Here is a 115343-nt window from a genome sequence, read left to right as displayed (position 1 = left end):
CTGACCGAAGTGGCTGGCCCTCACCGCTCCATCATGGCGGGGCTGAACTGCGGCAACACTTCGCCGCTGGCGTGGCCGCTGCTGCAAGGTGGCCTCAGCGCGTCGGTGGCGGTGCCGGACGCAAGGGCCGAAGACGCCATGCGCCTGCTTGCCGCCAGCGGCGTCGTGTCGGGCGAAAGTGGCGCGGCGGGCTTGGCCGGCTTTCTGGAACTGCTGAGCGGGCGTCATCCCGCTGCGGCGGCGGCTCTCAGCCTGACCCAAGACAGCAGTCTGCTCATCATTTCTACCGAAGGCGCGACCGATCCCGAAACGTACCGGCGGATCGTGGGCTAAGTAGAACAACGTTTATCTTTAGATAAACCGAGCAAAGCGGGCAGGCCCAATAGGTACCGTTCTGCCCAAGACGCGAGAAGGTGGAAAAGTACGGCCAGATGGGAGTGGAGGGATGGAGCGTTTTTGGCGGAATCCCAAAACGGTAATCTGGCCGTACTTAGAACTTAGACCGAAACCACTTCCCGCTTTTGCCGCTTGGCGACTTCACTTCTGACCAGCGGCGCAACTTGCGTGCCGTACAACTCAACCGCTTTCATGATCTGGGCGTGGGGAAGCGTGCCGACACTCATCTGAAGCAAAAAGCGGTTGTGGTCAAAGATCTCGTGCTGATACAAAATCTTCTCGGCCACCTGTTCGGGGTCGCCCACGAAGTACGCGCCGCGCAAGGTGCTGGAAGCGTCGTATTGCTGGCGGGTCATCTTGCTCCAGCCGCGCTCCTTGCCGATGGCGTACATGGCGGCGGCGTGCGCCGGAAACGACTCGTCACGGGCGGCCTGCGAGGTCGCGGCGATGTAGCCGTGCGAGTTGATGCCCAGCTTGAGTGCGGCGGGGTCGCGCCCGGCCTGCGCCGCCGAATCGCGGTAGAGGTCGGTGAAGCCCTTAAACTGCTCGGGCATTCCGCCGATGATCGCCAAGGCCAGCGGAAGGCCGAGTTGCCCGGCCCGCACCGCTGAAGCGGGGGTGCCGCCCACCGCCAACCAGATCGGCAATTCATCTTGCGCTGGGCGCGGATAAATGCCCACATTCACCAGCGCCGGGCGGTATTTCCCCGACCAGGAAATGCGCTCGGAGTCACGCAATTGGAGCAGCAAGTCCAGTTTCTCGGCAAACAGCTCATCGTAATCGCGCGGCATTCCGCCAATGAAAATGGGGAAGGACTCGGAAAAGCTGCCGCGCCCGGCCATGATTTCGGCGCGGCCACCCGAGATGAGATCCAGCGTGGCAAAGGCCTGAAACACCCGCACCGGGTCTTCGGTGCCCAGCACGGTCACGGCGCTGGTCAGCCGGATCGTCTTGGTTCGGGCCGCTGCTGCCGCCAGCACCACCGCCGGAGTGGACACCAGATAATCAGTGCGGTGATGCTCGCCGATGCCGTAGACGTCCAAGCCCACTTGATCGGCCAGCTCTATTTCTTCCAGCAAATCGCGGAGGCGCTGCTGCGGACTGACGGTCAGGCCCGTCTGGGTGTCGGGCGTGCGCTCGCCGAAGCTATAGAGACCGAGTTCAAAGGGAATTGGAGTGGAATCAGACATGGGTGTGACCTCCGGAGCCTAAAATCTAGGCTTGTTATATACATCAGTTTAACAAATAAACTGGTAACAAGCAAGCCCCACCAAACAAACAAAACGGCAGCCACCGCTAGGGGCGCTGCCGTATCCATTGGCGAAAGCTAAGAGTCAAGTCCGGTCAAACTGACTCAGCACTTGCTCGGTGCGGGCATTCTTGACGCGGTTGACGAGGCGCTCATATTCGTGGCGGTCACGCAAACTCTTGGAGAGTGTCAGGGTGCTGGCCGTCAGAAAGAGGGTGCCCATGTAGAGGTAGCCGCGAATCCACCAATCCACCGGCAAAAAGTAAATGCCGATCAGCATCAGCGTCATGCTGGTGACAAAACCGATCCAGATAAACGACATCCAAGACGAAGAATCACCTAATACGTCGGGGTTGGTGTGGGCTGCACTCATAGAAAACCTCGTTGGGGAAAAGCGCTTGATGAACGGAGTTGGAGGAGAAGGCGCGAAAGGGCGAATGTCCCTGCTCTCTTACCTTACACTGACACTCTGTCAAATGACAATATGTCACAGAAAAGTAAACAAAGGCTCAAAGTCGTTCTTAGACTCGGTTCATTTTTCGGTGTCTCTCCCGCGCTGGGCAGTTAGAACAGCGTTTCTTGGCCTGACTCTGCTCGCAAGTCGCCCAATCCCTGCGGCGTTTTACCGTCCAGCACAGCCCGCACTTCTTTGATGTCTTGCCAGGTCAAACTCTTGGGGCCGCCGACAGCGCGGGTGTCGTTGCGCAGCAGATAAGCGGGGTGAAACATCGGCATCAGGTAAGCCGAATACAGGCCCCCACGTTGCTTGTAGTCATGCCAAACGCCGCGCAGCTTGGTGATGCCCTGACGGGTTTGCAGCAGGTACTGGGTGGGGGTGTTGCCCAGCGAGACGATCACGCGGGGGCGCAACAGGGCCAGTTGCGGCTCCAGCCACAGCGAAGTGCAGGTCTCGCTTTCCAGCGGCAGCGGCGTGCGGTTGCTCGGCGGGCGGCATTTGACGATGTTGGTGACGTACACTTCGTCCCGGCTGAGCTGCACGGCGCTCAGAATCTTGTCGAGCAGTTGCCCGCCGCGCCCCACGAAAGGCCGCCCGGTTCGGTCTTCGTCGCCGCCCGGCCCCTCGCCAATGATGACCAACTGGGCCTCGGGGTTGCCGTCGCTGACGACGACTTGGGTGCAGCCTAGGCGCAGCTCACAGGCCTGACAGCTTTTGTTTTGCTCGGCAAGCGCGGCGAGTTGGGCAGAATCGACTGAAGGCAGACTCATGCCTAGGCGGTCACGTCAGATCGGGACGGGTCGGACGGAGCTTGAGCGGTGTCGGCCAGCATCGCGCCGAGCTTGGGGCGCTGACTGCGCGACTCGCGGCGGGTGCGCGGGTCGAGGGCGATCATCAAGAAAAAGTTCTCCAGACCGTTTTCGCGGCCCTTAATCTCGGCGTATTCGTTTTCTGGCGTGCCGGTCGCAAACGGCAAAACCCGGTAGAGGCTCAGCGCGTGCTCGATCACGTCTTCGGGGGCGTGTTCGGCGGCGTAGACTTCAAGTTCGCCGTAAAGGGTGCGCCGCGCTTCGGCGTGGGTGCGGAAGGCGTCGGGGTACGGCGTTTCGGCGGCCCGCAGCAAATCTTGGCGGGCAATGCGGCGGTAATGCTTGAGGCCTTGCAAGAGCTGCTCGGTGGTCATTAGGCTTTTCACAAGGGGTTTCCTCTCAAAGTTGGATGGGGGTGTTGGGAAGTGGCGGAGTGAAGCATTGAACTGCCTCAGAGTCTAGCCTTTTGAGGGCGGGAAAGAAGGGGAAGCGGCGGTTTGTATCTTGTGTCTCCCGCTCCTCTAAACTGCTGAGCAATGCCTGTCCGTGCCGCTTCATCGACCACTCTCCCGCCTCAACTGGCACGCCTCATCAAGCAGTGCAGCGTCCAGCGTAAGGATTTACCCGCGCAGGGCACCACCTTTTACCGTGCCGTCCACACCACCGAAACCGGCGGTTTGTTCGCTTTGGAGCGGGCCGGAAGTGTGGGCGTGCTGAGCTTGTACGCTGACTTCAGCGCCGAGCAGGAAGTGGAGTTGGCAGCGGCCTGCGCTGAAACTGGACTCAGCAGCCTCTATCTCAAGCGCCGCCCGCGTGAGGCCAGCCACGCCGCCAATGTGGAGCGGGAATGGCTCTCACCGCCGCAGCCGATTTGGGGCCAAGACCTGCCGGAACTGACGGCGCTGGAAAATGGCGTGCCGTACCTGATTCGCCCCGGCCACGACCTCAGCATCGGCCTGTTCAGTGACGCCCGCCCCGCCCGCGCCTGGGTGCGCCAGCGAGCACAGGGAAGTCGGGTGCTCAACACCTTCGCGTACACCTGCGGCTTTGGGGTGAGTGCGGCGCTTGCGGGGGCCGAGCGCGTCAAAAACCTCGACCTGTCGCGCAAGGTGCTGAGCTGGGGCCAGGAGAATTACGCCCTGAGCGGCCTCGCCGCCCCCGACACCGATTTCGTTTACGGCGACGTGTTTGACTGGCTGGGGCGGCTCGGCAAACGCGGCGAACAGTTTGATCTGGTCATTCTCGACCCGCCGAGTTTTGCCCGCAGCAAGGCAGGTGTCTGGCGCAGCGAGCGCGATTATGCCCGCTTACTGACGCTGGCGGCCAGCGTCACCGCGCCGGGCGGGCAGGTGCTGGCGCTGTGCAACCACGCTGGACTCGCTCCCGCCACCTTTGACAAAATGCTCAGCGCGGGAGCGGCGCTGGCCAGCAGGCGACTGAGTGTTACGGCCCGCTTCGGGGCGGGTCAGGATTATCCGGGGGCCGAGCACCTCAAAGTGCGGGCGCTGAAACTGGCCTGAGCCTGAGCTGCCCTCAGTCTGAGGAACCCCGAGCCCAAACAGACAACCTGCCTGCCCCGCTTGCCGCCGCGCAGTACCCTGAAGTTATGACCGCCTCCGCGACCCATTCCGAACAGCTTCAAGCCAACCTGACCGCGCCCCTGCGGGTGCTGATCTGCGACGAGATGAACCCCGGTAACCTCGACTTTCCCGGCTTTGAGCTGGAATACGAGGGCAACTTGCCGCGTGAGGAAACCCTGCGCCGCTTGCCCGACTTCGACGCGCTGATTACCCGCAGCCGCACCAAAGTCGACAAAGAGCTGATCGACGCCGCTGGCCCGCGCCTGAAAGTCATCGGGCGCGGCGGGGTGGGCGTGGACAACATCGACCTCGATTACGCCTCGCTGCGTGGTTTGCTGGTGCTCAACGCTCCCGAGAGCAACAATGTTTCGGCAGCGGAGCTGGCCGTGATGCACTTGATGGCCGCCGCCAGAGGGCTGACCCGCAGCGACGCCAAAACCCGCGCGGGCGACTGGGATCGCAAGTTCCTCGGCCTCGAACTCAAAGACCGCACGCTGGGCATCATCGGGCTGGGGCGCATCGGCAGCATGGTGGCCGATAGAGCGCAGGGCCTCAAGATGAATGTGGTGGCTTACGACCCTTACGTGCCCGACAGCAAATTCGAGCGCCTGGGCGTTGGGCGGATGGCCACGCTCGACGAGTTGCTGGCGCAGGTAGACGCGGTGACGGTTCACACCCCGCTGACCGACGAAACGCGCGGCATGTTGGGTCAGGCCGAGCTCGCCAAGCTGAGGCCCGGCTCCATCGCCGTGAATGCGGCGCGGGGCGGCATCATCGACGAGCAGGCGCTGGTGGACGCCCTGAGCAGCGGTCACCTCTTCGCGGCGGGCATCGACGTGTTCGTGGACGAGCCGCCCACCCCCGAACACATCTTTTTGCACGCGCCCAACCTCGGCATCACCGCTCACTTGGGGGCCAACACCGTCGAAGCGCAGGAGCGGGTCGGCGCGGAAATCGTGGGCCGGGTGCTGGCCGCGCTGAAAGGCGACGTGAGCAGGGGAGCGGTCAACGCGCCCTCGCTCGATCCCAAGACGATGGAAGCGCTGGGCGGCTATATGACGCTCGGCGAAAAGCTGGGCCGCATTCTGGCGCAACTTTTGCCGGGAGCCAGCGACGTGGAGGTGACGTTCCGGGGCGACTTTCCCGCCGACCCTGCGCCGGTGCTGACCAGCGTGCTGGTGGGCTACTTGTCGGGCAGCACCGATGAGCGCCCCAACATGATCAACGCCCGCGCTCTGGCCAAAGAACGCGGGCTCTCGGTGGCGGTGCGCGAGCAGACCGACAGCCCCGACTACCAAACCGAAGTGATCGTCAAAGTCACCCAGCACGGCGCAAAAGAGCGCTCCCGCACGGTGGGCGGCACGGTCTTTGGCAAGTCGCCGCGCCTGACCCGCCTGCGCGACTTCAGGGTCGAGCTGGAACCTGAAGGCTACATCCTGATCGCTTCCAACGAAGACAAGCCCGGCGCAGTCGCCAAGCTCAGCAACTTGCTGGGCACCTGGGGCGTCAACATCGCGGGCATGGCGCTGGGCCGCGCTCAGAAGGGTGGGCAGGCGCTGTTTACCCTGACGCTGGACGACGCCCTCAGCCCCGAGCAACTCGACGCGGTGAGGGCGCTGGACGTGATCGAATCGGCGTATCTGGTGCGGGCGTAGTGCCTACAACCGCTTGACGGGCACTTTGAGGGTCAGCGGCGCGTAGCCTGTAAAGTTCAGCGTCAACGTGACCTTTTCGCCGACCTGCGGCACGCGCTTCATCCTGTAGAGCATCAAATGGTTGCCGCCCGGACTCAGCGTCAGGGTCTGGCCTGCCTTGATGATCATGGTGGGCAAATCCTTCATGCCGGTCATTCCGGCCATGCCTTCCATTTTGGTTTGCTGCATCGGCGTGACTGCCTTACTCACATTGGACGTGCCGCCGGTCAGCTTGAGGGCCGCCTTGCCGGTGTTGGTGATGCTCAAGTACACGCTGCCGTCTGCCGCGCTGGGCGGGAGCGCCTGAACAAACGCTCCGCTAATTTTGACGGGCGCGGCGGGCAACTTCTTGGCGGTACTGGTCGCGGGTTGAGCGGGCACTGGCATGGTCATACCGGGCATGCTGTGGTGTTGCTGGGCCTGCGCTGCCGGAACAACTGCCAGCAGGATCAGAGCAAAAAAAACAGATTGAAGAGACATCTAAAAACCTCCAGAGCGAAAGAAAAATGGTCGGGGTCAGCTCTGGAACGGAGGTGGAGCGCGGGCCTCGGCGTGCCGCAAGGTCAGCAGATGCGGCGTGTGATAAGGGAAACTCGAAAAGTCGGCGTGCTTGGCCGTATCCACCCACAGCTCGACGCCCTGAGTCTCCAGTGCGAAGGCGGCACTAAAGCAAAACGGGCAGTGCCGAGCGTGGCTGTGCGCTGACTTATTTGGGGCGCTGGATGGGGCGTGGGCTGAATGGTCGGCCCGATCCATCTCCATGTCGGCCAGTTCGCCGCTCATGTCCATGTTCCCCATGTCCGTCGCCATGCCTGCCACCGCTGGCAAACTCAGCGAGCCGCTCAAGTGGTCTGGCTCGCGCAGCAGGTAGGCAAAGGAAGCGGCCAAACACAGCAGCGCCGTCCAAAGCTGGAGCAGACGTTGTTTGGCCGCAGGGGTCACGTGCTCAGGGTAGAGCGCGGAGGTGAGGCGTGATGTCCTTAGAGCTTGAGCGCCGCGTTCAGCTCGTCCCGGAAGCTCTTGGCGGCTGCACCTGCCGCGTCCACGTCCAGCGCATGGGCGTACTGAATGCCCCGGCTGGCACTCACCACCGCGCCCGTGCCGTCCGGTAAGAAGGCGGCGGCGAGGTCGGCCGCTTTGGCCCCCTGCGCTCCCAGCCCCGGCAGCAGCAGGAGCGCGTGGGGCATGGCCGCCCGCCACTGCGCCAGTTCCTGCGGATGCGTCGCGCCCACCACCGCGCCGACACTGCTGAGTTCGCTGCCGCTCCGCTCCACTTCGTCTTGTCCCAGCCGTGCCACCACCTGCGCCACCCGCTCCGATACTCCTTCGCCCTGAAAATCAGCTTGACCCGGATTGCTGGTCTTGACCAACACGAACACCGCGCCGCCGTTGGCCTGTGCCGCTTCCACGAACGGTGTCAGCGTCTCCGCGCCCAGAAACGGATTGACGGTCAGCGCGTCGCCCGCGTGATCGCCCATCAGCCACGCCTGCGCGTAGGCCGCCGCCGTGGAGCCGATATCGCCGCGCTTGCCGTCCAGAATAATTGGCAGGTCGAGTGAGCGGGCCGCCGCGCAGAGGTCTTCGAGGAGTTGCATGCCCCACAGGCCCAGCGCTTCGTAAAAGGCGAATTGCGGTTTGACGCAGGCGGCGTAAGGAGCGCAGCCGTCCAGCACCGCCAAAGTGTGCTGCCGCAGGGCGTCGCGGCTCTCGTAAGCGTCCAGTCGGGGATCGAGGCCGAGGCACAGGCGGGTGCCGAGAGTGAGGCTGCGTTCGGTGAGGCGCTGGGCAAAGGGAGTGGGAGTCATCTTAGGGACTCAGTTTAACCTGACCGCTCGGCACGCCCGTCACCAGCACTTCATATTTGCCGGTCACATAAACCTTGAAGCCGTGCTTGTGCAGGTGACGGCGCACCAGCGCCACGTCGGCCATCAGCAGCGACAGATCCGGGTCGCGGAAGTTGAGCATCCGTGCGCCGTAGCGCAGCTCGCCGCCAGCGTAGCGGGCATTGGGAAAGCCGAGAATCAGACTGCCCCGCCCGCTCAGGTGGTGCTTGGTGAGGCCGCGCAGGGCCACGTCCAGATTTACCCCGCGACTTTGCAGCACGCTGAGGGCCACGACCAAATCGAAGCGGCCCAAGTCCAAGTTCAGCGCGTTTACGTCGCCCAACTCAAATGTCCAGTTGGGGTATCTCTGACGGGCCAATTCCAAAGCACTCTCGTCCGTGTCTATGCCGACGACTTCAAAGCTGAGGTCGGGATAAGCCAGCGCCAGCGCTTCCAGTTCTCGGCCTGCGCCGACGCCCACGCTGAGGAGGCGTGCGCCGTCACTCAGTTTGGCCCGCTCCAGCGCTTCCGTGAAGCCTTGCAAAAACCACGCATCTTCGAGCTTATTGACGCGCTGAAACTCGCTGCCCGCGCCGTAGTGGCCCTCGCGCAGCGGCGGCGGCAAGCGGCTCAGGGTCAGTTGTACCCGTCCGGCTTCCAGCTTGGCGGGCGTCAGCAGCCGTGCGCCCAGCACCTCGGCGATGTCCAGCCACGCCGCGTAAGAACGGTGACGGCCCGCCGCGCTCACCTCGCCCGCGTACAGGCCCGTACCCAAGTCGGGGTCGGGGGCGCTGAACGTCACTTCTCCCGCTGTCTCCAGCGTTTGCCGCAGGAGTGGCAGCACTTCGCTCAGCGGCTGCACCGTAAAAATAAACACCTGCCCAAGATGACAGATCGCGCCCCCCTGTTCGCCGCGCCGCAAGCTTGTTAAGCTGACTTGGCGCTTGGCGGGCATGTGAACACTCCTCTCCAGGTCTGTTCTGTGAGACACACCCCGCCCGAAGGAAGAGCAGCGCCGAGGCAGACATGCGGAAGTTTTATACCTCAGAATCGGTTTCCGAAGGCCATCCCGACAAACTGGCCGACTTCATCTCCGACAGCATTCTCGACGAGTTTTTGCGCCAAGAACCCAGCAGCCGCGTCGCGGTCGAAACCCTGCTGACCACCGGCATGGCTGTGGTGGCGGGCGAAGTCACCGCCCACAGCGCCCACGTGGACGTGCAGCGGGTGGTGCGCGAGGCGGTCAAGCTCGTCGGCTATACCCGCGCCCACTACGGCTTTGACGCCGAGTACAGCGCCGTGCTGGTGGCGCTCCACGAGCAGAGCCCCGACATCGCGGGCGGCGTGAACTTCAGTGAGGAGTGGCGCGGCATGAGTGAGGCCGAGCGGGCCGATCCGGCCAATGCCCACAGCATGATCGGAGCGGGCGATCAGGGGCTGATGTTCGGCTACGCCACCGACGAAACGCCCGAACTGATGCCGCTGCCGATCAGCCTCGCCCACAAGCTGACCCGCCGCCTCGCCGAGCTCCGCAAAGCCGAGATTGTGCCGTACCTTCGCCCCGACGCCAAAGCCCAGGTCACAGTGGTGCGCGAGGACGGCGATACTTGGGTCGATACGGTGGTCATTTCTACCCAGCACGACGAGGAAGTCTCGCAGGAGCAGATTCGCGCCGATATGGAAGCCCAAGTCATCCGGGCCGTGATTCCCGCCGAGTACCTGCGCCCCGAAACCAAGTTCTTTATCAATCCCTCCGGCAAATTCGTGATCGGTGGGCCGCACGGCGACACCGGCCTGACCGGGCGCAAGATCATCGTGGACACTTACGGCGGCGCAGTTCCGCACGGCGGCGGAGCCTTCTCCGGCAAAGACCCCACCAAGGTGGATCGCTCAGCGGCGTACTACGCCCGTTATATTGCCAAGAATCTGGTGGCGGCGGGCCTCGCCAAAAAAGCGCTGGTGGAAGTCGCCTACGCCATTGGCCGCGCTTCTCCGGTGTCGCTGCGGGTGGATTCCTACGGCACTGGCAAGCTGAGCGACGAAGCGCTGGCCGACTTGGTGCGCCGCCATTTCGACGCCCGCCCGCAGGCCATCATCGCTGAGCTGGACTTGCTGCGGCCCATCTACGCCCAGACCGCCGCTTACGGTCACTTTGGCCGCCCCGAGTTTCCCTGGGAGCAGCTCAGCAAAGTGGACGCGCTGAGAGTAGAAGCGGAAGCGCTGGCCTAAGCGTTTTTGAAACAAACAACAAACCGGCCCCAGAGACAGTGAGTTTCTGGGGCCGGTTTGTTGTTGCGCCATTTTGTCTCTAAACGCTCAAAATCTCCAAGTCAACCTTCGCCTTCCGGTTTCATGGGCTGACACAGTCTTAAGCGCGGCGGCCAAAACGCCACCGAAGGCCTAGCCGTGGAGAATGCGGGAGGAAGCGCCCACGAGTCACGCTGCGAAGACACAGTGCCGAGCGCAGCGACTTGCTCCCTCGCCCCACTGGGGCGGGGGCTGGGGCGCTCTTTAACACCCTGCCAAGTACGCATCTAAGTTCACCGAAGGCAAGAAGCCAAACGCTCCAGCCTCATCAGCTTTTCAGTATCAAGCGAGGTCGGGGCGCTTTTAGTTTCCCGACCTCGCTCAGCTTCAACGCTTACAGCAGCATTTCCCCAGCTTCCGCTTTCCGCAGCGGCAAGTAGTGGGGCTTCCAGAAGCGGCGTTCCACGAAGGAGGCCAGCTCCTCGTCGGTCAGGTTGCGAACCCGCTTTTCGGCGGCTACACCTTCAAAAATGGCTTGGCGGGCCACCCGCACGGCGACCTTGATCGACACCTCGCGGATAACAGAGATCGGCGGATAAACCAGCCCGCCGTACTGAACGGTTTCGTCGGCCAGCGTTTCGGCGGCGGCCATAATCATGCTGTCGGTGATTTCGCGGGCGCGGCTGATAATCGCCCCGAAGCCCAGCCCTGGAAAAATGAAGGCGTTGTTGCCCTGCCCAATCGGATACGTCACGCCGCTGAGTTCTACATCGGCAAACGGGCTGCCCGAAGCGACGATGGCGGCTCCGTTCGTCCAAGTCAGCACGTCGGCAGGCTGGGCTTCCACATTGGCGGTGGGGTTGGACAGCGGGAAAACAATGGGCTGAGCCGCGTTGGCGTGCAGCGCTTCTACGATCGGCTGGCTAAACAGGCCCGGTACACCTGACAAGCCTAACAACGCGGTAGCTCCGCAGTTCTTGACGGTTTCGTACAAGCTGGGCCACTCGCCGCCCACTGTCCAGCCCTCAACGTCGGCAGGCGTTTTGGCAAAGCTGAGCTGGTGGTCTTCGAGGGCCTGACCGTGCATCAGCAGGCCGTAGCGGTCAATCACGTAGACTTTGCTGCTCGCCTCGGCAGGACTCAGCCCCGCCCGCATCAGGCCGCTGCGGATCATGCCCGCTACGCCGATGCCGCCCGCGCCCGCGCCGACCACCACAAAGACCTGGTCTTGCAGCCGCTCTCCCTTGAGCCGAGACGCGCTGATCAGGCCTGCCAGCGCCATTGCCCCGGTGCCCTGAATGTCGTCGTTGAAGCTGGGAATGACCTTGCGGTAACGGTTGAGCACGTGAAACGCCGTACCACGCGCAAAATCTTCCCACTGGATGATGGCTTTGGGATAGCGGGCCGAGACGGCTTCGACAAAACTGTCGAGAAATTCGTCGTAGGCGGCTCCAGTCAGGCGGGTGTGGTGAACGCCGAGGTAGAGCGGATCGTCGATCAAATCCTGGCGGTTGGTGCCCACGTCCAGCTCGACCGGCAGGGTCTTGTCGGGGCCGACGCCGCCCGCTGCCGTGTAGAGGCTGAGCTTGCCGATGCTGATGGCCATGCCGCCAAAGCCCTGATCGCCAATGCCCAGAATGGCGCTGGAATCGGTGGCGACAATCATTCGCACGTCGTCCAGCGGCACGTTGTCCAGCATTTCTTCCACGCGGTCAACGTCTAAAGTGCTGACCGACAGCCCGCGTGGGTAGCGGTAGATGTGCGAAAAGACCCGCACCGCTTCCCCCACCGTCGGGGTGTACAAAATCGGCAGCAGTTCTTCGAGGTGATCGGCCAGAATGCCGTAAAACAGCACCTCGTTGCGGTCTTGCAGCGCCCGCATGAACTCATGCTTGTCGAGGTCGGTGACTTGCTGGAGGTAGCGCTGAAAGGTGCGCTGCTTTTGCTCCTCGAAGGTGGAGGTGTGCGGCGGCACCAGACCTTCTAAGCCTAGAAAGCGCCGCTCCTCGGGAGTAAAGCCGGTGGACTTGTTGAGCAGCGGAATATGCAGCAGTGAAAAGCCGGTGACTTTGACACTGAGGTAACGGTGCCCATCGGGGCCGCGTTTGACATCGTAGTAGCGCGAGACTTGAGCCATGCGTCAGTCTAGCCTGAGCGTGGTAGTTAGATGTCTAAGTAAACGGCTGGCTGTCTCATTCTAGACTCGGTGCAACTTCTTCCAAAATGGCTTCGGTGTCGTGCAGGCGCTCGGCGTCCACATAGAGGTGGCCGTCACGGGTGCGGCGGTAGAGGTCGGCGAAGCGGTGATTCCAGCGAAACTCGTGGATTTTGTAGCTGCTGCGGGCGTGAATGTTTTGCTGCACCGCCTCGTCTGTGGCGCTGAAGACCACCATGATTTCGGCGTCAGCCTCGCGCAGAGCCTCCAGCGTGGTGTGCCAATACGGGCTGTCTTGGGTAATCGGGTGTACCACCGTCCACGCCAGCGGAAACAGCGTGACTTCTGCACGTTCGAGTTGCAGCCGCTTGAAGCGCCGCACCCGCCGTCCATCCGGCAGGGTTTCAAACTGGGTATGCACCGCTTCGACTTTGGCGTTCATCAGTTGGCTGCGCCGCCCGTTGATGAGCCGGAACATCAGCGCTTTGCCGCCTTCAAACGGCGCGATCACCGCCACTTGGCTAAACAAAATCCGGCTTTGCGGCCTTGAGAAGCGGGCAAACAGCACGCCGGTGGCCAGCGCCACGCCCAGCAAGCTGACAAAAGCTTCAACCGTGACCACCGTGTTGGCCGCCACCGACAGCGGATACACGTGGCCGTAACCGATGGTGCCGAACGTCTGCACGCTGAAAAAAAAGCAGGCCAGATAGCGCCCCATGCCCATGAGGGGTTCTTCGCTGAGTGCGCCGCTGCCCAGCCCGAAATAAATCAGGCCGAACAACGCGTTGAGCGCCAGATACAGTGCGCCCATCGTCAGGAAAAACAGGTTCCACGGCACCGTCAGCAGTGCGCCGTAAAGGCTGATGGATTGCCAGCCCATGCCCCGGCGCTGCACATTGAAACTGCCGTCTTTATTGAGAAAGCGCTCGCCGGACTGCTCGGCCACCACCCGGCCCAAACCGAGATCGTGAGGCGTTTCGGTGAGTTTGGGGGAGTCTTGTCCGGGCGGTAGGGGAGCGGTCATCTCCGCGAGTTTAGTCTGGATCAGCGGCCCTGACCGCTTTCAGCCATTCCCGAGCGATCAGCAAGTGTCCCGGCCCGCTGGGATGCACCCGGTCAGGTGCCCAGCGCTGCGGCGTACTGGCGTCCACTGCGGCGTCGAAGGCGGGTTGCAGCGCCACCAGCACGGCCCCGAACTCATCAGCCAACTCACCGACGATGCGGGCGCGGGTTTCCACTTCTGAGCGCATCGGGTCGGCCTTGTCGACTTCCACCAGAAATGGCGTGACGAGCACCAAGCGGCACTCTAAAATGCTGGCTTCACCCAGCAGGCCGCGCAGGGTCGCCCGGTATTCTTCTGCGTTGACGGCCTGATTCGGTGCACCGTCAAAGCTGCGCCATACATCGTTCACGCCAATTTTGACGCTCAGCAGGTCGGGCTTCAGGGCCGTCACGTCACTTTGCCAGCGTTGCCGAAGTTCGCGCACGGTGTCGCCGCTGACGCCCCGATTCACGAACTCAACCGGGTAGGCTGGATCGTCCACCAGCAGTTGCTCACGAATCCGTGAGACGTAACCGTCACCGTAGCCCTCAGGGTCTTCGCGGCGTCCGGTGTCGGTGATGCTGTCCCCGATAAAGACCCAGCGCTGCGGCTTGCTCACTGCGGCAGTCATCCGTCTGTCCCGGCCATCTCGTCCGCCACCCGGCGGAGTTGCCCGTTGGCTCCCTCGCTCACCACGCCGCCGTGATAGGTCACGATGGTGTTCACGTCCAGAGCGGCCATCTTGCTTACCGACTCACTCGCCGCCGTCATGTCGGGCGTGACCTGCGCTCTGGGTGCGCCGAGCTGACCCTGTTCGGAAACCAGTGCGTCTCCGGTGATCAGCGTCTTGCTGCGCTCAAGGTACAAGCTGGCGTGGCCGAAGGTGTGGCCCGGCGTCGCCACCACCCGCACGCCCCCGGCCAGCGGCAGCATCTCGCCGTCCCTAAGGGAGCGGTTCACTTTGACCTGTACCGGCGGCAGGGCCGACATCCGGCGGATCATCTCCTTGCGCGGCTGCGGCACAGTGGGGTCGGCCATCATCTGCTCGACTTGCTCCGGTTTGGGCCTTTTTTGCGGCCACTCGTCACCTTCGATCAGCGGAATCTCGCGCTCCAGCGCCCAGACTTGTGCGCCGCTGGCCGTGATGATCGCTGGCAGGCTGCCGATGTGGTCGAGGTCGTGGTGGGTCACGATGACCTGTTTGATGTCTTTGAGACTCAGGCCCAGCGTGGCCAGTTCGGCGTTGATAGCGTCTTCCATGCCCGGCACTCCAGCGTCCACCAAAGTATGCCCGGCCTCGTCGTCCAGAATCAGGACGGGATGAAGCAGACTGGGGCCGCTCCCGAAGTCGGCGGTCAGGTTGAGCAGCAGCAGGTCGTTGTTGAGTTTCATGGGCGCAGCATCCACCGAAATGGGGCAGGGGAGAAGTAGCAAGGTTTACAAAGCGGTTTAGAAATTTTCTCGGTGTGCGGGCTTGCGCTTGGCAGGCGAGCTTGCGCTGTATTCCTGCTCGGCGGGAGCGCTCTATACTCGGCTTTATGTCCGACGACGCCCAACCCCAACACTCACCCAGTCAAGCGACCAATACCCCAGCACCCCAGCGCCAACTGCATGAGCAGACGATTGCCCGCCTCAACAACCAAGCCGCCCTTGCCGAGGCCGGTTTTGAAACGCACCCGTACAGCTACCCCCAGACCCACCACGCCGCCGATCTCTTGGCCGCCCACCTCAGCGGTGAACACGGCGAGCGCTGGGATGACGAAGTCAGCAGCTTGGCCGGACGCGTCATGCTGTTTCGGCACATGGGCGGCGCGGCTTTTGCCGATCTTCAAGATGAAAGCGGCACCATTCAACTGTATTTCGGCAAAAAAACCACTGAGCAGTTTGCCGCCACCAAGAAAATCGATCTGGGCGACATTATCGGCGTGAAAGGTGTGCCGTTCGTGACCAAGACGGGGCAACTCACCTTGGAAGTGCAGCATTGGCAACCGCTGGTCAAAAGCCTTCACCCACTTCCCAGCAAAGTTCATGGTTTACAAGATGAAGAACTGCGTGCCCGCCGCCGCTACGTAGATTTGATGATCAATCCCGAAAGCCGGGCGGCCTACCGCACCCGTTCAAAGATCGTGCGGGCCATTCGGCATTACTTGGATGATCACGGTTTCATGGAAGTGGAAGGCCCAAATTTACAAACGGTGCCTGGCGGAACGGAAGCCAAGCCCTTTAAGACCTTCCATAACGCTTTGTCACATGAATTCTCTCTGCGAATCAGTTTAGAGCTTTACCTCAAGCGCCTCTTGGTGGGCGGTTTTGAGAAAGTCTACGAAATTGGCCGCAACTTCCGCAACGAGGGCATCGATCGTACCCACAATCCCGAATTCACCATGCTGGAAGCTTACTTTGCTTACGGCGATTACAACGACATGATGAAACTGGTCGAAGAGATGCTTCACAGCTTGGTCATCGAGATTCACGGCCAACCGGTGATCGAGTATCAGGGCAAAACAGTGGATTTCAGCTTGCCGTTTAAGCGCTTAGACTTCGTGGCGGCCCTCAAAGAAGCGGCAGGGTTAGACTTCGACCCGCTGGATTTGGCTCAGTTGCGGGCTTGGAGTGATGGTAAGCACCCTGAATTTCGCAAAGTGCCGGATTACAAATTGCTCGACAAACTCGGCGGCGAGTACGTGGAAGGGCAGCTGATCGACCCGACTTTCCTCACCGATATGCCGCTGGTGATCAGTCCGCTGGTTAAGGCGCACCGCTCGCGGGCTGGGCTGGCCGAACGGGCTGACCTCTATGTGGCAGGCTTTGAACTCGCCCCGATCTACTCCGAGCTCAACGACGCGCTCGACCAACGCGCCCGCTTCGAAGCCCAGACGGCCCGCCGCGACGCAGGCGACGACGAAGCCCACGAGCAAGACGAGGACTTTTTGCTGGCGCTGGAATACGGAATGCCGCCGACTGCCGGAATGGGCATGGGAATTGACCGCCTGACCATGCTGCTAACCAACAAAGACAGCATTCGCGACGTGCTGCTCTTTCCGCTGCTCAAACCCGAAGACGGCACGCCGGACGCGGCGCGGCAGACCCCGCCGGATCAGAATATGCCGGAAGCCGCGCCGAGCTGAACGGTCTTTAGGGTGCGCGGCCAGACTCGGGCAACCCGGTTTGCCTCTGGCTCAAACGGGCGACGCGGGCGAAATCTCGATTTAGCGTTCTCCGTCTATCCGCTCAAAGAAAAGCTGGATGTTGTGAAGTTTGATGTGCTCCCTCGCCGCCATCAAGTGCTCTTGGGCCGCGCCCAGCAAGGCCCGCTTGGGGTTTTGCCAAAGGGCCACCGCCAATTTGGAAGCGTGAGAAACGATCAGGGTCTCGCCGGGTGAGGCCAACTGCACCGCCACCAACAGCGCCCTCACGCTGCGGGCCAGCGGATCGTCCGGCTCACGCGGCACCTCGGCGCTGACCCGCTCGCCGCTGCGCCTGAGCGTGACCACCGCCGAGTCGCGCCAAGGGGCGTGGGACAAATTGACCTCGGCGTGGGGGCTGGGGGGAGCCGTGCTGCTGCGCTCCAGCCGGGCGTCGTTGGCCAGCGCGTGGGCGGTTTGCATGTGGCGGCGCTCGCGGCTGGCCCGCGCCAGGTGCAGCTCGATCTGGCGGGCCTCGGCTTCTTCGCGCACCCGCACCGCTTCCTCGTGCTGGCGAATACTGCGGCTGCCGCGCCGAATCGCCGAGAGAACACTCAAGTTATCGGTATGCACCGTCAAGGCTTCTCCGGTAGGGGCGTGGCGAAGCGCCTCGGTCACCGCCCGCAGTTCGGCAGCGTTGTTGTCGCCCGCTTCCATGCGGCCGTACAGATGCTGCGGCAACTGGCCCGGCGTAATCAGCACGATGCCGAAGCCGCTGCGTCCGGCCTGACCCGTTTCAGCGCCGTCATCAAAACTTCCGTCTACGTAAGCGTGATTCACTGAGCCTCTAGGGTAAAGCCTGAGTGCCTAAGCGTTCGTCAGCCAAATGACGGATGCCGCGCTGAGCACTGTGGCTTGCCCCGGCCCCATTTGCCGGTCAGCCCTCCAGTATGATGGCGCTCGGAGGACTTTCCCTTGTTACCCCAACCGCCTTCCCGCCAGCCTTCGGGCGATAACGCTTTTCAAGCCATTTGGCGCAACCCTTATATTCGGGCCGCCACTTTTTTGCTGCTGCTGTATCTGGCTTACCTCGTCTTAGGATCCGTCTCCCATATCGTTGTTCTGGCTGTTATCGCTTATATCATCGCTTACTTGGCTCACCCAATGCTGGTGTGGTTAGAAAAACGCAAGATCAATCGCGCCATCGGCGTACTGCTGACCGTCATCTTGATTTTCGGGCTGATCGTGCTGGCCTCTGGCCTATTGGTCACCATTTTCAATCAGCTGAGCGATCTTATTCAGCGGCTTCCAGCGCTGACCAAAGAGTTCTTGACTCAGCCGTGGTTCAACAACTTGGCCGACCGTTTTCCGCCGCTCTCCAGCGTCCGTGACCAAATCACCAAAATCAGCCAAAACGGTGCGGCAGGTTTACAGCAGTACATTCAGCCTTACATTGATACGGTGCTGCCATATCTCAAGGCCAACAGCGGCGCTTTGTTCGGCGGCGTGCTGAGCGTGGCGAGCATCGTCGGCGAGGCCTTCGCAGTGCTGATTATGAGCATCTATATGATGCTGGACTACGACAAGCTCGGTCTCAATTTTCTGCGCCTCTTTCCGCGTACTTGGCAGCCGTTCGTGTTGGACTTATCCAAGAATGTCGGTCAGGCAGTGGGCGGGTATCTCAAGGGCCAGCTCATCATCGCGGCCTTCGTGGGCATTTTCATCGGGGTGGCGCTGAGCATCGCGGGCATTCCCAGTGCGCCCGCCATCGGTTTTATCGCGGGTGTCTTCAATGTCGTGCCGTATCTGGGCGTGGTGATCGGGATTACTCCGGCGCTGCTGCTGGCGGCTTCGGCGGGCGGCGTCGTGAAACTCATCGTGGTGGTGGTGGTTTTTGTGGTCGCCAACCAAATCGAAGGCCACCTGCTCTCGCCGATGGTTTTGGGACGCACCACCAACCTGCACCCCGTGACGGTCATCATCGCCATTTTGACCGGCCTGACGCTGATGGGCATCACCGGCGCACTGCTGGCCGTGCCGCTGGCCGCGCTGGGCAAACTGCTGCTACAGGAATACTACTATCCCAGCCGGGTATATAAAGACGGGCCTTAGCCAGCACCAAGCCACTTCGAAACTGAGCGCGGAGCCCATGACCAAACGGGGCTCCGCGCTTTTGTGGCTCCCCTCTGCAGCTCAGGCTTGCAGCAACTCCACTTGCCGTCCATCTGGATCGAGTACGAAGGCCATCGGGTTACCACTCGGGCTTGTCGTCAGTTCACGGCTGAACGCCGCGCCCTGCTCCTTGAGCTGCTGAATGCTGGCGTTCAGGTCGCTGAGGTGCAGCGCAATGTGCTCTTGCCAAGCTGGATGCGGACGCGGCAACTCGGTGTCTGCTTCAAAAAATTGTAGCTTTCCACCGCCCGCAAAGCCCAGCACCACCCGGCGAAAGCCTTCGCTGGTGCGCAAATCTTTTTGCAACTCTGCGCCCAACAAAAGGTAAAAGGCGATCACGGCGTCGGCGTTAGCCGTCAAAAAAGAAACATGCTTGAGGTTGGCTTGTGGGGCGTTCATGCTGCCAGCTTAGCGTGGTGCAAGTGAGCAGGCATAAAAAATCCGCCCTTTCGAGCGGTTGTGACTAAAGAATAGCGCGATATACGGGCGCTGTCAAACGTATGCGCTGAGAAGTTTTGGGAGCTTATTTGCCGTCTTTGCCCGGCAGCGGGTGGGTGCGGGCTGGGCCGCCGTCCACGCCGCCGTTGCGCTCGGTGCCGATGCCGCCCTCTTCCTTGCCTGCCGCGTCGCTGCCTTCGCCTTCGTCGTTGGGCTGGCCCTGGCGGTCTTCGTAATCAAAGCCGCCCAAGCGCCCGTCGTCAAAGCCCGGTTGATCGTTGGGATTTTTGCGGTCTGCTTTGACGTCAGCCCGCAGCAGGTCTTCGGCAATATTTTTTTCTTCGAGTAACTCCGGCGTGGTGCCTTCGTCCACCACTTCGCCCAAACGGCCATCTGTTCTTTCGTTACGGTCAGTCATCCGTTTAGCTTAAAGCCGGCGCTGGCCTGGGAGCTGAGGGGCGGCCTTAAGCGGTGTTCACGCTTGGGCGCTTCATGCTAGGCTCGTTGGCTGATGAGCCTGACGCCCACCAAAACCAAACGCGACCCGGCCCTCTTTGGGGTGGGCTTCGCGGCTTTTTTGCTGCTGGGCCTGATTCAGGCGGCCTACGGCCCGGCCTTCTCGGACTTTGAGCAGCGCTTTGGGGTCACTACAGCGGCTGTGGCAGGTGTCAGCAGCGCTCACTTTTTGGGCAGCGCTTTGGGGCCGCTGGTGCTCGGCGCACTGTTGACCCGTTTGCCGCTCAGGGCTGCAGTGATGATCGGCAGCGCTTTGTTCGCCTTGGGGCTGCTGGGCCTCTCGCTGGCCCCCATCTGGCCGCTGATGCTCTTGGCCGCCCTGCTGACAGGCTTGGGCTTCGGCTTTCTCTCGGGTGGGTTTAATTCGGCGTTCGCCACGTTGGGTGCAGGGCCGGCCAGCTTGATCAATGCCATGTTCGGCATCGGTTCGGTGGCCGCGCCGCTGCTGGCGCTGGGCTTCGGCGCTTACCCCGGCCCGTTTATGTTGCTGGCGCTGCTGGCCCTCGGCCTGACGTTTGCGCTCAGGAGCGTGCGAAGCTGGCCCGCGCAGCCTGCCGAACTGGCCCTCAGCAAAGTCAGTCCCAGACGGGTCGGTTTGTTCGGCTTGCTGTTTTTTTCGTATGTCGGCATTGAAGCGGGCTTGGGCAGTTGGGCCACCACCCACCTTGCCGCCATCGGCAACCCGCACCCAGAAGCAGTGACCAGTTTGTTCTGGCTGGCCCTCACGGCGGGGCGGCTGGGCTTTGCGGCGTTCGCGGCTCGCCTGCCTTTTTTCAGGGTGGTTTTGGTCTGCGCGGCGCTGGCACTCTTGGGCGGTTTGCTGATCACTGTTCCGACGCTGGCGGTGGCGGGTTACTTGGTGGTGGGCCTGGGCATCTCTCCCATTTTTTCGACGCTGCTGACCTGGTTCACTTCGCTCAACCCCGTGCGGGCCGCGCCGCTGATGCTTACGGCAGGCAGCTTGGGCGGCGCGGTGTTCTCGGCGCTGATCGGCGTTTTGGTGGCCCGTTTTGGGGTGCAGGCCGTTCCGCTCACGGTGGTCGCCGACGCGCTGCTGCTGGGCGCATTGGTATTGTGGGTGCGCCGAGAAGTCGGCGGTAAGCGCTAGGGAGGAGGCGCTGGGGAAGTTGGGCCTTTCTTTCATTTCTAATATCAGTTTCTGATAGTCATTGGCTGTGTATAAGAAACTGATAGTCAGGAAGGATTCGTTGCTGACGAATTGGCGATCCGTTTGGTCGTGGGGAGAACCGCTGGTGTTTGCCGTGCTGCTGACGCAGTTGGTGGGTACGCTGGTCGGAGTGGACGGAGCCAGCATGATGCCCACGCTGCGCCACCACGAGCGCCTCCTCATTCCCAAATACGAAACGTGGCTGCACAAACTCGGTATCGGTGACTTCAAGCGCGGCGATATTTTGGTATTCAAGCCGCCCACGCAGAGCCTGAACAAATCATTTTTTGGGCCGCCGTTTTCAGGATTGGGGAGCTACCGCCCCTTTCTGGTCAAGCGGTTGATTGGCTTACCGGGCGATACGGTGCGGGTGTCGGGCGGCGAGGTGTATCTCAATGGAGCGCTCCTCAGTCAGGGTTTCACCTCGGTGTACTGGCAGTCTCAGGGCTGCTGGGACACGGGCAGCCTGCTCGCCAACGCGGCCCGCGTGGATGAAGCGTCGGGCCAAGTCACGCCGCAGATCACCTTGAAGGCGGGGCAATACTTTGTGATGGGCGACAACCGCACGGCGGGCGGCAGCGAAGATTCACGCCTGTTTGGGCCAGTGCCGCTGCGCGACATCGCGGGGCGGGCGGCGGCGGTGGTGTGGCCGGTGATGCGCCAGATAGACGCCAAATACAACTGCGCGGCCAGCCATCGGCCCCAAGATCACGTCACGTACAGCGGCAAAACCAAGCTCAATCTGCGGTTGCTGCGGCCTCCAGCAGCGTTTGAACGGCTGCCCTGAGGAGTAATTTGACTTCCCGCCAGCCGCAGTCGACGGGGCAGGGTGTTCCATTCTGAGCGTTCTCAGACTATGCTTTGGCAATTCTTGCCCACGCCGCCGCCATGTGGAAGAATGACGCCCGCTTCAAAGTCAGCCTCAAGTCAACCGTTACGCCCTTTTCGTATGTACCGTTTCCGCATCTGCCGCTTGATGGCAGCGGGTGTGTCCGTCGGAGGATGTATGGCCGGAGAAAACAAACAGATCAAACTGACCCAAGAAGGCTTCGAGCGGCTTCAGCGCAGCTTGGATCAGGAGCAAGTCCGCTTGGCCGAGGCGACCCGCATTTTGCAAGAACAGATGGAAGCCAGCGCCGATTTTGAAGACACTGGCCTGGAAGATGCCAAACGCGAAAAAGGCATGATCGAAGCGCGAATCGAAGAATTTGAAGACACCCTCGCCCGCGCCACCCTCATTAACGGCGACGAACACACCGGCAAAGTGGAACTCGGCAGCGTGCTGGTGCTGTACAACGAGGCCACCAAGCAGGACATGAAAGTGCAGCTCGTCAGCGCCCCCGAAGCCACCATGCGCGGCGGCAGCTTGCCCAAAATCAGCGATGACAGCCCGGTGGGCCGCGAACTGCTGGGCCGCAAAAAAGGTGAGAGCTTCGTGGTCAATTTGGACAGCGGCAAGCAGATGAAATACAAGATCAAGAGCTTGGATTAGGCTGGACTGAGGGCGCGAACGGCTGTTCCCAACCCTTAAGACGTTCAAACCTTACACCTTGACTTCAAACCAGACGCCGAAACGTTCATGCGGCGTCTTTTTGCGGCCTGAGCTGGGTTAGGCTTGGCAGCGTGTCGCAAACACCAAAAGAGCAAGCCCCTGTCTTAAGTATTGACGCTTTGCAGACTGATTGGCCGCGCCCCGAGATCCGGGCGGTCACGGCACATGCTGTACTGGCCATCCAAAGCCACTTGGCCGAATGTGAAGCAGCCCAGGACGTGACGCCCGCTGCCGCCCGCGCCCTCAAAGCCAGCGGCTACGCGGCGCTGAGTGTGCCGGCCAATTTTGACGGTCATGAGTTGGGTGGCCTGAGTATGACCCTCAGCGAATTTGGCTGGGTGCAGGAGCAGCTCGGCGCGGCGGGCGCGTCGCTGGCTTTGGTGCTGGCCATGACTGGGCAAGTGCTGGGCAGCGCGTTCGCCGCCCGAAGTTTGCCGCCGGAGTTGCTGACGCTGCTGGGCCGGGCCGCTGTGCAGCGGGGAGCACTCGTCAACGCGCTGGCCAGCGAACCGGCGCTGGGCTCACCCTCACGCGGGGGCTTACCGCAAACCGTTTTGCAGCCGCAGAGCGAAGAAGGTGGGCATTATCTGCTCAGCGGCCACAAAACGTGGGCCACCGGAGCGCGGGCGCTGGATTTCGCTTTGGTCACGGCCCGCACGCCCGACGAGCAGATCGCCCGCGTGTTGGTGGAACTCACTGCGCCGGGCGTGCGGATCGAGTCCACCTGGGGCGGTGCGCTCTCGCTGCGCGGCAGCGGTTCTCAGGACGTGCATTTCAGCGGCGTGGCGGTGCCGGCGGGCAACGTGATCGCGCCGCAATTTCAGCGACAGCCGCAGCATCCGGCGCATCCGGCTTGGTTCTGGACGGCGCTGGCCGGAACGTATCTGGGCGTGGGCACGGCGGCCCTCGCTGCACTGCTGGACTACGCCCGCACCCGTGTGCCGACTGCGCTGGGGCAACCGCTGGCGAGTTTGCCGCGTGTGCGCGAGGCGGTGGGGCGCGTTGGGGCTGACCTCACCGCCGCCCGCGCTCTGCTGAGAGTGGCCGCTCAAGGCTTTGAGGCTGAACCGAGCGCCGCCAGTTTGCCACTCCTTGCCGCTGCCAAAGCGCTGTGTACCAACGCCGCCGTGAGCGCCACTGACGCAGCGGCCCGCGTGGTGGGCGGCGCGGCCCTCTCGCCGGATTTGCCGTTTGAACGCTTACTCCGTGACGCGAGAGCGGGCCTGACCCACCCGCCCACCGACGCTGAAGCCTTTGAACGGCTGGGCGGGGCACTGCTCGAAGAAGTGGGGAAAGAAACGCAGGTGCCGTGAGCGCACAGATTGAATGCAAAACAGGCAGCTTGTGAGGGCTGCCTGTTCCGTTGGATTGAGTCGATTTAGTGAAAGAGAGTTTTGGCCTGCTGTTTCAGAGTATTTGTCAGGGTCTGGACGTTGTTATTCAGGCTCAGCGGCGTGGCTAAACCTGGGTTGACGATCCAGTGCGAAGCGCGGGTGCCGTTGGCATAGTTGAGGCTTCCGCTTCCCTTGCCCGCTGCGTCTACATTGATTGTAACGACCAGATTAAGTACGTTGTAACCTGCCTTGAGTTTGATGTCGAAGTTTGAGATGACCGAAGTTCCGTTGGAAATACAGGTCTGCTTGCCACTGAGATTCGTTGCGGCATCTGAATAGACCAAGGCGCTGCCGGTTGTTACGACTTGGCCGCCACCACTGGAGTTTTTGGTGACGCTCAAATCAACTGCTCCAGCAAGGCCATTATTGTTAGTGCCCTTGACTCCGAACTCGATGGCCGTGGTGAGGGCTGCCTTATTGCTGATATTGAGAGCGCCGGTGCAGTTCTCATAACTCAGATCCAAACTGGCTTCATTAAAGGCGTTCAAGTTGGTGTCGGCAATCGTTGCTGGCAAAGTGACTGCAAAGTTGCCGTTGCTGGCGACACTGCCCGTTGCTAGGTTGATACTTCCATTCAGGGCCTCCATGCTGCCCGATCCGCCTGACCAAGCGCTGTAGACCTGGCTTGGCGTTGAAGCCGATGCGTTGAAGTTATAGAGGGTGCCGCTGACAGTGTAAGGTGCCGTTGATGGGGCGTTGCCGCCATTACAGGCGACCAGCAGCAGAGGGGGAGTCAGGATAGCGGCCACGACCGGGTTAAGTTTCACACTTGAACCTTAGCAAAACCTTCGTCAAATTCCCATCTTTCTTACTTCATCTTAAGATTTTACTCATTCCAACGTCGCTATCCCCGCCTTGAGCGCGTACAGGGCGGCTTGGGTGCGGCTTTCCAGCTCCAACTTGCCCAAAATGCGCGAAACGTGGGTTTTGACGGTGGGCTCGCCCACGCCCAACTCCCCGGCGATGGTGCGGTTGCTGTGGCCCCGCGCCATCAGTTGCAAGATCAGCACTTCGCGGGCGGTGAGGTGTTCGCGCATTTCGGGGCTGCGGAAGTCACGCACCAAGCGCTGGGCCGCTTCGGGGTGCAAGTAGACCTCGCCCCTAGCGGCGTGGTGAATGGCGGTCAGCAGCATGTCGCTGGAAGCGTCTTTGAGCAGGTAGCCGCTGGCTCCGGCCTGAATGGCAGCGTTGACTTTGTGTTCTTCTAGGGCGCTGGTCAGGGCCAAGACTTCCACTTCCGGCTGAGCGGCGCGGATTTGGCGGGTGGCCTGCACGCCGTCGAGAACGGGCATCATCAAGTCCATAATCACCACGTCGGGGCGCAGCCGGGCAGCTTCCGTCACCGCTTCCGCGCCGTTGCGGGCCTCGCCCACGATTTCCAGGCTTTCGTCGAGCGACAAAAACATCTTCAGGCCCTGGCGCACCACGTCGTGATCGTCCACCAGAAGCAGGCGAATGGTAGGGGCGTTGGGATGGGATTGGGTCATGGTGAAACTCCTTTGACAGTCAGTGAGCCGCCCGTGAGGCTGAGCGTGGCGGTGAGTTGGGGGCCGTCAGGCTGGCCCGCTTGCAGGTAGTGGCGCAACCGGGCCGAGTCCCGCCCGCTCCCAGCGGAATCAAGTTCCTGGAAACTGGGCGGCAGGTTGATGGTGGCCCCGCTGAGTTGCTTGACCGTCAAATCGGCCCGCGCCGTCAGCGGAACGCGGAGCACCAGCTGGCCGCTGACGCTGGTGGCGCTGAGGGTGCTCCGGGCGGTGCCTTCCGGCAATATCAGCTTCAAGACGCCGTCCTCGGTTTTGAACGTCAGGTCGGGCTGGCCGCTCTCCGGCAACGTGACGTTCCACTGGCCACGCGCACTGCTGAAAGTCAGTCGCTCGAGGTTGAGGCGCTGCAAGTCGAGACTGGTTTGGTCGGCGGGCTGCTGCACATTCAGGCGCAGCGGCACGTTTCTAGGCACCCTCACCTTCAAGTGCCCTGCCAAGCCGTTTTGGCCGCCGAGTTGAATCAGCAGCGGCCAGTCGCGCCAGGTGCGGCTGAGGGTCAGCGCCACTTCTTTTTGAGGTGTCTGCGCGGAGTTGGGCAGGCGGTCGCTGGGCAATTGGTTGGGCAGCGGCGCAGCGCTGAGCTTCAGATCGCCTTCGCGGCTGGCGCTCAGTTCGGCACTCAGGCCCGGCGCGTCGCTGCCGCTGAGCATCAGCGTTTGGCTGAGGTCGGGCGCGAGCGTCAGGCTCAGGCGCTCGGCGGCTCCCAGCGGCCGCTCCACGCGGGAGATCTGGGCCTCAAGCTGCTTGAGATCAACCGGCTTGAGGCTAAAGACAAAACCCACCCCCAGCAAAAAGAGCACCCCCAGCGTGACCGACAAGCGCAGCAGCGCCGCTGAGAGCGGCCACGCGGGCAAAGCCGAATTCACGCTTTGACCTGCGGGGCCCGCGCTTCTAAAGCCTGTACAGGCAAAGCCCGCACCTGCAGCGTCAGCCGCGTTCCCTGATTCGGCGCACTGTTGAGCGTTAATGCCGCGCCGATCAAAGCGGCCCGTTCGCGCATACTTTTGAGGCCCAAACTGCCTGCACGGGTCTGGGCCACATCAAAGCCCACGCCGTTGTCGCGCACCTCCAGCGTCCACGTGTCGTTGGCGGGCCCGCTGAGCAGCAGACTGAGACTGAGCTGCTCAGCTCGGGCGTGCTTGACGGCGTTGTGGGTGGCTTCCTGCGCCACGCGGTAGAGCGTGCCTTTGATGTTGATGCTCAGCGGCGGCTCAGTGGGCGCTTCAAGGTGGACTTGCAATTGGTAGCGCAGCCGCAGCATCTCGGCGAGGCGGGTCAGGGCCGGTACCAAGCCGCCTTCTTCTAGCGCGTCGGGGCGCAGGGCAAACAAGAGGGCCTTCATCTCGGCGCTGGCTCCGTCGGCGAGGCTTAGGGCAAAGTCCAGACTCTCGGCGGCTTTGGCAGGATTTTTTTCGAGCAGGGCGCGGGCGGTGCGGGTAGACAGCGACACGCCGTAGAGTGCCTGGGCCACGCTGTCGTGCAGCTCGCGGGCGAGGCGGGCGCGTTCTTGTTCGCTGCCCTGAGTCTGGGCTTGGTCAATCAGGCGGGCGGTGTGGGCGGCGCTGGCGGCCTGGTCGCTGACGGCGGCCCAAAACTGCATTTCGCGGGTGCTGGGCGAAGTGCTGTAGACGGCTTGCAGGCGGCCCAGCACTTCGCCGCGCGGCGCGAGAGCCAGCGACAAGACGTGCAGATCCCCCGTGCGCTGCAAGGTGTCGCGTCCATACTCGGCGTTGGCATTGTCGGAGTCGGTATTGGTGCCGAGGAAAGCCGGGAGCAGCGCCGCGCCCTCGCTCAACTTCAGCGGCCCGACGGTAATGTGGGCGCTCTGGGCGGTGGTGGCGGGCATAGAAAGCCGCAGCAAGCTGGTCAGCGTTTCTTCCAAGCTCCCGGCAAAGGCGACAGTGGCCGCGCCCTCGCGCAGCGCGGCGACTTCGCGCACCGCCGAGGCATTTTCGCCGTACTCGGTGAGCAGGCCGTAACTGATCAGCAGCCAGGCGCGGGTCAGCAGATTAAGACCGCTGATCCCCAGCATCACCACAAAAAAGCCGATGAGCGAGAGCAGCACGCCCGAAGCGCCTCCGAGCGTGTAGGCCTGCGCGCCCAGCACCACCGGCACATGGAGTTGTGGAAAAGTGGAAAGCAAAAAGGGCACCACTACCAAGCCCAGCCCGCCGGCGAGGGTGAGCAGCAGCCAAACGCCGCCGAGAGCCATAAACAGCAGCTTGGCCACGCTGTAGAGCAAAATTTTATAGGTGTTGGCTTCGGTCAGGCGGCAGCGCAGCCAAGGCCACCAGCCTTTTGGGCGCACGGCAGCGGGGCGGCTGAGGTTGACGCCCAAGAGAGCCGCGCCCAGCACTCTGTCGAGTTGAGCCAGCCCGCCCAGCGTCCAGCCGCCGAGCAGCAGCAGCGGCACGCCCAGCAGCAGCGGAGAGAGCGCCGCGCCCACCACTGCCGTCACCAGCGCTGTGGCCATCACCACGCTCAGCAGCGCCGCGAGGGCGAAATACAGCAGGTGGCGGTAAGTGGACGCCGCTGTGAGTTCGGCGAAGTATCCGCCACGCGGCGGAGCAGCACTGGAGATCATGCCCTCAGCTTAGGCGAGAAGGGTGCGGCGGGACGTCGTTAGAAAGGTGGAGAGGATGGAGGGCAGTGGCAAAAGGCCGGCGCTCAAATCTCTTGCAGTTCCCGCTCTTCCAGCCACGCCGGAACTTCATCCGGCGGGTAGGTTTCAAAGTACAGCTCCAGCAGCGAGGTCAGCGGATAACCGTCCAGCGGCCCCGTTTGCTTGCGGCGGTCGACGAGGCAGGCCACGCCGAGGCAGACTGCGCCGTAAGCTTCGGCGGCCCGCACCGCTTTCAGCACACTGCCGCCAGTGGTCAGCACATCTTCGACCGCCACGAATGTCTGCCCCGGCGTAACGCTGAACGCTTCACGGATTTTCATGCCGCCTTGTCCGTCTTTCTCGGCAAACAGCGCCCGTGTGCCGAGCTCTTTGGCGACTTCGTAAGCCAGCACCACGCCGCCCATCGCCGGGCCGATCACGAAATCGGGTTTAAGGTCTGCGGCCTTGAGTTTCTCCGCCAGCGCTGCGCCGAGTACGGCAGTGTGCTGGGGATACTGAAGCAAAGTGGTGGACTGCAAAAAGTAAGGTGAGTGCCGCCCCGAGGCCAGCAGGAAGCGGCCTTCGTGCAGCGCTCCGGCCTCTTTGTAGAGGGCCAGCACGTCGAGTGGGGGAGAAGATTCAGACATGGATGGAGTATAGCGGCGCGGCTAGACTGGAGCCATGCAGCCCCGAGCCAGCCAGCCCCAAGCCATGCAGTCCCGAGTCAGGCAGCGCGTGATGGTCGTCGGCAGCCCCGGCGCGGGCAAAAGCACTTTTGCACGGCAGCTCGCCCAAAGCAGCGGCTTGCCGCTGACCCACCTCGACGATCTGTACTGGCGGCCCGGTTGGGTCAGGCCGCCGCCGGAAGTGTGGCAAGTCCAGATGGGTGAGGCCGTCAGCGCCGAGCGTTGGATTTTAGACGGCAACTACGCGGGTACGCTCCACCTCCGGGCGCAGCGGGCCGACACCGCTATCGTGCTGGCTTATCCGAGGGGATTGTGCCTACGGCGGGCCATTGTGCGGGCCGTTTTCAAGCGCCGCCCCGACGCCAAGGAGCTCGGCAAAGAGCCGCTGGACTGGGCCTTTTTGCGCTTCATCTGGACATTTCCGAAACTGGGTAAGCAGCAACTTGAGCAGTTGCGGGCCGTGCCCCATTTGGAAGTGGTGGTGTTGCGGAACGATGAGCAAGCGCGGACGTTTCTGGCACGGTGTTGAGACAGAGTAGCGCTGAAACGAACCAGTGCTGAACCGAAAAAAGCCGCCCCCAATCCGGCGGGCGGCTTCTTCTCATCTGTTTCTACAGCCTACAAACGCTCTTTCTTACTTCAGCAGTTCTTCGGCTTTAAAGAACAGGCCCAGTTCGCGCTGGGCGCTTTCGGGGCTGTCGGAGCCGTGGGTCACGTTCTCGCCCGTGGTCGTGGCGAAGTCGGCGCGGATACTGCCCGGAGCGGCGTTGGCGGGGTTGGTCGCGCCCATCATGCCGCGCCAGCCTAAAATGGCGTTCTCACCTTCCAAGGCGATCGCCACCACTGGGCCGCCGGTGATGAACTCGACCAGCTCACCAAAAAAAGGGCGCTCTTTGTGTTCGGCGTAGTGGTTTTCGGCGGTTTCACGCGAAATGACCATCTGCTTGAGGCCCACCAAGCGGTAGCCTTTGCGCTGAATGCGGGCGAGAATATCGGCGGTCAGACCCCGGCGAACACCGTCGGGTTTAATCATGGCAAAAGTTCGTTCCATAGCTGGGGCAGTGTAGCAGTTGAGTGGGCGTGGGGGCCAAAGGCGGCGAATCTGACATTCGCGCTTGGTCGCCCCTTAGAATGGTGAGATGTCTGATTCTGCGCGGCCCTCACCGCTGGCAGCCCGGTTAAGCCTGATCTTTACCGGGCTGGCATTCGTCGGCTTGTTTTTGTTTCCCTACGGCACCCTCAGCCGCAATTTCAACGCCCAGTCGCTGCTCCAGCGCTTTCCCAGTGGGCTGATCAACTATGTCGGCGGCACGTTTGAAAATCTGCCGAATGTGAGCACGGCCCTGACACTCGGCTGGATAACGGTACTGGTATTGGCGGCCGCCATCTTCGCCGCCGTGCGCCGCGCCGCTTGGCTGTGGCTGGCTGGCGCGGCGGCGCTGGTGCTGGGTATCGCTGCCATCCTCATCTTTAATGCTGGCCTGGACGCGGCGGTGGCCGAGTTGGTGGCCAAGGGCGTGCGGGCCCGCCGTATTCCTTGGACATCCGGCGGCGCACATTTGGGCTTGTTCTTGCCGGTGCTGGCCGGAGCCGTCACCCTGTTCGCGGGCCTGAGCATGTATCCGCGCGCCTGGGACTTCCTTAACCGCCTACGCGGGTTGTTGGTGCCGGTCGCGGCGATTGCGCTGGCCATCGCGGTGGGCGCGGTGGTCGTGCTGATCGTGCAACCGGTGCCGAGCGGCCTAGACCGTCCTTTGGCGCTGGGCGAGCTCCTCACCGGCAAACTCGACGTGGTCTGGTACGTCTACACCACCTTATTTGCCCCTGTGACCAATGTGCAGGACTTGTTCAGCTCGCTCAAAATCGCCACGCCGCTGATTTTCGCGGGGCTGGGGGTGGCTTTCGGCTTCCGGGCGGGCCTCTTTAACATCGGCGGCCCCGGCCAACTGACCATGGGCGGCATCGGGGCCATGCTGGTGGGCGTCTACGCGCCGCTGCCCCCCGTTTTGTTGCTGCCCGCCACGGTGCTGGCCGCCGCAGCGGGCGGAGCACTCTGGGGCGCGATTCCGGGCCTGCTTAAGGCGCGGTTCGGCTCCAGCGAAGTCATCAATACCATCATGCTCAACTACATCGCCTCGGCCATCTTCATTTTCCTGATCGGCTCGTCCACGTTTCCTTTTTTGGGCAAAACCTACAACCTGCCGATTAAAGCCGAGGGCTTCGAGGCCAAGAGCAACGAGTTTCAAGCGGGGGCAAGGCTCGCTCCGATTGCCGATCTGCTGAGCTTTACACGTGGCGAAGTGACTTATTTTTCGATGGGGCCAATTCTGGCGCTGCTGGCCTTTGGCGCGATTTATTATGGGCTGCGGCAAGTTAAGGCGCGGCTGTGGATTGGGCTGGCGGCGGCGGTGGTGGTCGGTTTCCTGACTTGGAACTCCTTGGGCATTCCGATTACCAGCAGCTTTACCACCAGCCGCCTCAACACCAGCTTCCTGATCGGCTTGGTGTGCGCCGTGCTGATGGGCGTGCTGCTGTGGCGCACCTCGGCGGGCTACGCGCTGCGGGCGGTGGGCCTGAGTCCGGCGGCAGCGGAATACGGCGGCATCAGCGTCGGCAAAAATGTGATTCTGGCCATGACCTTGTCGGGCGCACTGATCGGCCTCGGCGCGACCCACTACACCATGGGCGGAGCGCTCGACGAGTACCGCCTCAAAGGCAACATGCCGGTCAACGTCGGGTTTGACGGCATCGCGGTGGCACTGATGGGCCAGAGCACGCCCGGCGGAGTGGTGGCCGCCGCCATCCTCTTCGGCACGGTGGACACCGGCGGCGTCAACGTCGACCGGGTGCTCGACAAAGTTAACAAAGACATCGTGACGGTGCTCAAGGCCCTGATCGTGCTGTTTATCGCGGCGGGAGGCTTCCTGAGCCGCCGCATCACTGACCCGCCGCCGCCCACGCTGGTTAAGGCCGCCGACGCTGGCGGCCCTGATGGGGGCGGCAAACTTTCGCCGAGTGAAGCGGCCCGCGAAGCTTCGACCCCAGTGCCCAATGTGGGCCGCAGCAGCGAAGTGATTTCTCAAGACATGCTGGGCGGCGACCCGGTGGCTGAGGAAAACCCCGATAAGGAGAGGAAGTCGTGATCGCATTCTTGGCAACGCTTTTCAGCGTCACGTTCGCCGGTATTTTTATCCGCTCCACCGTGCCGCTGCTGCTCACCGCGCTGGGCGGGCTGTACTCCGAGCGCAGCGGCGTGGTCAATATCGCCCTGGAGGGGCTGATCATCTTCGGCGCTTTGGCCGGCGCGATCATCACCAAAGAACTCGACGCGCCGCTCGGAGCCGCCGCGCCGTGGGTGGGCTGGCTCGGCGGCATGGTGGTGGGCGGCATGATCGCCTGGATTCACGCCGTCCTGAGCATCAAGTACCGCGCCGATCAGGTGATCTCCGGCACCGCCATCAACTTGCTGGCCACGGGCGTGCCGGCAGTGGTGCTGACGGCCCTCTACGACTCCAGCACCGAAAGCCCCCCGGTTGTTCACGCGCTGCCGCTGTGGGGCGTGGGCGACCTTAAATTCAGCCCGCCAGTGTATTTTGCGTTGATCGCGGTGGCCGTGACGTGGTACGTGCTTTACCGCACGCCTTACGGCCTGCGCCTGCGGGCCAGCGGCGAACATCCCGGCGCGGCGTCGAGCATGGGCGTCAATGTCAAGGCCATGCGCTACAGCGCCGTGGTTTTGTCGGGGGTGCTGGCGGGCACGGCGGGCGTCTTTCTGAGCATCGGCAACTTGGATTCCTACGTGCGCAACATCAGCGCGGGCGCGGGATTTATCGCGCTAGCGGCACTGATTTTCGGGCAGTGGAAGCCGCTGGGCGTTTTTGCGGCCACCTTACTCTTCGGCTTTTTGCAAGCACTCTCCATTCAGCTCGGCGGCGGCAATTTGTTGCCCGGCAGTCTGGTGCAGGCGCTGCCGTACCTGATCACCGTGCTGGCCCTGATCTTTACGGGCCGCAGCCGCGCTCCCAAGGCGGTAGGCAAACCGCTGGACTAAGAAGGTTTGGGCAGTGAGGTAGGGAGGGCAGGGGAGTTGCGCTGGGTTGGTGCAGCTCCCCCTTCGTTTGCCGCGCCGCCGCAACGCTGCCACAGTTTGGTGGCCTCCACGGCGCTGACGGCGGGTGAGAATAAATAGCCCTGTCCAACTTGGCAATCCAAGTCCAGCAAACTGCGGCGCTGCTCAGAGGTTTCGATGCCCTCAGCGATCACGTCGAGTTTGAGCGCTTCGGCCAATTTCAAAATGGCCTGCACGATGCCCTGACTGGCCGGATCACTTCCCAAATTTTCCACGAAACTGCGGTCGATTTTCAGGGCGGTGAGGTTAAAGCGGTGCAGCGAGGCCAGCGAAGAGTAGCCGGTGCCGAAATCGTCTACCTGAACGCCGAGCCCCAACTCTCTGAGGGCGGTGATGGTTTGAGCGGCGCTGGCGTGCAGCATGGCTCCCTCGGTGATCTCAAGATTGAGGCCGTGCGCCGCGCAGCCGCTTTTGCGAATGGCCCGCTGCACTTGCCGAATGACGTCGGATTGCTGAAACTGATGCGGCGACAAATTGACGTTGAGATGCAGGGACCGCTCGGGTTGCTGCTGCTGCCAGAGGCTGAGCTGCTGGCAGGCTTCTTCTAAGACCCACTGACCCAACGGCCAGATGAGTCCAGTTTCCTCGGCGACGCTCAAAAACTCACTGGGCTGAACGGCACCGAGTTCGGAATGCTGCCAGCGGGCCAGCGCCTCGAAGCCCAAGATCCGGTTGCTGCTCAGCTGCACCACCGGTTGATAAAACAGATGCAGTTGCCGCGCCTCGATGGCCGCGCCGAGTTCAGCTTCAATCTGCAGCCGCCGCAGGGCACGCTCATGCAAGCTGCGGTCAAACACCCGGTAAGCCGAACTGGCCCGCGTGCGTTGCCGGTGCTTGCTTTCATACATGCTGAGGTCGGCGTCGCGCAGCACGTCGCCGGTCTCAGTGTATTCGGCCCGGCCCGGCGCGATGCCGATGCTGATGCTCAGGCGCAAATCGTGGCCGCCGACTTTCAGCGGTTGCCTGAGCGCTTTGGTCAGGCGGCCGGCGAGGCGTTCGGCGTCGGGAGCATGCTGAGACAGCAAAATGGCAAATTCGTCGCCGCCCAGACGGGCCAGCAGTTCGTTCGGCGGTATGTTGGCGGCCAGCCGCTCGGCAAGCGCCCGCAGCAAGTCGTCGCCGATTCGGTGGCCTAAGCTGTCGTTGATGACCTTAAAGCGGTCGACATCCAAAAATAAAACGGCGTAATTGGTGTTGCCTGTTTGTTGGGCTTCTTCCAAGCAGGCTTGCAGGCGGCCTTCAAACAAACTGCGGTTGGCCAGCCCCGTCAGCGAATCGTGACGCGCTTCGTAGGCCAGCTGCTGCTCGATGTGGTGGCGTTCGCTGATGTCGCGGGAAGTCGATTGCCACTGACCGTCTCCAGACTGTACCGGGGCGCTGCTGGTTTCAAACCAGATCCAGTGGCCTTGCTGGTGGCGCAGCCGCAGCCGCAACAGATCAAATTGCGGCGACGGCGTTTGCAAAATGGCATTCTTGATTTTTTCGTGATCGTCAGGATGCACAAACTCATCGGGGAACTGTCCCAAAATGTCTTCGGGCAGGTAACCCAGCAGCGCGGTGACAGACGGACTGACATAGGTGAGTTGGCCTTCCCGGGCGTGTAAGCACACCAAGTCGGTCATGCTCTCGGCCAGCAGCCGGTAGCGGGATTCGCTCAGGCTTACGGCTGAGAGCAGTTGCGCACGCTCCAGCGCTTGCCCCACTTGAGCGGCGACCTCGTCCATCAGTTCCAAATCGCGCTGATGCAGGGTCACGCCGTCGACGCTCTCGACGTTCAGCGTCCCCACCACTTTTCCGTGTGCCCGCAGCGGCACCGTTACCTCGCTGGTGATGTTGTCGATGGCTCCCACAAAGGCGGCTTCGAGCCGCACGTCTTCGATCAGTTCGCCCTTGCCGGTGCGGATGACTCGGCCGACCACGCCCATAGACACCGGGATGCGGGGCAGCACAGTGTCATAGCCGATTTGGTGTTGCAGCACCAAGCAGGGTTCGGGTAAAGCTGCGGGGTCTAGTAAATAAATGCTGACTTGGGTATACCCAAACGCCGCGATGATGGCCGTGTTCACCGCCCGAATAAGGCTGTCTACACTGACCTCGCGGCTCAGGGCATTGCGGACTTGGTGCAGCAGCGCCAACTCGCTGGCTTGCCGGGTAATCTGCGCGTACAGGTACTGGTCGTGTTGGCGGGCTTTCCTGATTTTCACGTCCAGCCGCACCCGCCTCAGAGCGCTGCTCAGGTGTTGGCTGAGAATTTGCATCAAGCGCAAATCTTCTTCGCCCAGCACGAAGTCGGTGGTTTCGATGTTGAGCAGGCCCGCGACCTGCTGACCGTCAAACAGCGGCAAGCACAGTTGACTGATTACTTTGGGGTGGTAGACCTGATAATCGGCGTCTTGACTGACGTCCTGAACCAAGGCGGCCTGGGCACTGCGGGCGACACGGCCAATGATGCCGAAATCGGTGGAATAGATCACTCCCTCCGTGTCGTAGCCGAGGCTGACTTGGGGCTTGATCTGCTCGTCTTCAACCAGCGCGATGCTCACCAGCGGATACCCGACGACTTGCTGAATGGCGGCGGTCACCTCGTGAAACAAGCTCGGCAAATCCGGCGCTCCCGTCAGCGTTTCCCGAACCCTGTCCAGCAGCAGCAGCGCCCGCTTGTGCTGCTCCAGCTCAGAGCCGAAGCGCTGGGCCGCAGCTTGCTGAGGGGTTGGTTGGCTCGGCTTCATTTCTAAACAGTATGCCAGCCGCGACTCACATTTTCATGACTCCAATTCGTTAACGAAATCCAGCGAAAGAGTGAGCACCGTAATCAAAGTAATTTTGGTGGAAAGGGGTTACTTGGAGAGCAGCTGAGAAAAACTTGATGCTGAAAATTTACAGCCTTCTGTCAGCAACAATTTGAGATCACTTTTGAATTGAAGCATCGCTTTTTAGAGTAGTTGGAGAAAATTAACTCAAATCTACTTTTATTCTCGGGTCTTTTTGAAGCCTGACTCTTTTATTATTTTTGGTGGGGCCGATAAAAAATGCGCGGCGATACATAAGGAGCTGACTGCTCCACCTTATCGCCGCGCTGATTTAAGGAGGATCGTTATCGACCTATTTCCAGGCGTAATTCAAACCCATTTCGTTTAGACGAACGCGCTCAGTCCCGTCACGGCCCGTCCGACCACCAAGGTATTGATTTCATTGGTGCCCTCGTAACTGTAAATGGCTTCAGCGTCGGCAAAGTGCTTGGCCACGCCATTTTCCAACAAAATACCGTTGCCGCCAAAGACTTCGCGGGCTGCCGCTACCGTTTCGCGGCACCGGGCAGCGGTAAAGACTTTGGCGAGAGCGGCGTGTTCGTCATGCATCAAATCGTGATCGGCCATGTACGAAAGGCGCAGACACATGGTAAACATGCTGGTGACGTTGCCGAGCATGTGCACCAAGTGGTTTTGAATCAGTTGAAATTCGCCGATGCGCTTGCCAAATTGCCGGCGGTCTTGGCTGTACTTGACGGCCAATTCGTACGCGCCCATCGCGCAGCCCACGCCCTGCCACGCCACGCCCGCACGGGTCAGGCGCAGCACGTCGGCGGTGGTGCGCCAACCTTTGACTTCTTGCAGGCGATCGGAGTCGGGCACGCGGCAATCGGTGAGCGTGATCAAACCGTTTTCCACGATTCTCAGCGCCGTTTTGCCCTGAATTTTATCTACGTTGTACCCCGGCGTTCCGGCCCGCACGATAAAGCCGCGCACTTCATTGCTCTCCTCGTCGCGTGCCCAGATCACCGTGAAGTCGGAAAAGGTGGAGTTGCCGATCCACTTTTTCTGGCCGCTCAGCACCCACGCATCGCCGTCGCGGCGGCAGGTGGTGCGCATGCCCTGACTCACCTGCGAGCCGCCTTCAGGTTCGGTCAGGCCAAACGCGCCGATGGCCTTCAAGTCCAGCATCTTGGGAAGCCACTCGGCTTTTTGCTCGGCGCTGCCGCCCAGCGCCACTGAGGCAAATGCCAGCCCAGCGTGAACGCCAAAAAAGACGGCGGTGGACACGTCTACTTTGCAGGCCTCCAAAGTAATCAGCCCTTCCATGACGGTGGCGTCGGCCTTGCGGGTACCGTCTTCGTTCCAGACCTTTCTCAGCAAGTCCAGCGGGCGCATCGCGTCGATCATCTGGCGCGGAAATTCGTCGCGGTTCCAGTATTCGTTCATGATTGGGGCCACTTCAGCGTGCATAAACTCGCGCACTTGCAGGGCCACGCCGCGTTGTTCGTCGGTCACGGTGTCCAGCAGGCCGAAGAAATCGCCGTCAGGCACGGGCAATTCGCGCTTCTTGTGCTCCTGCGCCTTGCCTCCCACGCCCAGAGCTTTGCTGAGCTGGCCAAGCTGCTTGTCGTCCATCTTGGCCGCCGCGTTGAGCAGCCCCGCCAGATCAATCTTGCTGGCGAGTGCGCCGAGCTTGCTCATATCGAGCTGGGAAAGAAGTTGCGTCAAATCGCCGCCCTGAACGGTGCCAACCTGAACTGGCTCTGCTGCTTTGGTCATGCTCTCTATTGTGCCTCAGGGAAAATATTTAGACTGAGTCTAAAAATACTGATCCATTGAGTGACTCTTAACGCGCTGGTGGAGCGCTAGCATCGGGCAGTGACTTCGCCGCACCTCCCCAGTCTGCTGCGTCCCACCGAGCCGCTACTCAGCAAACCGGCAGGTTACCTCGGGCTGGCGACTTACAGCAGCCTCAGCCAATTCTGGCGCTACCTAGCGGCGGCGTCGCGGGCGGGGTGCGAAGTGAGCTTGGTGCGCGGCGACAGCGAAAAGGCTTGCCGGCGGCGGATTGCCGGGCACACCTTAGAAGGCGCGGCGCTGCTGCTCGATCAAGCGCGGCTCTTGGAAGCGCTGGAAGACGGCCTAGACCCACATCCGGCGCTGATCGCCTTGTTGGGCGGCGACAACTTGCCCCTGCGCGAGTTGCTCAACGCCCATTACACGCTGCGCCTGAATTTCGTGCTGGCGTTTACCCGCAGCCGCGATTTGATCGTGCGCCCAGAGTTCAAGTTTGTGCCGAAGGTAGGCGAGAAAGCGCTCCTGCCTACCGACTTGCCGCTGGCGACGCGCCGACTGGGCCGCGACGAAATCCGCTTTCTGCTCGACCGGGCCTGCGGGCTGTGACATTGGGCGGTGTTCTCGGAGTGACACTTTCCAGATGCAGCCAAAAACGCCCAGTCCCTCAGCTTCTGCTCTGGGGCTGGGCGTTCAAGGTGCTGGAGAGTGCAGGCTGATTTCAACCCAAAAGAAAGCTGGTCAGAAGAAAGCGGCGCTGACGGCTCAGTTTTCGCCCAGCTTGGGCTTGCCTGCGTCCCCATTGGGGTCAGTGGTGGCTCCGCTGGGCGTCATCCCGTCTTTGAGGCTGCCGTAGGTCACGGATTTTTCGGGAATGCTGCCTGCCTCGGGTTCGGGCGCGGGACTGGTCGGCACCGTCTCGGTTTTGACGTTCACACCGCCGTCTTCTACCTTGTTCCAGACTTCCTGCGAAGCGGATTCAGGGATGGTGTTGCGCTCCACGCCTTTTTCGGCTTGGGCTTCTTTGCTTGGAATGCTGCTCGGTTTGCCTTCTCCCATGTGCTCACGCTCCTGCTGAACGACCGGCGTTCCGCTGCTGAATGGCTGGTTTGACTGCTGAGTCTTCAGCTTATCTCAGCTCTCCCAGCGCCGCCGCCCCCAAACTTGAGCATTGCTTCACGTCCTGTCTACTGCTTCACAGTGCTCACAGTCGGTGACGCAGCAGCCGCAGCCCCATGAACACCACGAAAACGGTGCCGCCCTCGTGCGCGACCACACCCAGCGGCAGGGGAATGTGTCCGGCCACCGCCAGCGGCGCGATGATCAAAATGACTCCGAAGGCAAAGGCCAGATTGAGAATCACGGTGCGGCGAGCGTCTTTGGCCAGCTTGACCGCGCCCGCCAGCTTGCCCAGATCGTTTTTCATCAGCACCACGTCGGCGCTCTCGATGGCCACGTCGGTGCCGCTGGCCACCGCGATGCCCAGATCGGCGCGGGCCAGAGCGGGAGCGTCGTTCACGCCGTCGCCGACCATCGCCAGTGGGCCGGTCAACTCGCCCATGATCCGCAGCTTGTCTTCAGGCAGCAGCTCGGCACGGTATTCGGTCAGGCCAATTTGGTGGGCCACGGCCTGCGCCACTTCCGATTTGTCGCCGGTCAGCATCACCTGATGCTCCACGCCCGCTGCCCGCAGACCCGCGATGGCCTCGGTAATGCCGGGGCGCAGGGTATCGGACACGCCCATCACGGCCATCACGCGGCTTCCCACGCCCACGATCACGGTGCTGCTGCCCTCGGTGTTCAGCTCGCGCAGGGCGGCGGCCTGAGCGGGCGTCAGGCTGGCTCCCTCCCGCTCCATCAAGCGGAGGTTTCCGGCCCAGACTTTGTCAACACTGCCCTCCTTAACACCGCCCTGCCTAACACTGTCCAGCTCGGCCTCAATGCCCATGCCGGGGATGGCCTGCGCGTTCCTGACGGCGGCGAACGAGACGTTCTGCGCCCGCGCCGCCGTCACCACGGCCTGCGCAATCGGGTGTTCGCTGTGGCTTTCCAGCCCGGCGGCCAGAGCCAGCGCCCCCGTTTCATCGTCGGCCACTATGCGGGCCACCGTCATTTTCGCCTGGGTCAGGGTGCCGGTCTTGTCGAAGGCGACGGTGTTGACGCGGGCCAGGGTGTCCATCGCCGCGCTGCTCTTGAACAGCACCCCGCCGCGTGCCGCCGCCGCCATAGCGCTGAGCATCACGGCGGGCGTGCTGATGACTACCGCGCAGGGGCTGGCCACCACCATAAAGGTCATGGCGCGGTACCAAGAGGTGTCTACTCCCAGGTTAAACCCGTAGCGTAGCAGCACGAACACCAGCGGCACCAGTACCAGCACCACTGTGGCGTACGGGCTTTCCCAGCGCTCGGTCATGGTTTCGGTGCGGCTCTTGGCGGTCTGGGCCTGCTCCATCAGCGCCACCAGCTTGGCCAGTGTGCTGTCTCCCGCGGGGCGAATCACTTCTGCTTCCACGCTGCCGTTGAGGTTGACCGTGCCGGAAGCGAGTTCTGCGCCCACAGCCTTGTCAATTGGCAAGCTCTCGCCGGTGATGGGAGACTCGTCCACCGCCGTCTGTCCCAGCGTCACGCGGGCGTCGGCGGCAATTCGCTCGCCGGGCTTGATGATTAGCACGTCACCAATTTGAATGTCTCCCAGTTCGCACCAGCGTTCGCGTCCGTCACGGCGCAGGGTGGCTCCCGCCGGATTCAGATCCATCAGGGCGCTGATGGCGTGCTTGGTGCGGCCCATCGCCCAGTCCTGGAGAGTGTTGCTGAGGCTGAACAAAAACAGCAAAATCGCGCCGTCCGCCGCTTGCCCGATGCTCGCCGCGCCCAGAGCGGCCACCACCATCAGCAAGTCCACGTCCAGCTTTTTTTCCACGAACAAGCTGTGCAGCGCCTCGCGCCCGGCAGGAATGCCCCCGGCCAGGTAAGCGACGACGTAGCCGACCCACATGATGATCGGCTGCTTGAGAAGGTATTGCCCCGCCACGCCCACCAGCAGGCCCACCAAGGTCAGGCCAGTCATCAGGACGGCAAAACGCAATTCGGGCGAAAGGTTGAAGCGGGGTTGACGTGCCGGGGCGGCAAAACGGTTTGGTGTCGCAGTGTTGGGGGTGGTCATGGAGCCTCCTGTCAGAGAATCCCTAATAGAAACGATTCCCAATAAGGCAACTCTACTCGCCTACCCTTTCAAACTCAACGCTCCATCCTGAGCGGAAAAGTCAGGATAGAGAGCGGGGGAGAGCGGGACTCACGCTTGTTCTGTGGTCGGGTGTTCTATTTGCCTGTGTTGTCCCTAGGGTAGTTACTGGTCTGAATCCCGTGACTGTGCGGGTGACGCCCGAAAAACCGCCGTGTTGACCTATAATGACCCATTCGCCCACTGGGCAAGGAGGAACGCAAATGGCACAGAACCTATTCGGCGCACGCGCAGTCTTGAGTGAAGGTGAAGGCGGCAAGGTCTATTACTACAAGCTCGACACCCTCAAGGAGCGCGGCTTCAATGTCGACAAGCTGCCTTTCTCGGTCAAAGTGCTGCTCGAAAGCGTGCTGCGCGAAGCCAACGACTACGACGTGCGTCAAGAAGACGTGCTGAACGTCGCGGGTTGGAAGCCGGTCAACGAAGAAATTGAAATTCCCTTCAAGCCTGCCCGAGTGATTTTGCAGGACTTTACCGGCGTGCCTGCGGTGGTGGACTTGGCCGCCATGCGAACCGCGATGGTCAGCTTGGGCGGCGATCCCAAAAAAATCAACCCGCTGATTCCGGTGGACTTGGTGATTGACCACTCGGTGCAGGTCGACGAGTACGGCACTGATTTGGCCTTGCTGCACAACATGGCGCTGGAATTTGAGCGCAACAACGAGCGCTACGAGTTTCTGCGTTGGGGCCAGCAAGCCTTCGACAACTTCGGTGTGGTGCCGCCCGCTTCGGGCATCGTTCACCAAGTCAACTTGGAATACCTCGCCAAGGGCGTGCAGAGCCGTCCTGAAGACGATGGGGTTGTCGTTTACCCGGATTCCCTTGTCGGCACCGATTCGCACACCACCATGATCAACGGCATCGGGATTGTCGGCTGGGGCGTCGGCGGGATCGAGGCCGAAGCGGTCATGCTGGGCCAGCCGATTTACATGCTGATGCCGGAAGTGGTCGGCTTTAAGGTGAGCGGCAAGCCGGTAGAAGGTGTCACCGCCACCGACATTGCTCTGACCGTCACCGAGATGCTGCGTAAGGCCGGTGTGGTCGGCAAGTTCGTGGAGTTTTACGGCGCAGGCCTCTCCAACATGACCCTGCCTGACCGGGCCACCATCGCCAACATGGCTCCCGAATACGGCGCGACGATGGGCTTTTTCCCAGTGGACGAGGAAGCCCTGCGCTACCTGCGCCGCACCGGACGCCTGCCCGACGAAGTGGAATTGGTCGAAACCTACTGCAAGGCTCAGGGCCTCTTCCGCACCGATGAAACGCCGGATCCGGTGTTCAGCAGCATGATCGAGCTGGATTTGAGCAGCGTGGTACCCAGCTTATCCGGCCCCAAGCGCCCGCAAGACCGCGTGGCGCTGACCGACATGCAGCCGGTCTTTGGCGAGGCATTGCTGGCTCCCATCAAGCAGCGCGGCTTTGAGCTGCCCGCTGAGACGCTGGGCGCAAAAGGCACCATCACCGGCACCGGCTACCAGATCGGGCACGGCTCGGTGGTGCTGGCAGCGATTACTTCTTGCACCAACACGTCTAACCCCAGCGTGCTGATCGCGGCGGGCTTGGTTGCCAAAAAAGCTGTGGAGTTGGGACTGGACAGCAAGCCCTGGGTCAAGACCTCGCTGGCTCCGGGCAGCCGTGTGGTGACCGAGTATCTGGAAGCGGCGGGCCTGCAAACCTACCTCGATCAGATCGGCTTCAACACTGTCGGTTACGGCTGCACGACCTGCATCGGCAACTCCGGCCCGCTGCCGGAAGCCACCGTGGACGCCATCAAGGAAGGCAATCTGGTGGCCGCTTCGGTGCTGTCGGGCAACCGCAACTTTGAAGGGCGCATCAACCCCGACATCAAAGCCAACTACCTCGCCTCGCCGCCGCTGGTGGTGGCCTACGCGCTGGCCGGAACGGTGGACATCGACCTTGCCACAGGCGTGATCGGCACCAGCAAAGACGGCTACCCGGTCTACCTCAAAGACCTCTGGCCCAGCAACGCCGAGATTCAGCAAGTCATGGACGTGGCCATCAACGCTGAGATGTTCAAGAAGATCTATGACGGCATCGAGCAGAGCAACGCCCAGTGGAACGCCATTCCGGTGTCGGGCGGCGACCTCTACAACTGGAACGAGGACAGCACCTACATCCAGAACCCGCCGTTCTTTGAGAATCTGGCCGACGGCGTGCGCGAAGTCAGCGACATTGCTAGCGCCCGCGTGCTGGTGAAGGTCTCAGACTCGGTGACCACCGATCACATCAGCCCCGCCGGAAGCTTCGGCGCGTCGTCGCCCGCTGGCAAGTATCTGATCGACAACGGTGTGCCGCAGAAGGATTTCAACTCCTACGGCTCACGGCGCGGCAACGACCGCATCATGACGCGCGGCACCTTCGCCAACATCCGCCTCAAGAACCAACTGGCTCCTGGCACGGAGGGCGGCTTTACCACCAACTTCCTGAACGGCGAAGTGACCAGCATTTACGACGCTTCGGTGGCGTACAAAGCTGCGGGCGTGCCGCTGGTGGTGCTGGCGGGCAAGGACTACGGCATGGGCAGCAGCCGCGACTGGGCCGCCAAAGGCACCTTCTTGCTGGGCGTCAAAGCCGTGATTGCCGAGAGCTTTGAGCGCATTCACCGCAGCAACCTCGTCGGCATGGGCGTGCTGCCGCTGATGTACAAGAACGGCGACACCGCCGACTCGCTGGGCATCACGGGTGAGGAGATGTTCCACTTCCACCTGCCCGCGACCCTCAAGCCCCGCGAGGACGTGACCGTGACTGTCACCGATTTGAAGGGCATCAGCCGCGACATCGTGGTGCAGTGCCGCATTGATACGCCCGTTGAAGTGGATTACTACAAAAACGGTGGCATTCTGCAAACTGTGCTGCGGAGCATTTTGAAGAAAGGCGAGACCGCGCAAGCGTAAGCGCTGAGAGTTGAGAAGGAGAAAGCCCCTGCCGAGTTGGTGGGGGCTTTTTTTATTGGAAATTGTCTGTGTTAGCGAACGTGTCGGACTCTATTGTTTAGAGTTCTAGAAGAAGGGAATTCTTGCTTGGAAGATTGCCTCTGTGATGCTAGTGCGTCGGCAACCCACATATAATCGGGATGTATTTCGCGTTCCTTCTTTGTCTCCGGAACCTTCTTAGTCTCCTGAAAGTAATGGTGTTTAGCAATTTCTGGATACGACTCGCACACTGCCTGTTGAAATCCTATAGGATTTTTCACAAATTTTCTTACAGCTAAAACAAAATCGGCTAATAAATCAGGAAAACTCGCTGCAAAAGTAGTGAAGGAGACCCGACGTCCAGAAATTAAGTACTCCTGTCCGTCTATTGTTGCTCCGTTAATTTTCATTCCCCCCATCTCAATCTCTATATATATCATCCCGAAAGATGAATTTTTTTGTCTAGTATCTCTTAAAATCCCGTTTTTAACCCTTCTTCCTCTACGATTCCTGTAGTTAGCCCCATTCTTCACTCGGATCCCTCTACACTCCCTATCGTTGGCTTTTACCATGGATTTTATCATTGCTTCAGCTATTTGATCTGGGCAAATGGCACGGATAAGCACAGTGAGTGCGGGTATCAGGGAAGGCTCTAACAAAGCAACCTCCGTTATCTTATATATGTGGCTTCCACTTAAACATGTGGACTCAACTGTACCATCACGCCAACATGCGGAGAATCGCCCCTCCTCTTCAGCAATCTTTACAGGGAAGTTCAATTCTCGCCGACTTAGCAGCTTGTGTGTAAGTTTATGAGCCATAATTGATCTCCCATACCGTTTGTGGAAGTAACTACAGTGACTGAGGTATTGACGTGCCTAAGTTATAGCATCTGCATATCCGATTAGGTTTACGTCGCAAAGCCCAAGCCTCAGCTTTTGCGGGGGGCTAGAGGGGTGCGGGCGGTGAGGTCAGGCAAAGTAAGGATCAGCCCTCCTGCTCCCTTTCTACTGGCATAACCTACTGGCATGAAGCACATCCATCTCCCGCTCAGTGAACCGCTGCACGCCCAATTGATGCAAGCGGCACCACAGCAACCCAACTGGCCTGCGAAGCCGTTGAGCGTTTTCTGGCTGAGCAACGCCAGACCGCCCTTGATGCTGAGCTAGACGCCTACATTGCCGGATATGCGGGTACAGCTTTTGATCTGGACACCGAACTCGAAGCAGCAGGCGTTGAACTCTTGCTCAGTCAGGAACCGTGAAACGCGGCGAAATCTGGCAAGCGGTTCTGGAACCCCGCAGAGGCAGCGAACAGCGCGGCAGACGGCCTGTGCTGGTGCTGATGCGCGATAACTTTCTCCGCAACGAACGCTGGCAAAGCATCATGGTGGTGCCGATTTCCAGTTCTCAGGCGTAAGCGGGGCGAGGCCCAACCAATGTGGCACTGCCCGCTGGCATGGGCGGGCTGGCGCTCAACTCGGTGGCGCTTTGTCACCAACTCACCACCCTTGAGCGCAGCAAGTTGGAGCAGTGTTTGGGTGAAGTACCTGAAGCGCACATCAAGCAAGTAGAAGCGGGCGTGTTGCTGGCGCTGGGGATTGAATTTTAGATACTGCGTACCTCACTTCGGCGCACGCACCAGCCCGGTGATATCCGGCCCTAACCGCTTGAAATGCTTGGTCTTGAGGGTAACTAAAGCGCCAGCGCCGGCTTTAGGGGTTGCCTGAGCCAACTGCTCAGCCCTCCGCTTCGGCAGGCCAGTTCAGTCTCAGGAAGGCTCTACAAATAAAGGCAGGTCGCTGGCCTTTACCGCGCCCGCCGCCACCGCTCGCCTATGCAATTCCACCACTGCCCGCGTGCCTTCGTCGCCCACGTCCAAGCTGAAGCTGTTGACATACAAATCGATGTGCGCCTGCATCACTTCGTCGGCCATTTCGAGGGCGTGCTGGCGGATGTAGGCTTTGGGTTCCTGTGGATGCTGATAAGCGTATTCGAGGCTGGCCTTCACTGCCTGATTCAGCGCCCACTGGGTTGCGGGCAGCAAGTCGCGCCGCACCAAAATTGCGCCGAGCGGCAGCGGCAAGCCGGTTTCGCTTTCCCACCACGCGCCCAGATCCAGCAGCTTGGTCAGGCCGTGCTGATGGTAGGTAAAGCGCGATTCGTGAATGATCAGGCCCGCGTCCACCGCTTGCCCGTTCAGCTCACCCCGTTCTACAGCGGGCATCACCTCGTCGTAGCGCACCCGCACCACCTTGACCTCAGGGTAAACGATTTTGAGCAGCAGCTCGGCGGTGGTCAGCGCTCCGGGCGACAGCACCGTTTTGCCGTTGAGGTCGCCCAATTCCTCCCGCGCCACCACCAGCGGCCCCACCCCGCGCCCCAGCGCCCCGCCGCTGCGGAGGGCCACGTAATCGTGCATCACTTCAAAGTAAGCGCGGTAGCTGATTTTGGTGATCGGCAAGCGGCCCAGCGTGGCCCAATCATTGAGCGTCTGCACGTCCTCCAGCACTTCCCGGATGGGCGCGGGCGTCGGCACCTTGCCGTGCGAGAGCGCGTAAAAAATGAAAGTGTCGTTGGGGCAAAACGAGTAGCCGAGGTCGAGCGCGGCGGGGTTGGTGGAAGCAGAAGTCATGGCTTTAAAGTACGCCGAGTGGGGAAGGGCAAATGGGGTGGAGAGGGGCAGTCGTGAGTGGGCAGCCAAGCACCAAACCCGCTCTAAACCCGCAAGTCACTCGGCGTTTTCGGTTCTCTCAGCAGCTCCCTGAACGTCACCGCGCCGCGTTCCACCGCTCGGCGCACCAGCCCACTGCCCACGCTGTAAGTAAAGATGTAGGCCCGAAAAGTCGGCTGGGCAATAAACTCAAAGCTCTTTTGCGCCCGCTCCTCGGTTGCGCCGTAGTGCTGAAAAAAGTCCAAGACCTCGCGCTGACTCGCTCCGTCTTGATGCAGCATCATCGCCGCGTGACCGGAAACACTGCTGAATTTTTCCTTGAGCCGGGCCAGATGGAGGGCCGCCTGTACCGCTTCCGGCTCAAGTCCAGCCACGCTGGCCAGTTCTCCCGTCAGCCACTCGCCGACTTCTTGCTCACTCATCACGGCGCTGAGGGCGTTCATGGCGATTCCCTCGCTGACAACGCATTCCGGCGCGTTGATCAGTTGAATGCTGTGTTCAAACCAACCGCGTCCGCGCACCAATTCGGCTTCCTTGGTGGCGTGTTCGGTGTGGTGGCCCGGATAGCCTTCGTGGGCCATCAAATCCGGCAAACTGGTCAGCGCCACCGCCAAGTCAGTATTGATGTCAATTCGGCTTTGCAAGTTGCCCAGCGGCCAGTTGTACCCGCCCCAAGGCTGGTTGTTAACCAAACCAATGCTGAAGTTCTCGCCGTCTGGTAAGCCGAGTTGCTGCTGGGTGCGCCGCCGCAACTCGGTCACAATCGGCTCGGCCACCCGCAGCAGGTTCTCAGGTTCGACTGTCACCCGCGACCGCACCGCTTCTTCGCGCTCACTGAGGGGGCCCGTGCCCGGCAAGGCGGCGTCGAGTTCCCTCAAAGCGGCGTCCAACTCGCTCAAATCGGCCCGCACGGGATCAATACCGTATAAGCCGCGCACTTCTTTTTCGTAAGGTAACTTCTCGCTGCCCAAAATCCGCGCCAGAGTGTGCATGGCCCGCGTCTGGGCTTCCAAAAAAGTGCGGCGCGTGGCGTCGGGCTCGTTCTGAACGTCGTCTTGCAGCGCTTCCAACTCGGCTTTCACTTCGGCAACCGGGCGCAGCGTGCGGTCTGCCAACTCGGCGGGGCCGCCGTACCCGTCAATAAAACTGGGCGAGTGGGCGTCCAGATGATGGGCCAGTCGAATGTAGCGGCGGGCGAGGTCGTCAGGTTGTAGAGAAGTCATAAGCAAAAGATAGCCCTCCTTTAACTCCTTTTGAGCAGCGCAGGCTCCTTTAATATTCACGGATGACGTTGTTTGATCCGCCCGCTCCCCTCGCTGAGCGTCTGCGCCCACGCACCCTCGCGGAAGTCGTCGGTCAGCGCCATTTGCTTGGCCCAGGCAAGCCGCTGACCCGTACCCTGGCCTCCAAGCGGCTGGGCTCCTTCATTCTCTGGGGGCCACCCGGCGTCGGCAAAACCACTTTGGCCCGCCTCATGGCTGCCGAAGTGGACGCGCATTTCATTGCCCTTTCCGCCGTCTCGGCAGGCGTCAAGGATGTGCGCGAGGCCACCGTGGAGGCCGAGCGGCTGCGTGGGCGCGGTCAGAAGACCATTCTTTTCCTCGACGAAATTCACCGCTTTAACAAGGCCCAGCAAGACGCCCTGCTGCCGCACGTCGAATCTGGCCTGCTGACCCTGATCGGCGCGACCACCGAAAACCCCAGCTTTGAAGTCAATCCAGCTCTGCGCTCGCGGGCCAGAACGCTGGTGCTGGAAGCGCTGACGCCTGAAGACGTGCGCGGCCTGCTGGAACGGGCGCTCAGCGATTCGCGTGGCCTGCCCAACGTCACTGCCGAGCCCGAAGCGCTGGACTTGCTGGCCCGCCTCGCTGACGGCGACGCCCGCCGGGCGCTCAGCACTCTGGAAGTGGCTTCCACGCTGGCCGAACCGATCACGCCGGAGGCCGTCACCGAAGCGTTTGGCCGCCACTTGCCGCAGATGGACAAGGGCGGCGAAGATTTCTACAACCTGATCTCGGCGCTGCACAAATCGGTGCGGGCCAGCCACGTAGACGCCTCGCTTTACTGGCTGGCCCGCATGATCGAAGGCGGCGCTGACTCCCTGTACGTGGCCCGCAGGATCGTGCGGATGGCCGCTGAAGACATTGGTCTTGCTGACCCACAAGCCCTGCGCTTGGCCGTCGCTGCCCGCGACACCGCCGAGTTTCTGGGCAGCCCCGAGGGTGACTTGGCGCTGGCGCAGGCGGTGGTGTATTTGGCGCTGGCTCCCAAAAGCAACAGCGTCTATACGGCTTGGAAAGCCGCTCTGAGCGCTGTTCGGGAAGGCGAGAGCTTGGCTGTGCCACTGCACCTTCGGAACGCTCCTACCGCTCTGATGCGCTCACAAGGCTACGGGCAAAGCTATGCTTACTACTTTGACGATCCGTCAGGCAGCTTTGCTCAGGACTATTTGCCGCACGGCGTAGCGCTGGACTTGTATAGCCCCAACGGTGAAGGGTGGGAAGACAGAATGGCCGAGCGCTGGCGCAAGCTGCGGGAAGCACATGGAGAAGCACCAGAAGGAACATGAGACGGGCTTAAAAAATCGTTCATCACGATCGTAGGAGGGCATCAGTTTGCGCTTGGGCTGCGGCTTGAGGGCTTTCTTTGTTCCTGTTACAAAGATGAAATCTGCCCACATGAACACACTTTGAGCTTTGCCATCTCCGCTTTGCCTCATAAGCGCCTAATCCCATCTGGGAGGAAAAATTTGTGCTGTGGCGAGGCTTTTTTATGTTGACACTGCCTACACCCCTCCGTATACTCTGCTAAGGATTCACATTCTTGCCGGGCATGTGTGCTGCATGAGTGAAGAGGGGGAGTAATGAAAGTAGGAAACTCGGCAACTGCTTTTGGCGCTGCTCCAATACACCGACGCTGCATTTATGTAGACGGTCAGATGAGAAACCGCCTTTTCCACGGGAGGAAAGCATGAAGAAAAATCTCGGCCTTTTGGCCCTCACCGGCGTTATCGCCTTGGCGTCTTGCTCACAGGGCACGACCTCAGGCCCCACGACGCACAAGCTGACGATCAACCTGAACGGGCCTGCCTCGGCTGACTTTGATGTCACCAAGACTGGTGGCGCTACGGACACCGTCACCGTCTCGGGTACGTTCTCCAAGAGCTACGCCAACGGCGCTTACACCGTCACGCCCAAAGCTGCCCCAGGGTTTGATACCCCCAGCGGCCAAAGCGCCGACCTCAACACGGCAGACCAGGCGCTGAGCTTTACCTACGTCAAGACCAATGGCCCTGTCATTACCCCCCCTGTCGTCACCCCAGCGGCCATCAAGTCCATCAGCTTGGTCAGCCTCAAGGACGACACCAACGCCCTTCTGCCCACCAAGACCGAAGTCAACGCCAACAAAGTAGCCACCCTCTTTGCGTCCCAGACCGAAGAGAATGTCTGCGCCGTGGTGAAGGTGCTGGACGTCAACGGCAACCCGCTGGCCAACGCCAATGTGACCGCTGAGTCTACCGGCCCAGATGCTTACAACGTCACCATCTCGAGCTGCTCCAGCACCGTGACCACCCAAGCGACCGGCGGCCAAAAAGCCCCGATCGTCACCGATGCTCAGGGTTTTGCCAAGATTCGCTTCTTCGCGACTTACGGCAATGTCAACTCCAACAACAACGGCGATCCCATCAAGTTCATCATCAACGCGGAAAGCGGCGGCTCGTCTGTGGCTGCTCCGTTGGAACTCAAGGGCTTCTTCCTCAACATGAGCCACTTGTACGTCACGGAAGTGGGTCAAGACACCCGCAAAGCGCCGAACCGGATTGGCAGCGACGTGGGCACCTACAACAACATTTTCGTTACGCCCAACACCATTCCCAACGACACCAACCCCACCAACGCGGCGATCTTCAACGTGCAGGTGTACGACAAGCAGCCTCAGACCAACTTGCATAACCCGCAAGACTTCGGCGGCTACGTGGTCTACACCCTCAGCGGCCAAGACGCAGCCCGCGTTCACTTTGTCCTGACCGGTGCGGAAGACAGCATCAGCGCCGATGGCCGTACCTATACGGACCGCAACCCCGGTAGCGGCATCCGTATTGAGCCCAACGCGGACGTGACTCAGGCCCAAGTTGGTGCCAAACCTCTGCAAGTGGATCTCAAAGCCAGCTACGTGTTCCAGGCCATCTTTGGTAACACCACTTATGATTTCCCGCTCAAGGACATCACTTTCCACAAGAAGTACACCACTGGCTTCTTGAGTATCAACAAGAGCGTCGACAACCACGTCCTGACGTGGGCTGGCCCAGACGTCACCTTGGCTCCCACCGGTACGTTGCCTGAGCCGTTCTTGGCGACCTACACCATCACCACCAAGAACCAAAGCACCACAGACGCGGTCTACAACGCCACTGTGGCTGATCAACTCCCCGCCGAGCTCGGTGTGGTCGTCGGCAGCATCAGCAACGGTGGTACCTACGACGCGGCCAAGCATGCCATCACTTGGAACTACACCGGTACCCCTGCGCTCCAGACCATCGAAGCCAACGGCACCCGCACCTTTACCTTCCAAGTCTTCGCTCGCCAGAAGCCTGGCTACAAGTTCCAGTCCACCGCACAGTCGGCAGGCTTCACCGTTCAGCCTTACAACGGCGTGGCCAACTTGCCGTACAGCGATCCTTACCCAGTCACCGACGGTACGCAGATCAATGACACCACCGTGTCGTACTTCCCGCAGTCGGGCAGCTTCGCCAACCAAGTCGTCACCGACTATGATCCCACTGCAGACGAGTCCACCATCAACGTGGTGCGCCCGATCTACAGACTGTCCAAGACTTTGGCCAGCGGTCAGCAGCTCAACTTGGTGCAGGGTGCCAGCGCCAACTACGTCCTCAACTTCAGCCAGCGCGACCGCACCACCAGCGGCGCACCGGAAGACGTTCTGTATCCTGCCTTGTTCCAGAAGTACCCCAACGAGTTCAGCGGTGCTGGACAAGTGGCCGGTCAAGACGTGCCACGTCAGAACCCGTACGGTTACAACGTGTCGCTCAACGACACCTTCCAAACCGAACTGGATTTCACCAACGCCACTCCGATCACCGTTACCAACGCGGTGCCCAACACACTCACCAATCCCAACATCACCTCGCCGCGTAGCTTCAATGTCACCTTCCCGGCTGGCGGCGCGAACTCGGCCACCCAGTACATCAGCTGGGCACCGATTGGCATCTTCAACGGCAAGGACACCGCCTCGGCGGCTGTGCAGCTTACGCTCAGCCAGTTGACGAATGTCAACGGCGGCAACCGCTACATCAACTGCGCTTACCTCTCCTCCTCGAACCTCAACCAGCCGTTCACGCGCTCGGTGGAGTACTTGGGCAGTGCCGCCAATGCCAACCTCGGCACTTGGTACCCGACTCAGAACATCAATGCCATCTGGCAGCCTGAAGTGGACGGCCCCAACTCCACCTTCGGCGTGTTGCGCACCACCGTTCCTGGCGGCAACACTGCTGTGCAAAATGGCCTCGAGTCGTGCGCCCCAGTCTTCGACGTCAAGCCGTTGGCTCCTCGCCTCACCCTTACCACGAAAGGTGAGTACACCGATAACAATTCGGCCATCATCGATGCCAACAAGAAAGACGGCTACTCGATCAGCACCTTTGGCGGTAACTTCTACTACAAAGTTGATTCTCAGAACACGGGCGGCGTAGCCACTCCTGTTACCCTGACATTCAACCTCGATGACACCACTGTGGTTCAGTTCCCGGCAGGCGGCAGCTACAAGCTGTACCGTTCGACGGACGGCACCACTTTCGTGGACACTGGACTGACTGCTGTTCGCAGTGCAGGCGGCGACCAGATCACCTTCAACAACGTCACTGTGCCGCAAAACGGCTTCGTGCGTGCGGTCTTGGCGGGCGACCCGAATACCAAGGTCGGCAACACCAATATGACCACCACCGAGGATTACCTCGGCCAGCAGCTCCAAGTGCTGGAAAATACCACCACCAACCCCTGATCTCAGCGGGCTTAAAACAAAAAAGCGGAGGCTTCGGCTTCCGCTTTTTTGTTTTCTGAGAAATTCGCTGAAATCTTAACTTTCTTGTCAGAAACCGGGGGTAGACTAAAAGCATGAGTAAAGATAAATTTCATCTCTCGTCCGCTGGGCTGTTGCTCAGCGGCTTTTTTCTGCTGACGGCCTGTCAGGGCGGGGGTGGAACACTTCCAGAACCTCAAGCCGCCAAGCCAAGCGTCACCGCAGCGCTCGACCAAAGCGATCAAGCCGCGCCCAGCATCAAGGTGCAGGCTTCGGGAGCGGTATCGGTGCAGTACGCTGTCAACGGCAACCCGGCCCAAAGCGCCAATTTGTCCGGTAACGGCAGTATTGCGCTCAGTGGGCTATGTCCGGGAGTCAACACGCTGATTTACAGCGTTAAAGTCGGCAGTACCGAAATTTTGAGCAACCAAAAAAGCAGCTTCACCTTGCCCGACACCGTTTACACGCCGACCTTAAGTGCAGTAAGTCTCAGTGTGGGCAGCGGGAGTATCCTCAGCGTGCCGATCAGTGAGCAGGTGGCGCTGGCCTGTGCACCTCAAATCAAAATCACCAGCGCTGATGGCCTGCCAATCACTGTCAAGAGCGCGGCAGTTGAAGGAGCGGTAGGAACACGCGTCATCAAAGCCGAGTTACTGGCCAACGCAGAAGGAACAGGCAAGCTGAATGTTGCGCTGACTTGGGGCAGTTCGACCCGTAGCTTCGATTGGCCGGTCAGCGCCAAAGCGGCTTCTGGAACGGGGCCAATCGGGAGTACGCCAGCGCCAGCGGTCACTGTGCTTAAAGTCGCGCCCAATCCAGTCAACTTGTTGGTGGGAGCATCTCTGAGCCTCAAGACTGATCTGCAAGGCACGGGAAATTTTTCCAGCAAGCTTAACTTCAAAATAGAAAATGTGGACGTTGCTACCGTGGACGGCTCAGGCGTTGTAAAAGCGGTGGCCCCCGGTAAGACCACCCTGACGGTCACGCCGATTGAGACGCCTGCCAAAGCGGTGAGCGTGCCGCTGACCGTTACGGCTGCTCCCTCATTCCAAATGCTGTCTGATCCGGCCTCGCTGAGCATCACGGCGGGCCAAAGCGCCAATTTCACGCTCAAATTACAGCCTCAGAACGGCTATGCTGGTACGGCGACGATCAGCTTACCGAGCTTGCCTTCGGGCATCAGCGCTTCGCTCAGCGCTAATATTATTACTCCCAGTGCGCCGGTGAAAGTCACGCTGAGTGCGAACGGGAGCGCTCCAGCCTCCACCAATGTGCTGCTCTTTAAAGCCACCGACCCAGATAACCTGAATGCCAGCGCCACGCTCGGCCTGCAAGTCAATGTGGCTCCCTCAACGCCTGGCCCTACACCGCCGCCCGCGCCACCCTCAGATACCACGCCTCCAGTGGTAAGCAATGTTAGTCCGGCGGTAGGCAGCTTGATCCTAGACGACAGCATCTCGGTCAAGGCCAGCGTGAATGACAACTCGGCGATCGCCAACGTGTCATTGTCTGTCAACGGCCTCTTGGTTGGTCAGATGAAAGCCGACGCCGACAACACGTATCAAATGAACTGGGACGTGTCTAAGCTCAAGTCGGGCACCTATGCACTACTGATTCAGGCCAGCGACACGGCAGGCAACGTAGGGGTTTGGCAAGGCCGCGTTGATTTGTCGCGTCCTGGCAACGGTTTACAGCTGCTGCGGCGCTTTACTTTTGACCGCAGCCCCACCAGCAATGTGGCGTTCAGCGGCGCTTACGGATTCGTGGGTGCAAGCCGCACTTTGGAGCGTTTTGATACCGGCAGCAGCAATGTTACAGCGCTGCCGCTGACCAACGGTTCTATCGAGTCAGTGGAAGTGGTAGGCAATCAGGTGTATGTTTCTGCTGCTGACAACACGGTAACAGTGGTGGACGCTTCCAGCCTGAGTCAGTTGGCTGTGGTGCAACTGCCGAGTGACCGCACCACCACGCTGAAAACTGATGGTCAGTCGGTCTTTATCGGCACCCGCAGCGGCGTGGTAATGATAACCGGCACGCGCAGCAGCATTTTGTCATCGGCTCAGGTCACGGCCTTAGCAGGCAATCCGGGAGGCGGCGTTTATGCAGCTTATGTCGGTGGCCAAGTGGACGTATTTTCAGCCAGCGGTACACTCAGCACTCAGGGCAGCAGCAGCGGCCTTGGCTTTTTGCAGGTCGCGGGCGGTCAGCTTTACGGCGGTAAGGGCATGCACCTGTACACCTTGAATGCAGCGGCTCCCTTAGCCTCTGAGATGAGCTTGTCTCCTGCGCCCGGCGGCACCATCGGGGGAGCAACGAGCATCTCAGGCATGACAGTGATCAGCGATGCTGCGGGCCTACTTACCTCTCTGCGCGGATCGCAGGCACAGCTCGACGGCGCAGTGATGGGAATGCCAGCCGTTTATGGCGACACGATGTACGTGCCGACCAAAAATTACTCGCTGTACGCGGTTAAGGCCAGTGGCGGTTCACTGAGTGTGGTCAGTCAAACCGAAAATCTCGGCCTGGTTGTGGCTCCCACTGCAGTTGACGGCAGTGGCCAAGTGTACTACGTCAGCTTGAACGGCGTATACGTCTTCAAGCCCTAATTTCTGGCTTTCTGGTTCGTGCGTGGCCTGTCATTTGGGGCCACGCGCTTTTTTGGCTATCTGGTTTTGGTCAACCGCTATCATGCCAACCATGACCCGTTCTTCTGCAAGTCTAATTCCTGTCCCTCAACGTCAGTTCTTTGGCACCGACGGCGTACGTGCCGTGGCTGGTGCATTTCCGTTAACGCCCCTGTGGGTGATGCAGCTTGGCGCGGCGGCAGGCGAGGTGCTGCGTGCCCGCAATCCGCGTGCCAGCGTAGTCATCGGCAAAGACACCCGCCAGAGCGGTGACATGTTGGAAGCCGCCCTCGCTGCTGGGCTGACCAGCCGGGGCGTTAACGTAACACACCTCGGTGTGCTGCCCACTCCCGGCGTGAGTTATCTGACCCGCGAGCTGAAAGCCGATGCAGGCGTGGTCATCAGCGCCTCGCACAACCCGTATCAGGACAACGGCATCAAGTTCTTCGGAGCCACTGGCGAAAAGCTCAGCGACACGCTGGAAGCCCAGATGGAAGCCCAGATGAGCCAACTTGAGAACCTGCCCCCCGTGACGGGTGTAGAAATGGGCAGTGTCACCAACTACACGGAGGCTGAGCGGCTGTATGCCAGCTTTTTGCGTTCGCAAGCGCCGGATCTATCGGGCATGCGAATCGCTATGGACTGTGCCAACGGCGCGGCGTACCGAATTGCCCCCCGCATTTTTCAAGCGGCGGGCGCGGATGTGTTTGCCGTGTACACCAATCCCGACGGGCGCAACATCAACCACAACTGCGGCAGCACCCACCTGGCCCACCTCAAGCAGCTGGTGCAGAGTGGGGCCTACGATCTGGGTGTAGCCTTCGACGGCGACGCCGACCGCTGTTTGTTCGTGGATTCACGCGGAAATGAGGTTCATGGCGACCACATGCTGCTGCTGGCGGCGCGGGCTAGAGGGGAGCGCAGCGTCGTGACCACTATCATGAGCAATATGGCGCTGGAAGTGATGCTGCAAGAAAGCGGCGTGGCCCTTGAGCGCACCGCTGTGGGCGACCGCTACGTGCATGAGCGGATGCAGGCCAAGGGGCTACACCTCGGCGGTGAGCAAAGCGGCCATATTCTGTTCCTCGATGTTTCGCCCACCGGAGACGGAGTGCTGAGTGCGCTGCTGACCCTCAAAGCCATGCGGCAGCTCGGCACCACCTTAGACGCCCTTCACGACGAGCTGGTGATGTTTCCTCAGACGCTGCTGAATGTGCGCGTCAAAGACAAACAGGCCATCAGCCGTGATCCACAGGTGCAAGCCGCCGTGCGGGCCGCTGAAGTGCAGCTTTCGGGCCGGGGCCGAGTCAACTTGCGGCCCAGCGGCACTGAAAGCCTGGTGCGGGTGATGGTGGAAGGCCAGGACGCCAAGGAGATTCACGAATTGGCCCGCCATTTGGTCAGCGTGATCGAGGGGATCGGGGACTGAGCTGAGTCTGCAATCCTCTATTTCGTGTCCGTTTTGAGGTACTCAAACTTCGCCCCCAGCTCCTCCAAGTGGCGGAAGAACTGCGGATAGCTTTTGCGGATGTGGTGCGCTCCGGTAATTCGCAGTGGCTTCTCGGCGCGGAGGCCCAGCAAGGTCAGCAGCATAATCATCCGGTGGTCGCCGTGCCCGTTGACGGTGATACCGCCCGCCAGCGACGCCGCGCCGCTGACGCTGAGGCTGTTTTCGGTTTCGCTGACACTCAGGCCCAGTTTTTCCAGCTCGCGGCAGGTGTCCGAGATACGGTCGCATTCTTTGAGGCGCAGGGTAAAGACATTTTCCCAAGTGGTGGTGCCGCCCGCGAAAGCGGCAGCGGCGCTCAGAGCCTGTACCGCGTCGGTAAAGCCGTCTCCGTCGCGGATCACGGCATTCAAGGGTTGCCCGCCGCGCACCGTCAGGGTGTCGCCTGAACGCTCGATATCCGCGCCCATTTCGCGCAGCACCGCCACCGCCTCTTTCTCACCTTGCAAGTCTTGCTCGCGCAAATTGCTCAACCGCACTTCGCCAGGCAAAATCGCAGCTGCCACCAAAATCGCTGCCGATCCTGGATAATCGCCGGGCACCATGACCCGCTCGGCGCGGTAAGGCTGGTTGCCCGCGATGCGGATGCGGCTGAGGTCTGGGCTGGCCGACGCCTGAATGCCGTAAGCTGCCAAGGTATCTAGGGTCTGGCGCAGCGGGGCGCGGCTCTTGATGTCGCCGGTCAGTTTCAAGTCTAGGCCGCTGGGCAGCAGGGGAGCCAGAAACATCAGCGCCGAGGCGTACTGACTGCTGCGCTCGGCACTGACCTCCACCATCCCGCCGCGCACCGGGCCGCTGATGGTGATAGGCAGCTTGCCCGCGTCGCTGCTGACCCCTGCGCCCAGACGGGTCAGGGCTTCAAGTAAATCGCCCTGGGGCCGCTTGCCCAGCGAGTCGGGGTAATCGGTGACGAAGGTGGTTTGGCTGGTCAGCCCTGCCGCGCCCATCAGGAAACGGGCCACTGCGCCCGCGTTGCCGGGGTTGAGGGTCACGCCCGCTTTGGGATGTGCGCCGAAACCGCGAATCACGGCGTCGTCTCCGACAAGCTCTATGGCCGCGCCCCAGTCCGCGAGGCAGCGCAGCATGGCGGCGGCATCCTCACTGGTGGCCACGCCGATGACGCGCACCGGGCCGTTGGTGGCGCTGTCGGTGAGGGCGGCGGCCAGCAGGTAGCGGGTGGTGTAATTTTTGCTGGGCTGGGCGCTGAGGGTGCCGCGCAGTTCGGAGGCCGGATGCACCAGCACGTCGAAGGTGTCGGGCATTCCGTCGGCATGGGCGCGGGGCAGAAGGGGGGCAGTCATGGCTTCAGGGTAGCGTTTGAGCGGCGCAGGGCTGGGCGGCTTGAGCAGACGTTCAAGTGGGCTTTTGCCGCTCCTCTTTGCTGAACATGGCCGCATTGAAGGCCGCCGACTGGCCCCGCGCCACCGATAGGGTTTGCCAGCCCGTGCCGCGCAGGGTTTTGGTGAGCAAAATCAGTTGGTAGACGTGGCCGCTGTAATGCGCGACTTGCCGCTGACAGGCTTCCAAGACCGTGTGGGCCTCGCCGCGAATGGTGAGCGGGCGCATCAAGTCGGCGGGGGAGAGGTGGTCGATGGCATCTAAAAAGGCGGCCCAGCCTGCGTTCCAAAGCGTCCAAAGTTCGGGAGCGCTCAGCGTCCTCTCTTCGAATTCGGCGTCGCGGTTGCGCCCAGCGCTTTCACCGTCTTGCCCTTCGCGGTAGCCGCTGCGGAGCGCCGCCCAGCGCGAGTGCATATTGCCGCTGAGATGCTGCACCAACACGGCGGCAGAGTTGCCTTCCTCGGCCAAAGCCGTGTGCCAGTCGTTGTCGCCGAGCTGCTGCATGGCTCCTTCGCCCAGCGTTTTGAGGCCGCGCATTCGGGTGCGCAGATCAGTTAAGTAGAGTTTGGCGAGTGGCAAGTCGACGTCGGATTGGCTCACCTGTTCAGTGTAGCGGCCTGTAGTGGCCAGCAGGCAGGCTGCCTTATTCTGCTCTCAACAGAACCTGCCAAGCCCCAGCCGTTAGAATGCTTTCATGCAGATTCGCCTTGACCCTTGGCCAGTGGACACTTTAGACGGCCAACTCACTCTCAAACCCTTTGCCGGGTTGGTGTACGACGCCGAAACGCCGCGCTGGGCCGCCGTCGCTCAAAAGCCGGTGCCGGAAAGCCTGAAGCGGGTGCTGACCATTGACGGCAAACCGCGCATGGAAGCCCGCTTGTTGGTCGATGACGACGGCAAACTGAGTGTGGCTGGCTTCGGGGCTTACGTGGTGGGCGCAGTGGATTTGTGTCCGCACGGCACGCGCCAAGCCGAGCTGCTGAACGTGGAGGCCAAGCGCATTTTGGCCTACAGTGACGAAGCCGAGGGCCGGATGCCTATTTCCCGGTTTTCGCCGCGCAACCCGCATACGGGCGCATTGGAATATCAGCCCCACAGCTTCGCCGGTTCGCAACTCGAAGGCCCCAAGAGCGCCGTGCAGCGCTTGATGCTGGCGGGCGAACAAACGCTGGCCGCTCAGCTCGCCTCGGCTTTGCCTTTAGACGAAACCGATGTCAACGCCCTAGCCGACACGCTGGTGCTGCAAGATGGCCCGGTCAGGATCGGCACGGCGGGCAGCGCGGTGGTGGGCTGCGTCAAGACCCTACACACCGATTATCTCGGCGCTGACCGAATTGGCCTGCTGAGCGAACTCAAACCCGGCGAGCGCACCCCGATTTTGCGCTTCGCGGTGGGCGACAATGGCTTGACGCAGGCTCAGCACCGTGAGCAGCGCTTTACCTGGTACGTGCGGCTGTCTGAAGCTCCCTTTTATCAGCACCCGCTGGCCGGAGTGATGCGCCTAGAGATGCACGCGCCTGAAGACACCGACTTCGTGCCCCGCGCCGTGCAAGATATTGCCAACTTGTCGGGGTCGCTGCTGTGCCGCCTCGCCAGCCAGCCGCACAAAGACGCCCGCGCTCCGCAAAACTTGATTCCCACCGCCGCGCTTGAGCAGGCGATGGGGCGGGCGATGGGCAGTCTGGACTTGGTGACCCGGCGGATTAGAAGTCACTTGGTGCGGGAATTGGGGGTGGTGGCGTGACCCGCAATCTCTCTCTAAACGGCCCCATTTCCCCCACCCCGCCCGAACGCATCGGCATGGTGCTGGGCACTGAAGATGCCACGCCCACCATTTTCTGGTTCTCGGTGTCGCCGGGCGCGAGTGTGCAGCTCGACGATCTGGTGGTGGTGCAGACCATGAAGCCCAACGGCCAGCCGGTTGACTTTTACGGTCTGGTGGACAATGTCCGCAAGCGGCACGAGGGTGTTACTTTCGAATCGGACGTGGAGGACATCGTGGCCGGAGTGCTGCCCGCCTCGGTGAGTTACGCGGCGCGGGTGCTGGTGACGCGGGTCAGTCCCGAAGACTTCATTCCGCCACAGCCCGGTGACATCGTGCAGCACGCACGCGGCAAAGCTTTAGAGATGGCCCTCAGCGCCGACAAGATGAAAGAAGCCGCCTTTCCTGCCGGATTGCTGGCCGATGGGCAAATTCTGCCGCTCAACTTCCGCTTCATCAACGGCGAATCTGGCGGCCACATCAACATTTCCGGCATTTCGGGCGTGGCGACCAAAACCACTTACGCGCTGTTTTTGCTGCATTCCATTTTCCGCAGTGGCGTGATGGACAAAGTGGCCCTCAAGAAAAATGGGCGGCAAGCCGGGTCGGCAGGCGGCAAAGCAATTATTTTTAACGTCAAGGGCGAAGATTTGCTGTTTTTGGATAAACCCAACAACGAGGTCGTAGAAAAAGAAACGGAAGCCCGCGCGGCCAAAGGCCTCAGTGCTGACCGCTACAGCTTGTTGGGCTTGCCGATGTCACCTTTCCGCGACGTGCAGTTTCTGGCTCCGCCGCGTGCCGGTGCGGTCGGCGCGGCCATCGTCCCGCACGTGGATCAACGCGCCGAGGGGGTCACGCCGTTCGTCTTTACCCTGCGCGAGTTTTGTCAGCGCCGGATGCTGCCCTACGTGTTTTCCGACGCCGGAAGCAGTCTCAACTTGGGCTTTGTGATCGGCAACATCGAGGAAAAACTGGCCCGACTGTCGGCTGACAGTACAGGTGCGGCTCTGCTGGTGTCCGACTGGGATCCGGCGCAGTCGGAAGAAATTCCCGACGACATTCAGTTTGATGCGCTGGGCAAAGTCAGCCTCCACACTTTCGGGCAGCTCATCTCTTACCTCGAATACAAACTGATCGATCAAAATGACGGCGAGGGCGATCCCAAATGGGTGCTCAAGCAGTCGCCGGGTACGCTGCGGGCCTTTATTCGGCGGCTGCGCGGCGTGCAAAAGCACCTGACGCCTTTGGTACGTGGCGACCTGACCAATCAACAAGCCGAGAAGTTTCGCCCCAACCTGATCAGCGGCGGTTATCAACTGAGCGTGGTGGACATTCACAACCTCTCCGGCCCGGCCCAGATGTTCGTGGTGGGCGTGATGCTGCGCGACCTCTTTGAATACAAGGAAAAAAACGGACGCCAAGACACGGTGTTCGTGGTATTGGATGAACTCAACAAGTACGCCCCCCGCGACGATTCCAGCCCGATCAAAGACGTGCTGCTCGACATCGCCGAGCGTGGCCGCAGCCTCGGCATCATCCTCATCGGCGCTCAGCAAACCGCCAGTGAAGTGGAGCGTCGCATCGTGTCCAACGCCGCCATCCGGGTGGTGGGCCGCTTGGATTTGGCCGAGGCCGAGCGGCCCGAGTACCGCTTTTTGCCGCAGAGTTTCCGCGCCCGCGCCGGCATCTTGCAGCCCGGCACCATGCTGGTGTCTCAGCCGGATATTCCCAACCCGGTGCTGATTAATTACCCGTTTCCGGCGTGGGCCACCCGCAGCGACGAAGTCGACGAACATGCGGGCAGGGAAGTGGCTGAAGTCGGCGCGGACTGGCTGGACTGAGGCCGAACGGGTGCTGGCCGCCGACGCTCAAAACCTGATCCGCCCAGCGGTGCGAGCGGGTGAAAAGTGGGCTGACTTGGGCGCGGGTTCCGGCACCTTCGCGGCGGCGCTCTCGGCTCTGCTGGGGCCAAGTGGCGCGGTGTTGGCGATAGATCAAGATGCCCGCGCCCTGCACCAGATTTCAGCTGTTGTAGGCGGCGCACCCGTTCAAACCCTGACAGCCGATTTCACTGCCCTGCCACCCTTACCCCCGCAAGACGGCCTGCTACTCGCCAATTCGCTGCACTTCGTCAAATCCCAAAGCGTCATGCTGGAGCGCTTGCGCGGGCTGCTGCAGCCTAGCAAGGTGTTGATAGTGGAATACGATTTGGAGCGCGGTTCGGTGTGGGTGCCGCGTCCGCTTTCATTTGCAAAATTGCAAACCCTCTGCGCTGAGTTGGGCTGGCCCGCGCCGAAAAAACTGGCTGAGCAGCCCTCACGGTATCAGTGGGCGATGATCTACTCGGCTTTGATTGCATGGGTTGAGAGCTGATCTTTAACAGCGCTTTGACGAGCGTTTGACGTCCCGACGAGTTCAATGGTGCCTGAGGCAGGCGCACCTCCCCCGTGCGCCCCGCTTCGGAGGTGCGCTATGAACCGAGTTCTGACACTGATCGCTGCGCTGACCATTTCGCTGACCAGCAGCGCCGACGCTTCTTATCTGTACTGGACGTCCACCTCGACCAACGCTGGACGCACCAACACCTGCCTGAGTTTCGCTCAGAGCACCCTGAGCTATCTCGGTTATCAGGGCATCCGTGTGACCAAAGGTCTGGAAGTCTCGGGCAGCAAGGCAGGCGTGTACGTGGCCGTGACCTGCATCGGCACCCGGCCCCGTGCCACGGCGATGGTGATGGCGGTAGGCGACGACGGTAACTTGGTCAACAAGCTGCAAGCCGAAGTGGCCTTGCGGGTGTCCAAAGTGATCTGCTTCGACACCTGCGATTAAGCGGGCTTAACGGCTGCGTTTTCATTTGCCCCGCCCTTTCCCCGCTAAACTGCATTACGTATGCCCACCCTTCCCGAACTGCGCGACAAACTCCGGCGGCCTCTTGAGCTGGAGCGCCTGCGCGGCTTTGAGAACAAGGCGGTGGCGGGCGGCCTGGAAAAACTGATGGACGGCCCGCTGGCCGGCCCCTTTCCCAAAGTGCGCGAGGCGCTGCGCGGCTACGACGACCTGAGCCTTGCCGAGCGTGAAGAGGCTTTAGAAGCAGCTCTGAACCTACTTCAAGACGGTTCACCCCGACCGTCCAGTCCGCCCAAAGTGGCCCGCCAAGACCCTCAAATTCCCGCCGCGCCTGCGGGAAGTCGGCTTGGCCCCAGCGCACCGCTGGCCCAGCTTGACTGGGGACACGGCGGCCTCAAGAAGCTGAACGCTCTGGGCCTGCAAACGCTGCGTGACGTGCTGCACAACTACCCACGCCGCCACGAAGACCGCCGCGCTCTGCCCTCGCTGGCCGAGATCGAAGACGGCCAGAAAGCCACAGTGTCGGGCGTGCTAATCTCCAAAACCCGCACCAGCCCCCGCCCCGGCATGCAAATTCTGAATGCGGTGCTGCAAACCTCCAGCGGCGAGCGCATCAAGGCGACCTGGTTTAATCAGCCGTGGGTCGAAAAGAACCTGCGCGAAGGGGCCAAGCTGATTCTGACCGGACGGGTCAAGCGCTTCGGCAAGTCGGCGCAGCTCGGCGTGGAATACATGGAGACGCTGGACAGTTCTTCCGGCAATTCAGCTTCCGGCAGCATCAGCATTGGCCGCATCGTGGGTGTCTACGACGGCAAAGACGGGATCAGCCAGGACTTTTTACGCAAGTCGGCACAAATTGCACTGAGCCGTAGCGACGACGGTGATTATCTGCCGGGCCACTGGCGCAAGCAGTGCAACCTGACCGACCTCACCGACGCCCTGCAAGGCATTCATTTCCCCAGCGACGAGGCCCACCTCTCGCGGGCCGATTACCGCCTGCGCTTTGATGAGTACCTGTTCTTGGAACTCCGGATGCTGCTGCAAGGCGAAGACGCGGTGCTGCTGGGCAAGCGGTTCACCGCCACCGACAGAGATATGCAGGACTTTGAAGCGGGCCTGCCGTTTCAGTTCACCGGAGCGCAGCGGCGGGTTCTCTACGAAATCGCTGACGACATGCGCAGCGAGCAGCAGATGGCCCGCTTGGTGCAGGGCGACGTGGGCAGTGGCAAAACGGCAGTGGCCGCCTGCGCCCTGTATCTGGCCTTCAAAGACGGCTATCAGGGCGCATTGATGGCCCCCACCGAGATTCTGGCGCGGCAGCACTACGTCAACATGCAAAGCTACCTCGCGCCGCTGGGCGTGCGGGTGGGCCTGCTGATCGGAGCGCTGACGCCCAAGCAAAAAGCCGAGATGCAGGCCACCATTGCCAATGGTCTGGTGGACATCGTGGTGGGCACTCAGGCGCTGATTCAGGAAAACGTGACGTGGGCCAATCTGGGCCTCGCTGTGGTGGACGAGGAACACCGCTTCGGCGTGGCGCAGCGCCGCAAGTTGCTGGCAGGCCGCCCCGACGTGCTGGTGATGTCTGCCACTCCGATTCCGCGCAGCTTAGCGCTGACCGCTTACGGCGACTTGGAGCTGAGCATCATCGACGAGCTGCCGCCGGGCCGCACCCCCGTCGAAACCAAACTCCTGCAAGACACCCACCGTACCCAGGCTTACGGGTTTGTCATGACCCAGCTCCGCGAAGGTCGGCAAGCCTTTGTGGTCACGGCACTCATCGAAGAAAACGAAAACTTGGAGCTGCTGGCCGCCACCCAACTGGCTGACGACTTACGGGTGATCTTGCCGGAAGCCCGAATAGACCTGCTGCACGGCAAAATGCCCGCCGCCGAAAAGGACGCCATCATGGAGCGCTTCCGGGCGCAGGCGTTTGACATTCTGGTGTCCACCACCGTCATTGAGGTCGGGGTGGACGTGCCCAACGCCTCGGTCATGGTCATTGAAAATGCCGAGCGCTTCGGGCTGTCGCAGCTTCATCAGCTTCGTGGGCGGGTCGGGCGGGGCAGCGCCAAGAGTTACTGCCTGCTGGTGGCGGGCGAACATTCCCAAAAAACCCGTAAGCGTCTCAAGATCATCGAGGGTAGTACCGACGGCTTCGTGATCGCTGAAGCAGATTTGAAGCTGCGCGGCCCCGGTGAAATTCGCGGCACCCGGCAAAGCGGCATTCCCGATCTTAAGCTGGGCGACTTAGCGAGCGACGTGGAAATCATCGAGCGGGCGCGTGAACTCGCCAAGCACATTCTCAGCCACGACCCGGTACTCAAGCACCCGCGCCTCAGCGGGCTACGCGAGGAGCTGCAGGCCCGCAGCAATCAGGTGGCCTACCGTGAGGTCATCTGAGCTAATCACTCACTTTCATTGAGGTTGTGTGAGCAATGGCTCCGCTGTTCTTCATCCGGCCGTGACGCGGCTGTGACGTTTTGTTAATACACTGTTCTCAACAGCGCAAAAGTGTGGGCCGAGTGAAGTTCGCCGCGCAGTGGGAGCCGTGTTCAGCCGAGAGGTTAGACGCGGCTCCTCCTTTCTTGGTTTGAGAAATTCGTGGCGCGTGTGTGAACGGCGAAGGTTTGCGGGGTGCTTAGGCCGTACCATAAGCGACATGACTTCTTCTCAAGCTCAATCAACCTTATCCAAACCCATGCAGGGCAAAACGGTGCTGATCACTGGCGCGACCAACGGTGTAGGCAAGGCGACGGCCGCCGACCTGATTCAGCAGGGCGCTGAAGTGTGGATCGTGGGGCGCGACGCCCAGAAAACTGCCGCTGTGGCGCAGGAAATCGGCGCGGCTGGGCACTTGCTGGCCGATCTGAGCCTTCGCCCCGAAGCCCTCCGGATGGCCCGTGAATTTACCGAGCGGGTGGGCAAGCTGGACGTGCTGATCAATAATGCCGGTGCAATCTATGACCGCAGGCAAGAAAGCAAAGAAGGCATTGAGATGACGTGGGCCTTAAATCACCTCGCTTACTTCATCGTCACGCGCGAGCTGCTGCCGCTGCTGCGGGCCAGTCGGGGGCGCATCGTCAACGTCTCCAGCTCGGCGCACGCGGGCGGCAAAATTCGCTGGCAAGACCCTGAATTCAAAACCGGCTACAGCGCTTGGGGAGCCTACAACCAAAGCAAGTTGGCCAATGTACTGTTCACCCGCGAGCTGGCTTACCGCGAGCGCGAATCCGGCGTCACCGCCAACGCTCTGCATCCCGGCTTCGTGGCGTCGGGCTTTGGCCGCAACAATTCTGGCATGGGCAAACTGCTCAACATGACCTCGGCGCTGGCCATCAACGATGAACAGGGCGCACAGACCAGTATTTATCTGGCCTCCAGCCCTGACGTGGCCGGCAAATCGGGCTTGTATTTCAACAAAAGTCGGGTCGCTCAGCCTGCTGCTCAGGCGCTTGACGACGCGGCAGGCCAGCGGCTGTGGGCCTTGTCGGAGAACTATTTGTAAAAACAGTTTGACCTGTAAGCAAAGAAGAGCGGAAGAAGCGGGGCAATCCCCAGTTCTTCCGTTCTTCTTTTCGTCTTGGTTTTACTGCGTGTTGTCGATCACCACGGTAAAGCTCTTGCTGGCCTTGCCGCCCGCCGGAACGTCTACCCTCAGCTCGGCAACGCTCTGATTGGCCTTGGTTACGCCGTCGATGATGACTTTGCGCCCGCCGATTTGCTCGCTGATTTCGGCACGGACTTGACGGTTTTTGCTGCTTTCAAAGCTGTAGGTGACTTTGTAGGTGCCGCCGGTTTTGGTGCTGCTGATGGTCTGCACCGTGCGGGTGTAGCGGACATCCGGGTCGCGGCCCAGACTGAACTCCACATTCTCGCCTTTGGCCGTTTCGTCGAGGCTGGTTTGGCCCGAGATGCGCCCGTCTTCGCGCACGGTCAGTTGGCCGCCCGGCAAGTTCTGGTCGGCTTTGAAGCGGTACGAACGGTTGAGCGTGCCGGCGCTTTTCTGGGTGTCGAAGTACATGCTCAGGCTGGCGTAGCGCTCAAAGGTGCTCAGTTTGGGCGCTAAGAACGGCAAGGTGTAGGTGCTGTTGGCCGGCAAAGTGAAGGCCGAGTCCAAGCCGTAGCGGTAAAGGCCATTGACGGTGCCGAGCGCTCCGACTTTGGGCGCGGGCATAGGCGCGGATGCGCCGGCCATATCCGCCACCCGCGACTCATACATGACTGGCCGGGCGTCCTGAACATCCACTTGACCGGCCAGCAGCTCGGTGGCGGTCACGTTATAAACCTGATCGGCATTGTTGCGAATATCGGCCAGCGCCGAGAGAGAAGCGCTGCTGCCCGACGTTTTGAGGGTGTAGCGCGGCGTCCAGCTCAGGGCGCGGGTCAGGTAGCTGAGCGTCCCCTTGCCGGTCTGGGTCAGGGTATACACCAAGCTCTGGCGCGGCTGCTGGGCGTTCAGCGGCGGCAGTGTGGGAAAGCTGAGCTGGCTGTAGGCCACGTTGCGGTACTGGCCGCTGGCGTCTTTGATCAGTAAATCGGCGGCACGAACCAGGGTCACGGTCTGGGTTTTGTCTGGGCCAGCAAAATTCGCTTCGCGCAGGGTCACAGTCTTGCCTTCCAAGCTCGTCAGCCAGCTTACGCCGCGCATCTGCACCGCTTGGGTGTAGGGCAGGCCCTCCAAGTCAAGCGTGCCGGGAATCAGGTTGCTCCACGCGCTGTCGGGCAAGTCCACCTGAAAGGCCGTGGCGCTGGCCGTGACTGGCGTGCGGACTTCGCCGAAGTTTTGGTAGATGCGCAGGTCGGTGGCGTGGGCGCTGCTCAGCGCGAGAGCGCCTAGGACAGTTACGGCTTTGCTGATCGTGTTCATAGCTTGTACTTTGCGATACTTTTCCTGATGAGGCGTGAGAAGAGCTGACGGGCAAGCCACAAAAAAGGGCTGAGCGCTTCTTGCTCGCTCAGCCTCTGCTGTTTTGACTTGACGTTCCCTGTGCGGTTGGGCTCTTACAGCACGTCGTCGCGGATGCAGGCCTTGAAGTGGCCCGGCGAGACTTCGCGCAGCTCCGGGATCACGTTGGCGCACTCGGCAATGGCGTAGCGGCAACGGGTTCTGAAGACGCAGCCGCTCGGCGGGTTGATTGGGCTGGGAATGTCGCCTTCCAAGATGATGCGCTGGCGCTTGATGGTGGGGTCGGGTACCGGGGCAGCCGACAGGAGCGCTTCGGTGTAGGGGTGCTTGGGGTTGCGGTTGAGTTCGCGGCTGGTGGCAATTTCCATGATTCGGCCCAGATACATCACGATAATCCGGTCACAGATGTATTCGACGACGGCCAAATCGTGGGCGATAAACAAAACGGTCAGGCCCAACTCTTCCTGCAGGTCCTGCATCAAGTTGACGACCTGCGCCTGAATCGACACGTCAAGCGCCGACACCGGCTCGTCGGCCACGATAAAGCTGGGGTCAACCGCCAGGGCGCGGGCGATGCCGATACGTTGACGCTGGCCGCCGGAAAACTCGTGCGGATAGCGGCGCATGTGTTCGGGCCGCAGCCCCACTTTTTGCAGCAAGCTGGAAATGCGGTCGGCGCGGGCCGATCCTTGATGCAGCTTGTGAATATCCAGCGCCTCGCCGATGATGTCCGAGACCGTCATGCGCGGGTTAAGGCTGGCAAACGGATCTTGGAAGATGATCTGCATCTGGCGGCGGTAATCGCGCATCTCGGATTTGCCGAGCTTGGTGATGTCAGTGCCGTTGAAGATGACCTGTCCGCCGGTCGGCTCAATGAGGCGCAAGATGGCGCGTCCTGCTGTGGTCTTGCCCGACCCCGACTCGCCGACGAGGCCCACCACTTCGCCTTTGGCCAGTTGAAACGACACGTCGTTGACGGCCTTGACGTTGGCGACCACCCGCGAGAGCAGCCCACCACGAATGGGGAAGTATTTCTCCAGGTTCTGCACGCTCAAGAGCGGCGCGGCGGCAGCGCCAACAACGGCTCCGGGGACGCTGGCGGGTTTATTTAAGTTGGCGGTCACAGCATGCCTCCGGTGCGGGTCGCCGTACCGTCGGCGCTGATGTCCATTGTTTGGGCTTGTCCGGTGGTAACCAAGGAATCAAATTCCTTCCAGCGGATGCAGCGCGACATGTGGCCGTCGCCAGTGTCTTCTAAAGCAGGCACGGCTTTGCTGCAATCGGGAATGGCAAACTTGCACCTCGGCTCGAAGGCGCAGCCGTTGGGCAAGTTCAGCGGGTTGGGCACGTTGCCGGGAATGGCCTCCAAGCGCTCTTTTTTCTGGCCCGCGACCGGATGATACTCGGCCTCGTGGTCCACGCGGGGAATCGAGTTGAGCAGCCCCATGGTGTACGGGTGGCGCGGCGCGTGGAAAATATCGTTGACGTCGGCTTCTTCGACCACGCGCCCGCCGTACATCACCACCACCCGGTCGGCCATTTCCGCCACCACGCCGAGGTTGTGGGTGATAAAGAGGATGCTCATACCGATCTCTTTTTGCAGCTTGCGCATCAGATCAAGAATCTGGGCCTGAATCGTCACGTCGAGGGCGGTGGTCGGCTCGTCGGCAATCAGCAGGGCCGGGTTGCAAGACAGCGCCATGGCGATCATCACCCGCTGGCGCATGCCGCCGGACATCTGGTGAGGGTACTCGTTGACCCGCTTTTCGGGGGCCGGAATACCGACGAGGCGCAGCATATCGGTGGCCACCAGCATGGCTTCCTTGCGGTTTTTGTTTTGATGCAGGCTGACGGCTTCGGCAATCTGATCGCCCACCGTATAGACCGGGTTGAGCGAGGTCATCGGTTCTTGAAAGATCATCGAGATGTCGTTGCCGCGAATTTTACGCATTTCGGCTTCGCTCATGGTGGCGAGGTCAGTGGTGCGGCCATCTTTGCTGGTAAACAGCATCTCGCCTTCCACAATCTTGCCGGGCGGCACAGGAATAAGGCGCATGGCGCTCAGGCTCGTCACGCTTTTGCCGGAGCCTGACTCGCCGACGACAGCCAGCGTCTCACCTTTGGCGATGTGAAAGGTCACGCCGTCCACCGATTTGACTACGCCGTCATCGGTAAAAAAGTACGTCTTGAGATTGGTTACCGAAAGGAGTGTGTCGGCGTGTTTGTGGGACGCGGGGGTGTCTTTGGTCAGGGTCATGCAGGCTCCTTGGCAAGGAAGGGAAAAGGCCGTAAACCGAACAACAGCTGGCGTCAAATTTCTTGGATTTCCTCGGCGACGAGGAGGAAGAGGTGGAAGGCATCATAGCGCTAAACGGCGAGACGCCGTAACATCGGCGGCAATCTACGCCTTATTGACGCTTGCGGGGATCTAGGGCGTCGCGCAGGCCGTCACCGAGCAGTTGGAAGCACATCACTGTCGCCACGATGAAATAGCCGGGAATAAGTACCCAAGGCCGCTGGGTAATCGACGCGAAGCCGCCTTCCTGTGCCTGACTCAGTAAGCTGCCCCAAGACGCATACGGCTCCACTGCGCCGATGCCCAAGAAGCTGAGGCCAGATTCCAGCAAGATGTAACCGGGAATCGCCAGACTCAGGCTGATGATCAGGTAACTGGTCATGGACGGCAGCATATGGCGGAACATGATCCGGCCATTTGACGAACCCAACGCCGTCGCTGCCGAGACATAATCTTGCTCACGGACGCTGAGCAGTTGACCACGCACCACGCGGGCCAGGCCCCCCCAACTGATAAAAGCCAGAATTCCCAAAATGACGTAAAGCACCAAGATAGGATTGAGGTCTGATGGAAAAATGGAGCGCAGCAAGATCACCAGAAAAAGGTAAGGAATAGAGGCGATGACCTCGATCAAGCGCTGAATCAAGTTGTCGACCACGCCGCCAAAATAAGCAGAAATGGCTCCCATCGCCATACCGATCACGGTGGCGATCAAAACGGCGAGGACGCCAATCGTTAAAGAGACTTGCGAGGCGTAGAGCGTCCTTGACAGCAGATCGCGGCCCAGTGCGTCGCCGCCAAATAAATAAACTTTACAAACCGGATTCCCAGTGCCAAAAAGATGCAAATTGGAGGGTATGAAGCCCAAAATCTTGTAAGTTTCGCCCCTCACCCCAAAATAAATGGGGCATTTCTCTTTGGTCGCTTTATATTCATTGACAAAGGTGTTCATGTTGAGCTGCTGGGTGTAGTTGTTAACGTATGGCCGGGAGAAGCCGCCGTTTGAAGCGAAATGAATGGGCGTGGGCGGATGAAACGGCGTCAGATTGGTGGTGCTGTAATTTGACAGACCGTCGGGAGCCAGAAAACCACCGAATAAGGCCATTAGATACAGCAAGATCAGCACGACGCCGCCGAATTTGGCGGTGGCGTTTTTTCTGAACTGCTCCTTGGCAATGGCAAATTGACCCTGATTCTTGTTGATCGCCTTGGTGGGCGTGGCGGCGGTGGTCATCGCTGGCTCCCTGAAGTGATTGAAAAAACGTGTGTCATTTCTTAAGACCCGCCCTCACGAATAGCGAATGCGCGGATCAACCACGCTGAGCAAGATGTCGCTGATGGCGTTGCCGATAATCAGCAGGGCCACCGTCAAGATATTAAACCCGGCAATCAGATAAAGATCTCGGGCATTGATCGAGTCGAGCAGCATCGGTGTGATGCCGGGATAAGCGAACACCACTTCGACGAATCCTGCGCCGCTGATCAGTGCAGGCAGTTGGCCGCCGAGTCCGGCTACGAACGGGATAATGGCGTTGCGGAGCGTGTGCTTGTAAATCACTATGAACTCGCTCGCGCCTTTAGAACGGGCTGTTCTGACAAAATCGGCCCGCAGGTATTCGAGCATCTGTCCGCGCAGGATACGGGTAAAACCTGCCACGTCGCCCACCGCAACCACCAGAGCGGGCAAAAGAATGTGTTTGAAAATGTCCCAGAACCGCCCGAACGTGCCGAGTGTGCTGTAGTTGTCGCTGGTCATGCCGCCGGTAGGAATAGCCCAGCCGGTGGCAAAGCGTAGCTGCACGATGCCGTAAAGCACGATCAGTGCCAGAAAAAAGCTGGGGAAGCCCAGCAAGAAATACATCACGCCGCTGCTGATTTTGTCGCCCAGGGTGTACTGCTTGACCGCTCCGTAAACGCCCAGCGGAATAGCGATGGCATAAAAGAGCACCAAATACAGCGCCACCAAGTACAGCGAGTTGAGAATGCGCGGCCAAGCGATGGCCAGCACCGGTTGCTGGTACTGAAAGGAAAGGCCTAAATCACCCTGCACCACATTTTTGATCCAGGTGAAGTACTGAATGACAGGCGGCTGATCTAGGCCAAAGCTCCGTCTCAGATTTTCAAGCTGCTGGGGCGAGATGGCCGGATTGAGCCGGGCAGGTGTCAAGAAATCGCCGGGAGCGAGCTGGATGACAAAGAAAATCAGCATACTGGCCAAAATCAAGGTGGGAATAGAATTGAGAAAGCGGCGAAGCAGGAAAACTAACAATGGCGGCTCCTTCTTATTTTAAGGTGCGGTTCGATATGCAGTGGGGGCTATTCGCGGATGCGAACGGCCCCCGGAGGTCACAGCTCGTTACGGATTACTTGATGTAGGTGGTGACAAACACACCAGGGCGTGTGCCGTAGTAAGCGTCCCACAGGTTGCGCTTGAACTCACCGCCCAGGCGGTTGGTGTAAGTGACGTGGAAGTTGGTGCCAACCAAGTAGATCACTGGCTGTAACTGGCCTTCGACTTTGGAGAGCTGCTGGCCGATCTTCTGGCGGGCTGCCACGTCCAAGGTCTGGTCGCCTTGGTAGTACAGCTTGGTCATCAAGGTTTCCTGCGGCGTCAGGCAAGCTCCGTTGGCAGGAGCATTGTACGAGTGCAAATTGGTGCCGCAGGGCACGACATTGTTGCCGTAGGGCCAGATGTTGGTGCCGCCCGACAGACCCAGCAAGATGGCGTCGAAGGGGCGGTTGGCACCCTTGGAGGTGAGCTGATCAACCAAGTTGTTAAAATCAATCGGCGTGAAGTTGACCTTGACGCCCACCTTCTTAGCTTCGTCGCGGAAGATGCTGCCGAGCTGCTCGCGCACCGTGTTACCGGAGTTGGTGGCGAGGGTAAAGGACAATTCCTTGCCGCTGGCGTCCACCAAGTAGCCGGCCGCGTTTTTCTTCTTGAAGCCGATGTCCGAGAGCAGCTTGCTGGCCGCCGCCAGGTTGTACTCGAACTTGGGCGTATCGGCGAATTGGTAATTCTTGAACACCGGATAGGTGCTGGTATACACCGGAGTACCGAGGCCGCCCAGCGCCAGTTGAATCATGCCCTCACGGTTGGCGATGTGGCTCATGGCCTGCCTGAACTTGGCTTCGCGGAAGATTTTTTGCTTGAAGAGATCATCCGACTTGTTCCAGTTAAAGACAATCCAAGAACTGGTCGAGTTGGGGCTGACATTGGGCACCAGTACCGACTTGAGGTTGCCGCCGTCGATGGCCTTCTTGATCTGCGCGAGGTCGTCGGCCTTGGTGGGAGCGTAGACGTCGGTCTGTCCCGACAGGTAAGCCGCCAGATCGGCATTCAAGTCCTTGACGATGCGGATGCTGTACGTATCGAGATACGGAAGGGGCTTCCCGGCGCTGTCATGAACCCACTGGCCGTAATAAGTATTTTTCTTCAGCACGACCCGCTGGCCCGGCTGATAGCTGGTGATGACCCAGGCCCCCGGCGAGACGATCGTTTTGGGATCGGCGCTGATCCCCCACATCGCCTTGATGCCTTCCGCGCCGCTCTTGGCGTAGACCGGCCCAAATACGTGGTCGGGCCAGGGCGCGTAGCTCATGATCGAGTAAGCGCTGGCGCTCACCGCTGGGAAATCAAACTGCAAGGTGGTGGCGTCGATCTTCTTGACGGTGATTGGCTTTTCGTTGAGGAAAAAGCTGTCGCGGGCGTTGCTGCCCACTTTGTCGTCAACGTCGATCTTGTAAGTCGTTACCCAGTCGTCGGCGGTGATCGGCTGACCGTCGCTGAATTTCATGTCGGGCCGCAGCTTGACCGTAAAGCGCTTGCCACCGTTGCTGACCGTCGGCATGGCGGCGGCCATAAAGGGAATGAAGTCGCCGCTGGTGGGGTCTTGCTGAAAGAGGCCCGCAGTGAGATCGCCCATGAGTTGGGGCAGGCTGTTCGCTTCAGCGGAAGTAAACGGGTTAAGCGTTTTGTAGTCGCTGAGGGTGGTCCCTCTTACCTCGCCGCCCGACTTGGCCTGTGAGGCCGGGTCGGCGAACCAAGCAGCGGGATAAACAAACGGGGCAGCGCTGGCAGCACCTAAGGTGAGTGCGGCAAACATCAGAAATTTCTTCATTGGAGTTCTCCTTGGGAAAGTGAAGTCGGGGCCGAGTGCTCCGTGGTTGGTTGGCCTTGCCGCAAGCACGCGTTGTGAATGTCAAGACCGGGGACGCGGGCTGACAAAGGCAAGGAACGGTAGCGCCCGTACTATAGGCGCGAATTTTGACTCAGGTCAAGCAAATGGCGTAGAAGCGCTAAGCAAAATGACTTATGTAAAGTCATGCAGCATACAAAGCTAACAAACGAAACATCCAGCCCCCTTGCGGAAACCGGATGTAAAGTTTGGGCGAATTGTAGCTCAGTGCGACAAGATGGAGATCAAGAGCGCCAGCAGCATGAAAAAGCCGCCCAAGATGCTGGTAATGCGGATCAAACCACCTTCTACACCGCGTCCGCCGAACAAATCGCCGCCCGAGGCGAGACTGGCCGACAAACCGGCTTGCTTGGGCACTTGCAGCAGCACAAAGAAAACGAGGCCGATGCAGATCAGTGCGAACAGGGCAATAAAAATGGAGAGCAATGCAGTCATTTGGTTCCTTGGGATAAAACTGATTTCAGAGAATTCTCGAACCTGTTGGTGCCGGAGATGGGAGTCGAACCCACACGGTTTCCCGCTTGATTTTGAGTCAAGTGCGTCTGCCATTCCGCCACTCCGGCGACTCTTTGCCTATCTGAGAGCGTCTCAGCAAGGCAAGCGTGATGCTAGCAGTGCAGCGGCCAAAAATCAACTGCTGAGGGGGGTTTGCGGCCCGAGAGTTGAAGTAAACTGGGCGTTGTGAATCATTTGCTGACTTCTAAAACGGCCTTTGCTCTGAGTGTTTTCGCCGCACTGGGTCTGGCGGCGGCTAAATGCGACACCGCTCCGGGCAAACTGCTGGGCGGCTTGATGCCCCTCCCCGCTTATCTCAGTGCCGAGTGCGGCGCAGATTACGCGGCCATGCGCCAGCAGCAAGTCAAGCTGGCCGAAGGCATGGGCACCATCAGCACCTATGAGCTTTACTGGGTGGCCGAAAAAAGCCTCAAGACCTTAGAAAAAGACATCAAAGCTGGTCTCAAGGCCAAAGGCTACCTTGACGATATGCAGCCTTTCAAACTCGCGCCCCTATTCGGTAAGCAGCGGGCTGACGCGACGTTCAGCAAAGGTCAAACCACTTGGCGGGTCATGATCAGCGCTGCCGACGACTCCAACGCGGGCTTCACCGGCAAGGCCAAGCAGCCGTATTTCCTGATTGCCTTCAAGCTCAAATAAAGCCGGCAGGTTTATTCGGAGAGCGTGTCGGGCTTGGCTCCGATGCGGGCACCGATATCGCGCCGCAGCTGAGCGCCTTCAAAGGCCGCCGCCTGAGCCAAGCGGTAGGCTTTGCCCAGCGCGGCATTCAGCGTCGGCGCACAGGCTTGGGCGGCCAGCACCCGCCCACCGCTGCTGACGAGTTGCCCACCCCGCATAGCCGTACTCGCTTGAAAGAGGTGCTCGCCCTCAGAGGGAGTGGGCAAGCTCAGCGCGATGCCTTTTTCCGGCTCGCCGGGATAGTTCGGCGCGGCCAAGATGATCACGGCGCTGGCATCTGAGCCAAAGGTCACCTGCTCGGCGCTCAGCTCGCCCCGCGTGCAGGCCAGCGCGATCTGGGCGAGGTCGCCGCGCAGCAGCGGCAAAACGGCCTCGGCTTCGGGGTCGCCGAAGCGGGCATTGAATTCGACCACCTTGGGGCCGCCCTCGGTCAGCATCAGGCCCGCGTACAGCACGCCGATGTAGGGCCGACCTTCTTCCGCCATGCCCAGCAGCGCCGCGTCCAGAATTTCGCTTTGCACGCGGTTGAGATCCGTCTCCGAGATGGGAAACGGGCAGATCACGCCCATACCGCCGGTCATCGGGCCAAGATCATCTTCAAAGATGGTTTTGTGGTCTTGCGAGGGCGGCATCATCACCGCCCGCACGCCGTCGCAAAAAGCCAGCACCGTGACTTCTTGGCCGGTCATGAATTCTTCGATGACCGCCTGCGCGTCCGGTACTTCAAAAATAGACATCAGCGCGGCTCGGGCTTCGGCGTGGCTGCGGGCAATCGTGACACCTTTGCCTGCCCGCAGGCCCGCGTCTTTGATGACGGTGGGCAGCGGCTGGGCGGCGGCGTACTCCAGCGCCTGCGGCAACTCGGCAAAACTGCGGTGCTGGGCGGTGGGAATGCTGTGGCGCAGCATAAAGGCCTTGCTCCACGCTTTGTCACCTTCCAGCTTGGCGGCGGCCTGGGTGGGGCCAAAAGCTGCGATTCCAGCAGCTTGCAGCGCGTCTATTACGCCAGCGGCCAGTGGCGCTTCGGGGCCGACGATCACCAAGTCCACCTGTTCTTGCTGCGCGAGGGCGCTGACAGCTTCCGGCGTCGGCTCACCCGCTACGCAGCGGGCCAGCGCCGCGACGCCCGGATTGCCCGGCATACACAGCACGCTGCTGACGCTGGGTGCGCGGCAAAGCGCTTCCACGATGGCGTGTTCGCGCCCGCCGCCGCCGATGACAAGAACATTCACGCTTGGTCTTCCATCGGCCGTTTCGCCCGCTTCTGGAAGTACCGCGCCAGGCCCTGCACGCCCATCCAAGGCGGGCAGACCAAAATGAACTTTTCGGTGAGGCCCGGGATCTCGGCGCTCAAATCGGTGTGCAGCTCGGCGGTAAAGGCCCGCGTGATGCTCTCCAGGTCTTCGCCTGCCGCGAGGCGCTGACCTACCCGCGCCGCGTCGGTGTGGATGCTGGCCAGCAGTCCGTCCCAGTGCGCGGCGGTGTGGACATAGCTGCCGAAGTGCGTCAGGTGAATCCGGCGGGCGGGCAGTTCGCGCAGCAGGGCGACGCTCGCGGCCCAGGCCTCCAGATCAATGTCCGGTGGCGGCGTGGGTGGGCGCGGCGTCTGGGCAATGGCGATGCGGATACCGCCCACGTCACCCACATACAAATCGTCCTCGGCGTGGTAAGCCAGGTGGTGAACGGCGTGCCCCGGCGTGTAATGCACCTTTACGCCCTGCGGTAGGCCGCTGAATTCCAGAGTTTCGCCGCCCCTGAGAATTACCAAGCGCTCCTCGGGAACCGGCAGCATATCGCCCCACAGCGTTTCCATCTGATCGCCGTAAATCTGGGTGGCGCTGGCCAGCAAGCGCTCCGGGCGGCTGAGGTGGCCCGCGCCGCGCTCATGGACATACACTTTGGCGTCGGGGAGGCGCTGTGCCAAGTGGCCCGCCGCGCCCGCGTGGTCGAAGTGGATGTGGGTCAGCAAAATATGGCGCACTTCGCTGAGGTCTCTGCCCAGCCGTTTAAGTCCGCGCTCTAGAGCAGGCAAGGTGGTGCTGGGGCCGGTGTCCACCAAAGCCAAGCCGTCACCCGTGTCGAAGACGTAACAAGCGATGCTCCCTGCCACGCCCATAAAGTCGAGGTCGATCAGGTTTGCGCCTGCTCCGAGGCTGGGTTTGGGCAGATTCGGGATGTAAGGAGCGTCAGAAAAAGGCACCTTAAGCCATCCCCGTGAGGCGTGCGCCCACCAGCGCCAAGCCGAGGATCGCCTGCGCTCCCGCCGTCCAGCTCAGCGGCCCAGCCGAAGGCGTGCCCTTCAGCGGCCCAAACGCGGCCAAGCTCAGCAGCAAAGCCGAAAACAAAATCAACGTCACCAGTGCCCACAAGATCATGCCCTGAGCTTAACAAATACAGCTCAGTGGGGTGCGCTCACCGTTTGTTAGTCGCGCTGACGGGCTGACACCGCCAGCAACGCTTCAAAGTCGTCGGGCTGGTTGGGGTCGTCAAGGGCGGCTTTGTTGCGCCCGGTGTGGCCGCACTTCTGACAGCGGTAAGCGATCATCCAGCCTTTTTTGGGGTGCTGCTCAACTTCGACCGGCTCTAATAAACCCCCGCAATTGGCCGCCCGGTCTCCCGGAAAGACGTCGAGGTGCAGGCTGTGGAGGCAGGCTGGGCAGTGGTTGCGCACCGAGCCGTTGCTCAGCGGCAAAACCGACAGGCCGCAGTGGGCGCAGACAAAAGCGGTGTTGGTGCCGGAGACGGTGAAGCGGCGGGTCATCTGAGTTTCACCGTCTGCGCCGCCACGTCGCCCAGCGGGTATTGAGGTACTCGCGCACGTCGGGCAGTCCCACCAGCATCAACCCGCAGCCCATGAAAATCAGGCCCACCAAAGTCACGATCCAGCCGCCCCACGCGCCCTGACCCGCCACCAAGCCGACCAACATCGCCAGCACGCCGAGGCCGATGCTCAGCGAGATGGTGACCCGCCAGGCCAGTACCGAGCCTTTGTCCACGTTGAGCAGCAGCCAACCCGAGGCCACCAGAATCAGCGCGTTGCTCAGCCAGCGGGCAAAATCGCCCTGCACCCACTTGGCCGCCACCGGCACCGCCGCCGTCAGCAAAATAACCAAGAGCAGCGTGCGGGTGGTGGTTTGGCCGCTTTGAATGGGAAGGGGAGAACCGGACATAAATGCATTCAAGCACAGGCGCTCGGCAAATTCAGCAGCAAAATGCCCCGTGTCGGCTCAGCGCTCGCCGCGTCTGTTCAGCTCCACGGATCAGCGCCGCGCACCCAGTCCCAAAAGAGGCCCAATACGGTTTTTTCGGACGACAGCACATGCGCTTCGCCGACCATCCCCGGTACCAGCGAGCGGCCCGCCAGTTGCAGGCGGCCACCTTCGAGCGGCAATTCCACTTCCACCTGATAGGTGACGTTGCCGCTGGCCGCATCGGTGTCACTGGTGGGCGCGACGCCCTGAAGCAGGCCGTTGGTCACGCCGTACTTCTGGCGCGGGTAGCCGTTCCAGGCGATTTGCACCCGTGAATCGGTTCTCAGCTTGGGCCGGTCGGATTCCGCCGCTTTGCCCCGGAAGATCAATCTCTCGCCTTCCGGCAAAATCGACAGAACACTCTGGCCACCGTTGACGGCCTGACCGACGTGAATATCCGAGAGCTGCATAATTTGCCCGTCCACCGGACTGATGACTTTGACCTGCTGGTTGCGCTCTTGCAGCGACAACTGCGCCTGCGCCGAGCCGAGCTGTGACTTGGCCCTCTGCAGATTGGATTCGGCCAAGCGCTCAGCGGCCACGGCGGCTTCCAAATCGGCCCGCGAGAGACCACCCAAATCAAAAATGGCGCGGGCACTCTTGGCGGCCTGCTGCTTGCTCTGGAGGTCGATTTGGGCGCTGTCAATGCCCTGACCGGCCTGAGCGGCGACGTTTTTTTGAACTTCGAGTTGGAGTTTGGCGTCCTGAGCGTCGCGGGCCAGCAAATCGAGCGTGAACAGCACCTGACCCTTGCGGACTTTTTGCCAGAGCTGCACTTTGCCGCCCACGACCCGCCCGGTGTTGGGAATGCTGACCGTCAGCGGCTGAATGCGCGGCGTCAGCGTGCCCTTGACCACGGCGTAGACGCTGACTTTGGCAAACGCCGACCAGCCGACAGCCCCGGCGATTCCGGCGGTGAGCAGCCAGATCAAAATGCGGGGCGAGCCTTGCAACGGCTGTTCCCAGCGGTAGGTCTCTACCATGTTGCTCCTCCTGCGCCGCTGCTCACCATGCGCTGTCTCCGGCAAACAGCGCGTTCATCACGGCCAACGTCGAGCTGGAAGGACTCAGCACGCCGTCGTGCAGCTCCAGGACGTGGTCGGCTGGGCCGATCAGCGCGGGGCGGTGGGTGATGACCAAAATGGTTTTGTAGCCTTTGAGGTGGGTCAGCAAATTGACCACCCGCGCTTCACGCTCCATATCCAGCGTGGCAGTGGGTTCGTCGAGAATCAGCACGTCCGCGTCGGAGAGCAGTGCCCGCGCTAAGCCGAACATCTGGCGCTCGCCGCTCGACAAGCGGTGCGGGCTGTCGCCGCCCAGCATGGTGTTCATGCCCTCGGGCAAGCGGCGGATGACCTGTGATAAGCCCAGCGCACTGACCACGTCACTGAGTTGCTGGTCGGGCACGGTGCGGCCCATGCACAAATTGTCCTGCACGGTGGTGAGGAAGATCGGCACTTCTTGGCGCTGATAAGCGATGCGGGCACGCACGGCGCTGGGGGGGTACTCGCTCAGCGGCAAATCGTCCCAGAACATCTCGCCGCTGACGGGGGTGAGCATGCCGCTGAGCAAGTTGCACAGCGTGCTTTTGCCTGAGCCGTTGCTGCCGAGGAGCGCTACATAACTGCCTTTGGGCAAGCTGAAGCTGACTTCTTTGAGCAGCGGGCGCTGCGGCATATACGCGAAGCTGAGATTGCTGATCCGCAGAGCGCTTTGCAGCGGCAACAGCTCGCCTTGGGTTTGGCTGCCGTCGGTTTCATTTTCGGGGGTGAGTTCCAGAATCTCGGCCAAACGGTCAGACGACACCGCGCCCTGCTGCATGGCCTGCAAGTTGAGAATGATGCTGGAGAGTGCGCCCACCGCGTTGCCCACCAAGCCGTAGGTCGCCACTAATTGCCCCACCGAGAGCTTGAGATTGAGCACCTGAGTCGCGCCGTACCACAGCGTAATCATGCTCGACAAGCTGCCCAGCAACGCGAAGATGATGCCGCTGTTGTTTTGAATTGAAAAGTTCTTCCACTTTTGATCCATCAGGCCCGAAACTTGGTTGCGGCCTTTGAACAGGGCCCAGCCTTCGGCGCGGTACGCCTTGAGCGCCGAGATCCCTTCAAGGTTACCGATCATGAAGCTGTCGAGTTCGCCAGCTTTTTTCATCATCTTGCGGCTGGTTTCGCGTAACTTGGGAGCCACCAGCAGCAGGTACGCCACGTCAAGAATCAGCGCCACCGAAGCGACCAAAGCCAACTGAACGTTGTAGAAAAACAGCATTCCGGCGCTGACGATCAAGGTCACGACCGAGGTCGGCACGCCCACCATAAAGCTGGTCAGCACCTCGCGGACGTGGTCGAGGTCGCTGAAGCGCTGCAAAAAGTCGCCGACGAGGCGCGTTTCGTGAATTTTGAGCGGCAAGCGCAGCAAGTGGTCGAGGTAGCCGATTTGCAGGCGGTAATTCAGGCTCATGGCCAAGTGGTTGGACAAGTACGAGCGCAGCGCTCCGAATCCGGCTTGCAGGGCGGCTAGGCCGAAGATCGCGCCCAGCAAATAGGGGAGAAGTTGCACTTCGCGAAAGGTCAGTACCCGGTCAAACACCACTTGCGAGAGCAGCGGCGCGACCAAGCTGAGCAGGCCCAGCAGCAAAGTCGCCACCGTGACTTCCATCAAGACGCCCTGTGTGCCTCTGAAGTGCTGCAAGTGGGCAAAAAGACCGCGCAGGCCGCGCTTGCCGATGAAAACACCGCGCTGAAAGCTGGGGCTGGGCCGGAACACCATCATTTTGCCGGTCCACTTGCTCTCAAGTTCGGCGAGGCTGACGCGCCGGGTGCCCTGCGCCGGATCGGCCAACCAAGCAAAGCGCTCGCTCAGCTTAAACAGCACCACGTAATGGTTGTGTTCCCAGTGCAAAATGGCGGGCAGATCAATTTGCCCCAGCGCTTCGAGGTCGCCGCTGTAGGCCGAGGCTTCGATGCCCAGCGCCAGTGCGGCGTTTTTGAGGCCCAGCAAGTTGGTTCCGCCCTGTGTGGTACCCGCCAACTCGCGCAGGCGGTAAAGCGGCTCTTGACGGCCCCAGTGCTGAAGAATCATCGCTAGACAGGTCGGCCCGCAATCGGTTCTATCAACTTGCAATATGGTTTTCACTGGACGAGTACCTCTAGAGAAGCGAAAAATTTCACAATGACTGAGTCTTATTTTTGGTGGTGGAGCGCCGCATTTGTGTGAGACAGTGCGGAATGTGTGGGGGTACTGGTGGGGAGCGCTAGGGGGCCAGCCGCGCTAAGCACCCATAAAGACAAACAAAAAGGAGGCAACGACTCTAGGTTGTCTCCTTTTTGTTCGGTGTTGGCTTGGGTTTTCCGTCCCGCTCCAAGGCGTTCACAGCACGGTGCAGATGCTCAGCGTGGTCTGCCGAAATCCTGCACCCAGTACGAGCCGTAGCTGCCGCCCTGAGCGTAGCCCACACCGATTTGGGTGAAGCGGGCGTTCATCAAGTTGGTGCAGTGGCCGGGTGAAGCCAACCAACCGGCGACCACTGCTTCGGGTGTCGGTTGCCCGGCGGCAATATTTTCACCGACGCTGCCCCAAAGGTAGCCGGCGTTGCTGACGCGCTGATCAAAAGTGCGCCCGTCTTGGCTGGTGTGGCTGAAATAATTCAGCGCGGCCATGTCGCTGGCGTGGCCCTGCGCGGAGGCGGTGAGCTGGGCGCTGAGGCTCAGCGCGGGTACGGCGGGTAGGCTCACGCTGCCGCAAGTCCGCGCCGTGGAGCGGGCGGCGTTGGTCAGTTGCAAGACCCGCTGGGCATAAGCGCTGGTTGTGGGGGGTGGAGTGGGCGTCGGGGCACCAGCCGCGTTGACCGTCACCGGAAAGTCGAGAAAAGCGCTGGGGGAAGCGGTGAGGGCGGCCCGCACGGTGGCGCTGCCCGCGCCGGTGGCCGTGACGGTGCCGCCTTGCGTGACGCTCACCACGCCCGCGTTGGTGGTCGTCCATGTCAACTGGCCGGGGGCAGCGGGCTTACCACCCACGTACACCGTGAAGGTCTGGGTTTGGCTCACCACCATTGTGCTGCTGCTCCCCAAGCCCAGCGCCTGCACCTTGCTGGGGCTGGGCGTCAACTGGCTACTGACTTGAGGCAGATTGGCTTGAGACGCACCTGCTTGAGAACTCGGAGTACGGGGAGTCGGAAGCGTGCTGCAGGCGGCCAAGCTGAGAGCCAATCCAAGGAAAGCCGCTGAGCGCCAGAGGTGGGTTGAAGGCATGCCTGCATTTAAGCAGGGTGTCATGTGGAAAGTGAGTTAAAATAAAGGCCATTCCCTCACTTTTCAGGAAAGCCGATGACGACGACGAAAAAGCAGTGCATGTGAAAAAATTTTCCACATGCACTGCTCATCTCTTAAACGGTGTGGCGCTTGGCCGTTTAGCTGCGTTCCAGTTCAAAAGCGTGCGGCAAAAAGTCGGCCACGGTGTAGGCCAACATGTCACCCTGAGTGTTGACGCAAAAGACCTGAGCCTTCGGGCTGAATTCGAACAAAATCTGGCGGCAAGCGCCGCACGGGCTGGCTGGCGGCGAGGCGTCGGAGTACACCACCAACTCGTCAAAGCCGCGCTCACCCGCGCTGGCCATCGCCTGAACAGCCGACTGCTCGGCGCAGCGGCTCAGGCCGTAGCTGGCGTTTTCGACATTGGCTCCAGCGTAGATTTGCCCGCCGGAAGTCCGCATGGCCGCGCCCACCTTGAAGTGACTGTAAGGCGCATAAGCATTTGTGAAGGCGGCTCTAGCAGCGCTGAGCAGCTCACTACTGGGTTGCTCCTTATTGGGAAGCGGCTTTTTGGGCTGGACTGGCGTCTGATTTGGGGGCTGACTCATGACTTTCCTCCGGTTTGCTTGATTCCTCATCGCCGCTTTCTATAAATTTGGACACTAAGACTTTAGACACGCGGCGCTCGTCGGCTTCTTCCACACGGAACGTCCAGCCTTCGTGGACGAACTCCGCTCCAATTTCGGGAATGTCGCCGAAGTGGTTGGTCACAAAGCCTGCCAGCGTTTCAAACTCGCCTTCTTCGTCCTCGAGGGCGTCGCCGAGGAAGGCTTCAGCTTGGTCTACCGTCAACGAGGCGTCCATCATATACACGCCTTCAGAGATTTCGACCACGGGTGATACTTCTTCCTCGTCGGTTTCGTCATAGATTTCGCCGACAATTTCTTCTAAGGCGTCTTCCAGCGTGACCAGTCCCGAGGTGCCGCCGAACTCGTCCACCACGATGGCGAGGTGAGATTTGCGCTGGCGCATCTTGGTCAGCAGGTCTTTGATACTCATGCTTTCAGGCACGTAAAAGGTGGGGCGCATCAGCTGGGCCACCGTCATCTGATCGAGTTCTTCGAGGTGCTGGAGCACGTCGCTGGTGTGCGCCACGCCCACGATGTTGTCGGGGGTGTCTTGATAAACCGGCACCCGCGAGTAGCCGTGTTCGGTGCTGAGTTCGAGCAGCCGCCGAATCGGAGCGGAGCCGTCGGCCACCACCATATCGCCGCGCGGCGTCAGCACGCTGCGAACCACCGTATCCGACAGATCGAAGACGTTGTAGACCAGTTCGCGCTCGTCCTCTTCCAGCACGCCTTCTCTGGAGCTGGCCGAGACGATCATGCGGATTTCTTCTTCCGAGTAACTGGTGTGGTGCCCGGCCACCGGTTGGAAGCCGAACAGCCGCAGCACCCCGCGCCCGAACGCGTTCAGCACGAAAATCACCGGCTTGAATACAGCGGTAAAGGCCACCAACGGGGGAGCGAGCAGCATGGCAAAGCGCTCGCTGCGCTGCAAGGCCGCCGACTTGGGCACCAGTTCGCCGAAGACGATGTGCAGCGTGGTGGACAAGATAAAGGCCAGCCCGAACGAAAACGGCGTCAGCCAAGCGTCTGGCACGCCGATGGCGGTAAACAGCGGGTGCGAGAGGTGTTCGATAGCCGGTTCGGCGATAAAGCCGATCAGCAGACTCATCATGCTGACGCCGAGCTGCACCGCCGCGATGTACTGATCGAGGTGGGCCAGTACCCGCTGCACGGTGCGGGCCGCTCCCGAACCTGCCTCGGCGAGTTGGTCGATGCGGGTGTGGCGGACGCTGACCAAAGCGTATTCCACCGCCACAAAAAAGCCGTTGAGCAGCACCAACAAAAAGAGGATTCCAACCCCAAACCAATCGTTCATTTAAGCGGCGCACTCCAAAGCGCCTCAGCCAACACGGGGGATAAAGTTCCACCAGGCGTGCCGCTGTCTACTTCTACAAGGATAAAAACGGCAGAGCAAAGGGCCGCAGTTCGGCGTCGCAGTTTGCGAATCCCAAAGAGCGGCCCCCGCTCCGGCGTTCCTCTGGCAGCGTGAAGTGAAGCACCTAATTCACGACTGGGAGGTTCGTCCATCTCAGCACATGCTATCACGCTGCTGGCCGCTGATGAAGTGAGCTGTCAACGCGGCAGTGACAAGGCAAACGGCGAGAAGACGCGCCAAAGTGGCGGCACAAAAACAGCTAGGCCCACCACCACGCTGATGACGCTCGCCAGCAGCACCGCGCCCGCCGCCGCGTCTTTGGCGATCTTGGCGGCGGGGTGCTGCTCGGGGCTGATCAGATCCGTAAGGGCTTCCAGGGCGGTGTTGACGAGCTCTAAGCTCAGCACCAAGGCGCAGCACAGCAGCACCGGAGCGGGGGAGACGCGCAGCGCCCAGCACAGCGTCGCAGCCAAGCTCCCCAGCACCACTTCAACCCTGAAGTTGGCTTGGGTTTGCCAAGTGTGGCGTAGGCCAGCCCAAGCAAAGCCCGCCGAACGCTGCCAGCGCCGCCAACTCAGCGCTGAAGTGGAAGCGGCAGGCGGGGGCTTCACGGCGCAGTTGAAGGGGGAGCAGTTGACTGGGATTGAGCTTGACTAAGCAGGCCAGCGCGGGCTGCGTCCCAAGCCGCGTGGAACACTTGCCACTCTCCCCCCTGCGCTCCTTCCTCGAAACCCAGCCCCTCGGCGTGCGGGTGGTCGAAACCGACCAAGTGGGTCAGGCCGTGACTGGCCAGCAAAGCCACCTCGTAGGTCAAGCTGTGGCCGCGTGCCTCGGCTTGGCGCTGGGCGGTGTCCAAGCTGATGATGATGTCGCCCAAATGCGGCGGCACGAACGGGTCGCCCGGCTCGTAAGTCGGAAAACTCAGCACGTCGGTGGCGCTGTCCTCGCCCCAATGTTCGAGTTTGAGCGCCCGAATCGCCGTGTCCGAAACCAGCACCACCGTTACTTCTTTGTGCTCCACTTCAAAGTGGCGCATGGCGGCCGTGAGAGACGAGCGCAGCGCCGGACGCAGGCCCGCTGGCGGCTTTTTGTGGACGATCAGGTCAATCACGGCTTCATCACGCCGCTGATGTTACCGCTGATAGAAGCCGGCGTTGCTGCTGCGCCGCCCACTGTTTAAGGCTTGGCGGGTGGACGGACGCCGACCTTGATTTGATTGGCCGCCTTGCTGCTAAAGAGCAGCCGAACCCGGAAAAGCCGGTCGGCTTCCCGGCCAACTTTGTCTTTGCCGCCGACGCTGTAACTGAAACTGCTGGTGCCGGGTTGAGTGGCGCTGAGCAGCAGCACCCAAGTATTCAGCGCCGGGGCCAGCGAGCTGCTTTTTAAGCTGCCACGTTCGAAGGGGCCAATGATGCTGGACGAGGAAGAACGTTTGCCGAGTGTGACGCCTTCTTGGTAGCGGGCGGCGTTGAGGTTGAGAGTGAGGGCGACCTGCTTTATTCCGGCGGGCAGCGCGAGAACGGAAAGATTCATGGTGCTGCGCGAAAGAATCAGCGATTTGGCTCCTGCAGGGATTTGAACGGTGACGCTACTCTGCTGAGCCTTCGTTTGGGCCGCTGCACTGCTGGCCAGCAACACCACGAGACCGGTCAGCGCTGCACGTGAGCAAAAAGCGTTCATCTTTGTATCCTAAACAGGTGTTCTGAGAAATCCCGTTGCGCCGCGCTCAGCGTAAGTAAGGTGCAAATTCGGCTTGCTCGCTGCTGGTCACTTCGGTGTCGGCCACACCCGTGACCAAGTTGAGCGAGATGGTTTCGCCGCTGATGTCTTTGCCCAGCGTGCTCACTTTGGCTGCGCCGCGCAGCAAGATGGCCGACTTGGTGGGCAGGGCGACCATCTGCGCGGCGCTGGCGGCTGGCGTCGACGCGCTGACATTGCCCACGGCCGTGACAGCTCCGGTGCGGGTGTCCACGTAGATGGTCTGGGCGCTGAGGTTCTTGACCCGGTAGTCGCTGTAACTCAGGTTGCCAGTGGCCGTGACCAGAGAGGCTTTTTGGTTGTAGCTGATCTGCTGGGCTTTGAGGGTGCCGCCTTGCCGGGTCGTGACCACTGCGCCGCTGGCACTTAGGCTCTCGCCCGCTTTGATGCTGATAAAACCGGCCACCACCGTCAGGCCCGCTTTGTTGTCGCGCACCGTGCCGCCGCCGGGGAGATCGGTGGTGCCAGTGGCGAGGTTGAGTTTTTGTGCGCCGCGCGGCGTGATTTGCAACCCGAAGGCTGAGCTGCTTTGCGCCAGGCTGGGAAGAGCGGTCAGGGGAATCAGGAGAGCGGAGATCAACAAGAGGGGGGCGCGTTTCATGCCGCTCACCTTAATGCTTCTGGCTGACGGCTGTTTGACGCTCTGATGAGGGTTGATGCTCAGATGAGAGGGCTGCCCGCAATGCGGTGCAGCGGCGGGCCCCGTCCACAGGCAGTAGAGTAGCTTTAACTGTGACGCGTTTCGTATTGAGTTTGTTTCTGGCCATGTGTGGTTGTTTCAGCGCGGCGGCTCCCCGAATTGGCAGCCATGACGGCTACACCCGCCTGGTGTTTGAGCTGCCTGCCAAGACCAGCCTGCCGACCAGCGGCCAGCTCAGCGGCCAAACCTATACCGTGCAGCTCAGCCGCGCTCTGCCCAGCGAGTCGGGCGTAATCAATGCGCCGGGGCTAAGCCGCTGGATCATTCAAGGCCAGCGCATCACCCTGAATCTGCGCGGCGGTGGAGTACCCAAGCTCTCGGCGCTGCCCGCCGCTGCTGGGCAAGCCGCCCGCCTTAGCATTGACGTGCCGATCAGTGCCAAGACCTTTGCCGATAAAAAAGTCACCCGCCCTACCTCACTGAGTTCGCCAGTCACGGTGGTGATTGATCCGGGTCACGGCGGGGTCTTTCCGGGGATGTCGAGTCAGTGGGTTGTCGAAAAAAACATCACGATGGACGTGGCCCTGCGGGTACGCAGCAAATTGGAAGCGCGGGGCGTCAAGGTCATCTTGACCCGCAGCGGCGATACCCAGATCAGCACCAACCTCGCGACCGATCTCGACGCCCGCTCGCGGCTGGCCAACAACGGCAAAGTGGGAGCGTTTATCAGCATTCACGTCAATGCGGGCGGCTCCGGCGCTCAGGGCATAGAGACGTATTACTTCGGAGCGCCGATGGCGGGCAGCAGCCGCAGCTTGGCCGTGGAAGAAAACGGCGGCGGCAGTTTGGGTCTGGAGCTGACCAAGCGGGCCAGCACCACCGCCCAAAATCTGCTGGGCGACCTCGTGGCGCAGGCCAAGCTGACCTTCTCGCGGGACTTGGCCGCCAAAGTGCAGCAAAATCTGGTGCAGGCCACCGGAGCCGTCAACCGGGGCGTGCGTTCAGATACCTTCGTGGTGATCTTGCACCCCACTACTCCCGCCATCCTGACTGAAATTGGTTTTGGCACTAGCCCCACCGAAGGCCCCAAACTCGCCTCAGCCGCTTACCGCGACCAGATTGCCGGAGCGATTGCCGGAGCGATTGCGTCGTATCTGCACGTGCCTTAAAACTTCTCTAGACGCGGCGCTTGACCTGCAAGCCACACCAGAAACCAACTGGCTGTTTATTAGTAGCGGGTGGCTGCGCCGGGGTCATGAAGCTACGGCGCAACACCATATGGAAAAGTACCGCACCACAAAAGACTATGCCCGGTTACTGCGTCAGCTTCGAAGCGCCGATACGATAGTAGAGTGCAAGCTCTCCCTACTGTCCCGGTGGTCAGCCTGACGCTCAACCGCTATACCTGGTCTCAGGCCCGGGCCGGCATGAGCAAGATGGGGCGCGATCACCCGCACCTGCGCGGCGTGCCGGGCCTGGACTTTTACCGCTTGCTGGGCAGCGGGCGCGGCAACGACCTCGGTCTGGGCGTAGATTTGCGGCGCTGGGCCAGACTGGCGGTGTGGTCGTCGCCAGCCGCTCATCAGCTTTTTGAGGACAGTCCCTGGCGGCGGCAGGAATTGGCCCTGACGCAGGAGAGCTATACCCTGATGCTGCGGCCTACGCGCTGGCACGGGCAGTGGGGCGGCCAGACCCTGTTCGCTCCGCCGCCTGCTAAGCCAAATGAAACAGTCGGTCAGTCTGAGGCCCGCCCGCCGGAGAAAGGCCGGATCGCCGTCCTGACCCGCGCCGCCATTCGCCCCGCCAAGTTGGCTGCCTTCTGGCGCAGCGTGCCCGCTTCACAAGCAGGTTTGCCCACGCAGCCGGGTTTGCTGGCTTCGGTGGGGCTGGGCGAAGTGCCGCTGCTGCATCAGGCCACCTTCAGCGTCTGGCAAGACACGGCCAGTATGCTGGCTTACGCGTATAGAGGCGCGGGCCACCGGGGGGCTATGGCTCAGGCCAAACGGGACAACTGGTTTAGCGAACAGTTGTTTGTCCGTTTCGCCGTGCTGTCCGGACAGGGAAGCTGGAATGGCCGTGATCCACTGGCTCCAGAAGCTCTCGGCCCGTCTCACCTACGCTAAGCGGTTCAGTTCATGTCCGCTCTTTTTCGCCACGACTTATCAGCGGCGTCGCAGTCTAGGGTCAGTGACCCACACAGCCAGCCGTTTCGTCACTAAAAAACGGAGCGTCGAGGCTCCGTTTTTTCTGCTCAGTGCTGGGTCTGGTGGGGGCGCTCAGTTCACCACTTTGGTTTTGTTGCTCATGTAATCCATCAGTACATACTGGCCGATGTTGGTCGGAGTGGTGAAGTAGGCCTTGCCGCGCGTCATTTCCGAGACTCGCCGCACGAAGCTGACCAGATCGGGGTCGCGGGCCAGCATGAAGGTGTTGACCTGAATCCCGCTGCGGCGGCAGTTGGCCACCTCGCGCAGGGTCGCGCCCAGCACGTAAGGGTCGAGGCCGTAAGCATTTTTATAGATGCGTCCGTCGGGCAGGGTCAGCGCACTGGGCTTGCCGTCGGTGATCATCACGATCTGCTTCATGTCTTTGTTTTCGCGCTTGAGCAGTTGCTGGGCCAGCCGCAGCCCGCCCGCCGTGTTGGTGTGATACGGCCCGATCTGGGCCTGAGCGAGTTTGGCCAGTGGCACTTCCTCAGCGCTGTCGTGAAACAGCACGAACTTGAGGGTGTCGCCGGGGTACTGGGTGCGGATCAGGTGGGCCAGCGCCAAAGCAACCTGCTTGGCGGGCGTAAAGCGGTCTTCGCCGTAGAGGATCATGCTGTGCGAGCAGTCGAGCAGCACAACTGTGGCCGCTGAGGAGCTGTACTCGCTTTGGCGCACAATCAGGTCTTCCTGCTCGGCGTTCTCCAAACCCTTGGCGATCACGTTGCTCAGGGTGGCGGTGGTGTCGAGGTTGAGGGTATCGCCAAACTCGTAGCTTTTGAGTTCGCCCATCATGTCGATGCCCGACGAGTAGTCGCGGGTGTCGTGCGCTCCGGCGCTGCTGCGGCCCATTCCGCCCATCAAGTCGCGCAGGGACTTGTAACCCAGAAAGTCGATGCTCTTGTCGGTGAGCTGAAACTTGCTCTCGCCGCTTTCGCCCGCGCCGCCGCCCTCACCGTCCTCGAACTCCTTGCGAATAAAGCCGTCTTGCTGGAGCTTGTCCATCATCTTCTGAATCTGCTGGCCCAGTCTCGATTCCTGAATTTCACCCTCGCCCTGCATGGCTTCGGCCAGCATGTCTTCGGGAATCAGGTTGCGCTCGGCCAGCGCGTTGAGAATGGCGTCAAAAAGGTCGTCCATGCTGGGGCGGGCGTTGGGATCAGGGTCGTAGGGGTCGTTCATGCCCTGTCCCAAGAGCGCTTCTTGAATCATCTGCATCAGCTCGCCGCTGTCGACATTGTCGAGTTCACTTTCAAATTTGCTGTAGCGGGTCACGCGGGCGTGAATGGTCATATTGGAACCTCCGGTGAGGAAGGAAAGGTCAGTGGGTGAAGCTGGCGTCTTGCACTCTGTTTGGGCAGAGCTTGAGCAGAGCAGCGGGCCGCCTTGTGAAAGAGCGGGCTTTACGCTCAGGTGCAGCGTTGCTGGCCTTCAGCATGGCGCAACCTCGCCGCAGCGTTTGTAACGGCAGCGTCTTGTTTGGCCTGCGGCTGGGCACGGCCTGACCGCTTCTAGAGGGGAACAGCAATGGGGGTAAGCGACCAGAGCATTCTTGTATCCGAGCTGACAATTCGTCGCCTCTTTATGACGGTTTCTTCACTCCGACAACGCTGTTAACTGCGCTTTTGTCGCTTTAAGTGTTTCTTGACCCGTTCTATCGATGCCGAATTTGTCACACCATTTTTTCGGCAGATGTAAGGCAGAGGTAAGAGTACTCCTCCTAATCTTCGCTAGTCCTCAGCCCCCCTGAACCGACTCGCCGGGCACCCTTTTATCAGCCCATATTTTTAAGGAGAACTTCATGAAAGCGTCCATTCCCATCCTGCTCGTTGGCCTTGTGACCAGCGCTGCGCTCGCCCAAGCCAGTTCGCCGCTGAAACTGGTGCTGTCGCAGGCCCTGGTGCAGACCACCACCCAGGACGGCAAGACCGTCGAGAAGTTGGCTCCTGATCCCAAGTCGGTGCTGCCCGGGGCGGTACTGGAGCAGGCTGTGACCGCCACCAACACCCTCGGCAAGGTCATGACCAAGGTGAGCGTCAATCTGCCGGTTCCGGTGGGCACCGTGTATCTGAATACCCTCAAGTCCGTCGAAACTGTTCAGACCCTTTTCAGCATCGACAAGGGCAAGACCTTTGCCGCCGCGCCGCTCAAGAAAATGATCACCGTCACTGAAAACGGGAAATCCGTTGAGAAAGAAGTCGAGGTCAAGCCCGCCGAGTACACCAACGTGCGCTGGATGCTGGGCGAACTCGCCGCTGGCGATAGCCTCAAGCTCGGCTTCCGCGTCAAGGTCAACTGAGCGCCGTTCAGCCGAAAGATCAAGCTGTTTGCCCCCCCATTACGCTGTTGTTGCCCGATCGGGCTGCACTTAAGGAGAAGACATGAACCGATTCAAACACCTTGCCCTACTCGTCGGCCTCGCCATGGGGTCGGCCCTTGCCGTTGGTACTGCGCCCGGCACCAACATCACCAACACCGCGTCGGCCACCTATACCGACCCCGATGCCGCAACCCAGAGCACCACTTCCAACATGGTCACGACCACGGTGCAGCCCAAGGGCGGCTTCTCGATCACGCTCGACCAGACTTCACAGACCACTCCAAGCATTGGCAATGACAACAGCATTGACGGCACCCTCAAGCTCACCGGGTCGGCTGGACAGAAGGTCATCTACACCTACACCGTTGCCAACGACGGTAACTACGACGATACCTACAACCTGACGACCACGCTGGCCGCTGGCGCTACCGTCGCTGGCCTGAGCGCCAGCAACTACAGCTTCACCTCGGATTTGGCTGGCACTATCCCCATCACCAGCGTTGCGGTGGCGGCGGGCGTGTCCAAGACCTTCTACATGGTCGTGACGGTGCCAGTTGGAGCCATCAACGGTCAGTTCGCCTACGCCGATCCTGTCGGGACGGCCACCGTGACCAGCGTGCCCAAAGTCGGCGGCGGAACCTTTACAGTGCCGCTGGCGGGTGAATCGAACAACAACTTCCAATACAACAAGTTGACCGTCAATCCCAGCGCCTCGCTGGCCGCCACCAAGACGGTGACCAAATACTACACGTCCTACACGTCACCGAGCGTCAACACTCCCCAGACCCTGGCTTCGGGTTACAAGCCCAAGATCGGCGACTACATCGAGTACTCGATCACGGCTTCTAACTCCTCGACCACCAACGATGCGGGCAATGTCGTGGTGACGGACGTGCTGCCGAGTGGAACCACCTACACCGCTGCCAGCTTCACCACCGGAACCGGTACGGTGGTCAACGCCAGCAACACCCTGACCATCACACCGGACTTCGGCATCATCGCCAAGTCATCGAGCATCGCCATCACAGTGGTGGCGCGAATCACGGCGCTGAAAGATATCTCTGCCACTCCCGACGGTATCAACGATCCGGTGGTCAACAGCGCGACCGTCGCCTACAAAGACCCCACGTTGCCTGCGACCAGCACCAACACTTCCTCTGGCCCCACCAACGTGGCTGGCGTGGGTGTCGGTCCCCTGGCATTTGCCACTGGCACGGCGTCAGGCACGATTACCACCACCGAGTCAGCTCCCAACGCTGCTGGCCTGACCGTCACCCGCTCCGGCACCGGCATCGCCAACGACGGCAGCGGCGCTCCTGGCGACGACACCTCGACAATTGCCAGTGCCGTGGTGAATGCCAACGGCACCACCACCGACATCGTCTTCCCCGGCACGGTCAAGAACATCGGTACGGCGACCGATACCTTCATCCTCTCGAGCACCTTCACCAGCAACAACACCGGCGGCACACCCACCGTCGCCTACTACAGCGATGAGGCGGCCAACACCCCCATCACCGGACCCATCAGCCTGATGCCTGGTGCATTCGCCAACTACTACGTCAAGGTGACGCTGCCCGCCGCGACCCCCACGTATACCGGCACCGCCCTCAACCCCGCCGTGGGCCTGACCGTTACGGCGACCTCGACCAACAATGCCGGTGTCAGCGACGTGACCAAAGACGCGCTGACCTCCACCGATCGCCGCTCCACTCTGGTGGGCAACAACGACAACACCAAAACGCCGGTCATCGACAACAACGGTGCGCCTGACCTGACCAAGCTGGTCAAGAACGTCACGCCCAACGGCTCGGCCCAGACCGTCAGCTACCCGGTTGACCTGGTCAACACTGGCGCGACCAGCGACACCGTGACCCTGTCAGGCACCGTCCTCATCCCCACTGTCACCACCCCCGGCGGCGTGAGCACCACCGTCCAGTACTACACCACCACCGACGGCGTGACGCCGGGAACGCTGATCACGTCGACCACTGTGCCTGCTGGCACGGAGCAGACCATCCTGGCCGTGGTGACGGTGCCTGCCAATGCCGTGCCGACCACCGGCACCACCGGCCTGGCGCTCAATCAGACCTTCACCTCGACCCAGAACGGGGCCGTCACCTTCAACCCCGATACCACCAACACTGGCACCTTCACCAAGGGCGACCTGCTGACCATCGGTACCAACAACAGCTTCACCTTCACAGCAGACAACTTCTCGCGCATCACGGCCGTCGGCTCGGTGATCTACGCCCACACCCTGACCAACACCAGTGCCAACACCACTATCACCGGCGGCAGCTTCGGCGTGGCGCTCGACACCAACCGCACGTCCACCGCCAACTTCACTGGTTCGGGCCTCAGCGACACCGGCTCCTCGCTCGACAGCGGCACCCAGACCGACTTCGTGCTCACCTATTCGTCGACGATTGGCGGCACCTACACCAGCAGCCTTCCGGCCATCTCGACCCTCGCGCCGGGTGCCAGCCAGACCGTGTACGTCAAGGTGGTCAACACCAACGATAACAACGTCAGCGCGGTCAACGACGTGGTGTTCCAGGCAGCCCCGACCTTCAATCTGGGAACGAATCCGGCGGCCCAGTACGTCGAGGACGTGACGCTGGTCAGGCTGAATGGATTTGCTGGCACGCCCACCGATCCGTCCACGCCTGCCGATTACGCCCTCAAGCCGCTCAAGACCGTCAAGACCTGCGCCGACGCAGCCTGCACCGTTGTTAACGATGCTTCCGGTGCTACGGCCCAGCCCGGCAACTACCTCCAGTACACCATCGTCACCAAGAACAACCGCCTGAGCGCCGCTGACTTGAAAAACGTCTTCGTGATTGACATTGTGCCGTCCAACACCACTTTCACCAGCCTGAGCGCCACCTCGGATCAAACCGGCAACATCCTCTACTCCACAGACGGAGGCGGTTCGTGGCTCGTCACGGCCCCCACGAGTGTGGCCACTACCGTGTTCCGGATCGGCCTCAACACCAACGGCGACGCCGTTATTGACGGCAGTGATGTGCTCAATACGGGCAAGACCATCACCGTTATTTTCACGGTCAAAGTGAACTAATCGTTATCGGGCGTGTTCCTGACCGGGAACACGCCCGTTTTGTAGCAAGAATTTTGTACGAATCTCAACATTAGACTGAATTCAAGATTTTCCCCACACTCTTTTTTTTGCATTTTCCCCTCGCTTGAGGGCAGCTGTAATTTGTTCAGGAGGCCCCGTGCGAACAGCGTTTCAATCCATTCTCCCTCTACTGTGCTTGTGGACCGGGCTGGCCTCTGCCCAGACCCAGCCGCAGCCGGTGCCTGCCGGAACACAGATCGTCAACCAGGCCACTGGCAATTACAAAGACCTGCTAGCCGGTGACCAGACCAGTCGGTCCAACATCGTCAAGACCAGCATCTCTCCGGTGTGCAGCGTTTCGGTACTGGCAAGCACTCAGGCGCTGGGCTATCAGCCGGGCCGCCCACTGGCCTTTGCCTTCACTGTCAGCAACAACGGCAATGACCGCTACAGCTTCGGCCTCCAGGGCAAAACCACACCGCCACTTGGCGCAGTCAGGCTCTACCGCGACGCTGCGCCCCTGGGCATCAGAGACGCGGGCGACGCATTGCTGACCGCGCCGGAGCAGCTCAGCCTGAACGCCGGTGAGGCCCAGTCGCTGCTGCTCGAAGTCGATGTCCCTGCCAATGCCAGCGGTCAGATCAGCGGCCTCCTCAGTGCTGCCTGCTCGAATGGCGGCACGGCCACCACCGGACAGCAGACCGCCCGGCCCGGCGCACAGCTGGAATTGTCTAAGAGCTTCTCTGCCGCCTCTGTGCAACCCAATGGTGACGTGACGGTGACCCTGCGGGCCGTGAACAGCGGCGAATTCGACGCCCAGAACGTGATCGTTGAAGACCTCTTTGAGCAAAGTCTCAACGCCGGAAACAAGAACTTTGAACTGGTTCCTGGCAGCGCCGCTCCCACGCTCGGCTCTGAGCAGGTCGCCTCGGGTGTGCGCTGGCGGGTACCGCTGCTGGCACGTCAGCAGGCCCTAAGCTTTAGCTTTCGGCTGCGTGCCCTGCCCGGCGTCAAGGTAGGTCAGCTGATCAACCAGGCCACCGCCCAGGGCCAGGATGCCCAGGGCAACGCGCTGCCCACCGCTCAGGCGCAGGCTGCTATCGCCGTGCGTCCGCCGCCGCAGATTGCGCTGGGGCCAGCCAAAAACGCCCAGGCCGCTCCCGGCGGCGAGGGCAGCGCCTCGGACCGGCAAAGCCAGAGTGGCGTCTTGCAAAATCAGGAGGTCTGCTTTGAGCACGAGCTGCAAAACCTCGGCCCTGACACTGACAACCTGAGCGTCGCGGCGCAGGCGGGCGCACCGAATGCCGTCTTTCGGACTCTCGGCGGCGCAGCACAGGTGTTCCCGGTGACCCTGGCTCCCAACCAGACTGCCGCTTTCCTGGCCTGCTACCGCGCCGCTGGCAATCAGCCGTTCGAGGCCCGTTTGACGGCCACCAGCACGGCCCAGGCCCAGTCCAATTCGACCATCGACGCCGTGGTGAGTTTCGTGGTGCCAGGCGTGGCCCTCGGCCCGGTCAACGCGCCGGAAGCGCCGGAGCTGAGCGAGAGTGACACCCAGAGCCAGCCTCTGGCCCTGGTCGGCAAGCCCAACTGCTTTGAGCAGACCCTCAAGAACACCGGCACCAACCCGGACAGCTATACCATCAGCGCCAGTTCGGTGCAGGGCGCGGCCACCACCGAGATCAAGGCTGAGCAGCCTCTGAATCTGGCTCCCGGTGCGAGCGTGACCTTCACGGTGTGCTTCACCCCGCTGCAACCCGGCACACTGGAAGTGCTGCTGACCGCCACCTCGAAGTACGGCCCGATCAACCTCACCCGTGACCGCGTTCTGAATGTGGTGTTGCCGCAAATCGCGCTCGGCCCCATCGGTAATCCGCAGGCCAACCCTGGCGGCGAGGGCAGCGCCGATGACCTTCAGGTGCGTGACAACGGCCTTCTCAACCAGCGGCTGTGTTTCTCCCAGACGGTCAGCAATCTGGCCTCCGTACCGGATCAACTCAGTCTCGGCGGCCAGGTTGATCTGGGCACAGCTGAACTGACCCTGGAAAACCTCGACGGCAGCCCCCTGGTTCAGCCGGTCGCACTCACCGCCGCTGGTCAGCCGGGCGACCACCTCGATTTCCGCGTCTGTGTCACGCCCAGCGCTTCGGCGAGCGGCGCGGCGGCGGCCCTGCAACTGACGCTCAAGGCCACCTCGGCGCTGGGCGCTGCGCCCAATGTCACCCGCGATCAGGTTGTCAGCCTCTACAGTGGCCTGCCGCGCCTGACCAAAGTGGTCGATCAGACCAGGGGCACCCCAGTGGCCCAGGGCCAGCGGCTGACCTACAGCCTCAAGTCCGAGAATCCTTTCCCCTTTGCGCTCGCGCAGATCACGGTGCAGGACACGCTCAGCGACTACCTCGACCCGGCCACGCTGGAGATCTCCGATGGTGGCCGCCTGGAAGGGAAGACGGTCATCTGGACGCTCGATCACCTCGATCCTCAGAGCGCCCGCACCCTGACGGTCAGTGCCAAGGTCAAACAGGACGCTCCCGACGGTGTGCTGGTGGTTAACCGCTTCGTCTTCAGCAGCCGAGAAGTGCAGACACCGACGCCTTCCAACGAGGTTGAGAGCCTGATCTGGAGCGCGACGTTGACCCTCGATAAGCGCTCCGATAGCGCTCAGGTGGATGTTGGCGGCGAGCTGGGCTGGATCCTGCACGTCCACAACACCTCCAAGAGCGCCGCCCTGATTGACCTGATGCTCAACGACACCCTGCCGACTGGCCTGAGCTTTGTGCCGGGGAGCGCCAAGCTCGACGGCCAGCCACTGACAGACCCGGTGATCCAGGGTCAGCTGCTGCACTTCAGCTTGCCGACACCCATCAAGGCGAACGCTACCGTGACCCTGACGTTCCGCACCCGGGTGGGTGTCGACAGCCCCGAGATCATCATCAACTCGGCCCAGGTTGAGGGCAAAGGCCAGGACACCCTGACCGCCGCCCTGACTGCTGTATCTTCCAACGTCGCCAAGAGCCAAGTGGTCCGGATCAATCCGCGTGTCTTCGCGCCGCGCGGCGAGTTGCTGGGCCGGGTTTATCTCGACCTCAACGGGGACGCGTCCTTTACGTTCGGCCAGGATCTGCCGCTGGCCAATGCCCGCCTGATCCTGGCGGATGGCCGCAGCGTCCTGACCGACAAGGAGGGGCGTTACCACTTCCAGAGTTTGCCCGAGGGCATGTGGGGGCTGCGTCTCGATCCTAACTCGGTGCCGTTCGTGCCGGAACGTGACGTCAATGATGGAGGCCTGCTGGGCAGCCGCAACATGTCGGTCTTCGCTCTGACGGTTGCCGACTTCCCGCTCGAAAAGCCGCAGGGTGACATTTATGCCGAGCGCGTCACCACCTTGCGGGTCGGAAGCGCCGTGCTGAGCAAGTCGATGCTGCAAATGAGCCTCAATACCTTCCAGGTCACCTTAAGCTTACAAACGCCCCAGGCCCTGAGCCAGCTCCACATTCTCGATCCTCTGCCGACTGGGGCCAGCATGACGGACGGCGCGTCAGAGTTGCGTCTCGACGTGCCTGCTGGTCAGCAGCAGTGGCGCTACACCTTTGAGTGGTCCGGGAAGGCGCTGCCCACCCTGACCGATCCTCAAATGGACTGGAGATACCCATGAGTTCGCTGCGTGTTCTTTCGCTCTTGATGGCTGGAACCCTGGCGCTGGGCGTTGCCCAGGCCCAGATGCCCGTTCCCGCCGTGCCTCAGCCTGAAGTCCAGCGTCTGGAAGTGAGTGCGCCTTCCCGGACGCTGGTCAATACCTCCGCTGATCTCAGCTTCACCCTCAACAATCTAGGCGAGGCTCCGGCCCAGCTCACCCTCCTGCTTGACGCCGACGCGTCTGTGGTGCTGGGCAGCAGCAGTCTCGATGTGACGCTGCAACCCCATGAAGTCCGGGTACTCAGGGTCACGGCAACCCCGTCACAGGTGGGGACTTTCCAAGTGCGGGGCCGCGTGGTCGCTCAGGGCACACCGGCAGAAGGACTGGCCGAGGAGAATGTGCAGGCGCAGACCAGCAGTTCCCTGGAAGTGTTGCCTGCGCTCAGAGCGGCGCGGGAATCTGATCTCTCACTGCCGTTCAGGGTGTCTCAGGAAGCGCTCAGCGTGGTGGTGGCCCAGCGTCTGCCGCAGGGCACTGTCTACCGGCCCGGCTCGAGTGCGCTGGCTGAAGAGCCGCTGACCGATCCGAAAGTGGGTCAGGACAATATGCTGTACTGGACCGTCAGCCTGCCGCCTGCCGACCCGGCGCTGCCCAGGGGAGCACAGCGTTCCTTTGTGCTCCGCTACAAGGTGTCGCACAGTGGCGATCTTCCGGTCCTGGCCGCTCCGGCGCTGCAAGCCCGCTTCCCTGGCAATACCGATGTGGCCCTCGTCGGGCAGATCGATGCCCAGGACTTGGCCAAGGCCAGCCAGTCCGAGGCGGCCAGCGTCAACCCCGGCGTTATCAAGTTGCCGCTGGACGGCACGGTGTTTCGTGACCGCAGCCGCATCAGCGTGGTACTCGAAGGCAGCGACACCACCAACCTGAGCGCTACTCTCAATGGTCAGCCGCTGCCGGAAGACGCGCTGGGCAAGACCGTCACCGATCCCAAAAACCACAGTGTGCACCTGGAATATTTCGGCCTGCCACTTCAGGAAGGCAAGAATGTGCTGGAAGTCGCCGGCGAACAGGTGACGGTGTTTCTGGCTGGTGCGCCGGTGCACCTGGAAGCCGAGCCGAAGCAGATCGTGGCCGACGGCTTCACGCCGCTGGAGATCAGGCTCAGCGCAGTAGACAAGAGCGGCACCACCGGACGCGACGGCTTCATGACTGTCGACAGCAACCTCGAGGTTCTCGATCCCGATGCCAACCCCACCGAATCCAATTACCAGGTCCAACTGGTCAACGGCGTGGGCATTCTGCACCTGCGTCCCCAGGCCGTGCCGACCCGCCTCAACCTCAAATTGGCCATCGGTGAACTGCGCCGCGACGTGAGCTTCGACGTGCGGCCCAACGCCACCCAGGTGGGTATCGGTACCCTCAGCGCCACGGTGGGCCTCCAGCCCTTCTCGGTGGGCGTCACCGGGCGCGGCTACTACGAGGGACCGCTGGCTGGCGGCAAGCTTTACGTGGCCGGAGCCGCCGAATACCAGGCCCGCTCGGCAGCTGGCAGCTGGCAGACCACCACCTCGGGAGGCCGCTTGCCCACCAACGAGACGACGGTGGACGGCTACACGGTCTACGGTGACTCTTCCAGCGCCTCGGTGCCGCTGCAAGGCATCGATCCGCTGGCGCTGCGCTACGAGCATCCCCGTTTCCAGGTGAGTTACGGTCAGGTGGCCTTGCCCATCACGACCCTGGCGGCGGGCGGCGGCTACACGGCCTTAACGGCCGAAACCAAGGGAGACGTGAAGTTCTCCGGTTTCGTCGCCGCCGTGCCTTCGAGCACCGTCCAGAAAACCCTGACGCCGGACGGCACCCGCCTGCTCAAGATTGGCGAGGCCGTCGAGTACGGCTCAGAGCATCTGGTCTTGGTCACCACCGACCGCACCACTGGAGTCGAACTTTCGCGCAAGCCACTCACCTGGCTGGTGGAGTACACCCTCGACGCCGATTCGGGCGTGCTGGAATTCGTGCGTCCGCTGACCTCGACGGACGAACAGCTCAATCCACAGTCGCTGGAGCTGACCTACCGCACGACTGACCCGCTGGGCCACCGCTACGTGATTGGCGGCGCACAGGTCAAGACCACCCAGGGGCCTTTCAGTGCTTCGGCGGCCATCGTCTCGCTGCGCCAGGACGGTGACCACAACACCGTTACCTTCGGCACACGGCTGAACTACACTCAGGGCACCAATACCGCCGAGGCGTATCTGGCCTATGCCCACGGTGTGCAGGCGACCCTGAGTGCCCAGACCCAGACCCAGGCGCTGTCGGTCAGCGCCCGCGCCCGCACCCAATCGGAAGGCTACGACGGCGTCGGCAAGGGCAGCGTCGGCACAGACGTTGCGGTGGACGCCAGCTACAAGGTCACGCCGCAGTTCAGTGTGCAGGCGTCGGGCCTCTACGGACAGACCCCTTCGGGCAACAACGCCTCGCTCTCGGCGTCGGCCAATTACACGCTCGCGCCCTTCACGGTGGGAGCCGGGTTACGCCAGCAACTGCTCTCCAATCCCGCCACTTTCGTGACCGCCAAGGCCGCTTATAACGGCCCGAAGCTGGGCGCTGAGGTCAGTCACGCTCAGGTGCTGAGCGGCCAAGGCGATCCGCAGACGCAGTTCAGCGTGCGCTACGCCCTGACGCCTCAGCTCAGCCTCAAGCTGACCGACGTGTTGACCTGGGGCAAGAGCAACCAGGCTGCTCTGGGCGTGGAAAACAAATTCGGCAACACCACCCTCAGCGCCAACTACGAATTGCCCAGCAGCGGCGGCCAGGGCAACCGCGCCCGCTTCGGGGCCAATACCCAGGTGCCGATCACCGACCGCCTGAGCGCCAATGTCCAGGCAGCCTACTCGGCAGACCTGGCCCAAGGCAAGAACACCACCGAGGGCGGCGTCGACCTGAGCTACCGGGGCGATCAGTTCACGGCCAGCGCCGGGATCAGTGCCAACCTGCCGAGCGACGGCGACGCCAAGCTGGTCTACAAGGGCGGCCTGAGCAGCTCAATTGGCCGGGTCTGGACCCTGGCCGCCGACGCCACCAGTGAGCGCTCAGCCGTCAGCGGCAACCGCTTGACCGTCTCGGCGGCGCTGCGTGACGGCCTGCTCGAAGGACTGGCTTACGTGCGTTACGCCGACGGCAGCCTCAAAGGAAACAGCACGGGCAGCGGCGAAGTAACCTCGCAGATTGGCCTGACCTACCGCAAGCCGCAGTTTCAGGTGCGTGGGGCGCTGAATACCCTCGATACGCTGGGGGTGGATCACGGTCTGCTGATTCAGCCGCAACTCGGCGGCACGCTCTACCTCACAGATTGGCTGGGCATGGGAGTCTATGGCCGCGCCCTCTATCAGCCGGGATTGCAGCAAGTGCAGTGGGGCCTGGGTCTGGAAGGCACCGTGCGGGTCTTCGACGGCACCTGGGCCACCCTGGGCTACAATCCCACCGGCTTTAACGGCATCGGCAGCGACACCCACCAGGGTTTTTACCTGCGGCTCGATCTGCTGCTTCAGGAGAACAACCGATGAATCTGAATCTCTTCGCCCGGCGGGCCTCGCCTACGCCGCTCTCTGTCATAGCGGCCAGCACTGGCGTTCGCAAGCCCCGTTTCAAGGGTGTCTTGCTCTCTGCGGCCTTGCTTTCTACGGCCTTGCTGGTGATGACCTCGCCGTTCGTGGCTCTGGCTGAAGTTTGCGCGACACCTGGCAAGGACGGCAGCACTTTTAATCCCAACAGTTACTACCCGGCGGCGGCAGGAACCTCAGCGGCTTCAGGCACTTTCAGTATAAGCTTGGGCACTAAACGCGCCACCCCCACTTCAAATGATCTGGCAGCAGGTGACCTAGTACTGATTGTGCAGATGCAAGATGCATTGATCAACAACTCTGACAGTGGGAGCTACGGCGATGGCATTAGCGGTCGGGGTTATACCAGCTTGCGGAGCGCAGGGTACTATGAATTCAACGTGGTGAGTGCCATCACCGGGACTACGCTCACGCTAAAAAATGCACTGGCAAATACATACACCAATGCCAATGCCAGCACCTCCACTGGGCAGCGGCGCTTTCAAATCGTGCGGGTGCCACAGTTTTCGACGCTTACTCTCGCCAGCGATATTTCGGTGCCTGCCTGGGATGGAACCAGCGGGGGGGTATTCGCGCTTAATGTCGCCGGAACTCTCAATTTCAACGGAAAGACTATTGACGCTTCGAATGCTGGCTTTCGCGGCGGCGGTTCACGTCAAGATGACGTTGTAAGTGGCCAGAAAATCGTCAACTACGCCACGCCCTACTCCACGACAGTCGCAAACTACGGCGCATTCAAGGGGGAGGGGATCGCAGGCACCCCGCGTTTTGTGCGTGACTTGACCAAAACGAGCGTGGCCTATACTGGGACGGATCTCGGCATTTCTGGCTATCCTACTGGCACAGTGACGCTGGGTGTGACGGGAACAACTGCCAGCGTCACAGGGGGACTGGACCGTTCTCGGGGCGCACCAGGCAACGCGGGCGGCGGCGGCGACCAGCACAACGCGGGCGGCGGCGGCGGAAGTAATGTGGGGGCAGGCGGGACTGGTGGCAACAGTTTCGCTTTCTACCGCAACCCTGCCAGCGGAACCTGTGTCACCTTTAGCGGCACCTTCAACGCCTGCGACGGTGACGGTGCGCGAGATGTCGGCGGCCTCGGCGGGGTAGGCATCTCTCCCGCAAGCCTTTATCCCAACGCTGAACGGCTGATCGTGGGTGGCGGCGGCGGCGCGGGTGATAACAACAACGCTACCGACGATAATCCGACGATCCCTCAGGGCAGCGGCGGCAACGGCGGCGGCGTGATCTTTGTGGTGGCCAACACCATCACCGGCACAGGCATACTGCGTGCCAATGGGCAAAACGGCCAACCTGCCGGACGTGACGCTGCCGGTGGCGGGGGTGCGGGCGGTACGGTTGCCATCGCCACCAATACCAATAACCTGTCGGGCCTGAGCATTCAGGTCAACGGTGGGAGCGGCGGCAATTCGGCACTCCCCCTCAAGGGAGGAGAAACCCAGGGGCCGGGCGGCGGCGGCGGCGGCGGCGCGGTACTGCTGACCACCAACGTCACGACGCCCCCAGGAGTCGGCTTTCTTGGCGGCGCTGCTGGGGTCAACAATCCGGTCGCTGGAGTGACCAACGTGTACGGCGGCTCTGCGGGAGTTGGAGGCAAAGGGGACATCGTCTACAACAACAACGCCATCCCGCGTACTCCCTTCTGCTTTCCCCAACTCACTGTCACCAAAGTGACCACCACGCCCCAGCTGCTCAATACGCCGAGCAGTACCCAGACGCCTGCTTACAGAATTACCATCACGAATGCGCCGAACGTTGGGGCAGCCAACGGAGTCCAGGTCGTTGATGCCTTACCGACCCCCTTCACTTACGCTGGCCCCACTGTCTATACGCCGAGCGGCACGTCCGTCACCCGGCCCACAAGCAGCGATCCTGCGGCCAGCGCCACCGCCCTGACCTGGAGTTCGTTCGTCATTCCTGGCGGCCAGAGCGTGACGCTTGACTTTCCCATCAACCGCTTGCAGGGGGTCGGCACCTTCCAGAACTCGGCCTCGGTCAGTTTTCTCGATCCTACCGACAGTAGTGGCACACGTCTCGTGTCGCCCGGAGCCACCTATACCGGTGGCGGCACCGTGGCGGGGAGCAATTACGCCAGCACGTCTTCAACCGCTGAGGACATCACCATCGAGAGTGATCTGCAAGTCACTAAACAGGCGCTCAAGACGGGCACTGCTATCGCGCAGACCACACGAACCAACACTCAGAGCTTCGATTACCTCATCACCGTGACCAATCTCAAGGCGGTGAATGCCACGAACGTGACCGTGACCGACGCCAACTTTCCCAGCACCGTCACGCCTGGAACGGCCACGATCGTCGCCACACCTGCCACGCCTGCAACAGGCGCTGCCTTTGATCCGGTGACCAAGAAACTGACTGTAAGTGCGCTGGCAGCGGGGCAGAGTGTCAGCGTGCGGATTCCCGTGACGGTGAACTTGAATGCGTTGACCGCAGCGGCAACATCCAATACGGCCACCCTCACGGTCTCTGCGCCAGTAGATGACGGTACCAATGGATCGGTGACGGCCAACAATACGCAGACGGTCACGACCTACTTCAACCCGGTGCAGCTCAAGAAGTATGTCCGCAACGTAACGGCCAGCGAAACGACCGATACCACCCGCACCACGACCACTGCCAAACCTTTAGACAAACTCGAATACTGCGTGCAGGCCACCAGCTTGCTCACGACAGCGTTGAGTGTCAATGTCTCTGACCCGCTGCAACCCAACCAGACCTTCGTGGCAGGCAGCATCACCAACACCACAGGCACGCCAGTCGGCAGTTATGCTTCCAACACAGTCTCGGGCACCTTGCAGGGTATTAGCGCCAGCCAGTCCGGCACCCTCTGCTTCCAGACCACCGTCAACTGATCTCGCCGTTCACTCTGTCCAGTGGCCTTCACCCCTCGCGTGGGTGGGGCTGCTTTTCTATCGGGCCTTATCTCTGGATCGACTGCCCAGGAAGCGGGCAGGCTCTATCCGGGTCGGAGAGGGGTACGTTCAGACGTGTGCGTTCATGATGCCGTCCAAGTTGCGGGATGCCGAAATGTCAGCCTGATTGGACTTCAAGCTGTGGACTTTTCTCCCGAACCCTTTTTTGTAAGACTTCACGCCTTAAACTTCAGCCGTGAATCTGGATGTGTATACCGTCGCCGTGTTGTTCGTCTTGGGCCTGCTGATCGGCTCATTTTCCAACGTGCTGATCTGGCGCTTGCCCAGAGGCGAAAACGTGGCTTTTCCGCCGAGCCACTGCCCCAACTGTAACCACCAGCTCGGGCCGCAAGATCTGGTGCCGGTGGTGTCGTGGGCCATGCTGGGCGGCAAGTGCCGCTACTGCAAAGCGCCGATCAGTGCCCGCTATCCGGTGATTGAACTCATCAGCGGTGCGGGGTACGCGGCACTGGCCCTGCTGTTTCCGATCAGCAGCTTCGGCGCGGGCGTTATCGGACTGTGCTTGCTGTTTACCATTTTGCTGGTCGCTTCCATCATTGACTTCGAAACCTACACCATCCCCGACGAGCTGACCATTCCCGGCACCGCCATCGGCCTGATTTTTGGCGCGGTCAACGGCGCGGCCCTCTCGCCGCTGCCCAATTTCGAAGCGGCCCTGCGCGGAGCATTGATGGGCGCAGGCGTGTTGGTTGTCATCAGCTTACTGGGCGGCTGGGTGCTGCGGCGCTTTCGTGAGCGGCTTTATCCGGAGGTGCCGATTGGCTATCAGCAGATCGCGCTGGCCCTCTTTGGCGGCGTGCTGTTCGGCGGAGTGTGGGGCAGTTGGTGGGCGGCTTTGGCGGGCGGCGCGGCACTGGGCGTGATTTCTACTGTCATCAATGCGGCGGCCCGCCGAGCCGTGCGCGTTCCCGAACTGCTAACGCTGGGCGGCTCACTACTGGCTTTGGCGTTTTTCAGCGCACGTGGCAGCCTTTCGCTGCTGACGGGTATTCAAGGTGGCCTCGCCGCTGCGGGGGCGCTCAGTCTGCTGGCGGGGGCGTACTGGTGGCTGAGCAGTTCCAACGCCACCGCCGAAGACGACGACAGCCCCAGCGACCCCACCGCGATGGGTTTTGGGGATGTGAAGCTGGCGGCCGTCATCGGAGCATTTCTGGGTTTCGAGCGCTTGCTGGTGGCCCTGGCAGTGGCAGTGGTGGCGGGCGCGGTGCTGGGCTTAATCCAGCGCTTTACCGGCGGCGAAAATAAACTCAAATTCGGGCCGTATCTGGCGATAGGCGCGGTGGTGGCCTTGCTGTGGGGTGCGGCGATTATTGAGGCTTATCAGGGGTATTTGGGGCTGTAGACGCCCCTGAGCAGTGGACGCATAGAAGTGGGGAGCGGGCCGAGTGGCAAGCCTGCTCCCCATATCCATTTACCGCACTGCTTGCAGCACCTTGCTGTAAGACCCTGCAAAGGCGGTTTGGTCAATCGACTTGCTGTCGTTGCTGGTGGCACTCACGCAAACCGTGCGCCCGTCTTGCGTCGTCACCTGCGTGGTCAAGTTCAGCACGCCGCCTTCGCTGCCGCCTTTGTAACTGACCGTCTTAAACAAGCTGGGATCGGCCACGCCCGCTTCAACTTGCATCAGTGGCAGGGCAGCGACTTCGTTCATGAGGCCGCACAGCGTCGTGACCGGCACAAACCATTCCACTTGCGGCGAGGTGATGGCGTCTGCGGCAAACAAACTCACGCTCGGCAGCGGCGCGGCGGCAGCTTGCTCTAATACTGCTTTCTTCTGGGCGTCGTTGCCGCTGAGGTAAGCGTCCAAGAGCGCTTTGTTAACCGGGTTCTTGAGGGCGAAAAATTCGCGCGTGTTGGGTAAGGCCGCTTGTCCAAGCCGCTTGGCCACGCCGACGCGCCCCACCAAGCGCAGCAGCACGTTGGTGGCGGTGTTGTCGCTCTGCGAGATCATCAGCGTCGCCAAACTCTGTAAGGTCAGCGGGGCGTTGTCGGGCCAGGTCTGCAAGAAGCCGCTGGGCAAGGCTTTGTCTTGTGCCTGCACCGTAGTGACTTCCGACCACTGGTGCTGTCCCGTCTTCATCTGGGCCAGCAACTCGGCCATGATGCCCAGTTTGAAGGCCGAGCCCACCGCCAGTTTTTGATCTGGACTCAGACTGCCTGTCACTTTCCCGTTTTCGACGACCACCACGCTATTTTGCCCAGTCAGTTTGCCAAAAGCGCTTATGGCCTCAGCCAAGTTCGGTTTTTGGTTGGGTGTGCCCGCGCCGAGCAGAAGTCCAGTGAAGCGGCCCTGCGCGTCCACACTCGCTCCCTTGATCGGTAAAGTCCCCTCAGTGAATTTGGCAGTGAACCCACCGTCCTTGCCCGCCTCCACACTTTGAAAGGTGCCGAGGCCGCTGCTGGCACTCGCCAAAATGGGGGAGAGCTGCGTCACCGGCACCTGCTTGAGGAAGTCGGCAGAAAACCACTCGGGGCTGAGCGTTTTGGCTGACAAAAGGCGCGTGAGGGCGGCTTGCACAGTGACTGCCGCGTTTGAAGTTGGAGCGGCTGACGTGGGCGGGGTTGTAGGGGTTGTAGGCGAAGGTTGAGCGGGGGTGGCTGAAGTGGGCGCAGTGTTGGCCTGCTGTCCCCGCAAAAACAAGCTGGTGAACTGGCCCGCCGCGTTGAGCTGGGTCTCCACCGTGACTGTGCCGCCCACGTAGCGCAGGCGGTAGCGGTTGCTGCCGAGGTCGTCCACGCTCTGGAACGCGCCGTACTGCTCTTTAAAGCTCCGAAAGCCGCCCGCTACTTGCGGCAGAGCGCTGGCAAAATCGGGCGTAAACCAACCAGCCTCCACTTTTTCCGCCGCTGCCAAGCGGGTCAGCGCGGCCTGCGGCGTGAGAGCGGCGGCACTGGTCGCTGGCGCAGCAGTTTGAGCTGTGGTCGTTTGGGCCAAAGTCACAGAGCCGAAAGTGAGGCCGAGGAGGGCGGTGAGAAGCAACTTGTTCATGCTTACGACTATGCGTGAAGGATGTTCAGAGTTGCAAGCCCAAAAAAGCGGCCCCACTTTAGGAGCCGCTTAGCGTTACTTTGCTGTCCGGGTTGGTTGAGTTACTTGACTAAGCCCAAATCCCGCACGGCGTCCCGCTCTTCTTCGAGCTCCTTAGCAGTGGCGTCCATTTTGGCGCGGCTGAAGTCGCTGATGGGCAAGTCCTGCACGATGGCGTACTTGCCTCCCTTGACAGTGACCGGAAAGCCGTAGATCAGGCCCTCGGGAATGCCGTAACTGCCGTCCGAAGGAATGCCCATGCTGACCCACTCGCCGTCTTTGGTTCCCAGCGCCCAGTCATGCATGTGGTCAATGGCCGCGCTCGCCGCACTCGCCGCGCTGCTGGCTCCCCGCGCCTCAATGATGGCGGCTCCGCGCTTGGCCACCGTGGGAATGTACTCTTCTTCGTACCACTGCTGATCGACCAAGTCCAGCGCCTTCTTGCCGCCGACAGTGGCCTGCGACAAATCAGGGTACTGGGTGGAGCTGTGATTGCCCCAAATCGTCAGGTTCTTGACGTCGCTAACCAGCGAATCCGTTTTGGCGGCGAGCTGCGAAATGGCGCGGTTGTGGTCGAGTCTGACCATCGCCGTGAACTGCCCAGCGTCCAGTTTGGGGGCGTTTTGCTGGGCGATCAGGGCGTTGGTGTTGGCGGGATTGCCAACCACCAGGACTTTCACGCCCCGGCTGGCCACTTCGCTGAGCGCTTCGCCCTGCGGCTTGAAGATGCCGCCGTTGGCTGACAGCAAATCGCCGCGCTCCATACCGGCCTTACGCGGCATCGCGCCGACCAACAGCGCGTAGTCGGCGTCTTTGAAAGCCACCATCGGGTCGTCGCTGGTGACAATGCCGTGCAGGAGGGGAAACGCGCCGTCATTGAGTTCCATTACGACGCCGCTGAGCGCTTTGAGGGCGGGCGTGACTTCGAGGAGCTGCAAAATGACCGGCTGATCTTGGCCGAGCATGTCGCCCGCCGCAATGCGGAACAGCAAGCTGTAGCCGATTTGTCCAGCTGCGCCGGTGACGGCCACACGTACAGGTTCTTTCATGAATGGTTCCTCCTGAGTTCTTGCGTAGGAATTTGAATGCGCGTTTATGCTACCCCACCCAGCGAGGTCAGCGGGTTCAGGTTCCTTTGTGGGTAACGGCGGGGTGGCGCAGCGCCAACAAAAAACTCCACCCTCACGTGGAGAGTGGAGCTGAGCCCGCAAGCGGTTATTCGCTTTTGGTTTCGGGAGCAGCTTGCTCGGTTTCGGCTGCTTCTGGCGCGGCAGCTTGGGCGGCTTCAGCTTCCTGTGCGGCAGCAGCTTCTTGGGCAGCTTTGGCAGCGGCTTCGGCGTCCTTGGCGGCTTGGGCTTCCTGCGCGGCTTTGTCCAGCGTCGCTTGTTCGGCGGCGGCGGCTTTGGTGCGCTGATCGCGGGCGGCGTCTTTCATCACGCGGCCACGGTCATTCTTGATGCGGGCCGCTTTACCACGCAGTTCGCGCAAGTAATACAGCTTGGCACGGCGCACTTTGCCGCGCTCCAAGATGGTGATTTTGCTGATCAGCGGGGTGTTGAAAGGAAACACGCGCTCCACGCCTTCGCCGAAAGAAATCTTGCGAACCGTAAAGCTTTTGCGGCTGCCGCCGCCGTTGATGGCGATGACGACGCCTTCGAAAGCCTGCACGCGGGTGCGGGTGCCTTCGACCACTTTGGTTTCCACGCGCACGGTGTCGCCCGCTTGGAAGTCCGGCGCATCGGCTTTGATGTGCGGCTGCTCGATGGAGCGCAAAATAGCGCCACGGTTGATTCTGGGGATGCTGCTCTTGGTCATGGTTGGTTCTCCTTTGCGCTGGCGGATCACACCACCTCTCGCTGCTCAGCAAGCAGATGTGTTCACAGTCGCGGGTGCTGCTGTCCTCGCCGCTCGGCCTTCGCCGGGGCAACCTCAGAAGTATAAGGGCACAGGAGCGCAAGGTAAAGCCCTCTTTGCGGCGCGGCGGTGTCGTGGTTGACAATGCCTCAGGGCGCGGCTATCCTTTAACCCGCTGCGAAAGCGGCTGCGCCGAGGTCTGAAGTTCAGTGCCGAAGCGCGAAATATCTGGTCTGGTAGTGTAGCGGTTAGCATATCTGCCTGTCACGCAGAAGGTCGCGGGTTCAAATCCCGTCCGGACCGCCAGATGGCAAAGTAGCTCAGTCGGTAGAGCAAACGACTGAAAATCGTTGGGTCGCCGGTTCAAGTCCGGCCTTTGCCACCACCTCAAACTCCCTCGTCTTCTGGCGGGGGTTTTTGTTTTGTGCTCCGGGAATCAGCACGCCGAAGCGGGAAAGACCAGTCAAGGCCTTTCCCGCTTCAGCGTTGTGCTCTCTATTTAAAAGTTCAGTCGTGCGCGGCGGCCAGCTCCCTATGGCTCTCTCCAAACTGCTGCGCTTCGGTGCTGCCCGCCAGCGCGGTGGTGCTGCTTTTGCCGCCCGCCGCTGCGTTGGAGACCAAGTCAAAGTACCCCGTACCAACCTCGCGCTGGTGCTTGACCGCCGTAAAGCCGCGTTTCTGTGCCGCGAATTCTTTTTCCTGCAACTCCACGAAACTTTTCATCTGGTTTCTGGCGTAGCCGTAAGCCAGCTCGAACATCCCGTGATTGAGACTGTGGAAGCCCGCCAACGTAATGAACTGGAACTTGTAGCCCATCTTGCCGAGTTCGACTTGAAACTTGGCAATCGTTTCGTCGTCCAGATTCTTCCGCCAATTGAAGCTGGGCGAGCAGTTGTAGGCCAGCAGTTTGCCGGGAAACTGAGCGTGAACAGCCTCGGCAAAGCGGCGGGCGTCGTCCAGGTTGGGCACGCTGGTTTCGCACCAGATCACGTCGGCGTAGGGCGCGTAGGCCAGGGCGCGGCTGATGGCCTGCTCCATGCCGGGTTTGACATAGAAAAAGCCTTCGGGAGTGCGCTCGCCAGTGCAAAAGACTTTGTCGTTCTCGTCGATGTCGCTGGTCAGAAGGTTGGCGGCGTCGGCGTCGGTGCGGGCGATGAGTACCGTCGGCACACCCGACACGTCGGCGGCGAGGCGGGCGGCGTTCAGCGTGCGGATGAACTGGCTGGTCGGCACCAGAACCTTGCCGCCCAGGTGTCCACACTTTTTCTCGGAGGCGAGTTGGTCTTCAAAGTGAACGCCCGCCGCGCCCGCTTCGATCATCGCCTTCATCAGCTCGAAGGCGTTGAGCGGCCCGCCGAATCCGGCCTCGGCGTCGGCCACGATGGGCGCGAAGTAATCGATCTCGCCCTCACCCTCAGAATGCTGAATCTGATCGGCGCGGCGCAGCGTGTTGTTGATCCGCTTGACCACGTCCGGCACCGACGAGGCCGGATAAAGGCTCTGATCCGGGTACATCTGGCCCGCGTTGTTGGCGTCGCCCGCCACCTGCCAGCCGCTCAGGTAGATGGCCTTGAGACCGGCTTTGACCTGCTGCATGGCCTGATTGCCGGTCAGTGCGCCGAGGGCGTTGACGAAGTCTTCTTGCTTCATCAGTTGCCACAGTTTTTGTGCGCCGTGCTTGGCCAGCGTGTGCTCGATCTGGAGGCTGCCGCGCAACTTGACCACTTCGGCGGCGCTGTAGTTGCGCTGAATACCTTGCCAGCGCTCCTCGGTTTTCCAGGTCTTTTCCAAAATCTCGGCGGGCGTGCGGGGATTGGTCATGGTCGGCTCTCCTTGTGAGGGGGAAGAAGTCCGCGCCTTTAGAGCCGTTCTCTAAAGTGCTGGGCCTTCTTTTGAATGCCTCATGTTGGCAGAGCTGAGCTGCTTTAGGGCGTGTTGTACCCGTGCTGGACGGCGTTACTTGATTTGAGGCGTACACCGCAGAAGTGGTGTAGTCGGGCGGGAAAGTACACCACTCAGAGCGCGGCAGCTTACCGCAGCACTTCTTCGGTCACCTTCGGGAGCGGCGCGTGCGCTCCGCCCTTGCGCGGGCGGGGGCCGTGCGGAGCGGTCACGGCGGCGAGGTGGTCGCCCTGCTGATCGTCGGGACGGGTGGGCCGAGCCAACAAGCGACTCAGCAGCGAACGCACAGCTGAAAGTAGGTTCATGCTCCAGTCTAGAGTTTTTTTACGTTGCAGCTTCGTTACTCTGCTTGAGTTTGTAGCCGCGCCACACGCCCCTGCACGTACAATTCCAGAATCTGCACGGCGGCGGCTTCGTCTAAGTCGGTTGCGCCAAGCTCGCGGGCACGGCGGGTGGTGAAGCGCTCGTCCTGGTACACCACTTCGGCTCCCACCTTTTGCAGCTCGCGGCCAAACGAGCGCACCCGGTCAGCCGTTGGACTGGCCGAGCCGTCGATGCTCAGCGGCAAGCCCAAAACCAACACGGCGGCGGCCTCTTGGCGCTGCTTGTGCAAGATGGCTTTGAGGTCGCGGGGCAGCCGGGTACGGTCAAAGCTGCCGCGCCCAAACACCAACGCGCCCTTATTGACGGCGTAGCCCACCCGATTTTTGCTGACATCGAGGGCGAGGAAAACGGGCAGGCTGGGCTGGCTCATGCGCCAAGTGTAGCGGCTGCCAGGATCGCTGGCATAGGCTAGGGCCATGAACACGGTTGCCCTCACCAGTATTGCCCTGCAAACCTTCTTGACCATGGTGGTGGTCATGGATCCTATCGGGCTGGCCCCGCTCTACATCGGCCTTGCCAGCAACCGCTCCAGAGCAGATCGCCGCTCGATTGCCCTCAAAGCCTCACTGGTGGCCGGCGGAATTATCTTCACGTTTGGGCTGATCGGCAAACCGCTGCTCGATTATCTGGCGATCAGCCTCGACGCCTTCAAAGTGGCGGGCGGTGTGCTGCTGTTCTTAATCGCGCTGGATATGGTCTTCGGGCGCGGCAATCTCAGCCACGAGCCGTCGCAAAAAGACCAGATGCCCGAGCCGCATGAAGCGCAGGGAGAAGCTGCTCAAACGCAATCTCCCAAAATCACGCCGAGTCCGGCTCCCCAAGCTCACCTCAGCGGTGCCGCCGACATTAGCGTGTTTCCTCTGGCCATTCCGCTGATCGCTGGCCCCGGCACGCTGGCCAGCATCATGATCTTGGCGGGCGGAGCGCACGGCCAAGCGCTGCTGCTCGGCGGGGTCTTCGTGGTCACGGCGGCGGTGTTGGTGCTGTGCTACCTCGCTATGCGGCTGTCAGGGCCCATCGCCCGCTTGATGGGCGAGTCGGGCATTCACGTCATCACGCGGGTATTGGGCGTGCTGCTCGCTGCCTTGGCGGTGCAGTACGTCGCCGATGGAGTCAAGGGATTTCTCGCCTAATTCGCGAAAGCTGCGGCTTACACCTGCGCCTTGACGCTTAGGTCGCCTAAGCTGTTCGGCGCAACATTGTGCTGACGATTTGCGTTTAAAATAATTCAATGAACGGGCCAGAGACTTTTGCTGCGCCTTTACGGGTGGCCACGAATCTGAACGTGCCGCGCGTGCTGGTGCTGAACGCTTCTTACGAACCGCTGCACGTCACCAGTGCCAAGCGGGCCATCACTCTCATTCAGTACGGCGTCGCCGAAGTCCTGGAAAACAGCGACGACGTGGTGCGCTCACCCAGCACGGTTCTGGCGGTGCCCAGCGTGATCCGGCTGCGGCGATACATCCGCCGCCCGCGCATTCACCCGATTCCCTTTAACCGCCGCAACGTGCTGAGGCGCGACGCCTACACCTGCCAGTACTGCGGTGAGAAGGGTGATCTGACGCTCGACCACGTGCAGCCGCGCTCCAAAGGCGGTCGGCACAGTTGGGAGAATGTGGTGGTGGCCTGCCGCGCCTGCAACCAGCGCAAGGGCGACCGTACCCCCGAGCAGGCCGCTATGCCGCTGAGGCTGCGCCCACGCGCTCCCAGTTTCGGCTTCTACGCGCAAGGCCAGTTTGCCCAAGACCGCAACGAGTGGCACAAGTATTTGAATCTGTAACCATCACGAGAAGTCCCGCCTGTTACCGTAGGCGGCACTTCCCGTAAGTTCGGTTTTTTAAGCTTGAGCGTTGGTGCTCTTTTTGGGCGGCATTTCTGCTCCCGATTGCTGATAACCCGCACTGAAGCCTGCCTGTGCGCCGAGCTGCCAAGCCAGTTTGAGCATAAACAAAACCGCTTCGTCGTCACCTTTGGCCATCAGATCGCGCAGGTGTTCGGGCAAGCCTTCGGGCAAAGGCATTTGCTTGAGCTGCTCGCCGTACTCGGCCCGCAGATTCTCAAACCATTCCACGTAAGGATTCATCATCGTCCAAATCTAACACAACCACACTCAAGGAATGTAAGTTTAAAAGCTGATTTTTGAGCTGGCTGTATCTGGTAAGCGAGCGGACAGAAGTTGGCTGGGTAGCCCCTAGACTGCGCTCATGGCTTTCCCTGACCTTCATTCGTTCATGGCCCTCCTCGAAGCGCGGGGCGAACTCCTGCGAATCAGCACCCCCGTCAGCAGCGACCTCGAAATCACTCAAATCGCCGACCGAATGGTCAAAGGCGCTGGCCCGGCCCTGCTCTTCGAGAACGTTCGCCTGATGGACGGCAGCCCCAGCGCTTTTCCCGTCGTGATCGGCTTGATGGGCACCCGTGAGCGCACCGCCCTTTCGCTCGGCGTCGGCGACCTCGACGAACTGGCGGTACGGGTTCGCGCCCTGATCGATATCAAAGGCAGCGGCGGGTTGCGCGGCCTGCTTTCCAACTTGCCCAAATTGGGCGACGCCGCTCACCTCCTGCCCAAACGGGTGAGTCGCGCCGCCGTGCAGGAAGTCGTCTGGACTGGCGACGAAGTGGACTTGACCAAGCTGCCCATCCTCAAGTGCTGGCCCCTCGACGGCGGCCCCTTCGTGACGCTGCCGCTGGTCATCACCAAAGACCCCGAAACTGGCGAGCGCAACATGGGCATGTACCGGATGCAGGTGATGGGCAAAAACACCACCGGGATGCACTGGCAGCGCCACAAAACCGGCACCAAGCATCTGGAGAAAGCCAAGAAGCTGGGCCAGCGCCTAGAAGTGGCGGTGGCCCTCGGCGGCGACCCGGCCCTGATCTATGCCGCCACCGCGCCGCTGCCGCCGATTCCGGGCTTGGACGAATTCGCGTTGGCGGGCTACTTGCGCGGCCAGCGCTACCCGGTCATCAAAGGCGTCACGGTTGATTTGGAGGTGCCGGCCAACGCCGAGTTTATTTTGGAGGGCTACGTCGACCCGGCAGAGGAATGGGTGATGGAAGGTCCCTTTGGCGACCACACTGGCTTTTACACCCTGCCTGACCTCTACCCGCGTTTTCACGTTACCGCCGTGACCATGCGCCGGGGAGCGGTCTATCCGGCGACCATCGTGGGCCGCCCGCCGATGGAAGACGCTTACCTGATCGAAGCCAGCGAGCGCCTGTTTTTGCCCGCTGCCCAATTGATCTTGCCGGAGATCAGCGATTACCACATGCCGCCCGTCGGTGTAGCCCACAACTTGGTGGTGGTCAGCATTAAAAAAGCCTTCCCCGGCCACGCCTACAAAGTCGCCAACGGTCTGCTGGGCCTCGGTCAGATGATGTTCGCCAAAGTCATCGTGGTTGTGGACGATGACATCACGGTCAATGACATGTCTGCCGTGTGGCAACGGGTGGCGCAACTGGTCGAGCCGGGCCGAGACAGCCTCGTGTCACGCGGCCCGATTGACGCTCTTGACCATTCCAGCCGGACTTGGAGTTACGGCGGCAAACT

The 115343-nt window shown here is 61.2% G+C and carries 95 protein-coding genes, 3 tRNA genes and 2 pseudogenes (2 of these 100 only partly in view); 40 read left to right on the top strand and 60 right to left on the bottom strand.

Translation table 11 applies throughout. The features are described from left to right. On the top strand, positions 1-333 hold the 3' portion of the coding sequence (locus EHF33_RS07525; protein WP_124869548.1) for a diaminopropionate ammonia-lyase. The gene continues 795 nt to the left of window position 1, outside the view; the window shows 333 of its 1128 coding nt (coding positions 796-1128); its start codon lies off the left edge, out of view; its stop codon occupies positions 331-333. Between the two features lie 164 nt (positions 334-497). Here EHF33_RS07525 and EHF33_RS07520 read toward each other — a convergent pair whose 3' ends face one another. From EHF33_RS07520 to EHF33_RS07505, 4 genes are all read right to left on the bottom strand, one after another. Next, positions 498-1586 (bottom strand): LLM class flavin-dependent oxidoreductase, encoded by a 1089-nt coding sequence (locus EHF33_RS07520; RefSeq protein ID WP_124869545.1) that lies wholly within the window; start codon positions 1584-1586, stop codon positions 498-500. A gap of 144 nt (positions 1587-1730) precedes the next feature. Beyond that, positions 1731-2018 carry a YiaA/YiaB family inner membrane protein gene (locus EHF33_RS07515; RefSeq protein ID WP_124869542.1) on the bottom strand — a complete coding sequence of 96 codons (288 nt, stop codon included), beginning with the start codon at positions 2016-2018 and terminating at the stop codon, positions 1731-1733. A 191-nt stretch (positions 2019-2209) separates the two neighbouring features. Next, positions 2210-2872: a uracil-DNA glycosylase gene (locus EHF33_RS07510; protein WP_124869539.1), complete on the bottom strand. Its 663-nt coding sequence runs from the start codon at positions 2870-2872 to the stop codon at positions 2210-2212. A 2-nt stretch (positions 2873-2874) separates the two neighbouring features. Beyond that, a complete protein-coding gene (locus EHF33_RS07505; protein WP_124869536.1) occupies positions 2875-3297 on the bottom strand; it encodes a hypothetical protein in 423 nt (140 codons plus the stop codon). Positions 3298-3447: 150 nt separating this feature from the next. On the opposite strand from EHF33_RS07505, the gene EHF33_RS07500 reads away from it, so the two are divergent. Together EHF33_RS07500 and serA are read left to right on the top strand one after the other, a co-directional pair. Next, positions 3448-4431 carry a class I SAM-dependent rRNA methyltransferase gene (locus EHF33_RS07500; RefSeq protein WP_124869532.1) on the top strand — a complete coding sequence of 328 codons (984 nt, stop codon included), beginning with the start codon at positions 3448-3450 and terminating at the stop codon, positions 4429-4431. Between the two features lie 86 nt (positions 4432-4517). Beyond that, positions 4518-6146 carry a phosphoglycerate dehydrogenase gene (serA, locus tag EHF33_RS07495; protein ID WP_124869528.1) on the top strand — a complete coding sequence of 543 codons (1629 nt, stop codon included), beginning with the start codon at positions 4518-4520 and terminating at the stop codon, positions 6144-6146. A gap of 3 nt (positions 6147-6149) precedes the next feature. On the opposite strand, the gene EHF33_RS07490 is transcribed toward serA, so the two are convergent. From EHF33_RS07490 to EHF33_RS07475, 4 genes are read right to left on the bottom strand one after another with little or no spacing between them, the layout of a single operon-like run. Continuing rightward, positions 6150-6665: a copper chaperone PCu(A)C gene (locus tag EHF33_RS07490; RefSeq protein ID WP_124869525.1), complete on the bottom strand. Its 516-nt coding sequence runs from the start codon at positions 6663-6665 to the stop codon at positions 6150-6152. Positions 6666-6701: 36 nt separating this feature from the next. Then, positions 6702-7127 carry a DUF2946 family protein gene (locus EHF33_RS07485; RefSeq protein ID WP_124869523.1) on the bottom strand — a complete coding sequence of 142 codons (426 nt, stop codon included), beginning with the start codon at positions 7125-7127 and terminating at the stop codon, positions 6702-6704. Between the two features lie 38 nt (positions 7128-7165). Further along, positions 7166-7990 carry an orotidine-5'-phosphate decarboxylase gene (gene pyrF / locus EHF33_RS07480; RefSeq protein WP_124869520.1) on the bottom strand — a complete coding sequence of 275 codons (825 nt, stop codon included), beginning with the start codon at positions 7988-7990 and terminating at the stop codon, positions 7166-7168. 1 nt (position 7991) lies between these two features. Then, the gene (locus EHF33_RS07475) at positions 7992-8963 is read right to left on the bottom strand and encodes a class I SAM-dependent methyltransferase (protein WP_124869517.1); all 972 of its coding nucleotides are present in this window, start codon (positions 8961-8963) and stop codon (positions 7992-7994) included. Between the two features lie 71 nt (positions 8964-9034). Between EHF33_RS07475 and metK the strand changes: the two genes are divergently transcribed. Continuing rightward, on the top strand, positions 9035-10237 hold the full coding sequence (gene metK, locus EHF33_RS07470) for a methionine adenosyltransferase (protein WP_124869514.1): 1203 nt from the start codon (positions 9035-9037) through the stop codon (positions 10235-10237). 412 nt (positions 10238-10649) lie between these two features. Here metK and EHF33_RS07465 read toward each other — a convergent pair whose 3' ends face one another. From EHF33_RS07465 to EHF33_RS07450, 4 genes are read right to left on the bottom strand one after another with little or no spacing between them, the layout of a single operon-like run. Continuing rightward, a complete protein-coding gene (locus tag EHF33_RS07465; RefSeq protein ID WP_124869511.1) occupies positions 10650-12392 on the bottom strand; it encodes an NAD-dependent malic enzyme in 1743 nt (580 codons plus the stop codon). Between the two features lie 55 nt (positions 12393-12447). Beyond that, positions 12448-13434, bottom strand: coding sequence for an ion channel (locus tag EHF33_RS07460; RefSeq protein WP_124869508.1), 987 nt, complete (start codon positions 13432-13434; stop codon positions 12448-12450). A gap of 10 nt (positions 13435-13444) precedes the next feature. Continuing rightward, a complete protein-coding gene (locus EHF33_RS07455) occupies positions 13445-14083 on the bottom strand; it encodes an SGNH/GDSL hydrolase family protein (protein ID WP_124869505.1) in 639 nt (212 codons plus the stop codon). Next, positions 14080-14844, bottom strand: coding sequence for an MBL fold metallo-hydrolase (locus EHF33_RS07450; protein WP_124869503.1), 765 nt, complete (start codon positions 14842-14844; stop codon positions 14080-14082). Before EHF33_RS07450 ends, EHF33_RS07455 begins: the two co-directional genes overlap by 4 nt. A 146-nt stretch (positions 14845-14990) precedes the next feature. On the opposite strand from EHF33_RS07450, the gene lysS reads away from it, so the two are divergent. Continuing rightward, positions 14991-16580: a lysine--tRNA ligase gene (gene lysS, locus EHF33_RS07445; protein WP_124869500.1), complete on the top strand. Its 1590-nt coding sequence runs from the start codon at positions 14991-14993 to the stop codon at positions 16578-16580. 81 nt (positions 16581-16661) lie between these two features. Here the strand turns inward: lysS and EHF33_RS07440 are convergent, their stop codons facing one another. Next, positions 16662-17417: a ribonuclease HI gene (locus EHF33_RS07440; protein WP_124869498.1), complete on the bottom strand. Its 756-nt coding sequence runs from the start codon at positions 17415-17417 to the stop codon at positions 16662-16664. A 135-nt stretch (positions 17418-17552) separates the two neighbouring features. Between EHF33_RS07440 and EHF33_RS07435 the strand changes: the two genes are divergently transcribed. Continuing rightward, positions 17553-18689, top strand: coding sequence for an AI-2E family transporter (locus EHF33_RS07435; RefSeq protein ID WP_124869496.1), 1137 nt, complete (start codon positions 17553-17555; stop codon positions 18687-18689). An 81-nt stretch (positions 18690-18770) separates the two neighbouring features. Here the strand turns inward: EHF33_RS07435 and EHF33_RS07430 are convergent, their stop codons facing one another. Both EHF33_RS07430 and EHF33_RS07425 read right to left on the bottom strand, forming a co-directional pair. After that, on the bottom strand, positions 18771-19148 hold the full coding sequence (locus EHF33_RS07430) for a VOC family protein (protein ID WP_124869493.1): 378 nt from the start codon (positions 19146-19148) through the stop codon (positions 18771-18773). Positions 19149-19272: 124 nt separating this feature from the next. Continuing rightward, positions 19273-19605 (bottom strand): hypothetical protein, encoded by a 333-nt coding sequence (locus tag EHF33_RS07425; protein WP_124869490.1) that lies wholly within the window; start codon positions 19603-19605, stop codon positions 19273-19275. 93 nt (positions 19606-19698) lie between these two features. Here EHF33_RS07425 and EHF33_RS07420 point away from each other — a divergent pair, with 93 nt between their 5' ends. The 4 genes from EHF33_RS07420 to EHF33_RS07405 all read left to right on the top strand — a co-directional run bounded on the left by EHF33_RS07420 (position 19699) and on the right by EHF33_RS07405 (position 23736). After that, the gene (locus tag EHF33_RS07420; RefSeq protein ID WP_124869487.1) at positions 19699-20811 is read left to right on the top strand and encodes an MFS transporter; all 1113 of its coding nucleotides are present in this window, start codon (positions 19699-19701) and stop codon (positions 20809-20811) included. A gap of 145 nt (positions 20812-20956) precedes the next feature. Further along, a complete protein-coding gene (gene lepB, locus EHF33_RS07415; protein ID WP_338135008.1) occupies positions 20957-21658 on the top strand; it encodes a signal peptidase I in 702 nt (233 codons plus the stop codon). A 219-nt stretch (positions 21659-21877) separates the two neighbouring features. Continuing rightward, positions 21878-22363 (top strand): GreA/GreB family elongation factor, encoded by a 486-nt coding sequence (locus EHF33_RS07410; protein WP_124869484.1) that lies wholly within the window; start codon positions 21878-21880, stop codon positions 22361-22363. Positions 22364-22494: 131 nt separating this feature from the next. Then, a complete protein-coding gene (locus EHF33_RS07405; protein ID WP_241191086.1) occupies positions 22495-23736 on the top strand; it encodes an acyl-CoA dehydrogenase family protein in 1242 nt (413 codons plus the stop codon). A 65-nt stretch (positions 23737-23801) separates the two neighbouring features. Here EHF33_RS07405 and EHF33_RS07400 read toward each other — a convergent pair whose 3' ends face one another. The 5 genes from EHF33_RS07400 to pyrE all read right to left on the bottom strand — a co-directional run bounded on the left by EHF33_RS07400 (position 23802) and on the right by pyrE (position 28610). Beyond that, entirely contained in the window at positions 23802-24584 is a 783-nt protein-coding gene (locus tag EHF33_RS07400; protein WP_124869482.1) for a hypothetical protein, read from the bottom strand. Between the two features lie 63 nt (positions 24585-24647). Beyond that, positions 24648-25304, bottom strand: coding sequence for a response regulator (locus tag EHF33_RS07395; RefSeq protein ID WP_124869479.1), 657 nt, complete (start codon positions 25302-25304; stop codon positions 24648-24650). Next, positions 25301-26227, bottom strand: coding sequence for a hypothetical protein (locus tag EHF33_RS07390; RefSeq protein ID WP_124869476.1), 927 nt, complete (start codon positions 26225-26227; stop codon positions 25301-25303). The genes EHF33_RS07395 and EHF33_RS07390 overlap by 4 nt, the downstream gene beginning before the upstream one ends. Next, positions 26224-27945 carry a sensor histidine kinase gene (locus tag EHF33_RS07385; RefSeq protein WP_124869473.1) on the bottom strand — a complete coding sequence of 574 codons (1722 nt, stop codon included), beginning with the start codon at positions 27943-27945 and terminating at the stop codon, positions 26224-26226. The genes EHF33_RS07390 and EHF33_RS07385 overlap by 4 nt, the downstream gene beginning before the upstream one ends. An 83-nt stretch (positions 27946-28028) precedes the next feature. Continuing rightward, positions 28029-28610 carry an orotate phosphoribosyltransferase gene (pyrE, locus tag EHF33_RS07380; RefSeq protein WP_124869469.1) on the bottom strand — a complete coding sequence of 194 codons (582 nt, stop codon included), beginning with the start codon at positions 28608-28610 and terminating at the stop codon, positions 28029-28031. Positions 28611-28644: 34 nt separating this feature from the next. On the opposite strand from pyrE, the gene EHF33_RS07375 reads away from it, so the two are divergent. Next, positions 28645-29178, top strand: a complete 534-nt coding sequence (locus EHF33_RS07375) for a P-loop NTPase family protein (RefSeq protein ID WP_241191085.1) — start codon at positions 28645-28647, stop codon at positions 29176-29178. 105 nt (positions 29179-29283) lie between these two features. Here the strand turns inward: EHF33_RS07375 and ndk are convergent, their stop codons facing one another. Then, complete coding sequence (ndk, locus tag EHF33_RS07370) at positions 29284-29700, bottom strand: nucleoside-diphosphate kinase (protein ID WP_124869465.1); 417 nt, start codon at positions 29698-29700, stop codon at positions 29284-29286. A gap of 88 nt (positions 29701-29788) precedes the next feature. On the opposite strand from ndk, the gene EHF33_RS07365 reads away from it, so the two are divergent. Together EHF33_RS07365 and EHF33_RS07360 are read left to right on the top strand one after the other, a co-directional pair. Further along, on the top strand, positions 29789-31792 hold the full coding sequence (locus tag EHF33_RS07365) for an ABC transporter permease (protein WP_124869462.1): 2004 nt from the start codon (positions 29789-29791) through the stop codon (positions 31790-31792). Further along, on the top strand, positions 31789-32700 hold the full coding sequence (locus EHF33_RS07360) for an ABC transporter permease (RefSeq protein WP_124869459.1): 912 nt from the start codon (positions 31789-31791) through the stop codon (positions 32698-32700). The genes EHF33_RS07365 and EHF33_RS07360 overlap by 4 nt, the downstream gene beginning before the upstream one ends. Here the strand turns inward: EHF33_RS07360 and EHF33_RS07355 are convergent. Both EHF33_RS07355 and EHF33_RS07350 read right to left on the bottom strand, forming a co-directional pair. Beyond that, the gene (locus EHF33_RS07355; protein WP_124869456.1) at positions 32697-35507 is read right to left on the bottom strand and encodes an EAL domain-containing protein; all 2811 of its coding nucleotides are present in this window, start codon (positions 35505-35507) and stop codon (positions 32697-32699) included. The two genes, EHF33_RS07360 and EHF33_RS07355, sit on opposite strands and share 4 nt — an antisense overlap. 405 nt (positions 35508-35912) lie before the next feature. Further along, the gene (locus EHF33_RS07350; RefSeq protein WP_164473438.1) at positions 35913-37310 is read right to left on the bottom strand and encodes an acyl-CoA dehydrogenase family protein; all 1398 of its coding nucleotides are present in this window, start codon (positions 37308-37310) and stop codon (positions 35913-35915) included. Positions 37311-37409: 99 nt separating this feature from the next. Here EHF33_RS07350 and EHF33_RS07345 point away from each other — a divergent pair, with 99 nt between their 5' ends. Further along, entirely contained in the window at positions 37410-37934 is a 525-nt protein-coding gene (locus EHF33_RS07345) for a hypothetical protein (RefSeq protein WP_124869453.1), read from the top strand. 156 nt (positions 37935-38090) lie between these two features. Here EHF33_RS07345 and EHF33_RS07340 read toward each other — a convergent pair whose 3' ends face one another. Together EHF33_RS07340 and EHF33_RS07330 are read right to left on the bottom strand one after the other, a co-directional pair. Then, complete coding sequence (locus EHF33_RS07340) at positions 38091-38384, bottom strand: hypothetical protein (RefSeq protein WP_124869451.1); 294 nt, start codon at positions 38382-38384, stop codon at positions 38091-38093. A gap of 145 nt (positions 38385-38529) precedes the next feature. Continuing rightward, entirely contained in the window at positions 38530-40488 is a 1959-nt protein-coding gene (locus EHF33_RS07330; protein WP_164473437.1) for a heavy metal translocating P-type ATPase, read from the bottom strand. 281 nt (positions 40489-40769) lie between these two features. Here EHF33_RS07330 and acnA point away from each other — a divergent pair, with 281 nt between their 5' ends. After that, positions 40770-43481, top strand: coding sequence for an aconitate hydratase AcnA (gene acnA / locus EHF33_RS07325; RefSeq protein WP_124869443.1), 2712 nt, complete (start codon positions 40770-40772; stop codon positions 43479-43481). 71 nt (positions 43482-43552) lie between these two features. On the opposite strand, the gene EHF33_RS07320 is transcribed toward acnA, so the two are convergent. Then, positions 43553-44320, bottom strand: a complete 768-nt coding sequence (locus EHF33_RS07320) for a hypothetical protein (RefSeq protein ID WP_124869440.1) — start codon at positions 44318-44320, stop codon at positions 43553-43555. Positions 44321-44759: 439 nt separating this feature from the next. Here EHF33_RS07320 and EHF33_RS21435 point away from each other — a divergent pair. Beyond that, positions 44760-45110, top strand: a pseudogene (locus EHF33_RS21435) (type II toxin-antitoxin system PemK/MazF family toxin). A gap of 159 nt (positions 45111-45269) precedes the next feature. Here the strand turns inward: EHF33_RS21435 and EHF33_RS07305 are convergent. Both EHF33_RS07305 and EHF33_RS07300 read right to left on the bottom strand, forming a co-directional pair. Continuing rightward, the gene (locus tag EHF33_RS07305) at positions 45270-46133 is read right to left on the bottom strand and encodes a 1,4-dihydroxy-6-naphtoate synthase (RefSeq protein ID WP_124869433.1); all 864 of its coding nucleotides are present in this window, start codon (positions 46131-46133) and stop codon (positions 45270-45272) included. 83 nt (positions 46134-46216) lie between these two features. Continuing rightward, positions 46217-47395 (bottom strand): DUF885 domain-containing protein, encoded by a 1179-nt coding sequence (locus tag EHF33_RS07300; protein ID WP_124869431.1) that lies wholly within the window; start codon positions 47393-47395, stop codon positions 46217-46219. A gap of 62 nt (positions 47396-47457) precedes the next feature. Here EHF33_RS07300 and EHF33_RS07295 point away from each other — a divergent pair, with 62 nt between their 5' ends. From EHF33_RS07295 to glmM, 4 genes are all read left to right on the top strand, one after another. Next, positions 47458-48741, top strand: coding sequence for a replication-associated recombination protein A (locus EHF33_RS07295; protein WP_124869427.1), 1284 nt, complete (start codon positions 47458-47460; stop codon positions 48739-48741). A gap of 401 nt (positions 48742-49142) precedes the next feature. Then, positions 49143-52190: a hypothetical protein gene (locus tag EHF33_RS07290; RefSeq protein WP_124869424.1), complete on the top strand. Its 3048-nt coding sequence runs from the start codon at positions 49143-49145 to the stop codon at positions 52188-52190. 113 nt (positions 52191-52303) lie between these two features. Further along, complete coding sequence (locus tag EHF33_RS07285; protein WP_124869421.1) at positions 52304-54814, top strand: Ig-like domain-containing protein; 2511 nt, start codon at positions 52304-52306, stop codon at positions 54812-54814. 91 nt (positions 54815-54905) lie between these two features. Next, positions 54906-56261 carry a phosphoglucosamine mutase gene (gene glmM / locus EHF33_RS07280; RefSeq protein ID WP_124869418.1) on the top strand — a complete coding sequence of 452 codons (1356 nt, stop codon included), beginning with the start codon at positions 54906-54908 and terminating at the stop codon, positions 56259-56261. A 17-nt stretch (positions 56262-56278) separates the two neighbouring features. Here the strand turns inward: glmM and aroA are convergent, their stop codons facing one another. After that, entirely contained in the window at positions 56279-57640 is a 1362-nt protein-coding gene (aroA, locus tag EHF33_RS07275; protein ID WP_124869416.1) for a 3-phosphoshikimate 1-carboxyvinyltransferase, read from the bottom strand. 52 nt (positions 57641-57692) lie between these two features. After that, positions 57693-58277 carry a DUF1572 family protein gene (locus EHF33_RS07270; protein WP_277425522.1) on the bottom strand — a complete coding sequence of 195 codons (585 nt, stop codon included), beginning with the start codon at positions 58275-58277 and terminating at the stop codon, positions 57693-57695. A 94-nt stretch (positions 58278-58371) separates the two neighbouring features. Here EHF33_RS07270 and EHF33_RS07265 point away from each other — a divergent pair, with 94 nt between their 5' ends. The 6 genes from EHF33_RS07265 to EHF33_RS07240 all read left to right on the top strand — a co-directional run bounded on the left by EHF33_RS07265 (position 58372) and on the right by EHF33_RS07240 (position 65794). Next, positions 58372-59421, top strand: a complete 1050-nt coding sequence (locus EHF33_RS07265; protein WP_124869413.1) for a DNA double-strand break repair nuclease NurA — start codon at positions 58372-58374, stop codon at positions 59419-59421. 56 nt (positions 59422-59477) lie between these two features. Further along, positions 59478-61280 (top strand): ATP-binding protein, encoded by a 1803-nt coding sequence (locus tag EHF33_RS07260; RefSeq protein WP_124872952.1) that lies wholly within the window; start codon positions 59478-59480, stop codon positions 61278-61280. Then, positions 61234-61812, top strand: a complete 579-nt coding sequence (locus EHF33_RS07255; protein WP_124869410.1) for a class I SAM-dependent methyltransferase — start codon at positions 61234-61236, stop codon at positions 61810-61812. The genes EHF33_RS07260 and EHF33_RS07255 overlap by 47 nt, the downstream gene beginning before the upstream one ends. A 99-nt stretch (positions 61813-61911) precedes the next feature. Next, positions 61912-62268 carry a hypothetical protein gene (locus EHF33_RS07250; protein ID WP_124869408.1) on the top strand — a complete coding sequence of 119 codons (357 nt, stop codon included), beginning with the start codon at positions 61912-61914 and terminating at the stop codon, positions 62266-62268. A gap of 60 nt (positions 62269-62328) precedes the next feature. Continuing rightward, entirely contained in the window at positions 62329-64689 is a 2361-nt protein-coding gene (gene recG / locus EHF33_RS07245) for an ATP-dependent DNA helicase RecG (RefSeq protein WP_124869406.1), read from the top strand. A 259-nt stretch (positions 64690-64948) separates the two neighbouring features. Continuing rightward, complete coding sequence (locus tag EHF33_RS07240; RefSeq protein WP_124869403.1) at positions 64949-65794, top strand: SDR family oxidoreductase; 846 nt, start codon at positions 64949-64951, stop codon at positions 65792-65794. An 81-nt stretch (positions 65795-65875) separates the two neighbouring features. Here the strand turns inward: EHF33_RS07240 and EHF33_RS07235 are convergent, their stop codons facing one another. From EHF33_RS07235 to EHF33_RS07200, 8 genes are all read right to left on the bottom strand, one after another. Continuing rightward, positions 65876-67156 (bottom strand): DUF4139 domain-containing protein, encoded by a 1281-nt coding sequence (locus tag EHF33_RS07235; protein WP_124869400.1) that lies wholly within the window; start codon positions 67154-67156, stop codon positions 65876-65878. A 134-nt stretch (positions 67157-67290) separates the two neighbouring features. Continuing rightward, positions 67291-68250, bottom strand: a complete 960-nt coding sequence (locus tag EHF33_RS07230; protein ID WP_164473499.1) for an ABC transporter ATP-binding protein — start codon at positions 68248-68250, stop codon at positions 67291-67293. Positions 68251-68315: 65 nt separating this feature from the next. Continuing rightward, a complete protein-coding gene (locus EHF33_RS07225; RefSeq protein ID WP_124869395.1) occupies positions 68316-69452 on the bottom strand; it encodes an ABC transporter ATP-binding protein in 1137 nt (378 codons plus the stop codon). Positions 69453-69603: 151 nt separating this feature from the next. Then, positions 69604-70725, bottom strand: a complete 1122-nt coding sequence (locus EHF33_RS07220; protein ID WP_124869392.1) for an ABC transporter permease — start codon at positions 70723-70725, stop codon at positions 69604-69606. A 54-nt stretch (positions 70726-70779) separates the two neighbouring features. Beyond that, the gene (locus EHF33_RS07215; RefSeq protein WP_124869389.1) at positions 70780-71760 is read right to left on the bottom strand and encodes an ABC transporter permease; all 981 of its coding nucleotides are present in this window, start codon (positions 71758-71760) and stop codon (positions 70780-70782) included. Between the two features lie 94 nt (positions 71761-71854). Continuing rightward, positions 71855-73612 carry an ABC transporter substrate-binding protein gene (locus tag EHF33_RS07210; RefSeq protein ID WP_124869386.1) on the bottom strand — a complete coding sequence of 586 codons (1758 nt, stop codon included), beginning with the start codon at positions 73610-73612 and terminating at the stop codon, positions 71855-71857. 282 nt (positions 73613-73894) lie between these two features. Then, a complete protein-coding gene (gene secG / locus EHF33_RS07205) occupies positions 73895-74125 on the bottom strand; it encodes a preprotein translocase subunit SecG (RefSeq protein ID WP_124869383.1) in 231 nt (76 codons plus the stop codon). Between the two features lie 46 nt (positions 74126-74171). Then, a tRNA-Leu gene (locus EHF33_RS07200) sits at positions 74172-74253 on the bottom strand. Between the two features lie 118 nt (positions 74254-74371). On the opposite strand from EHF33_RS07200, the gene EHF33_RS07195 reads away from it, so the two are divergent. After that, positions 74372-74845: a hypothetical protein gene (locus EHF33_RS07195; protein WP_124869380.1), complete on the top strand. Its 474-nt coding sequence runs from the start codon at positions 74372-74374 to the stop codon at positions 74843-74845. Positions 74846-74856: 11 nt separating this feature from the next. Here the strand turns inward: EHF33_RS07195 and purD are convergent, their stop codons facing one another. The 14 genes from purD to EHF33_RS07130 all read right to left on the bottom strand — a co-directional run bounded on the left by purD (position 74857) and on the right by EHF33_RS07130 (position 86748). Beyond that, positions 74857-76116 (bottom strand): phosphoribosylamine--glycine ligase, encoded by a 1260-nt coding sequence (purD, locus tag EHF33_RS07190; protein ID WP_124869377.1) that lies wholly within the window; start codon positions 76114-76116, stop codon positions 74857-74859. Further along, the gene (locus tag EHF33_RS07185; protein ID WP_338135007.1) at positions 76113-77084 is read right to left on the bottom strand and encodes an MBL fold metallo-hydrolase; all 972 of its coding nucleotides are present in this window, start codon (positions 77082-77084) and stop codon (positions 76113-76115) included. The genes purD and EHF33_RS07185 overlap by 4 nt, the downstream gene beginning before the upstream one ends. 1 nt (position 77085) lies before the next feature. Then, a complete protein-coding gene (locus EHF33_RS21085) occupies positions 77086-77259 on the bottom strand; it encodes a hypothetical protein (protein ID WP_164473436.1) in 174 nt (57 codons plus the stop codon). A gap of 47 nt (positions 77260-77306) precedes the next feature. Next, positions 77307-77645 (bottom strand): RNHCP domain-containing protein, encoded by a 339-nt coding sequence (locus EHF33_RS07180; RefSeq protein WP_124869374.1) that lies wholly within the window; start codon positions 77643-77645, stop codon positions 77307-77309. 7 nt (positions 77646-77652) lie between these two features. After that, positions 77653-78054, bottom strand: coding sequence for a hypothetical protein (locus EHF33_RS07175; RefSeq protein WP_124869372.1), 402 nt, complete (start codon positions 78052-78054; stop codon positions 77653-77655). Between the two features lie 77 nt (positions 78055-78131). Continuing rightward, positions 78132-79118, bottom strand: coding sequence for an HlyD family secretion protein (locus tag EHF33_RS07170; protein WP_124869369.1), 987 nt, complete (start codon positions 79116-79118; stop codon positions 78132-78134). 22 nt (positions 79119-79140) lie between these two features. After that, complete coding sequence (locus EHF33_RS07165) at positions 79141-81216, bottom strand: peptidase domain-containing ABC transporter (RefSeq protein WP_241191084.1); 2076 nt, start codon at positions 81214-81216, stop codon at positions 79141-79143. A 308-nt stretch (positions 81217-81524) separates the two neighbouring features. Further along, the gene (locus EHF33_RS07160; RefSeq protein ID WP_241191083.1) at positions 81525-82385 is read right to left on the bottom strand and encodes a CAP domain-containing protein; all 861 of its coding nucleotides are present in this window, start codon (positions 82383-82385) and stop codon (positions 81525-81527) included. 158 nt (positions 82386-82543) lie between these two features. Continuing rightward, the gene (gene cdd / locus EHF33_RS07155) at positions 82544-82993 is read right to left on the bottom strand and encodes a cytidine deaminase (protein WP_124869358.1); all 450 of its coding nucleotides are present in this window, start codon (positions 82991-82993) and stop codon (positions 82544-82546) included. Then, positions 82938-84329 (bottom strand): hemolysin family protein, encoded by a 1392-nt coding sequence (locus EHF33_RS07150; RefSeq protein WP_124869356.1) that lies wholly within the window; start codon positions 84327-84329, stop codon positions 82938-82940. The genes cdd and EHF33_RS07150 overlap by 56 nt, the downstream gene beginning before the upstream one ends. Before the next feature lie 257 nt (positions 84330-84586). Then, the gene (locus EHF33_RS07145; RefSeq protein ID WP_124869353.1) at positions 84587-85000 is read right to left on the bottom strand and encodes a diacylglycerol kinase; all 414 of its coding nucleotides are present in this window, start codon (positions 84998-85000) and stop codon (positions 84587-84589) included. After that, the gene (ybeY, locus tag EHF33_RS07140) at positions 84997-85500 is read right to left on the bottom strand and encodes an rRNA maturation RNase YbeY (RefSeq protein WP_124869350.1); all 504 of its coding nucleotides are present in this window, start codon (positions 85498-85500) and stop codon (positions 84997-84999) included. The genes EHF33_RS07145 and ybeY overlap by 4 nt, the downstream gene beginning before the upstream one ends. Positions 85501-85565: 65 nt before the next feature. Continuing rightward, entirely contained in the window at positions 85566-86069 is a 504-nt protein-coding gene (locus EHF33_RS07135) for a hypothetical protein (protein ID WP_124869347.1), read from the bottom strand. A gap of 46 nt (positions 86070-86115) precedes the next feature. Then, positions 86116-86748 (bottom strand): hypothetical protein, encoded by a 633-nt coding sequence (locus tag EHF33_RS07130; RefSeq protein WP_124869344.1) that lies wholly within the window; start codon positions 86746-86748, stop codon positions 86116-86118. Between the two features lie 131 nt (positions 86749-86879). Between EHF33_RS07130 and EHF33_RS07125 the strand changes: the two genes are divergently transcribed. Together EHF33_RS07125 and EHF33_RS07120 are read left to right on the top strand one after the other, a co-directional pair. Further along, positions 86880-87956: an N-acetylmuramoyl-L-alanine amidase gene (locus EHF33_RS07125; protein WP_241191082.1), complete on the top strand. Its 1077-nt coding sequence runs from the start codon at positions 86880-86882 to the stop codon at positions 87954-87956. A gap of 183 nt (positions 87957-88139) precedes the next feature. Further along, positions 88140-88910, top strand: a complete 771-nt coding sequence (locus EHF33_RS07120) for a hypothetical protein (RefSeq protein WP_206431569.1) — start codon at positions 88140-88142, stop codon at positions 88908-88910. Between the two features lie 153 nt (positions 88911-89063). Here the strand turns inward: EHF33_RS07120 and EHF33_RS07115 are convergent, their stop codons facing one another. Further along, the gene (locus tag EHF33_RS07115; protein ID WP_124869341.1) at positions 89064-90284 is read right to left on the bottom strand and encodes a vWA domain-containing protein; all 1221 of its coding nucleotides are present in this window, start codon (positions 90282-90284) and stop codon (positions 89064-89066) included. A gap of 508 nt (positions 90285-90792) precedes the next feature. On the opposite strand from EHF33_RS07115, the gene EHF33_RS07110 reads away from it, so the two are divergent. The 6 genes from EHF33_RS07110 to EHF33_RS07085 all read left to right on the top strand — a co-directional run bounded on the left by EHF33_RS07110 (position 90793) and on the right by EHF33_RS07085 (position 105967). Next, positions 90793-91290 (top strand): hypothetical protein, encoded by a 498-nt coding sequence (locus EHF33_RS07110; protein WP_124869338.1) that lies wholly within the window; start codon positions 90793-90795, stop codon positions 91288-91290. A gap of 82 nt (positions 91291-91372) precedes the next feature. Further along, the gene (locus tag EHF33_RS07105; protein ID WP_124869335.1) at positions 91373-94393 is read left to right on the top strand and encodes a DUF11 domain-containing protein; all 3021 of its coding nucleotides are present in this window, start codon (positions 91373-91375) and stop codon (positions 94391-94393) included. A gap of 157 nt (positions 94394-94550) precedes the next feature. Then, positions 94551-98048 (top strand): isopeptide-forming domain-containing fimbrial protein, encoded by a 3498-nt coding sequence (locus EHF33_RS07100; RefSeq protein WP_124869333.1) that lies wholly within the window; start codon positions 94551-94553, stop codon positions 98046-98048. Continuing rightward, the gene (locus EHF33_RS07095) at positions 98045-101593 is read left to right on the top strand and encodes a porin family protein (RefSeq protein ID WP_124869330.1); all 3549 of its coding nucleotides are present in this window, start codon (positions 98045-98047) and stop codon (positions 101591-101593) included. Before EHF33_RS07100 ends, EHF33_RS07095 begins: the two co-directional genes overlap by 4 nt. Next, the gene (locus EHF33_RS07090; RefSeq protein WP_124869327.1) at positions 101590-104544 is read left to right on the top strand and encodes a DUF11 domain-containing protein; all 2955 of its coding nucleotides are present in this window, start codon (positions 101590-101592) and stop codon (positions 104542-104544) included. The genes EHF33_RS07095 and EHF33_RS07090 overlap by 4 nt, the downstream gene beginning before the upstream one ends. A gap of 256 nt (positions 104545-104800) precedes the next feature. Continuing rightward, positions 104801-105967, top strand: a complete 1167-nt coding sequence (locus EHF33_RS07085; protein ID WP_164473435.1) for a prepilin peptidase — start codon at positions 104801-104803, stop codon at positions 105965-105967. 69 nt (positions 105968-106036) lie between these two features. Here the strand turns inward: EHF33_RS07085 and EHF33_RS07080 are convergent, their stop codons facing one another. From EHF33_RS07080 to rplS, 3 genes and pseudogenes are all read right to left on the bottom strand, one after another. After that, positions 106037-107614: a serine hydrolase gene (locus EHF33_RS07080; RefSeq protein ID WP_124869324.1), complete on the bottom strand. Its 1578-nt coding sequence runs from the start codon at positions 107612-107614 to the stop codon at positions 106037-106039. 101 nt (positions 107615-107715) lie between these two features. Beyond that, positions 107716-108702: a malate dehydrogenase gene (locus tag EHF33_RS07075; protein ID WP_124869322.1), complete on the bottom strand. Its 987-nt coding sequence runs from the start codon at positions 108700-108702 to the stop codon at positions 107716-107718. A gap of 301 nt (positions 108703-109003) precedes the next feature. After that, positions 109004-109468, bottom strand: a pseudogene (gene rplS / locus EHF33_RS21430) (50S ribosomal protein L19); the annotation flags it as partial. 269 nt (positions 109469-109737) lie between these two features. Here rplS and EHF33_RS07065 point away from each other — a divergent pair. Together EHF33_RS07065 and EHF33_RS07060 are read left to right on the top strand one after the other, a co-directional pair. Further along, positions 109738-109813 (top strand) — tRNA-Asp (locus EHF33_RS07065). A gap of 3 nt (positions 109814-109816) precedes the next feature. After that, a tRNA-Phe gene (locus EHF33_RS07060) sits at positions 109817-109892 on the top strand. A 122-nt stretch (positions 109893-110014) separates the two neighbouring features. Here the strand turns inward: EHF33_RS07060 and aceA are convergent. The 3 genes from aceA to EHF33_RS07050 form a co-directional block, all read right to left on the bottom strand. Continuing rightward, positions 110015-111328: an isocitrate lyase gene (gene aceA / locus EHF33_RS07055; RefSeq protein WP_124869316.1), complete on the bottom strand. Its 1314-nt coding sequence runs from the start codon at positions 111326-111328 to the stop codon at positions 110015-110017. Between the two features lie 209 nt (positions 111329-111537). Then, the gene (locus EHF33_RS21080) at positions 111538-111714 is read right to left on the bottom strand and encodes a hypothetical protein (RefSeq protein WP_164473434.1); all 177 of its coding nucleotides are present in this window, start codon (positions 111712-111714) and stop codon (positions 111538-111540) included. A 35-nt stretch (positions 111715-111749) separates the two neighbouring features. After that, entirely contained in the window at positions 111750-112163 is a 414-nt protein-coding gene (locus EHF33_RS07050) for a RuvX/YqgF family protein (RefSeq protein ID WP_124869313.1), read from the bottom strand. A 46-nt stretch (positions 112164-112209) separates the two neighbouring features. Between EHF33_RS07050 and EHF33_RS07045 the strand changes: the two genes are divergently transcribed. Beyond that, positions 112210-112926, top strand: a complete 717-nt coding sequence (locus EHF33_RS07045) for a MarC family protein (RefSeq protein ID WP_124869310.1) — start codon at positions 112210-112212, stop codon at positions 112924-112926. 98 nt (positions 112927-113024) lie between these two features. Further along, positions 113025-113573, top strand: a complete 549-nt coding sequence (locus EHF33_RS07040; protein WP_124869307.1) for an HNH endonuclease — start codon at positions 113025-113027, stop codon at positions 113571-113573. A gap of 57 nt (positions 113574-113630) precedes the next feature. On the opposite strand, the gene EHF33_RS07035 is transcribed toward EHF33_RS07040, so the two are convergent. Beyond that, complete coding sequence (locus tag EHF33_RS07035) at positions 113631-113879, bottom strand: DdrH (RefSeq protein WP_124869304.1); 249 nt, start codon at positions 113877-113879, stop codon at positions 113631-113633. Positions 113880-113997: 118 nt separating this feature from the next. On the opposite strand from EHF33_RS07035, the gene EHF33_RS07030 reads away from it, so the two are divergent. Then, positions 113998-115343, top strand: the 5' portion of a protein-coding gene (locus EHF33_RS07030) for a menaquinone biosynthesis decarboxylase (protein ID WP_124869301.1). Its footprint extends 535 nt past the window's final position; only the first 1346 of its 1881 coding nucleotides appear in the window; its start codon is at positions 113998-114000; its stop codon lies beyond the right edge, outside the window.

The organism is Deinococcus psychrotolerans (genome assembly GCF_003860465.1).
Lineage (GTDB): Bacteria > Deinococcota > Deinococci > Deinococcales > Deinococcaceae > Deinococcus > Deinococcus psychrotolerans.
The sequence above is the reverse complement of the archived record's forward strand: the minus strand, read 5'-3'. Positions and strand labels throughout refer to the sequence as shown.

Coding starts and splice junctions, on each gene's coding strand:
- EHF33_RS07520 (WP_124869545.1), bottom strand. CDS start 1,586: ATGTCTGATTCCACTCCAATTCCCTTTGAACTCGGTCTCTATAGCTTC.
- EHF33_RS07515 (WP_124869542.1), bottom strand. CDS start 2,018: ATGAGTGCAGCCCACACCAACCCCGACGTATTAGGTGATTCTTCGTCT.
- EHF33_RS07510 (WP_124869539.1), bottom strand. CDS start 2,872: ATGAGTCTGCCTTCAGTCGATTCTGCCCAACTCGCCGCGCTTGCCGAG.
- EHF33_RS07500 (WP_124869532.1), top strand. CDS start 3,448: ATGCCTGTCCGTGCCGCTTCATCGACCACTCTCCCGCCTCAACTGGCA.
- serA (WP_124869528.1), top strand. CDS start 4,518: ATGACCGCCTCCGCGACCCATTCCGAACAGCTTCAAGCCAACCTGACC.
- EHF33_RS07490 (WP_124869525.1), bottom strand. CDS start 6,665: ATGTCTCTTCAATCTGTTTTTTTTGCTCTGATCCTGCTGGCAGTTGTT.
- pyrF (WP_124869520.1), bottom strand. CDS start 7,990: ATGACTCCCACTCCCTTTGCCCAGCGCCTCACCGAACGCAGCCTCACT.
- EHF33_RS07475 (WP_124869517.1), bottom strand. CDS start 8,963: ATGCCCGCCAAGCGCCAAGTCAGCTTAACAAGCTTGCGGCGCGGCGAA.
- metK (WP_124869514.1), top strand. CDS start 9,035: ATGCGGAAGTTTTATACCTCAGAATCGGTTTCCGAAGGCCATCCCGAC.
- EHF33_RS07465 (WP_124869511.1), bottom strand. CDS start 12,392: ATGGCTCAAGTCTCGCGCTACTACGATGTCAAACGCGGCCCCGATGGG.
- EHF33_RS07460 (WP_124869508.1), bottom strand. CDS start 13,434: ATGACCGCTCCCCTACCGCCCGGACAAGACTCCCCCAAACTCACCGAA.
- EHF33_RS07455 (WP_124869505.1), bottom strand. CDS start 14,083: ATGACTGCCGCAGTGAGCAAGCCGCAGCGCTGGGTCTTTATCGGGGAC.
- EHF33_RS07450 (WP_124869503.1), bottom strand. CDS start 14,844: ATGAAACTCAACAACGACCTGCTGCTGCTCAACCTGACCGCCGACTTC.
- lysS (WP_124869500.1), top strand. CDS start 14,991: ATGTCCGACGACGCCCAACCCCAACACTCACCCAGTCAAGCGACCAAT.
- EHF33_RS07430 (WP_124869493.1), bottom strand. CDS start 19,148: ATGAACGCCCCACAAGCCAACCTCAAGCATGTTTCTTTTTTGACGGCT.
- EHF33_RS07425 (WP_124869490.1), bottom strand. CDS start 19,605: ATGACTGACCGTAACGAAAGAACAGATGGCCGTTTGGGCGAAGTGGTG.
- EHF33_RS07420 (WP_124869487.1), top strand. CDS start 19,699: ATGAGCCTGACGCCCACCAAAACCAAACGCGACCCGGCCCTCTTTGGG.
- EHF33_RS07410 (WP_124869484.1), top strand. CDS start 21,878: ATGGCCGGAGAAAACAAACAGATCAAACTGACCCAAGAAGGCTTCGAG.
- EHF33_RS07395 (WP_124869479.1), bottom strand. CDS start 25,304: ATGACCCAATCCCATCCCAACGCCCCTACCATTCGCCTGCTTCTGGTG.
- EHF33_RS07385 (WP_124869473.1), bottom strand. CDS start 27,945: ATGATCTCCAGTGCTGCTCCGCCGCGTGGCGGATACTTCGCCGAACTC.
- pyrE (WP_124869469.1), bottom strand. CDS start 28,610: ATGTCTGAATCTTCTCCCCCACTCGACGTGCTGGCCCTCTACAAAGAG.
- EHF33_RS07375 (WP_241191085.1), top strand. CDS start 28,645: ATGCAGCCCCGAGCCAGCCAGCCCCAAGCCATGCAGTCCCGAGTCAGG.
- ndk (WP_124869465.1), bottom strand. CDS start 29,700: ATGGAACGAACTTTTGCCATGATTAAACCCGACGGTGTTCGCCGGGGT.
- EHF33_RS07365 (WP_124869462.1), top strand. CDS start 29,789: ATGTCTGATTCTGCGCGGCCCTCACCGCTGGCAGCCCGGTTAAGCCTG.
- EHF33_RS07355 (WP_124869456.1), bottom strand. CDS start 35,507: ATGAAGCCGAGCCAACCAACCCCTCAGCAAGCTGCGGCCCAGCGCTTC.
- EHF33_RS07350 (WP_164473438.1), bottom strand. CDS start 37,310: ATGACCAAAGCAGCAGAGCCAGTTCAGGTTGGCACCGTTCAGGGCGGC.
- EHF33_RS07340 (WP_124869451.1), bottom strand. CDS start 38,384: ATGGGAGAAGGCAAACCGAGCAGCATTCCAAGCAAAGAAGCCCAAGCC.
- EHF33_RS07330 (WP_164473437.1), bottom strand. CDS start 40,488: ATGACCACCCCCAACACTGCGACACCAAACCGTTTTGCCGCCCCGGCA.
- acnA (WP_124869443.1), top strand. CDS start 40,770: ATGGCACAGAACCTATTCGGCGCACGCGCAGTCTTGAGTGAAGGTGAA.
- EHF33_RS07320 (WP_124869440.1), bottom strand. CDS start 44,320: ATGGCTCATAAACTTACACACAAGCTGCTAAGTCGGCGAGAATTGAAC.
- EHF33_RS07305 (WP_124869433.1), bottom strand. CDS start 46,133: ATGACTTCTGCTTCCACCAACCCCGCCGCGCTCGACCTCGGCTACTCG.
- EHF33_RS07300 (WP_124869431.1), bottom strand. CDS start 47,395: ATGACTTCTCTACAACCTGACGACCTCGCCCGCCGCTACATTCGACTG.
- EHF33_RS07295 (WP_124869427.1), top strand. CDS start 47,458: ATGACGTTGTTTGATCCGCCCGCTCCCCTCGCTGAGCGTCTGCGCCCA.
- EHF33_RS07290 (WP_124869424.1), top strand. CDS start 49,143: ATGAAGAAAAATCTCGGCCTTTTGGCCCTCACCGGCGTTATCGCCTTG.
- EHF33_RS07285 (WP_124869421.1), top strand. CDS start 52,304: ATGAGTAAAGATAAATTTCATCTCTCGTCCGCTGGGCTGTTGCTCAGC.
- glmM (WP_124869418.1), top strand. CDS start 54,906: ATGACCCGTTCTTCTGCAAGTCTAATTCCTGTCCCTCAACGTCAGTTC.
- aroA (WP_124869416.1), bottom strand. CDS start 57,640: ATGACTGCCCCCCTTCTGCCCCGCGCCCATGCCGACGGAATGCCCGAC.
- EHF33_RS07265 (WP_124869413.1), top strand. CDS start 58,372: ATGCAGATTCGCCTTGACCCTTGGCCAGTGGACACTTTAGACGGCCAA.
- EHF33_RS07260 (WP_124872952.1), top strand. CDS start 59,478: ATGGTGCTGGGCACTGAAGATGCCACGCCCACCATTTTCTGGTTCTCG.
- EHF33_RS07255 (WP_124869410.1), top strand. CDS start 61,234: ATGCGGGCAGGGAAGTGGCTGAAGTCGGCGCGGACTGGCTGGACTGAG.
- EHF33_RS07250 (WP_124869408.1), top strand. CDS start 61,912: ATGAACCGAGTTCTGACACTGATCGCTGCGCTGACCATTTCGCTGACC.
- recG (WP_124869406.1), top strand. CDS start 62,329: ATGCCCACCCTTCCCGAACTGCGCGACAAACTCCGGCGGCCTCTTGAG.
- EHF33_RS07240 (WP_124869403.1), top strand. CDS start 64,949: ATGACTTCTTCTCAAGCTCAATCAACCTTATCCAAACCCATGCAGGGC.
- EHF33_RS07235 (WP_124869400.1), bottom strand. CDS start 67,156: ATGAACACGATCAGCAAAGCCGTAACTGTCCTAGGCGCTCTCGCGCTG.
- EHF33_RS07225 (WP_124869395.1), bottom strand. CDS start 69,452: ATGACCCTGACCAAAGACACCCCCGCGTCCCACAAACACGCCGACACA.
- EHF33_RS07220 (WP_124869392.1), bottom strand. CDS start 70,725: ATGACCACCGCCGCCACGCCCACCAAGGCGATCAACAAGAATCAGGGT.
- EHF33_RS07210 (WP_124869386.1), bottom strand. CDS start 73,612: ATGAAGAAATTTCTGATGTTTGCCGCACTCACCTTAGGTGCTGCCAGC.
- secG (WP_124869383.1), bottom strand. CDS start 74,125: ATGACTGCATTGCTCTCCATTTTTATTGCCCTGTTCGCACTGATCTGC.
- EHF33_RS21085 (WP_164473436.1), bottom strand. CDS start 77,259: ATGATCTTGTGGGCACTGGTGACGTTGATTTTGTTTTCGGCTTTGCTG.
- EHF33_RS07180 (WP_124869374.1), bottom strand. CDS start 77,645: ATGACCCGCCGCTTCACCGTCTCCGGCACCAACACCGCTTTTGTCTGC.
- EHF33_RS07175 (WP_124869372.1), bottom strand. CDS start 78,054: ATGTCCGGTTCTCCCCTTCCCATTCAAAGCGGCCAAACCACCACCCGC.
- EHF33_RS07170 (WP_124869369.1), bottom strand. CDS start 79,118: ATGGTAGAGACCTACCGCTGGGAACAGCCGTTGCAAGGCTCGCCCCGC.
- EHF33_RS07165 (WP_241191084.1), bottom strand. CDS start 81,216: ATGATTCTTCAGCACTGGGGCCGTCAAGAGCCGCTTTACCGCCTGCGC.
- EHF33_RS07160 (WP_241191083.1), bottom strand. CDS start 82,385: ATGCCTTCAACCCACCTCTGGCGCTCAGCGGCTTTCCTTGGATTGGCT.
- cdd (WP_124869358.1), bottom strand. CDS start 82,993: ATGAGTCAGCCCCCAAATCAGACGCCAGTCCAGCCCAAAAAGCCGCTT.
- EHF33_RS07150 (WP_124869356.1), bottom strand. CDS start 84,329: ATGAACGATTGGTTTGGGGTTGGAATCCTCTTTTTGTTGGTGCTGCTC.
- EHF33_RS07135 (WP_124869347.1), bottom strand. CDS start 86,069: ATGAACGCTTTTTGCTCACGTGCAGCGCTGACCGGTCTCGTGGTGTTG.
- EHF33_RS07130 (WP_124869344.1), bottom strand. CDS start 86,748: ATGAAACGCGCCCCCCTCTTGTTGATCTCCGCTCTCCTGATTCCCCTG.
- EHF33_RS07115 (WP_124869341.1), bottom strand. CDS start 90,284: ATGACCATTCACGCCCGCGTGACCCGCTACAGCAAATTTGAAAGTGAA.
- EHF33_RS07110 (WP_124869338.1), top strand. CDS start 90,793: ATGAAAGCGTCCATTCCCATCCTGCTCGTTGGCCTTGTGACCAGCGCT.
- EHF33_RS07105 (WP_124869335.1), top strand. CDS start 91,373: ATGAACCGATTCAAACACCTTGCCCTACTCGTCGGCCTCGCCATGGGG.
- EHF33_RS07095 (WP_124869330.1), top strand. CDS start 98,045: ATGAGTTCGCTGCGTGTTCTTTCGCTCTTGATGGCTGGAACCCTGGCG.
- EHF33_RS07090 (WP_124869327.1), top strand. CDS start 101,590: ATGAATCTGAATCTCTTCGCCCGGCGGGCCTCGCCTACGCCGCTCTCT.
- EHF33_RS07080 (WP_124869324.1), bottom strand. CDS start 107,614: ATGAACAAGTTGCTTCTCACCGCCCTCCTCGGCCTCACTTTCGGCTCT.
- EHF33_RS07075 (WP_124869322.1), bottom strand. CDS start 108,702: ATGAAAGAACCTGTACGTGTGGCCGTCACCGGCGCAGCTGGACAAATC.
- aceA (WP_124869316.1), bottom strand. CDS start 111,328: ATGACCAATCCCCGCACGCCCGCCGAGATTTTGGAAAAGACCTGGAAA.
- EHF33_RS21080 (WP_164473434.1), bottom strand. CDS start 111,714: ATGAACCTACTTTCAGCTGTGCGTTCGCTGCTGAGTCGCTTGTTGGCT.
- EHF33_RS07050 (WP_124869313.1), bottom strand. CDS start 112,163: ATGAGCCAGCCCAGCCTGCCCGTTTTCCTCGCCCTCGATGTCAGCAAA.
- EHF33_RS07045 (WP_124869310.1), top strand. CDS start 112,210: ATGAACACGGTTGCCCTCACCAGTATTGCCCTGCAAACCTTCTTGACC.
- EHF33_RS07040 (WP_124869307.1), top strand. CDS start 113,025: ATGAACGGGCCAGAGACTTTTGCTGCGCCTTTACGGGTGGCCACGAAT.
- EHF33_RS07035 (WP_124869304.1), bottom strand. CDS start 113,879: ATGATGAATCCTTACGTGGAATGGTTTGAGAATCTGCGGGCCGAGTAC.